Annotated in this window: 119 protein-coding genes, 1 tRNA gene, 1 pseudogene and 1 riboswitch (2 of these 122 cut by a window edge); of the genes and pseudogenes, 45 read left to right on the top strand and 76 right to left on the bottom strand. The window is 65.1% G+C overall.

Features of this window, described 5'->3' with window-relative positions; genetic code table 11:
- The 23 genes from CA833_RS02520 to CA833_RS02410 all read right to left on the bottom strand — a co-directional run.
- Positions 1–326 carry the 5' portion of a phage baseplate assembly protein gene (locus CA833_RS02520; protein WP_207079142.1) on the bottom strand. Its footprint begins 784 nt before the window's first position, so 326 of the gene's 1,110 nt are visible here — the first part of the coding sequence; its start codon is at positions 324–326; its stop codon lies off the left edge, out of view.
- A complete protein-coding gene (locus CA833_RS02515; protein ID WP_207079141.1) occupies positions 323–1,621 on the bottom strand; it encodes a DNA circularization protein in 1,299 nt (432 codons plus the stop codon). Before CA833_RS02515 ends, CA833_RS02520 begins: the two co-directional genes overlap by 4 nt.
- Positions 1,622–1,651: 30 nt before the next feature.
- A complete protein-coding gene (locus CA833_RS02510; RefSeq protein ID WP_207079140.1) occupies positions 1,652–3,301 on the bottom strand; it encodes a lytic transglycosylase domain-containing protein in 1,650 nt (549 codons plus the stop codon).
- A 114-nt stretch (positions 3,302–3,415) separates the two neighbouring features.
- Positions 3,416–3,676: a phage tail assembly protein gene (locus CA833_RS02505; protein WP_207079139.1), complete on the bottom strand. Its 261-nt coding sequence runs from the start codon at positions 3,674–3,676 to the stop codon at positions 3,416–3,418.
- A 1-nt stretch (position 3,677) separates the two neighbouring features.
- A complete protein-coding gene (locus tag CA833_RS02500) occupies positions 3,678–4,049 on the bottom strand; it encodes a phage tail tube protein (RefSeq protein ID WP_207079138.1) in 372 nt (123 codons plus the stop codon).
- 10 nt (positions 4,050–4,059) lie between these two features.
- Positions 4,060–5,541 (bottom strand): phage tail sheath subtilisin-like domain-containing protein, encoded by a 1,482-nt coding sequence (locus tag CA833_RS02495; protein WP_207079137.1) that lies wholly within the window; start codon positions 5,539–5,541, stop codon positions 4,060–4,062.
- Positions 5,542–5,547: 6 nt separating this feature from the next.
- Positions 5,548–5,733 (bottom strand): hypothetical protein, encoded by a 186-nt coding sequence (locus CA833_RS02490; protein WP_207079136.1) that lies wholly within the window; start codon positions 5,731–5,733, stop codon positions 5,548–5,550.
- A 13-nt stretch (positions 5,734–5,746) separates the two neighbouring features.
- Complete coding sequence (locus tag CA833_RS02485) at positions 5,747–6,289, bottom strand: hypothetical protein (protein ID WP_207079135.1); 543 nt, start codon at positions 6,287–6,289, stop codon at positions 5,747–5,749.
- The gene (locus CA833_RS02480) at positions 6,286–6,612 is read right to left on the bottom strand and encodes a hypothetical protein (RefSeq protein ID WP_207079134.1); all 327 of its coding nucleotides are present in this window, start codon (positions 6,610–6,612) and stop codon (positions 6,286–6,288) included. Before CA833_RS02480 ends, CA833_RS02485 begins: the two co-directional genes overlap by 4 nt.
- A 3-nt stretch (positions 6,613–6,615) precedes the next feature.
- Positions 6,616–6,876, bottom strand: coding sequence for a hypothetical protein (locus CA833_RS02475; protein WP_207079133.1), 261 nt, complete (start codon positions 6,874–6,876; stop codon positions 6,616–6,618).
- Positions 6,877–6,917: 41 nt separating this feature from the next.
- Positions 6,918–7,970 (bottom strand): major capsid protein, encoded by a 1,053-nt coding sequence (locus CA833_RS02470; RefSeq protein WP_207079132.1) that lies wholly within the window; start codon positions 7,968–7,970, stop codon positions 6,918–6,920.
- Between the two features lie 68 nt (positions 7,971–8,038).
- Positions 8,039–8,455, bottom strand: a complete 417-nt coding sequence (locus tag CA833_RS02465; RefSeq protein ID WP_207079131.1) for a head decoration protein — start codon at positions 8,453–8,455, stop codon at positions 8,039–8,041.
- A gap of 24 nt (positions 8,456–8,479) precedes the next feature.
- Complete coding sequence (locus tag CA833_RS02460; RefSeq protein WP_207079130.1) at positions 8,480–9,091, bottom strand: hypothetical protein; 612 nt, start codon at positions 9,089–9,091, stop codon at positions 8,480–8,482.
- A gap of 26 nt (positions 9,092–9,117) precedes the next feature.
- Positions 9,118–10,008, bottom strand: coding sequence for a S49 family peptidase (locus CA833_RS02455; RefSeq protein ID WP_207079129.1), 891 nt, complete (start codon positions 10,006–10,008; stop codon positions 9,118–9,120).
- Entirely contained in the window at positions 10,005–11,645 is a 1,641-nt protein-coding gene (locus CA833_RS02450; RefSeq protein ID WP_207079128.1) for a phage portal protein, read from the bottom strand. Before CA833_RS02450 ends, CA833_RS02455 begins: the two co-directional genes overlap by 4 nt.
- 11 nt (positions 11,646–11,656) lie before the next feature.
- The gene (gene gpW, locus CA833_RS02445) at positions 11,657–11,899 is read right to left on the bottom strand and encodes a gpW family head-tail joining protein (protein WP_207079127.1); all 243 of its coding nucleotides are present in this window, start codon (positions 11,897–11,899) and stop codon (positions 11,657–11,659) included.
- 1 nt (position 11,900) lies between these two features.
- The gene (locus CA833_RS02440; protein ID WP_207079126.1) at positions 11,901–14,039 is read right to left on the bottom strand and encodes a phage terminase large subunit family protein; all 2,139 of its coding nucleotides are present in this window, start codon (positions 14,037–14,039) and stop codon (positions 11,901–11,903) included.
- Positions 13,972–14,619 (bottom strand): hypothetical protein, encoded by a 648-nt coding sequence (locus tag CA833_RS02435; RefSeq protein WP_207079125.1) that lies wholly within the window; start codon positions 14,617–14,619, stop codon positions 13,972–13,974. Before CA833_RS02435 ends, CA833_RS02440 begins: the two co-directional genes overlap by 68 nt.
- Before the next feature lie 249 nt (positions 14,620–14,868).
- Positions 14,869–15,531, bottom strand: coding sequence for a hypothetical protein (locus CA833_RS02430; protein ID WP_207079124.1), 663 nt, complete (start codon positions 15,529–15,531; stop codon positions 14,869–14,871).
- A 9-nt stretch (positions 15,532–15,540) separates the two neighbouring features.
- Positions 15,541–16,185, bottom strand: a complete 645-nt coding sequence (locus tag CA833_RS02425) for a DUF3164 family protein (protein WP_242526232.1) — start codon at positions 16,183–16,185, stop codon at positions 15,541–15,543.
- 33 nt (positions 16,186–16,218) lie between these two features.
- On the bottom strand, positions 16,219–16,500 hold the full coding sequence (locus tag CA833_RS02420) for a hypothetical protein (protein WP_207079123.1): 282 nt from the start codon (positions 16,498–16,500) through the stop codon (positions 16,219–16,221).
- A 23-nt stretch (positions 16,501–16,523) separates the two neighbouring features.
- The gene (locus tag CA833_RS02415; RefSeq protein ID WP_207079122.1) at positions 16,524–16,709 is read right to left on the bottom strand and encodes a hypothetical protein; all 186 of its coding nucleotides are present in this window, start codon (positions 16,707–16,709) and stop codon (positions 16,524–16,526) included.
- A gap of 178 nt (positions 16,710–16,887) precedes the next feature.
- The gene (locus CA833_RS02410; protein WP_207079121.1) at positions 16,888–17,187 is read right to left on the bottom strand and encodes a hypothetical protein; all 300 of its coding nucleotides are present in this window, start codon (positions 17,185–17,187) and stop codon (positions 16,888–16,890) included.
- A 162-nt stretch (positions 17,188–17,349) separates the two neighbouring features.
- On the opposite strand from CA833_RS02410, the gene CA833_RS02405 reads away from it, so the two are divergent.
- The gene (locus CA833_RS02405) at positions 17,350–18,003 is read left to right on the top strand and encodes a hypothetical protein (RefSeq protein ID WP_207079120.1); all 654 of its coding nucleotides are present in this window, start codon (positions 17,350–17,352) and stop codon (positions 18,001–18,003) included.
- Here CA833_RS02405 and CA833_RS02400 read toward each other — a convergent pair.
- The 3 genes from CA833_RS02400 to CA833_RS02390 all read right to left on the bottom strand — a co-directional run bounded on the left by CA833_RS02400 (position 18,000) and on the right by CA833_RS02390 (position 19,532).
- Positions 18,000–18,635 (bottom strand): hypothetical protein, encoded by a 636-nt coding sequence (locus tag CA833_RS02400; RefSeq protein ID WP_207079119.1) that lies wholly within the window; start codon positions 18,633–18,635, stop codon positions 18,000–18,002. The two genes, CA833_RS02405 and CA833_RS02400, sit on opposite strands and share 4 nt — an antisense overlap.
- 17 nt (positions 18,636–18,652) lie before the next feature.
- Positions 18,653–19,036 carry a LexA family transcriptional regulator gene (locus CA833_RS02395; RefSeq protein WP_207079118.1) on the bottom strand — a complete coding sequence of 128 codons (384 nt, stop codon included), beginning with the start codon at positions 19,034–19,036 and terminating at the stop codon, positions 18,653–18,655.
- A gap of 76 nt (positions 19,037–19,112) precedes the next feature.
- On the bottom strand, positions 19,113–19,532 hold the full coding sequence (locus CA833_RS02390; RefSeq protein ID WP_207079117.1) for a hypothetical protein: 420 nt from the start codon (positions 19,530–19,532) through the stop codon (positions 19,113–19,115).
- 281 nt (positions 19,533–19,813) lie between these two features.
- On the opposite strand from CA833_RS02390, the gene CA833_RS02385 reads away from it, so the two are divergent.
- Positions 19,814–20,068, top strand: a complete 255-nt coding sequence (locus tag CA833_RS02385) for a hypothetical protein (protein ID WP_207079116.1) — start codon at positions 19,814–19,816, stop codon at positions 20,066–20,068.
- Between the two features lie 17 nt (positions 20,069–20,085).
- Here the strand turns inward: CA833_RS02385 and CA833_RS02380 are convergent, their stop codons facing one another.
- The 9 genes from CA833_RS02380 to CA833_RS27260 all read right to left on the bottom strand — a co-directional run bounded on the left by CA833_RS02380 (position 20,086) and on the right by CA833_RS27260 (position 24,459).
- Positions 20,086–20,817 carry an FRG domain-containing protein gene (locus CA833_RS02380; RefSeq protein WP_207079115.1) on the bottom strand — a complete coding sequence of 244 codons (732 nt, stop codon included), beginning with the start codon at positions 20,815–20,817 and terminating at the stop codon, positions 20,086–20,088.
- A 62-nt stretch (positions 20,818–20,879) separates the two neighbouring features.
- The gene (locus CA833_RS02375; protein WP_207079114.1) at positions 20,880–21,119 is read right to left on the bottom strand and encodes a hypothetical protein; all 240 of its coding nucleotides are present in this window, start codon (positions 21,117–21,119) and stop codon (positions 20,880–20,882) included.
- Between the two features lie 137 nt (positions 21,120–21,256).
- Positions 21,257–21,559, bottom strand: a complete 303-nt coding sequence (locus tag CA833_RS02370; RefSeq protein WP_207079113.1) for a HigA family addiction module antitoxin — start codon at positions 21,557–21,559, stop codon at positions 21,257–21,259.
- Entirely contained in the window at positions 21,559–21,840 is a 282-nt protein-coding gene (locus CA833_RS02365; RefSeq protein ID WP_207079112.1) for a type II toxin-antitoxin system RelE/ParE family toxin, read from the bottom strand. Before CA833_RS02365 ends, CA833_RS02370 begins: the two co-directional genes overlap by 1 nt.
- An 81-nt stretch (positions 21,841–21,921) precedes the next feature.
- Complete coding sequence (locus CA833_RS02360) at positions 21,922–22,446, bottom strand: hypothetical protein (protein ID WP_207079111.1); 525 nt, start codon at positions 22,444–22,446, stop codon at positions 21,922–21,924.
- A 159-nt stretch (positions 22,447–22,605) separates the two neighbouring features.
- Positions 22,606–22,908 carry a hypothetical protein gene (locus CA833_RS02355; RefSeq protein ID WP_207079110.1) on the bottom strand — a complete coding sequence of 101 codons (303 nt, stop codon included), beginning with the start codon at positions 22,906–22,908 and terminating at the stop codon, positions 22,606–22,608.
- Between the two features lie 200 nt (positions 22,909–23,108).
- The gene (locus CA833_RS02350) at positions 23,109–23,678 is read right to left on the bottom strand and encodes a hypothetical protein (protein ID WP_207079109.1); all 570 of its coding nucleotides are present in this window, start codon (positions 23,676–23,678) and stop codon (positions 23,109–23,111) included.
- A complete protein-coding gene (locus CA833_RS02345) occupies positions 23,675–23,980 on the bottom strand; it encodes a hypothetical protein (protein ID WP_207079108.1) in 306 nt (101 codons plus the stop codon). The genes CA833_RS02350 and CA833_RS02345 overlap by 4 nt, the downstream gene beginning before the upstream one ends.
- A gap of 122 nt (positions 23,981–24,102) precedes the next feature.
- Positions 24,103–24,459: a helix-turn-helix domain-containing protein gene (locus CA833_RS27260; RefSeq protein ID WP_207079107.1), complete on the bottom strand. Its 357-nt coding sequence runs from the start codon at positions 24,457–24,459 to the stop codon at positions 24,103–24,105.
- Positions 24,460–24,543: 84 nt separating this feature from the next.
- Between CA833_RS27260 and CA833_RS02335 the strand changes: the two genes are divergently transcribed.
- Complete coding sequence (locus CA833_RS02335) at positions 24,544–24,861, top strand: YdaS family helix-turn-helix protein (protein ID WP_207079106.1); 318 nt, start codon at positions 24,544–24,546, stop codon at positions 24,859–24,861.
- Between the two features lie 263 nt (positions 24,862–25,124).
- On the opposite strand, the gene CA833_RS02330 is transcribed toward CA833_RS02335, so the two are convergent.
- On the bottom strand, positions 25,125–25,424 hold the full coding sequence (locus CA833_RS02330; protein ID WP_207079105.1) for a hypothetical protein: 300 nt from the start codon (positions 25,422–25,424) through the stop codon (positions 25,125–25,127).
- Positions 25,425–25,501: 77 nt separating this feature from the next.
- Between CA833_RS02330 and CA833_RS02325 the strand changes: the two genes are divergently transcribed.
- The 11 genes from CA833_RS02325 (at position 25,502) to CA833_RS02280 (ending at position 32,730) form a co-directional block, all read left to right on the top strand.
- Positions 25,502–25,996 (top strand): hypothetical protein, encoded by a 495-nt coding sequence (locus CA833_RS02325; RefSeq protein WP_207079104.1) that lies wholly within the window; start codon positions 25,502–25,504, stop codon positions 25,994–25,996.
- 98 nt (positions 25,997–26,094) lie between these two features.
- The gene (locus tag CA833_RS02320) at positions 26,095–26,352 is read left to right on the top strand and encodes a hypothetical protein (RefSeq protein ID WP_207079103.1); all 258 of its coding nucleotides are present in this window, start codon (positions 26,095–26,097) and stop codon (positions 26,350–26,352) included.
- Positions 26,353–26,355: 3 nt separating this feature from the next.
- Positions 26,356–26,784 (top strand): hypothetical protein, encoded by a 429-nt coding sequence (locus tag CA833_RS02315; RefSeq protein WP_207079102.1) that lies wholly within the window; start codon positions 26,356–26,358, stop codon positions 26,782–26,784.
- The gene (locus CA833_RS02310) at positions 26,781–27,140 is read left to right on the top strand and encodes a hypothetical protein (protein ID WP_207079101.1); all 360 of its coding nucleotides are present in this window, start codon (positions 26,781–26,783) and stop codon (positions 27,138–27,140) included. Before CA833_RS02315 ends, CA833_RS02310 begins: the two co-directional genes overlap by 4 nt.
- Complete coding sequence (locus CA833_RS02305) at positions 27,137–27,442, top strand: hypothetical protein (protein ID WP_207079100.1); 306 nt, start codon at positions 27,137–27,139, stop codon at positions 27,440–27,442. Before CA833_RS02310 ends, CA833_RS02305 begins: the two co-directional genes overlap by 4 nt.
- Positions 27,435–27,671, top strand: a complete 237-nt coding sequence (locus tag CA833_RS02300; protein ID WP_207079099.1) for a DUF2312 domain-containing protein — start codon at positions 27,435–27,437, stop codon at positions 27,669–27,671. The genes CA833_RS02305 and CA833_RS02300 overlap by 8 nt, the downstream gene beginning before the upstream one ends.
- A 321-nt stretch (positions 27,672–27,992) precedes the next feature.
- Positions 27,993–29,897 (top strand): ParB/RepB/Spo0J family partition protein, encoded by a 1,905-nt coding sequence (locus tag CA833_RS02295; protein WP_207079098.1) that lies wholly within the window; start codon positions 27,993–27,995, stop codon positions 29,895–29,897.
- On the top strand, positions 29,894–30,403 hold the full coding sequence (locus tag CA833_RS02290; RefSeq protein WP_207079097.1) for a hypothetical protein: 510 nt from the start codon (positions 29,894–29,896) through the stop codon (positions 30,401–30,403). The genes CA833_RS02295 and CA833_RS02290 overlap by 4 nt, the downstream gene beginning before the upstream one ends.
- 135 nt (positions 30,404–30,538) lie before the next feature.
- Complete coding sequence (locus CA833_RS02285) at positions 30,539–30,757, top strand: AlpA family transcriptional regulator (RefSeq protein WP_207079096.1); 219 nt, start codon at positions 30,539–30,541, stop codon at positions 30,755–30,757.
- 468 nt (positions 30,758–31,225) lie between these two features.
- Positions 31,226–31,660, top strand: coding sequence for a sulfatase-like hydrolase/transferase (locus CA833_RS26835; protein WP_242526231.1), 435 nt, complete (start codon positions 31,226–31,228; stop codon positions 31,658–31,660).
- Positions 31,642–32,730 carry a sulfatase-like hydrolase/transferase gene (locus CA833_RS02280; protein WP_242526355.1) on the top strand — a complete coding sequence of 363 codons (1,089 nt, stop codon included), beginning with the start codon at positions 31,642–31,644 and terminating at the stop codon, positions 32,728–32,730. Before CA833_RS26835 ends, CA833_RS02280 begins: the two co-directional genes overlap by 19 nt.
- Here the strand turns inward: CA833_RS02280 and CA833_RS02275 are convergent.
- The 4 genes from CA833_RS02275 to alr all read right to left on the bottom strand — a co-directional run bounded on the left by CA833_RS02275 (position 32,727) and on the right by alr (position 37,160).
- Positions 32,727–33,608: an OmpA family protein gene (locus tag CA833_RS02275; RefSeq protein ID WP_142632498.1), complete on the bottom strand. Its 882-nt coding sequence runs from the start codon at positions 33,606–33,608 to the stop codon at positions 32,727–32,729. The two genes, CA833_RS02280 and CA833_RS02275, sit on opposite strands and share 4 nt — an antisense overlap.
- A gap of 798 nt (positions 33,609–34,406) precedes the next feature.
- The gene (locus tag CA833_RS02270) at positions 34,407–34,754 is read right to left on the bottom strand and encodes a RidA family protein (RefSeq protein ID WP_142632499.1); all 348 of its coding nucleotides are present in this window, start codon (positions 34,752–34,754) and stop codon (positions 34,407–34,409) included.
- A 22-nt stretch (positions 34,755–34,776) separates the two neighbouring features.
- Positions 34,777–36,027, bottom strand: a complete 1,251-nt coding sequence (locus tag CA833_RS02265) for a D-amino acid dehydrogenase (protein ID WP_207079094.1) — start codon at positions 36,025–36,027, stop codon at positions 34,777–34,779.
- Positions 36,024–37,160 carry an alanine racemase gene (gene alr / locus CA833_RS02260; RefSeq protein WP_207079093.1) on the bottom strand — a complete coding sequence of 379 codons (1,137 nt, stop codon included), beginning with the start codon at positions 37,158–37,160 and terminating at the stop codon, positions 36,024–36,026. Before alr ends, CA833_RS02265 begins: the two co-directional genes overlap by 4 nt.
- Before the next feature lie 152 nt (positions 37,161–37,312).
- Between alr and CA833_RS02255 the strand changes: the two genes are divergently transcribed.
- Positions 37,313–37,780, top strand: a complete 468-nt coding sequence (locus tag CA833_RS02255; protein WP_142632502.1) for an Lrp/AsnC family transcriptional regulator — start codon at positions 37,313–37,315, stop codon at positions 37,778–37,780.
- A gap of 426 nt (positions 37,781–38,206) precedes the next feature.
- Here the strand turns inward: CA833_RS02255 and CA833_RS02250 are convergent, their stop codons facing one another.
- From CA833_RS02250 to CA833_RS02215, 8 genes are all read right to left on the bottom strand, one after another.
- Positions 38,207–39,148 (bottom strand): sugar transferase, encoded by a 942-nt coding sequence (locus CA833_RS02250; protein ID WP_242526230.1) that lies wholly within the window; start codon positions 39,146–39,148, stop codon positions 38,207–38,209.
- A gap of 659 nt (positions 39,149–39,807) precedes the next feature.
- On the bottom strand, positions 39,808–41,169 hold the full coding sequence (locus CA833_RS02245) for an HlyD family type I secretion periplasmic adaptor subunit (RefSeq protein WP_242526229.1): 1,362 nt from the start codon (positions 41,167–41,169) through the stop codon (positions 39,808–39,810).
- A 4-nt stretch (positions 41,170–41,173) separates the two neighbouring features.
- Complete coding sequence (locus tag CA833_RS02240) at positions 41,174–42,976, bottom strand: type I secretion system permease/ATPase (protein WP_242526228.1); 1,803 nt, start codon at positions 42,974–42,976, stop codon at positions 41,174–41,176.
- 64 nt (positions 42,977–43,040) lie between these two features.
- Positions 43,041–44,606 carry a TolC family outer membrane protein gene (locus CA833_RS02235; RefSeq protein ID WP_207079090.1) on the bottom strand — a complete coding sequence of 522 codons (1,566 nt, stop codon included), beginning with the start codon at positions 44,604–44,606 and terminating at the stop codon, positions 43,041–43,043.
- 416 nt (positions 44,607–45,022) lie between these two features.
- A complete protein-coding gene (locus CA833_RS02230) occupies positions 45,023–46,291 on the bottom strand; it encodes a cell wall hydrolase (protein WP_242526227.1) in 1,269 nt (422 codons plus the stop codon).
- A gap of 23 nt (positions 46,292–46,314) precedes the next feature.
- Entirely contained in the window at positions 46,315–47,535 is a 1,221-nt protein-coding gene (locus CA833_RS02225) for an outer membrane beta-barrel protein (RefSeq protein ID WP_207079089.1), read from the bottom strand.
- A gap of 97 nt (positions 47,536–47,632) precedes the next feature.
- On the bottom strand, positions 47,633–48,217 hold the full coding sequence (locus CA833_RS02220) for a polysaccharide biosynthesis/export family protein (protein ID WP_242526226.1): 585 nt from the start codon (positions 48,215–48,217) through the stop codon (positions 47,633–47,635).
- A 425-nt stretch (positions 48,218–48,642) separates the two neighbouring features.
- Positions 48,643–49,071: a hypothetical protein gene (locus CA833_RS02215; RefSeq protein WP_142632509.1), complete on the bottom strand. Its 429-nt coding sequence runs from the start codon at positions 49,069–49,071 to the stop codon at positions 48,643–48,645.
- Positions 49,072–49,892: 821 nt separating this feature from the next.
- Between CA833_RS02215 and CA833_RS02210 the strand changes: the two genes are divergently transcribed.
- A complete protein-coding gene (locus CA833_RS02210; RefSeq protein WP_207079088.1) occupies positions 49,893–50,957 on the top strand; it encodes a polysaccharide pyruvyl transferase family protein in 1,065 nt (354 codons plus the stop codon).
- 276 nt (positions 50,958–51,233) lie between these two features.
- Positions 51,234–51,392, top strand: a complete 159-nt coding sequence (locus tag CA833_RS02205; RefSeq protein ID WP_185928692.1) for a hypothetical protein — start codon at positions 51,234–51,236, stop codon at positions 51,390–51,392.
- 141 nt (positions 51,393–51,533) lie between these two features.
- Here the strand turns inward: CA833_RS02205 and CA833_RS02200 are convergent, their stop codons facing one another.
- The gene (locus tag CA833_RS02200; protein ID WP_207079087.1) at positions 51,534–51,884 is read right to left on the bottom strand and encodes a hypothetical protein; all 351 of its coding nucleotides are present in this window, start codon (positions 51,882–51,884) and stop codon (positions 51,534–51,536) included.
- A 236-nt stretch (positions 51,885–52,120) separates the two neighbouring features.
- Between CA833_RS02200 and CA833_RS02195 the strand changes: the two genes are divergently transcribed.
- From CA833_RS02195 to CA833_RS02185, 3 genes are all read left to right on the top strand, one after another.
- Positions 52,121–53,230 (top strand): acyltransferase, encoded by a 1,110-nt coding sequence (locus CA833_RS02195; protein WP_207079086.1) that lies wholly within the window; start codon positions 52,121–52,123, stop codon positions 53,228–53,230.
- 116 nt (positions 53,231–53,346) lie between these two features.
- Positions 53,347–55,968, top strand: coding sequence for a family 16 glycosylhydrolase (locus tag CA833_RS02190; protein WP_207079085.1), 2,622 nt, complete (start codon positions 53,347–53,349; stop codon positions 55,966–55,968).
- A 321-nt stretch (positions 55,969–56,289) separates the two neighbouring features.
- Entirely contained in the window at positions 56,290–57,636 is a 1,347-nt protein-coding gene (locus CA833_RS02185) for an O-antigen ligase (RefSeq protein ID WP_207079084.1), read from the top strand.
- A gap of 91 nt (positions 57,637–57,727) precedes the next feature.
- Here CA833_RS02185 and CA833_RS02180 read toward each other — a convergent pair whose 3' ends face one another.
- Positions 57,728–58,693: a family 16 glycosylhydrolase gene (locus tag CA833_RS02180; RefSeq protein WP_207079083.1), complete on the bottom strand. Its 966-nt coding sequence runs from the start codon at positions 58,691–58,693 to the stop codon at positions 57,728–57,730.
- 196 nt (positions 58,694–58,889) lie between these two features.
- On the opposite strand from CA833_RS02180, the gene CA833_RS02175 reads away from it, so the two are divergent.
- A complete protein-coding gene (locus CA833_RS02175) occupies positions 58,890–60,014 on the top strand; it encodes a glycosyltransferase (protein ID WP_207079082.1) in 1,125 nt (374 codons plus the stop codon).
- Positions 60,015–60,023: 9 nt separating this feature from the next.
- Positions 60,024–61,016 (top strand): glycosyltransferase, encoded by a 993-nt coding sequence (locus CA833_RS02170; RefSeq protein WP_207079081.1) that lies wholly within the window; start codon positions 60,024–60,026, stop codon positions 61,014–61,016.
- A 21-nt stretch (positions 61,017–61,037) separates the two neighbouring features.
- On the opposite strand, the gene CA833_RS02165 is transcribed toward CA833_RS02170, so the two are convergent.
- The 3 genes from CA833_RS02165 to CA833_RS02155 form a co-directional block, all read right to left on the bottom strand.
- Complete coding sequence (locus CA833_RS02165) at positions 61,038–63,536, bottom strand: hypothetical protein (RefSeq protein WP_207079080.1); 2,499 nt, start codon at positions 63,534–63,536, stop codon at positions 61,038–61,040.
- 174 nt (positions 63,537–63,710) lie between these two features.
- The gene (locus CA833_RS02160; RefSeq protein ID WP_207079079.1) at positions 63,711–65,213 is read right to left on the bottom strand and encodes a lipopolysaccharide biosynthesis protein; all 1,503 of its coding nucleotides are present in this window, start codon (positions 65,211–65,213) and stop codon (positions 63,711–63,713) included.
- Positions 65,214–65,294: 81 nt separating this feature from the next.
- On the bottom strand, positions 65,295–67,442 hold the full coding sequence (locus CA833_RS02155; protein ID WP_207079078.1) for a polysaccharide biosynthesis tyrosine autokinase: 2,148 nt from the start codon (positions 67,440–67,442) through the stop codon (positions 65,295–65,297).
- 204 nt (positions 67,443–67,646) lie between these two features.
- On the opposite strand from CA833_RS02155, the gene CA833_RS02150 reads away from it, so the two are divergent.
- From CA833_RS02150 to CA833_RS02140, 3 genes are all read left to right on the top strand, one after another.
- Positions 67,647–68,864, top strand: coding sequence for a glycosyltransferase (locus CA833_RS02150; RefSeq protein ID WP_207079077.1), 1,218 nt, complete (start codon positions 67,647–67,649; stop codon positions 68,862–68,864).
- The gene (locus CA833_RS02145; protein ID WP_207079076.1) at positions 68,857–70,818 is read left to right on the top strand and encodes a glycosyltransferase; all 1,962 of its coding nucleotides are present in this window, start codon (positions 68,857–68,859) and stop codon (positions 70,816–70,818) included. Before CA833_RS02150 ends, CA833_RS02145 begins: the two co-directional genes overlap by 8 nt.
- A 77-nt stretch (positions 70,819–70,895) precedes the next feature.
- On the top strand, positions 70,896–71,210 hold the full coding sequence (locus CA833_RS02140) for a hypothetical protein (RefSeq protein WP_207079075.1): 315 nt from the start codon (positions 70,896–70,898) through the stop codon (positions 71,208–71,210).
- A gap of 3 nt (positions 71,211–71,213) precedes the next feature.
- On the opposite strand, the gene CA833_RS02135 is transcribed toward CA833_RS02140, so the two are convergent.
- The 4 genes from CA833_RS02135 to CA833_RS02120 form a co-directional block, all read right to left on the bottom strand.
- The gene (locus tag CA833_RS02135) at positions 71,214–72,053 is read right to left on the bottom strand and encodes a metallophosphoesterase family protein (protein ID WP_207079074.1); all 840 of its coding nucleotides are present in this window, start codon (positions 72,051–72,053) and stop codon (positions 71,214–71,216) included.
- A gap of 404 nt (positions 72,054–72,457) precedes the next feature.
- Positions 72,458–73,300 (bottom strand): TorF family putative porin, encoded by an 843-nt coding sequence (locus CA833_RS02130; protein WP_142632525.1) that lies wholly within the window; start codon positions 73,298–73,300, stop codon positions 72,458–72,460.
- 296 nt (positions 73,301–73,596) lie between these two features.
- Positions 73,597–75,126: a SulP family inorganic anion transporter gene (locus CA833_RS02125; RefSeq protein ID WP_207079073.1), complete on the bottom strand. Its 1,530-nt coding sequence runs from the start codon at positions 75,124–75,126 to the stop codon at positions 73,597–73,599.
- Complete coding sequence (locus CA833_RS02120) at positions 75,123–75,812, bottom strand: carbonic anhydrase (protein WP_142632527.1); 690 nt, start codon at positions 75,810–75,812, stop codon at positions 75,123–75,125. Before CA833_RS02120 ends, CA833_RS02125 begins: the two co-directional genes overlap by 4 nt.
- Positions 75,813–76,084: 272 nt before the next feature.
- On the opposite strand from CA833_RS02120, the gene CA833_RS02115 reads away from it, so the two are divergent.
- Complete coding sequence (locus CA833_RS02115) at positions 76,085–76,564, top strand: hypothetical protein (RefSeq protein WP_207079071.1); 480 nt, start codon at positions 76,085–76,087, stop codon at positions 76,562–76,564.
- A 60-nt stretch (positions 76,565–76,624) separates the two neighbouring features.
- On the opposite strand, the gene CA833_RS02110 is transcribed toward CA833_RS02115, so the two are convergent.
- From CA833_RS02110 to CA833_RS02085, 6 genes are all read right to left on the bottom strand, one after another.
- Positions 76,625–77,056, bottom strand: coding sequence for a hypothetical protein (locus CA833_RS02110; protein ID WP_207079070.1), 432 nt, complete (start codon positions 77,054–77,056; stop codon positions 76,625–76,627).
- Between the two features lie 125 nt (positions 77,057–77,181).
- A complete protein-coding gene (locus CA833_RS02105) occupies positions 77,182–78,507 on the bottom strand; it encodes an ATP-binding protein (protein ID WP_207079069.1) in 1,326 nt (441 codons plus the stop codon).
- A complete protein-coding gene (locus CA833_RS02100; protein WP_207079068.1) occupies positions 78,507–79,244 on the bottom strand; it encodes a response regulator transcription factor in 738 nt (245 codons plus the stop codon). Before CA833_RS02100 ends, CA833_RS02105 begins: the two co-directional genes overlap by 1 nt.
- A 137-nt stretch (positions 79,245–79,381) precedes the next feature.
- Positions 79,382–80,002 carry a hypothetical protein gene (locus CA833_RS02095; RefSeq protein WP_207079067.1) on the bottom strand — a complete coding sequence of 207 codons (621 nt, stop codon included), beginning with the start codon at positions 80,000–80,002 and terminating at the stop codon, positions 79,382–79,384.
- Positions 80,002–80,268: a hypothetical protein gene (locus tag CA833_RS02090; RefSeq protein ID WP_142632532.1), complete on the bottom strand. Its 267-nt coding sequence runs from the start codon at positions 80,266–80,268 to the stop codon at positions 80,002–80,004. Before CA833_RS02090 ends, CA833_RS02095 begins: the two co-directional genes overlap by 1 nt.
- A gap of 208 nt (positions 80,269–80,476) precedes the next feature.
- A tRNA-Ser gene (locus CA833_RS02085) sits at positions 80,477–80,568 on the bottom strand.
- A 312-nt stretch (positions 80,569–80,880) separates the two neighbouring features.
- On the opposite strand from CA833_RS02085, the gene CA833_RS02080 reads away from it, so the two are divergent.
- The 3 genes from CA833_RS02080 to CA833_RS02070 all read left to right on the top strand — a co-directional run bounded on the left by CA833_RS02080 (position 80,881) and on the right by CA833_RS02070 (position 83,713).
- Positions 80,881–81,681 carry a DUF1134 domain-containing protein gene (locus CA833_RS02080; protein WP_207079066.1) on the top strand — a complete coding sequence of 267 codons (801 nt, stop codon included), beginning with the start codon at positions 80,881–80,883 and terminating at the stop codon, positions 81,679–81,681.
- A gap of 318 nt (positions 81,682–81,999) precedes the next feature.
- The gene (locus tag CA833_RS02075; RefSeq protein ID WP_207079065.1) at positions 82,000–83,178 is read left to right on the top strand and encodes an aromatic amino acid transaminase; all 1,179 of its coding nucleotides are present in this window, start codon (positions 82,000–82,002) and stop codon (positions 83,176–83,178) included.
- A gap of 1 nt (position 83,179) precedes the next feature.
- Complete coding sequence (locus CA833_RS02070) at positions 83,180–83,713, top strand: GNAT family N-acetyltransferase (RefSeq protein ID WP_207079064.1); 534 nt, start codon at positions 83,180–83,182, stop codon at positions 83,711–83,713.
- Positions 83,714–83,944: 231 nt separating this feature from the next.
- On the opposite strand, the gene CA833_RS02065 is transcribed toward CA833_RS02070, so the two are convergent.
- The 6 genes from CA833_RS02065 to CA833_RS02040 all read right to left on the bottom strand — a co-directional run bounded on the left by CA833_RS02065 (position 83,945) and on the right by CA833_RS02040 (position 88,055).
- Positions 83,945–84,562, bottom strand: coding sequence for a riboflavin synthase (locus CA833_RS02065; RefSeq protein ID WP_142632536.1), 618 nt, complete (start codon positions 84,560–84,562; stop codon positions 83,945–83,947).
- Entirely contained in the window at positions 84,547–85,518 is a 972-nt protein-coding gene (gene ribD, locus CA833_RS02060) for a bifunctional diaminohydroxyphosphoribosylaminopyrimidine deaminase/5-amino-6-(5-phosphoribosylamino)uracil reductase RibD (RefSeq protein ID WP_207079063.1), read from the bottom strand. The genes CA833_RS02065 and ribD overlap by 16 nt, the downstream gene beginning before the upstream one ends.
- Positions 85,515–86,042, bottom strand: coding sequence for a hypothetical protein (locus CA833_RS02055; protein WP_242526225.1), 528 nt, complete (start codon positions 86,040–86,042; stop codon positions 85,515–85,517). Before CA833_RS02055 ends, ribD begins: the two co-directional genes overlap by 4 nt.
- Positions 86,043–86,165: 123 nt before the next feature.
- Entirely contained in the window at positions 86,166–86,891 is a 726-nt protein-coding gene (locus CA833_RS02050) for a M48 family metallopeptidase (RefSeq protein WP_142632538.1), read from the bottom strand.
- Positions 86,892–86,893: 2 nt separating this feature from the next.
- Positions 86,894–87,409 carry a YcgN family cysteine cluster protein gene (locus CA833_RS02045; RefSeq protein WP_207079062.1) on the bottom strand — a complete coding sequence of 172 codons (516 nt, stop codon included), beginning with the start codon at positions 87,407–87,409 and terminating at the stop codon, positions 86,894–86,896.
- A 19-nt stretch (positions 87,410–87,428) separates the two neighbouring features.
- A complete protein-coding gene (locus CA833_RS02040) occupies positions 87,429–88,055 on the bottom strand; it encodes an SCO family protein (RefSeq protein ID WP_242526224.1) in 627 nt (208 codons plus the stop codon).
- Between the two features lie 131 nt (positions 88,056–88,186).
- Between CA833_RS02040 and CA833_RS02035 the strand changes: the two genes are divergently transcribed.
- From CA833_RS02035 to CA833_RS02000, 8 genes and pseudogenes are all read left to right on the top strand, one after another.
- A complete protein-coding gene (locus CA833_RS02035; protein WP_242526223.1) occupies positions 88,187–88,828 on the top strand; it encodes an ankyrin repeat domain-containing protein in 642 nt (213 codons plus the stop codon).
- 67 nt (positions 88,829–88,895) lie between these two features.
- The gene (locus CA833_RS02030) at positions 88,896–89,561 is read left to right on the top strand and encodes a COQ9 family protein (protein WP_142632541.1); all 666 of its coding nucleotides are present in this window, start codon (positions 88,896–88,898) and stop codon (positions 89,559–89,561) included.
- 140 nt (positions 89,562–89,701) lie between these two features.
- Positions 89,702–89,929: pseudogene (locus tag CA833_RS02025) on the top strand (ferrous iron transport protein A); the annotation flags it as partial.
- Positions 89,930–90,015: 86 nt separating this feature from the next.
- Positions 90,016–91,860: a ferrous iron transporter B gene (locus CA833_RS02020; RefSeq protein ID WP_207079060.1), complete on the top strand. Its 1,845-nt coding sequence runs from the start codon at positions 90,016–90,018 to the stop codon at positions 91,858–91,860.
- A gap of 361 nt (positions 91,861–92,221) precedes the next feature.
- Entirely contained in the window at positions 92,222–92,824 is a 603-nt protein-coding gene (gene ssb, locus CA833_RS02015) for a single-stranded DNA-binding protein (protein WP_305082434.1), read from the top strand.
- Positions 92,825–93,107: 283 nt separating this feature from the next.
- Positions 93,108–93,341 carry a hypothetical protein gene (locus CA833_RS02010; RefSeq protein WP_207079059.1) on the top strand — a complete coding sequence of 78 codons (234 nt, stop codon included), beginning with the start codon at positions 93,108–93,110 and terminating at the stop codon, positions 93,339–93,341.
- A 66-nt stretch (positions 93,342–93,407) separates the two neighbouring features.
- Positions 93,408–94,565, top strand: a complete 1,158-nt coding sequence (locus CA833_RS02005; protein WP_207079058.1) for a methyl-accepting chemotaxis protein — start codon at positions 93,408–93,410, stop codon at positions 94,563–94,565.
- A gap of 183 nt (positions 94,566–94,748) precedes the next feature.
- The gene (locus CA833_RS02000) at positions 94,749–95,237 is read left to right on the top strand and encodes an outer membrane protein (protein ID WP_207079057.1); all 489 of its coding nucleotides are present in this window, start codon (positions 94,749–94,751) and stop codon (positions 95,235–95,237) included.
- A 262-nt stretch (positions 95,238–95,499) separates the two neighbouring features.
- On the opposite strand, the gene CA833_RS01995 is transcribed toward CA833_RS02000, so the two are convergent.
- Entirely contained in the window at positions 95,500–96,174 is a 675-nt protein-coding gene (locus CA833_RS01995; RefSeq protein ID WP_142632547.1) for a response regulator transcription factor, read from the bottom strand.
- Between the two features lie 330 nt (positions 96,175–96,504).
- Between CA833_RS01995 and CA833_RS01990 the strand changes: the two genes are divergently transcribed.
- Together CA833_RS01990 and CA833_RS01985 are read left to right on the top strand one after the other, a co-directional pair.
- A complete protein-coding gene (locus tag CA833_RS01990; RefSeq protein WP_142632548.1) occupies positions 96,505–97,404 on the top strand; it encodes a UDP-2,3-diacylglucosamine diphosphatase in 900 nt (299 codons plus the stop codon).
- Positions 97,401–98,468, top strand: coding sequence for a glycosyltransferase family 1 protein (locus tag CA833_RS01985; RefSeq protein WP_142632549.1), 1,068 nt, complete (start codon positions 97,401–97,403; stop codon positions 98,466–98,468). The genes CA833_RS01990 and CA833_RS01985 overlap by 4 nt, the downstream gene beginning before the upstream one ends.
- Positions 98,469–98,471: 3 nt before the next feature.
- Here the strand turns inward: CA833_RS01985 and CA833_RS01980 are convergent, their stop codons facing one another.
- From CA833_RS01980 to CA833_RS01955, 6 genes are all read right to left on the bottom strand, one after another.
- On the bottom strand, positions 98,472–99,266 hold the full coding sequence (locus tag CA833_RS01980; RefSeq protein ID WP_207079056.1) for an IclR family transcriptional regulator: 795 nt from the start codon (positions 99,264–99,266) through the stop codon (positions 98,472–98,474).
- 6 nt (positions 99,267–99,272) lie between these two features.
- Positions 99,273–100,280, bottom strand: a complete 1,008-nt coding sequence (locus CA833_RS01975) for an LLM class flavin-dependent oxidoreductase (protein ID WP_242526222.1) — start codon at positions 100,278–100,280, stop codon at positions 99,273–99,275.
- 78 nt (positions 100,281–100,358) lie between these two features.
- Positions 100,359–100,766, bottom strand: coding sequence for a Rap1a/Tai family immunity protein (locus tag CA833_RS01970; RefSeq protein WP_142632551.1), 408 nt, complete (start codon positions 100,764–100,766; stop codon positions 100,359–100,361).
- Positions 100,767–100,853: 87 nt separating this feature from the next.
- Positions 100,854–101,444 (bottom strand): TMEM165/GDT1 family protein, encoded by a 591-nt coding sequence (locus tag CA833_RS01965; protein WP_242526221.1) that lies wholly within the window; start codon positions 101,442–101,444, stop codon positions 100,854–100,856.
- A 58-nt stretch (positions 101,445–101,502) separates the two neighbouring features.
- Positions 101,503–101,634, bottom strand: a riboswitch (yybP-ykoY riboswitch).
- Between the two features lie 139 nt (positions 101,635–101,773).
- The gene (locus tag CA833_RS01960) at positions 101,774–104,464 is read right to left on the bottom strand and encodes a TonB-dependent receptor domain-containing protein (RefSeq protein WP_207079055.1); all 2,691 of its coding nucleotides are present in this window, start codon (positions 104,462–104,464) and stop codon (positions 101,774–101,776) included.
- A 114-nt stretch (positions 104,465–104,578) separates the two neighbouring features.
- Positions 104,579–106,180, bottom strand: a complete 1,602-nt coding sequence (locus CA833_RS01955; RefSeq protein WP_207079054.1) for a hypothetical protein — start codon at positions 106,178–106,180, stop codon at positions 104,579–104,581.
- A gap of 326 nt (positions 106,181–106,506) precedes the next feature.
- Between CA833_RS01955 and CA833_RS01950 the strand changes: the two genes are divergently transcribed.
- The 6 genes from CA833_RS01950 to CA833_RS01925 form a co-directional block, all read left to right on the top strand.
- Complete coding sequence (locus CA833_RS01950) at positions 106,507–106,881, top strand: hypothetical protein (protein ID WP_207079053.1); 375 nt, start codon at positions 106,507–106,509, stop codon at positions 106,879–106,881.
- Between the two features lie 274 nt (positions 106,882–107,155).
- Positions 107,156–107,497: a TrbC/VirB2 family protein gene (locus CA833_RS01945; protein ID WP_142632555.1), complete on the top strand. Its 342-nt coding sequence runs from the start codon at positions 107,156–107,158 to the stop codon at positions 107,495–107,497.
- A gap of 3 nt (positions 107,498–107,500) precedes the next feature.
- Positions 107,501–107,782: a type IV secretion system protein VirB3 gene (locus CA833_RS01940; protein ID WP_207079052.1), complete on the top strand. Its 282-nt coding sequence runs from the start codon at positions 107,501–107,503 to the stop codon at positions 107,780–107,782.
- 37 nt (positions 107,783–107,819) lie between these two features.
- Positions 107,820–110,249 (top strand): VirB4 family type IV secretion/conjugal transfer ATPase, encoded by a 2,430-nt coding sequence (locus tag CA833_RS01935; protein WP_207079051.1) that lies wholly within the window; start codon positions 107,820–107,822, stop codon positions 110,247–110,249.
- Positions 110,250–110,254: 5 nt separating this feature from the next.
- The gene (locus tag CA833_RS01930) at positions 110,255–111,571 is read left to right on the top strand and encodes a type IV secretion system protein (protein WP_207079050.1); all 1,317 of its coding nucleotides are present in this window, start codon (positions 110,255–110,257) and stop codon (positions 111,569–111,571) included.
- Positions 111,571–111,685, top strand: the beginning of a protein-coding gene (locus CA833_RS01925) for a TrbG/VirB9 family P-type conjugative transfer protein (RefSeq protein ID WP_207079049.1). 740 nt of this gene lie beyond the right edge of the window; the window shows 115 of its 855 coding nt (coding positions 1–115); the start codon lies at positions 111,571–111,573; its stop codon lies off the right edge, out of view. Before CA833_RS01930 ends, CA833_RS01925 begins: the two co-directional genes overlap by 1 nt.

Here is a 111,685-nt window from a genome sequence, read left to right as displayed (position 1 = left end):
TCGACCAGGTCCTGGGTGCGACCGCGGCCTTGGATCGTAATGGTATGGCTGTCGCTGTCGCCGGTATCGGTAACGCGATCGACATAGCCAGAGATCACGCTGTCGTTACCGAGCAGGACAATGCACTCGTCGCCAGCATTGCAAGGGATCTGGTACGACGGTGGAACACTGGCACGCACTTCGAACGAATTCGGGAACGCCTCCGCGCGCACCGTAACTTCGATCTGCTCCCACCCTCTGAAGGAAAACCCTGCGACGTAGAGCGTGAGTTCGTCGTCGTCGCGTTCGTCCGATTTGCCGTTCACGACAATTTCGTTGGTGCTCATGACGCGAGGGCCTGAAAACTGGCTGGCATAAATAGCGGGTGCGGTGGGTTCGCCTGGGTGACCAACTGATTGGCGCGGGAGGCATCCGAGTAGATGGACTGCGCCAGGACAAGAGAAGGCAGCGCGCCTGCAAACTTGAAGTTCCGCATCTGAGCCAACGTGCCCGGTCGATTGCGAAGGTCGGTGGCAATTGCGCCGCGGCATTGTCGCAGTGCTGATGCGCAGCTGTCCGATCGGGCATCGGCGGCAGTCAGCATCATGGCATCGAGAACAGTGCCGATCTCAGAAATCCTTGCCGCCGCATCATCAGCGCTTTGCGGTTGATAGCTGGCCACTGCAGCTGTGAGTGCGGCAGCGGCAGAGCGCAGGACCACTTGGGCGATCGCATCGGACATGGCGTTTCCCAGTCCGAGGGTTGAGGAGCTCATGATTCCGAGCAGCAGGCGTATGGTGTCTGCCGGGTCGGCGCATGAAGCCACGAGCGCTTCGAGCATCGTGTCGGCTGCATCGATCACATTGCCAGCGTCCGAGAGATCTGCCGTAGCGACAGCTTCGATGAATGCCTCCGAAGCATTGATGACCGCCTGCCTGTTGGTTGATGCGATCGGGATGATGTCGGCAACGGTCGTGCCAGCAGCATAGGGGGACGCATTGCTGCCCGAGATGCCTGCGTTGGCGCCCTCGGCATAACGACCGTAATTGCCGCTCAGCTGGGCGACCACCCGGTGCATTGCGGTGGCGTCGACCGCCGCCGAACTCACATTGCTCGACCAGGCCGAAGCTGCTGTGACCGCTTCGTCTCGAGATCCGCCGCCAAGGAACGTGTTGGAGAGTAACGCTACCGTTTCGATAGCTGAGGCGGCTTTCAGCGCAACGGCAGCGACCTTGTTCAGCGTGGAGGTAACCGAACTCGTCGGGAAGGTCTGGGCACCCGATTCAACGAATTCCAGTTCAACATCGGAATAGCTTTTGGCGCCAAGTCCTTCGCTGATCGATGCGCGCTCAACCACAACGTTCATCGCGCCAAGCGTTGGATGAACCAGAGTGCCGGAACCCTTTTTCTCGACGGCGTTGATGAGTGTGGCGCGCAGCAAGACGACCGGAAGCCCACCCAACAGAATGTCGCCATCGAGGACAAAGCCCCGAAGGCGAAATCGGCGAGGAGCGCGGCCCATGTCTTCGGCCCACGGCTTGTCGCGGCCGGGATACTGGTGAAGCGCGATCCGCCGCCCGCCCAGGGCGTCAGATTCGGTCACCGCGAACGGAACGCCGCGGAAGGATGCCGGAAGCAGCATAGCAAGATCTCGTTGGCCCGATGGCCGGGGTCAGTAGCGGTAGGCGCCGATATTCATGGAGTGGCTGACAGCCGGTGCGTTCCCGTTGCCTTGAGTGGTCTTCACGCCAGTGACCTTGCCGTGCTGGTTGACCTGAATGTCCACCTTCACGGGGATTTCGCCGCGCTCGCCATAGTGGCCCTCCATCACGCGCTGCACATAATTGCGCGTTTCCTTGAATGGGATGCGAGCCGCAAACTGCTGCTCGGAAATCCCACCCTTGCGAGGGTCGCCGATCGATTGCAGCCACTTGTCCACGCGGCCTTCGCCGGCATTGTAAGCTGCCGTGGCAAGGGTTTCGTTTCCACCATACCGACGCAGCAGAAAGCCCAGATGCTGCTGGCCGAGCATCCGGTTGTAGCCTTCGTCCTTCCGGTACCGGCCCTCGTCGAACGGGATGCCAAGCCGCGATGCGGTAGCTCGGGCCGTGCCCGGCATAACCTGCATGACGCCGATCGCGCCCTTGGGGCTGATCTGGTTTTGCCGGGAACGTTCGCCCAGCTTCTCAATCCGCGCTGCTATGCCACTGACCGTGGGGCCGCCGCCGCTGCCCAGCATGTTCCGAGTGCCATCGACCAGGTTATCGACGGCGCGGCCGAAATCTTTGACTGCCGGTCCAAAGTCCCCGTGAATGATTTTATCGATGCCTTGGGCGGCATCAACGACGGCATCTCCGACTTTACCGTCCAGAAAATTGCGTGCGGCCTCCCGAGCGGTATCATTGAGGCCGCGGTCTTTCAATTGGCCAACCAGAGTACCTTTCCGAGCGGCCCTTTTCGCCATTTCTCCATCAGCGTCATTAATGACAACACCAGTGCTATCGGAGTCTTTCATGTCTGCGGCGAGAGCTTTGCCGCCTTGGCTAAAGGCGGGAAGGGCTGACTCAGGGATACCGAGGAGGCGTGCAACGGTACGACGACCGCTGGAATTTTGACGCTGGATGGCGTCAGCGATCGCCGGCAGCATGGCAGCCGTGTCGACGGTACCATCCTTGTTCAGCTTCATGCCGACATTGAGCCGTCGAAGTACTTCGAGCGCCTGCGTGTTCCGGCCGTAGCGTGCATCGTTCAGCGTCTGGGACAGACTGCCGACTGCACCCACCGCAGCGCCCTTGTCCACGCCGGCGCGCTCGGCAGCAGACGAAAACTCCGTAAGAGCCTTCGTTGAAATGCCGATGATCTCAGCCGTACGGGCCAGTTGGGCGGCACCCTGTGCCCAGCCATCCGTGAACTTGAACGCCGCATAGGCTGCGGCGCCGAGGACCGCGATCGTGCCGCCCACAGCCATCGCCACGCCGCCGGCAGCCGTTTCGAGAAGGCCACCGGCGGCAGATGCACTGGCCAGTCCTTCGCCCATGGCGGAGGCGGCCTGGCCGGTCGCGCCGAACCGACCAGCAAGGCCTGCAGTCAGCGATCGGCCGCCGAGGGCCCGGGCTGCGGCCTGCTCGATCCTGGCGAGCGAACTGACCATCGACTTCGTGCTGCGGGCAGTTGCGCGATCGTTGTCGTTGAAGGCCTTGCGGTTGAGGCTGCCGACACGCTTCTGCGACTGTTCGGCCCGTTTCTCCGCCGATTTCCAGCCCGCTTCACTGCGATCGTTGGCAACGATCGCGACGCCGATCTTGGCAACTTCTTCAGTCATCAGCCCATTCCAGCCATGCATTCAGGACCGACCACGGCCGGTTAGCGACCTCGTCGGGAAGTTTGCCGAACATGCGGCCGATCAGGATCAAGCGCCGGCGCCAGTCCGGCGGCCTCACTCCAAAAAACGGGCGATGAACCTCGAAGCGGTGATGAGGTCTCGTGCGCCGATTTTGGCGACGGCCTGGCTTGGGATGCCCGCGACCACGGAGATCGCCGTGATATCCGCGTCGACGCCCTTCTTGCCGTCCCATTCGTTCCACTGCGCGGCCGTGGGTTCCTTCAGCGTCAGCTGGGTGTACGTCATGCCGCCGTGTTCAACGGGCTTCCGGAGCGTCAGAACAAGTTCGTCCAGGGTTTCAGCTTCGGCGCTCATGTCACTTCACCTCCTTCACGTCGGCAGATTCGAACACGACGTTGAATGTTGCATTTTCGCTGTTGACTTCGACGGGATCGCCGGCGCGCCAGGCGTTGCGGGCGATCACGTTCTTGCCGTTGGCGAGCTCCAACTGGACGGTGACGTCGACGGCATCATTCAGGTCGGTGATGCTGAGCGCACCACTGTCGCGGCCCTGCCAGCTGATCATGCCGGCTGTGGGCGTTTCGGAATAACCGTGAACGCCGTCCTGACCGATCAGCGTGTCGCGCTTGTTGGTCGAGATCCGGTAAGTGCCTTCGCCGGCGATCGCGTAAGAGGTGCCGTCGATCGTGATGAAGGCAAAGCCGGCGATAAGATTGTTGGTGGCCATCGTGGGGTCCTCAGGTCAGGCGGAACTGGACCAGCATCGCGAAGACGCGCAGCTGCTCGATCAGGGTGCCCGGCCAGAGCACGTTCACGCGGTTGGGGGTGTTGGCGTCCTTCTCGACGATCAGGTTCGCCGCGAATTCGTCGGACTTCTGGACGTAGCCGCCTTCCTCGAGCTCTCGATATGCGGCGATCTGGTCAGCGCGGATCGAGGAGGGCGTAACGACCTTGCTGCCGGCGATGAGGCGCGTGCCATCCGCCGCCAGCTTCATGCGGCCGAACTTCGTCTCGATGCGCGATCGCATGAAACGCAGGACGTACATCAGGGTGAACATCGTCTCGACCTCGAGGTACGAGTTGTCGCTGTTGCCCTGCGAATTCGTGACGTAGGTCGTGATGATGTTCTCGATCACGATGTTGCCGCTGGCATCGACCTGCCACGTCGAGATTCCGCTGTAGAGCAGCGTGGAGTTGCGAACGCCGATCGAGAAGCGCGATGCGATCGGCGGCGCCAGGACACCCGAGACAGTCAGGTACTGTAGCGGCAAGGCGGGGTCGCCCCGGAGGCTGACCGCGGCCTGACCGACAAGTGCAGCTGCCCAGACCCAGAACGGGGAGGGGCTGTCGTTAAAGCCGATGATCGACAGATGCTGATCGTTCCGACCCACGCCGAGTGTCGCCAGCGTGCCAGCAGTGCCGCGCGCTGCCGTGAAGACGTGCCCGTAAAGCTGCTGCATCGGCGACCAGCGTCCGGTCGTATCAAGCTGCAGGGCCTTCAACGCATCGAGCGAGGTGGCGTCGTTCAGTCCGGAGACGATGAAGTCGAACGTCTTGTCGCCCAGTGCAGCAAGCTGCGTCGTGATTGTCGGGTTCGTCGCGCCGCCCGTCAGGGCAACGATCGCGACCGCGACGCCTGCCGGAAGCGTCTCGCCGCCGGCACTGCCAAGATAGGACAGGCGAACGTCGATCTCATTGCCCACCAGGCCCTTGTTGCGCGCGGTGAGGGTCACGACGCCGGCGGCGGCCGTTGCCGTCACAGGTACCAGGGCCGCATTAATTTGCGCGGCAACGTTCGTGGCGATCGCCGCGATGGTGTCGCCCACCGCGACGGCGACCGAAACCTTCGTCCCGGCGATGTAGAGCGGGATCGTCCCGCTGCCGGTGGCGGTACCGGTGATGGTAAGCGTCCCGGCTGCAGCGGTAGCGGCGCCGGCGTCCGAGATGGGGAGCACCCATACCTCGCCGGTTTTGTCATTGTCCCGCCAGGCCTGGATCATGCCGGCAAGCACCGATCCTGCACCGGCGCCCGCGATGCCGTCAGCGACCGAGGTCAACTGGACGGGCACGCCGGGCGTATAGGTCCCGGCTGCGGTCATCTGGCCGACGAGCAAGCCGCGCTGGGCGATTGGAGTGGTGTTGGCGAACCTCGGATCGAGCTCGGCATAAAAGAGCGGGACGCGCAGGTTCGACGGGATGTTTGAGAAGTTGATGCTCATGGGGGCTTACTCCTTCTCGCCCTCGGCATCGGCGGTGCTGACGGGTTCGTCGGCGCCGATCGCGACGTCACCGTCATCGATGAGGCGGGTCCAGTGCGGATCGTGGGGATTGACGACGATTCCTCGCTCGTCGACGACGCGGCGGGTCACCGGGTCGACGATGCGTCGTCCCGGCACGCTGACTACGCGCATGGCGGTCTCCTGTTTACTCGGTGAGCCCCGCGGTCAGGGTGACGGGCGGGTAATTGGTGGCGGTGAGCGAGATCTCGTCGAGATCCTCGGCAAGCACTGGCGCGAAGTTGTCGGGGCCTTCGTAGAACTCCAGATCCAGATCGAGGACGACCATGGCCAGGTGCATCGCTCCCTCGGCCTTGAACGCGAACTGGGCGCGGATGCTGGCGATCTGCTGGATCTGCAGCGTCAACGGATAGGAGTTGACCACTGCGACTTCGGCCTGCCGCTTCAGCTTCCAGGCGGCGGCTTCAGCAATGCCGGCGCCGGCGTCATCCTCCGACGCCGGTTCTTGGAGCTCAAGAAACGCACGGATCGTTGCAGTCGTGGTGAACTGTGGTGCACCGCTGCGCGAAATCGATGCACGGTTTTCGCTCAGCAACCGCAGTTTGATCTGCGGCGCCGTTGACTGCTGCGACGGCCAGTCGCCTGGTCGGTAGATCCGATCGCCTGCATCGGTGCCAGCAGCCAAAATGGCGGCGTGGACGAGATCGAGGAGGTCCAGGGAGGTCGTCATGCGGTGGCCATCAGCTTGAGGTGTACGTGGCCGTGGCCATCGGGGATGGGCTCGCGCACCACGTAGACCTTGCCGGTCTTCACGATTTTCACCCGGTCGCCCTGTTTCGGCTCGACGGGCAGGGCGCTTGCGCGAATTCCCAGAACGGGACGGCGTTGGGTGGTCGTTTGGCCATCCTGGTCCAGCTGAAGCTCGATCGCTTCCTCGTCGAACACCGCGTCGGGGATCGTCACAGGGGCGCCCCCGCGCGGTGTGTAGATGACCTTTTCCCCGAAGAGGCCCATCGCCGGGCCGAGGACAAGGTCATCCCAGTCGATCGACACGGATCAGGCCTCGTCCTTGCGGACGCCGTCTTCCTGATTCACGGCCGGGCCGGAGGCCGAAACCGCAACGGTGCCGTCATCCTCGGTGAAGAAGCCGCGCGCGCGCAGATATTCGCCTTCGGTCGGATCGAGCGAGACGGTCTGCCCCGGGCCGAAATCCTTACCGTCGATATGCACGGTGCGGCGGGGTGCCACGGTGAATTCGGCCGTATCGGCGGCGGTATCGTCTTCCGAGGTCGCGGAAGTGCTCTTGGCAGTTGCCATAGTGGTGTTCCTTCAGATGCGAGGGAGGTGGTGGGCCGGGCTCAGAGCACGGTTGCGCAGAGGCAGGCGTTGACGCGACTCGGGATGACGATCGGAGCCGACTGCATCATCAGCATCTGCTGTGCGGGATCTTCCTGGATCCAGGTCTTCGGCGCGTAGGCCATGGCACCGTATGCAAAGCGCGGATCGATGATCATGCCGAAGGCGCGGGTGCCCATGAGGGCATCGCCGCCCGACATGATCACGGTACCGTCGGCAAGCATCGGCTGCTCAACGCCGTTCGCGTCGATGTACCAGTCGTTGTAGACCCAGAGGTCATACTGGCCCCAGCGGCCCTTGTAGACGGCGCCGGCCTTGACCTGCGAACCCGGGTTGATCTCGTTACCTTGGCTGGCAAGGGCAGGGTAGTAGATCGCGCCCTGGACGCCTTCCGCCATGAGGAACTTCGACCAGGGCGTGGTCGTGAACACGAGGTCCGTCACCACAGCGCCCGACGATTTCAGGATCGCGGCAGCCCATGCGTCGATCTGGCCGACGATGTTCGTGTCACGCCCGGCGGCGTTCAGCGTCTGGCCCCAGCGCGCGGCGCCGGTGAGCGCGACGGTCAGCGTGGACGCGCGGCCGAAGTCGATGACGGTGGTGGGGAAGCCATCGCCCGAAATCGTGATGGTGCCGGAGGTGAGGGCGCTGGCGGCCATCCACTCGAGGCGGCGGTTCACCATGTCGACCTGATCGCTCATCTCGAAGTTGAGATTCGCCATCATGCGTTCTTCGCCGGAGAGCTCGCCGCCGATGCGTTCGCCGATCTGACGGCGGACCGGCTTGCGAAGATCCGGTGCGCGCTTGTCCTTGATGTAGGCCGGCTTGAACTTGTTGGTCTGGTAGCGACGCTGTTCGACCAGCTTGCCTTCGACCAGGGGAGAGCAAAACGGAGACATGCGGCGCAGACCGACATCGACGTCGATCGCGACTTCCTCGGTGTCGAATTCGACGAGATTGGGGAAGAAGCGGTCGAGCAGGAAGTTCTGCGCAACCTTGAGGTTGGGAACGACCTGGACGATTTCCGCGGTCGTATACGAGAGAGAGTCGGCCATTCAGCCCTCCTGAAATAGAAAAGGGCGCCCGGAGGCGCCCTACAATGGTGTTGGGATGAAAGGCCCGATCAGGTCGGGTCGGCGGCCGAGACCGAAGTCTTCAGGTAGATGTTCTTCAGTTCGAGCGCGGCCGTTGCGGCGGCAAGGGTGATGCCCGTGCCCAGGGTGACCGCATTGCCGTTGAATTCGCCCATCTGATAGAGGCCGGCCAATACGGCAGCGCCGCTGGCGTCGACGTCGTCGGCAAGAATGACTACCGGCGTCTGCGAGCCATCGCTCGAGGCCAGCAGGGCAGTCTTGTAGGTGCCGTCGCCCGAGATCTGGCCGAGCACGGTACCGCGCTTCAGCACGCCGGCGCCGGCCGCGATCGTCCCGGTCTTGGTAACGACCTTCAGATCGCCGGCGATCAGCTGGTCGGGGACGAACACGTCCTGCTGCATGCCGGGCTGGAACGGGTTGTTCCCGTAGTTGGTGGGGGTGACCATGGTGTTACTCCTGAGTGGCCAGCCTTAACGGCCGGCCTTCTTCACGGCCGCGGCAACGCGCTCGCCGAAATTAGGCTTGGAGGACGTCGACGAAGACACGTCGGCTCCAGGGCGTGCCTCGCGGCGGGCGTTCATGCGGGCATCGAGGCCAGAGCCGCGCGGCTGCTTGCCTTCGCCCACGGTACCGAGGATGCGGCCCGCTTCAGCGCTGCTGTTGCGGGTGCCGAAGGCCAAGGTGGCGGCAAGATCCGGACGCGGGCCGGCGCCCTGATGGCGGAAGATGCGGGCGCATCGCGAATTCTCGCGCGCACGGCCGAGGGCAACGCCCTGACGGAAAGCCTTGCGCTCGTCCTCGTCCATGTCTTCCTCGGCGCCGATCTCGTCCTCGTCGCCGTCGTCGGCTTCGGGATCCTGATCTTCGTCATCGTCTTCAGCGCGCTTGGCCTTGCGGGCACGACGGGCCTTCTTGGCCTCGTCGTCGGGCTGCTCGTCGTCTTCCGAGGCTGCGCGTTCCTCTTCGGTCTCTTCGCCCTCGGGGATTTCGGGTTCATCGTCCTCCGCGCGCTTGGCGCCGCGGAAGCCGGAAAGCAGGTGGGCGAACGGGGACGTTCCCGTCGCCAGGGTTTTCTTCGACATCGGGTGTCTCCGGTAAGTACTGGTGGTCAGGCGGCCTCGGCCAGCAGGGCTGCGAAGGCCTGCTCGGGCGCCATCACCGCATCGGCCAGGCCGTGGGTGACGCCGAGTGCGCCCATGAAAGTCCCGGCCTTCAGGGCCTTGACCTTGTCTGTTGTGAGATTGCGGGCACGTGCAATCGAGTCTGCGAATATCTCGCCCATGGCGGATATCTCCGCCTGGAAGTTGGCCAGGGCTTCGGCGCTGAGTGGGATCTCAGCGTGCCCGTCGGCTTTGCGTTCGGCCCACTCCGGCGTGATGAAGGTGACCTTCATACCGGCCTTCGAAAGCGCTTCGGACCAGTCGACGTGCATGCAGATCACACCGATCGAGCCCGTACCGCCGGTGCGGGGCACGATGACCTTGTCCGCGGTCGAGGCAAGCCAGTAGGCAGCCGAATAGGCACTTTCAGACAGGATCGACCAGCAGGGCTTGTTGCCACGCATGTCGAGCATGGTTTCGAAGAGGTCGGCGCAGCCTGCGACTTCGCCGCCACCGGAATCATAGACACAGGCGATCGCCGAAACGTCCGGATCATCGTGCGCTGTAAGGAACGCCTGGCGAATGCCGTCATAGCCGGTCATGCCCGACCATGGGCGGAGCGAGCCCAGTTTGTGGACCAGCGTGCCCGAAACCGGCAGCACGGCAACGCCGTTGAAGACGTCATAGCCCGGGTCTGCACGCGTTTCGCGGCCGCCGGTGAAGAAATCATCATCGTCGTCGAACCACGCTTGCGGCCGCACCGGCGCGCCGTCGAGGTGGGCGATACTGGTGATGCCGAGGCGGTCGGCCAGCCCCGCCATCACAACCTCGGCCTTGCGAGGGTGGATGGCGAGCGGCGTGTTGAACAGACGGGTGGCGAGGTTGGCGAAGCGGGTCATTGCGGGGACGGATCCTCGATCGTCTTGTTGGCCGGGACGTCGTTGAGGCCCATGCCGGCCCAGCTGGGCGGTTCGAGCCCGGCTTCCTTGAACCGGCGGATGGTGTTCTTGCGCGCGAGGATCATGTCGTCGCCGTCAACGCCTTGCTCGGCGCAGATCTCGTCGTAATCCATGACGGCGGCATCCATGCCTAGGATGGCGCCCTTCACCTCGTTCACCGGATCGATCCAGCCTCGGCCGGGCCCGATCCACTTGGCCCGGGAATAGGCCTCGGGATGTTCGAGGAATTCCGGTGCGCCTGCGGGCAGGGGGAGATCGTCAACCTCGTGCGCCTCCTCGACGACTGCGCCGAAGATGGGCTGGCAGAAGCCGGCGGCGAAATCGTCGCGCCGGCGGGTCATCGTTTTCCAGAACTCGAGCATGGCACCGCGCGCCGAGCTGTAGTTCACGTCGCTCCAGTCATTGCTGACCTGCTGCGCGGACATGCCGGCGGCCGACGCTACGTTGCGAAGCACCGCTTTTTCGAAAGTGGCGAAGTTGGTTGAGGGCCGTTTGGCATCAAGTGTTTTGATGCCTTCGCCCGGGAACAGCTTGGGAAGGATCGAGCCGGTGCCAGGAACACGGATATTCGCCTGTTCGTGATAGTCCAGACGTGCGTCTTGGTACGCGCCAATTTTGTCGCCACCTTCCAGCGCTTCCTGAGCGAACTCCTGGTCAAAGGGGCTTTCAAGCCAAGCCCCGAGAATTGCATTGAGGATCGCCGAATCCAGCTCCGCGATATCGTAGCGGTAGAGCATCTTCAGGCGGGTCATGACGGGGCCGAGGATCCCTACGCCGCCACGGTGCTGGTTAGAGCGCTCCGTGTCGAAATCGTGGACTATGACGGGGCGGCCCCACTCGGTCTCACGCTCGATGCGGTCCCAACGCAGACTGTCTGCCGCCGAGAACCAATCCCCCTGATGAGCTCGGCGCACGTGGTAGCCAACGGTAACGCCATCGTCGTCGACTTCGCAGCCGCCGCGCATCAGCTGATCGTCGAACTTGTAGTTCGGGTTGGACAGCCGATCCGGATCGATCATCTGCAGCGCGGTGGCGTAGCGCGCTCGACCGCGGCCGAGACGCTCCGGTCGCCACTGGAGCATCGCCAGCGCGTCGCCGTCGATCAGCTTGTGACGGAAGCCGAGCCTGAAAAGCTGCGATGCCGACTGCCGCCGCTGAACATCGCACCATCGGCCCCGGCTGTTCGCCCAGGTGCGGTAGCTGGCATCGAGCGCTTTCGAGTATTCATAGGCCCACTGTTCGTCGAAGCCCTTGATGCCCGTCAGAATGGCGAGCGCGCGATAGTCTGGCTTTGCGATCGGCCGAAAGTTGGCGCCGACGGCATTGTCCAAGATGCGGGTTACCGCGCCGGATGCCCAGCCATCGTTTCGCACCAGGTCGCGCATGCGGGCAACGATGGTGTCGCGCCACGGATTGAGCTCGCCATCCGGCGACCACAGATAGGGCTGCCACTCCCGGGTATGGGAACCGAGCAGATCTGCCGCGTCGTAGGGTACGCTGCGGCCGCCGCCGGCGAGACCCATGGCCGGCCGGCGGGCAGGCGCCATCGGGTTCCCCTGCGCATCGAGGATCCTCACAGGAGCCTCCATCAGAAGACAAACCTGAAGGCGCGTCGGCGTTGGCGCATGCCGAGGGCCGATTGCAGCTGGGCGATGAGGGCCGTGCATTCGGCCACGGAGGTAACGCGCCTGGTCACTGCCTTCGCGCCGTCGCCCTGCGAGTACGAGACGGAGGCGAAGGCCTTGCCGGTCTGAAGCTCGATCAGCGCCTGCTGCGCGGCGGTGAGGGCGGCTTGCAGCTGCTCGCGCGGCATGCCCGCAAATACGCTCATTCTATGCTCCTCGGGCAAGCATCGCGCCCAGTGATCGCTTCTTCGGCCGCTCTGCTGGGGCAGCGGTGATTGTTGGGCCGGTGGCTTCGGTGTTCGTGGCGGCGGCCGGCGTGTCCGGCGGCGGCAAGATGGTCTGACCCTCGGCGGTTGCGCCGACCCGATCGGCCTCGCGGTTCAGCTTGAAATTGCGGTGCATCAGGCCGTGCAGTGCCGCGTAGGCGTAGACACGACAGTCGAGCGCTTCGTTCGCGCGGCCGCCTGGAAGTTCCCAGATCCGGAACTTCTGGCCGCCGATGACTTTCAGGACGATCTGTTCGGCTGTCAGCTGGGCGAAGTAGATCGCATCGCGATCGACGTTGAAATGCATGTACCCCGGCCCGGGTTGGTCCTTGCCGAGATAGTTGCGGATCGTGTCCTTTGCCGCGTTCACGCCGACGATGATCGGCCGGTAGGTCTTTTTGCTCCGGGACGATGGCCGCTTGGTAGGCCAGACCGGGTTACGCTGTCCTGTTCGCGCGCTCTCGCCTTTTACGCCCCAGATGAAGCGGCCCAGGCGAGCTTTCGCGAATTCGTAGACGGCGTTGGTATGGTGGCCGCCGGTATCGATGCACGCTGCATGGATCGCGAAAGGGCGACCGTCAGCACGGTAGAACTTCTTCTGCAGGTACTCGTCCAGGCGGGCTTGGAGCCGAGGATCGTCGAACTCGCCGTCGAAGATCTCGTAGTCGATCGACCAGCTTTCCTCGTCGCGCCCCCAACCGACGGTTTCAAGCTCTACACGGTAGTCCTGGACGTCGATGCCGCAGGTGATGACGGCAACGCCGTCGGGAACCTGAGCGGCCCAGATCTCGCGCCTTGCAGTGAGCGTATCCGGGTTCATGGCCTTGCCGACGTTCTGCCGGTAGGTCCGCGCAAGCTGCGTGTTGTAAAAGGTCTGCTTTCCGTCCTCGTCGGTCGCTGCCAGCCATTTTGCTGCTTGGCGCGGCGGGGCATCGTTTGCCCAAGGACTGAACAGTTTGCCGGCCTGGAAGCCCGCGTGCTCGTTCGAAACTGCCCAGTCGCCACATTCGCGGCATCGGGCCCGATAAACCGCGTGGCGGGGGCTTTCCCACCAATCCCAGACCAGGCCGAGCGGATCCGGATGCCCTTCGGTTACGGCAGCTGCGTAGGCCTCTTGCGGCACCTGCCACTGGTCGCAGCATTGGAACGGCCGCGTTTGGTGCCAGCGGATCGTTGTCAACGCGCGGAGGCGTTGCCCTTCAGTCCAGCCAACGCCGCACTTCTCGCAGTAGACCCGCGCCGTTTCCGGCCGGTGTGAGTTGTCGTCAGCGCCCTTGTCCCAGTGAACGTGGGTGAAAAAGTCGGGGAACTGACGGTGCCCGCACTCCGGACATTCGACCGAAGCGCGGCGCTGATCCGAAGCCAGATAGCGCACCTCGATCTTGCTCTCGCCGGTAACGGTCGGCGAGCAGACCGCAACGTTGAGTGAGTTCGAATCAAAGGTGGCCTGACGTTCCTCGACGATCGCGAGGGGATCGCCCTCCTTCAGCGGAAGGTATTTGTCGACCTCGTCGCAAAGCACGATACGGACAGGGCGGCGTGCAAGGTTGTCCGGACTGCCGGCGCCGACAATGCCCAGGAAGCCACCGGGAAAGGCCTTGTAGTCGATCGTGTCGCCGGCATCGCGGCTTTTGGTCTGGCCTACCAGCTTGCGGAGAGCCGGTGTGGCTTTGATGAATGGTCCTACACGTTCCTTCGAAAACTGCTCTGCTGCCGCATCCTTTGGCTGCACGATCAGCATGGGGCAGGGATCGAGGTGGACGTGAAAGCCCACGATGTTCTCGATCAGCGTGGTCTTCAGCAGCTGCGTGGCGACCATCGCCGAAATCTTACGAACCCCGGGCTCGGTGGCTGCGAGCATCGGTCCGCGCGCAATTTCCACGCGCCCGGTTCGGTATTTGCCCGATGTGCTGCCGGCTTCGCGCGCCAGGACGCGGAAGCGGTCCGCCCACTCTGGCAGACTGATGCGGGGAGGCGGCGTCCAGCCTCGGCGCGCTGCCCGGCGCAGCCGGTCAGCCTTCTCCGTCTCCGGTGAAGTCGAGCAGCGGCTCGCCGAGCTCGTCGAGCTGCTGATGGACATACGGCTTCAGCGCTTCCGTGAGCTTGGCGCTATCGATGTCGAGGTCTGCGGCCAGCAGCGGAGCGAAGCGGCCGGGCCATGCCATCCAGGCATCGCGCGCCGCGCGCCGGTCTTCGAAGATGACCGACTCTGCGACCTCGATCTCGATAAGCTTGCTGGCCTCCTTTTGGGCCACGAGGAGATGCTTCAGCGCGAGCGCGTTTTCCTTGATCGCGCTGGCCTGAACCTTGGTTCTGAACTGGCCGGCGAGCAGCTGCTCGATGAAGCCGCCGGCGATGTCTTCGTCGATCTCTCCACCGTCAGCGGCGGCGCGCAGGTCGTCGACCACCTCGTCAACCGCAACCGCAACCTCAGACGCAACCGGGTTGCGGTTGCGGGTTGCGCTTGCGGGTGTCGGTTGCGCCGTCTGCGCCCCGTCCTTGAACCGACCTAGGCCAGCCTTACGCATCCTCTCATCGGATGCTGCAATGTCGATGCTCTCTCCGGAAAAGACCAGAACTCCGCGGGATTTCCACTTCGCCGCAGCTTGGCGGCTCGCGCCGTGCAACGCGGCGTAAGCGGTCAGCGATACCGTCGTCATAGCGCCCCGTGAGGATCAGGTTGCCCCCGCAACCAACTTTTTGAACCCGTAGCTGGGCACACAACGCGGTCGCGCAATACCCACGTTGTCAGACTCCCGGGAGGGACCCAAACCGCCTCGGTCGCACCCCGACGCGTCCGAGGCGGGCGGGCGTTCAGACGGCGGCCTTCAGCACCCAGACCAATGCCATCAGATCGAGGAGGTTGATGAGCCAAGGGGGAAGGCGATGGGTCAACGCGGTATCCTTCTTCAACGGCGCCCCCTCGATGTCGCCAGTGCCTGGCGCAGCGCGGCACGAAACTCGTCCGCGGCGTGCCGTGCCACGTATGCTCTGGCACTTTCAAAGAACGGGAGGTGCTTGGGAGCCTCAGTCGTGTCGCTGAAGCGGATGAGCAGCTTCAGTCCGGACTGGGCAGCGCGCCCAGCGTTCCGTTTACCACGGCCGGCGCTGGCGCTGGGACGTTGCCACACGCCGGCGATCTGCTGCCCGCCTTTCGTCGCGACCGTACCTACGAACACGTTAGGCTTGCCCTTGAGGGTCTTGAGCTTGTTGCGCGGCAGGTTCCCGTATTGGTTCGTGCCGGACGCCTTGGGGACAAGCATGGTGCGCTTTGCCCCGAGGGATCGCTCGCCTCCGAAGACATACGGCGCGAGGTACTGTACCGCTATATCTTTGGCGCTGACATAGGCGATGGGTACCGCCTTGGTCGCGGCACGGACGGTGAACGCTTTCTGGGTGAACGGCGTCGGATTGTCGAACGTGTCGACGACAGCCCGGCTTTCCTCTGCCGAAACACCCTTGGCGAGCCGCGTCAGCGCGAGCGCCTCGGCGAAAGGCATCTGCTCGGCGCCGAATGCGCGAGCGGCGCGCTGCAGCACGGACAGATCGAAATCAGCACGGATGACGGTCATCCGGTATTCCTATCCCGCGGCAACGTCGATCGAGATCGCGGACCAGGCTGCTTTCGGGTCGGTACGCTGATACATCCGGACGTAGCGCTTGGAGCCAACCACGCGGATGCTGTCACGGATGGCGCGCATGGCGTCCTGCCAGCGGGCATCTTCGATTTCGAGCCGAAGCAGGCTGAAGAGATCGTTGCGGTTGATCCGGCCTTGGTTGTCGACATCGAATGCGCGGTTGATGATCGCGCGGATCTCATCACGGCTGCCGGCGGACCACTCGCGAAGGCATTGGTCGACCAAGCCCTTGGCGACCTGCAGTTCCGGTCCGAACACGACGTTCTCGCTCACCTGCACGCAGATCTTCAGGAGGCCATCGAAGCTGGTGAAGGTCAGGTTGCCCTTCGACCCACCGCGGCGTGCGCCGTATTCCTGTTCGAGAAGAACAACGAACTCGTCGACCTCGTCCAACGTCTTCTGGCGGAAGTCGGATACCAACGCCGAGAGCGGCAGCGCGCCACCGATGATCCGTCGAACGATCTCGTCTTGCAGTTTGTCGGCCGTCTTGACGGTGCCCTCCGGGATGAGGGAGCCGTCGCCAGCGACAAAGTAAGTGTGGCCGTCGATGGATCGGCGGCCGGGTAATTGCTTGTCCTGGTCGCTCACGTGCGGGTTCCTCGAAATTGTGGGCGGCGGAAATCAGGCAGTCTCAAGCGTGAGAATGCAGATCGTGACGAGAGTGCAGGGCGCAGGCCGAAGGTCACGATCGACATGAACGACTGCCGCTTCGGCAACGAGTACGTCGGCGAGGTCAAACTCATGGGCGGGGAACGCCACGATGAACGCTTCGGCGGCGGTAACTTTTGCGCCCCCGACAAACTCCAGCGCTATTGTGTGCCGATATCCCCTGAAGGTGCCGTGTCCCCATTGGCGCTCACGATGGAACGTGACGTTGCCGGCAGGGCCGGCCAGATCGGTCACGTACGAAAGGACGGCCGACACGACTACTGGGTGAGGGCTGCGGCGAGCGGGACAACATCGAGGTGAGGCACGATCGGCTGCCGGCGCGCTGCGTCAGCGCGGCTTGCAGCGAGCTCGGCAACAACTTCCCGTAGCCAGCTGCGGGATACGGTGACGGCGAATTTGTCATCGCCTTTGGCAAGTAGCGCGGCGCGTTGAAGGTCGATCATGTCGGAGAACTCCGATTGCTTCGAAATGCCGCGGTGATGCCGCGTGCTACTGAACTGGCGCGCTCCTCGAGCGCGTCGTAATGGCCAGCGCTGCGTACGCCCAGTTGAAGCTCCGAAAGGATCTCGTCGAGCTGGCAGCGCTGCTCATCTAGCTGAGCCGCAAGGCTCGGCCGGGCGTCTACGCGGCGGAGCACGACAGGTGACGCTTGACGCGGATCGGCTTGCGATAGGCCGGATCATCGCTGCGGGAAGGCTTGGGAAGGCGATAGCTGCGGCGCCCGAACGGCACTGGCGGCAGTTGGCGCGCAACGGCGCGCTCTGCTTCTTCCATCGCCTGGGTCGGCGTCAGGCCCAGTTTGATCTGCTCCAGGTAGGCGATCTGCAGGGCCTGCGCGACGCGCACGTTCGGGACCGGCGAGAAGCCGACGGAGGCACGCTGCCTCGCACGCTTGTCGAGGATTTGGGCCTTCTTCGTCATGTACTTCCCCTGTTGACGCAAAAAGCCCGCCAACCGGATGGTCGACGGGCTTTCTCGGGCTTCAGACTGCCGCCTACCGAGGTTGGGCGCAGCTATCGCGGGGTCGGATTTGCCTGTTATGGTGACGGTTTGGCAGGGTCTATTTTGCGCAGGGGGTAAGCTATGGCGGCAGAGATCAGCGTGACATGGTGGCAGGTACTGAGCCTGGTGGCAGGATCGTCATTCCTTACCACGACGTTTTCTCTTGCGGTGAAATGGCTGGGCGATCGCCGAAAGCGAAAAACTGATCGGGAATTTTCGACGATCTATCTCGTCGCTTCGCTTGAGGCCTACGCCAACGATCTATCGAACGCGATCAGCGACTCTGAGAACTATCAGGGGTCCAGAGGCGAGGCGGGACAGTGGGTTGGCAATGTTCCGGAATTTCCAGATTTACCGGAGACCATCGATTGGAGAGCGCTCGGTCCCGACGTGACGAGGGAAATGCTCGACTTCCCCGTAGCGGTAAACGGAATACGAGGGATGATTGCAGCGTTTTCAGACTCTCCTCATAACGATGAGGATGATGAAGTTTCCCCATTGGTGAGAGAAAAGGCTGCATTATTAGGACTTCGAGCTTTGCAAATCGCAGCCAGCCTTCAAGGAAATCCGACTGGCGAAGCCATTTCTCTAGACGACGGTGATTGGGATCTAAAAGATTGGCTCACCGATACTCATAACAGGTATCTGACCAAGCGTTTGGTGCATCAGGCGGCTATGGCGCGCACCGCAGACGACATGAACGCTTTGATCGCTCAGGCGACTGACGTTGCCTAAAGGATTCCCGCTTGCGCGGCGAGGAGCGTGGCATCATCGATCGACTTACATGCTTCGATTGAGAACTGTTCCCAAAGGTCGAGGGCATCGATCAGGATTTTCTTTGCCCGCGCATTGCGCATTCCGAAGCGCTTGGCCGCGATAGAGATCCCGACGTCATCAATGAGGATCGCGAACACCAGTGCCTGGTGCTCGATGCGTCGACGCCAATTTGTGTACGCAACTTCGGCCCTTACGGTGCCGAGTTTTTCGAAGAAGGAGGCATCTGCTCGTCCGCTTTGGTCAACACGCGTTTCGAAGCTCACAGTGCTGACGGTGACATCGCCAGTTATCCGCGCGTGCGTCGCGGCGATCGAAACGGCGGCCGACAACTGGAATGCATCGATGTCGCCGGTTTCGAACAGACGGGCGACGGCGCCTTGGCGCGTTGCCGCGGCCTTTGCATGGGTTTCTGGAGTGCCGCTGGTTCGGTGCGCCCAGTTCTTTTTCGTCGAGGCGTTGTAGCGCTGAAGCTGCTCCTCGTCGCGCGCTTGGCGCGGATGGCGTTCAGCCCACCGTCGATAAGCAGGGGATTGCAGGTGCGTCGGTTCTTTGGCCCGCTCTCGAATGCGCCGTGTCTTCGCTTTTCCCATCGCCCCTGTGTCTCCGCCTAAGGATCAGGGTGGTAGTCCAGCATTGGCGGTGCGAGCAGAGACGAATCTGCGCAGGGGGGCAGGGCGAGGCCTACAGAGTCATCGACCTGCCAGCCGAGTTCGCGCAGTTGGCGGATTGCGTCCTCAACTTGCGTCGGAAGGGAAAGGCCACGCGGGCCGGCCTTGCGGAGCAGCTGGCCGGACTTGACCAGCGCCTTCACAAGTTGCCGCGCCCGCGTGGCGCTGATGGCCAGACCGTTCGCGATCTCGCCGTAGGAGGGGCTTTCGCCCCATCGTTCGATGTAGTTCCGGACGAAAGCCAGCACCAGCAGGCGCCGGCTCGTCATCTCAGGCCTCAGCCGAAGCGAGGCGTCAGTTGCCACCTCGCGCATCGGCGCCATGTTTCCCTGTTGTCATCGTGGTTTGCCCCGGCCCCGCAGAGCAGAACATAGCAAGAATTCAGGGGATTTACAGGGGCTAGTCTCGCGAAGCTTCGGCGTCGGCGATCGCAGCGCGCACCAGGTGCGCAGCTTCTTCAAGTTCGCGATCCACATTGATGGCTTCGCGGGCGTGCGCGCGGCCGATCTCAGCGATCGGCGCGAGTGCGAAGATCGCACCGTGCCGCAAGCGATGCAGGTTGTCGGACACATTCAACTCTTCAAGCGGCGCAATCACTGCTCGGCGTACCGTCTGCGACAGATAGCGGCTATCCCAGCGCATGTGTTCGCGGCGCGCATGCTCGATGCGACGGAGGATCAATCGCAGGTCGACGATCGTCGTTGTGATCGTCGCTGGCACGGGCTCGTCATGGGTGTGGATGAACTGCGCGACGACGCGCTGTAGCCAAGATTGGGCATTGGCGGAAACGACGTGAATGGTAGAGGCAGCGATAGCCATGCTCGATCTCCTCGTGATCGGTTGTGGTTAGGGCGGCGGAGAGGTGCAAACTCTCTTGCCGCCCGAACTTTATGCGCGCATAAAGTTGGCATGGCAATAGTTGATACGCGTAAAAAGTCGATGGGGCGGCCGAGGGTCGATAGCCAGGAAGTTAGCGTCCGGATCAAGCGTGATCAGTTAGATGCGATTGATACTTGGCGTAGCCGTGAGGTTGATTCGCCAGGGAGGCCGGAAGCAATCCGCCGTTTGATCGCGATCGGATTAGTGCAGGAGAATGATTGATGTTTCTCTATGTGTTGAAAGTTATGGAAGCCCAAATTGAGAGCGCCGCAAACCAAGGGCAGACCGTGAAAGAGTTCCGGCTTCGAGACACTCATTGGAATGATATTGCGGCGCATCTCGATACGCACCCGTTCATTGCTTCAGAAATTCCAGGCGCGAAGAGATTTAAAGGAGTGCCCGTTGAGATTTGCGAGCTTCGTGGTGACGAGCTTGTAATCGCCGAGCTCTCAAACGGAAAAGTTCTGATTCCCTGAGATCGACGCGGTGCGGATCATACTTGTGGGGGCAACGGAGTTGATCCCGCCCGTTGAAAGGCTTCGCGTATTTGATGTTGGATATGAAGGGCGTCGCGAAATTGGACGGCTGCTACGCCCAAATCAGCGTATACGCGTTCTGGAGTTATGCCAAAGAGCGTAAGAGCGTGCAGGATTTCATTCTTGGCGGTGTGCGGGACTCGGAAAACTGCCTTTCCGTCGAGCGGCGGCTCGTCCGGACCATGTAGAGACATAACACTGTCTTGCGCGGTAGAGCGAATGTTCATGGTCGATGTGTCGATGATCAAGGGGGGCTGTTTCTCGCGATACAGGATTTCTTCAGCAGACAGCCCTTCGACATCGAGTGCAGTCCCAGTGATTTGAATCACCACTCCGTCAACATCGCCAGCATCGCTCTGGCAGGCAAAGAAAAGCGCGATTAACGGGTTAGTCGTCCAATCCAGAAGGTTGGTCGCAATGCCGAAATGTTGGGCTAGCACTAGGTACTCCAGCGGGCCGTGCAATCCACCGGGAAAGAAGCGCCGAGCAGTTTGCTGCCAAGCGCTGAGTTCGGCAATCCGGGTAATACCGACGGTGCCAGGCCTGAATACCGATGCCTGAAGTTTCCAGTCGGTTGATGCGTGCCCGCGAAAATACGACTGGGGGAACAAGGGGATCTCGAGGGACTGTAGATAGCTCGCGACCCATTTGAGCCCACCGACCTTCAAGCTTTCAAAACCAAGCGACATTTGCCCCCCCTCATTCGGAATTTCTTGAATACTAATTACTGCGGATGGGTCTGACCGGACAATCACATTCCAAGATAAAGAGCACTTATAATCTCGGTTTGTTTTATGATCGCTTCTTCTTCGGATATACCATCGATTTCGCAATAGAACGGTATGATGACTTGTCCGCCTTTCCCATAAGGCGGTTCCCTTTTTAACGCATTTTGGGGGATATCGAGTGCATCGGCAATGCGCACAATTTCCTTCCAGGCACGGTTTAGGTCCCAGTATCCTTGGCAGGCGACAGTGGCTGGTTCACGCATGCTTACTCCTTCTGGAACCTTTCGCGGCGGATAGTCCGTCCGCCGTGCTTAAGGCTCAAAGCCGCAGGGTTCTGCGGTTTCGGCGATAGCCGGAAAAGGCCGGTACCCCCGGGGTGTACCCCCACTTTTCGCTAGTATCAGGCGGCCTTGGCGATGCGCTCGACGACGAGCTCGTCCCCGTGCTCTCGCACCTGGGCAAGATCGTAGGCGGTTTGCATGCGCATCAGCGTATCGGCCGAGATCCCGAATGCCTTTTCGAAACGCAGCGCCATCTCGGCGGAGAGGGCGGCCTTGCCGTTGAGCAGGTTGCTCATCGCCACGCGGGTCACGCCCAGCGCGGTCGCCGTCGCCTGAACGGTGAGGTGATACGGCTCGATGAACTGGCGCCGGAGCCAGGGGCCTGGGTGGACGAAGATCGAGTGGTGAACCTTGATCGCCATCAGTGATAGTCCTCGAGATCGAGGTCGGCGATTGTCTGCTCGTCGACCTTGGTGAATGTCAGGCGCCAATTCCGCGTTACGGTCATGGCGAACGTGCCGGCGCGATCGCCGGTCAGGGCATGGAAACCGAAGTTCGGCGGGACGGTCAGTTCGTTGAACGTGGCGGCCGCAACGATGAAGGCGATCATGTCGGTGATCCGCTCCGGCTCGATCATCCCCTTGGCCCTCCCGGTTTCGAGAAACTTGCGCAGGTTCTTGTGCGAGACGGTTTCGATTTCCATGCGGATTGTATAGTATGGCTTTACGGGACATGTAAAGCCATACTTTACATATTTGTGGAAAGCCAGTTCTCGGACAAGCTGTCATTCACCGCCATCTGGGTCGGTGGTGCCGTACTTTTTCCAGTTCGCTTCGTCGGTCGCGTTGCGAATGTCGACGCCATCGGGCGCGACGTAGGGGAAGCGGTTCGGGCCTTTGGGGAGGTCAACGTGTGCTTGGTCAGCGACCTTCGTGCTCTCGCTCGCCTCGGGAAGCGTGGGTGCTTCAAGCGTGTCCGGTGCCACGTCGTTTGCATCGTGGCCGTAGCAACGTTTCAGTGCTGCCGAAAAATCGCCGTGATCTAAATCCACGACACCGCTGTCAGCATAAAAGAACGGTTTGAATCCCGTGTATGCTCCGTAGCTGTTCTTGCCATTCACTTCGCCGGTGATCATCAACTGATCGGCGGGGCAGTGGCTTAAATCCCGAAACTGTGCCGCGTTGGGATCAAGCATGTCGTGTCTCACCACGTCCTTCGCATCGGCAAAAGGATCGACTGCGTCGCACCCTTGGAGGGCAATCGCAACCAGCCCGAGCGCTGATGCCCATTGTGGAATGTTGATTCTCATAGTTGCCCCACCAAGCGTTGCAGTTGTTCCATCCGCTCTCGGTCCACGCGGACCTGACATTTGATTTCTGCGATCTTGAACGAAGGCCGATCGCCGGTCGGATTCGCAGCCTTAATTCGACAGGGTAGGCACTTTGGGTAGTACGCCGCGCAAGATGATTTACAACTCGTCACCTTCCCATTCTGGTTCGATGAAAATCTCACGGGGGGCGCCTTGGATGGAGATGCCGTTGTGCCCGCCTTGGGTCATGAATGCGGCGTGGATCCCGGTGGCGAAGCTATCGTCCCACGGGCCGGCGCGCATCGTGACTGCGTAGCAGGCGCCAGCCTTGGAATCGCACCAGATTTCCTTGATGCGGCTTAGGAGCAGCGGGCTCAAGGCATCCACTATCTGTCTCATCTCGGCGAGTTCAGTTTCACGCTCGTAGCGACTAGAAAGATCCACGCCCTTATAATGGCTCATCCTGATGCTCCGTTCATGTTAGTAGTGATCGCCGCTCATTTTTGGCAGAATGGCAATGTGGGAAGGGCTGCTATCCGGCGGCCAGATGTTTGAGGTGAAGGTGAGCGAGCATATCGAAGTTACATCGGAGATGGTCGCGGCGGCGGCGAGGGTGCTCAACGAGTCTGGGTTGCTCGATGAGCATTTCGCCGCCGACGAAATCACTGTGCGGGCGATGCTCGAAACTGCTTTTGCGCTACGTAGATCTTCTCTCGGTGGGTCTGGAGATCAAACGCCAGGCTGTGAAACCGCCCCTTCATTTCGACCAACTGCTCAACGCTGATGCCTTCCACTAGGAGTTTCGACGGGTTGGGCGGAAACTCTCCGTCCTCCAGAGGGTCCACAAGGCGTGCGCCAACCGCCGATGCGACGCCGCCTTTGGGCTTCCCCATCACGATCACTGCTTGGCTATGTGCAACAGCGTTTCGGCGCCTCGCGAGTTTGCGAGCGCGCGCGTAAAGGCTATTCCATTCATCTAGCAGTTCCGCGGCGGCGATCTCTTCGAGGCAGTGCGTCACAGCCTCGTTCGTCATCGATAGGCGCGCGTTGGCATTAATCGCCGCGCGAAAGACCGCCTTCATCGCCGCGCCATTCCGTGCTTCAAGTGCAGCGCAAAAGGTTTGCTGAGCCTGTACCTCGACATTCATCCAGAAGGATAGAACTTCTCCAGCTTCGCGATGCAGTGCCTCGTATTGCTTCTGGGCGGCCGGGGTATTGAGTGCAACGCTCATGCGCGTAGGCTCCCGTTGCAATTGCGGGGAGGATGCCCTTCCAGCCAATCATTGGCTCCATGAAAGACTTCTGAACCTGCAAGGCCGTCCGCAATGATCTCAGAAATCAGTAGCCTATCGTCGCTGTGCATATGCGATTTCAGTTGGTCATGCAGATCTTGGGCAGATAAGTGCGTAGAAACGAACCAAAGCGAAAGCTGAACCCTGATTGATTCCAGTTTTTCAAGCTCGTCCCAGAGTTCTTGATAGTCCTGTTCGTCTTTCTTGTTCACCAGATCATAGGCGACGATGTAGCTTGCCAAAATATCCCCCTGGAATTCGAGTTTAATATGACTCTGGGCGTTGGGCTTGCGGGTTCGCTGCTCAGAAGTTCGAGCAATTAGAACCCTAAAATGTGTGACCCCGCCTCCATGGCATAATGCCCCTATCCATGGACGCTCGGTGACCTCGCGCTGGTGGCAATTGTCCGCACAAGCGTTAGCGCCGCAGCTCGCTCCTTAGAGGGAATCGCCCTTAGCAGTTCAACCCAATCCCGTTCTTCAGCGGTAAGGTGAACGGGATCGTCGCCGAACTCCGCCTCAGGATCATCGCTTTCGCCTGTTAGGTAGGCGGGTGTGGTGTGCAGTTCTCGGGCTATGCGAACGAGATGAGGAGATGAACGTCTCCCGCGCTTTATGAGGCTATTGATCGTTGATTGTGGGATCGTTGCGCGACGTGCCAACTCGGCCTGCGACATTCCGAGGACGCCCAGCCGTTCCACAATGCGAGTTCCGAGATCCATGCTTCTTTCTAACGACAGGGCGTTAGATAGGATACGCGGCGATGGCGCTTGACGGACCTAACGCCCTTGCGTTAGGTAAGCGCAATGGCGTTAGAGCATGAATCTGATTCTGCCTTAGCAGTGGCGGTCCGCAAGGTCGGCTCGCAGTCGGCGTTCGGTCGATTGCTCGGTAAACGCCAGTCGACAATTCGAGGTTGGTTGCTGAGCGACAAACTGCTCCCGGCGGAGAATGTCCGGACAGTTTCGGATGCGACCGGCATCCCGGATTATGTTTTGCGTCCAGACATCTTCTCCGCGCCGGACCCCATGTCCGAGCCCCACTCGGGCGGATCGCCGTCAGCAGTGCAAACCCCCGCCGCTGCTGACGGCATCCATAATCCGCTTCGAGGGCTTGAACGGTGATTGCGACCATGGGGCATGGAATTATCGCGATCCGTCCGTCGCTTATGCTGCAATTGCGCACAGTCGCTCCAGCCGTCGCTGCGCGGGGCGTTGAAGTTTCCGCCACTTCCCGAGGCTGGTCAGCCGAAGGGGCCGTCGCTCTTCTCGGCGGCCCCGGAGCAGTGGCATGAGCAGGCCGCACCGCCGTCAGCGAGCTTTAGCCCTGTGGCGTGCGCGACGCATGCGCCGCGCAACCTCGCGTAAATCGCTAGGGGTAGGGTGGCTCAATCGCCTCCAGCTTGATCTGCTTCAGGAGATGGAGCGCCTTTCCAATTTGCGCGAGCTGCTTGGTAAAGCTGCGCCATCGCTGGATCGAGCACGTTCTGGTAAGCGCTGCGGATCAGTTCGGCGTACCGGTTCCCCTGTAGCCCTTCCAAGGAAAGGGTAAGGCCGTGGACCATTTCATCCAACTCTTGCGGATCCAGCAGACCATTATTGGCCAGTATTCGCCACGTTTGAAGACTGGCGATAGTTGCGGAAATGTTTGCAGCGATAAGTGCCTGAATCGCATCGTCGTTCATCATGTCTCTCGTGCTGGCGTTGACAACCGCACGATGGCCGAAGGGGCTGCGCCGTCAAGGGGCAGCCCCGGAGGCATGGCATGACGAAAGGCCGCGCCCCGCTGACTATTGATGCTGCCCTGGCGCGCATCGCCGGCGAGATCCCCGGCGGTTGGTCGGCGATGGCCGCGCTGCTTTGCAACCCGAACGGGAAGCCGCGCAGTGAGAGCATGGTCCGTGCCTGGGGCGATCCCCTGCGGCGCGAGAAGATCCCGCTGCACGATGCGATCAAGCTGGATCTGGCCTACCGTTCAGCCGGTGGCGATGGCGCCCCGCTTTTCGAAACCTACGGCTATCTGCTTGATGAAGCCGGCATGTTCCGTTTCTCAAACGAGGTTGCTCTCGGCCGTCTGGCTGTTGATGCGATCCGGGAAGGTGGAGAAGCGCACGCTGCGCTTGTGCTGGCATCGCAACCGGGTGTGGATCCGCGTCAGAAGCGCGCGGCTATCCAAGAGGTTGAGGAAGCTATCCAGGCGCTGCACAGCGCCCTGACCCTACTCGAGATGATGACGCAGGCGACCGGGCCGCCCGGCTGACCGGCGCGATCCCCAAGCAAGCAATCCAATAGCCCTGCGCTCGTACGGCCTTCGCCGTTCGATGCGTCTTTCTGCGTCCTCGGCACAAGGTGACCCACATGAAGCATTACGAGTTTTGCGGGGTGTCTACGCCGACGCTGATCTACGCCGGACCGGGCACGCGAGAGGAATTTGATCAGATCGCGCTGCCTGAGCGTGTCGCCGCCTGGCGAGATGATGAGGCGACGACCCTTTTCAAGAATGACGGCCAACAATGGCAGATCCAGATGCATTCTAAGATGCTCTGCGGAGATACCTCCGATGCCGTGATCGTCATTTTCCAGTGGCCTGAATACCGCGCGATCGAGGCGGCCTGAACGATGCCGATGTCACCCGGAACATACCTGAGAAAGCGCCGTGAGGCGGCCGGTCTCGACATGGTCGAGGTCGCGGCCGCGCTGATCGTCATAGGCGATCGCGTCCGGAGGATCACGTCGGCCGATCTGCTGAAGCTCGAGGAACGGCTGTTCGCAGCGGAGGCCGACGAGCCTTGCCTTTCGGTCGAACAGGCTCGCCTGCTCCGGCAGGTGATGGTGTTCGATCTCGCCGTCTACGAGCTCCTGCTGCTTCACCACCACTTCGACCCGGCGAGCGGTCTGCCCGAGCCGCAGATCTGTCGCAGCTGCGGCTGCACCTGGCACGACGCCTGCCCGGGCTCGTGTGCGTGGGTGCCGGGGGATCCGACGCTCTGCACCGGCTGCCTGGGCGACGACCACGTTCACACGACCCGACAGGGAGAATTTGCGTGACTATGCACCGGAAGGCGCACCCGCTTGCGGGGCAGGCCGTCGTCGTCGCAAGTGGCACCTACGAGGGCCAGGTCTTCGAGATCGAAGACTGGTGGGATCGTGTCGCCGGAGAATCCTGGATCGATTGCGACGAGAACCCGGTCTGCGTCGAATACGCGATGCGCGCCGGCGCGGACTTCGATCCGCTGGATGACGAGGTCGTCCTCGGCCACCTCGGCGATCTCGAAGCGATCATGCATGCCCGCCATCTCCCGACGCCGGCCGCGCAGGACCGCGCGCGGCGCAAACGTCGCGCGGGCGCTGGCTGGCTCAACAAGCACTTGGCCGATCGCAGCCTTCAGGGAGAATTCGCGTGACAAAGTATGGTGAGAACACCCGCGCCCAGCTTCGGCAGTTAATGATCGCGAACGGCGTTGCGCCGGCCCGCGCTGCCCAGGCAGTGGACCTTGCGTGCCACGGGGCCGAATCAGCTGTTATGGCGCTGACTGAGGTCTGCGATCGGGCGTCAGATACTGCCTTGCGACTGATGGCATACGAGGTGGGGCTGCAGTTGGCGGCCAGCCAACTGAACGAAATTTTCGCTTCGGTCCACGCGCTTGCAACGGCGAGCGGCTGCACGACCACTTGCGGCGCTGTGGAGGTGCCGGCCCATGGCTGAAACCACTGACGATCGCCTCCGCCTTCTGATCGAGCGCGTCGAGCGCCTCGAGGAGGAAAAGAAGGGCATCGGCGACGATATCCGCGACGTCTACAACGAGGCCAAGGCCGTCGGGTATGACGTGAAGATCATGCGCCAGATCGTGCGCGTCCGGAAGATGAAGCCGGACGATCGCCGCGAAATGGACATGCTCATGGATACCTACAAAACCGCGCTGGGCATCGACTGATGCGCCGGGGCGGCTCGACAATCCTCCGCGCGATCGTGGCGGCCATGGTCTTGAAGATCATTGGCCGCCGGCGCCGCGCGCGCCGCACCACGCTCGGCCCTATGTCGGCCGAGGATCGCTACTTCTGGGACGAAATGGACCGGCGTCGGAAGGTTCGCCGCCCGTGAAGCGCCGCGAGCGGCTTTGCACTTGCGCCGAATGCGCGGAGCTCGATCTCGAGTTCCCGGGCGAGGGCAGGCAGCTCGCCTTTCCCCTGAAGCCCCAACCCCGCCGCAAGCGCACCAGGCGCGACCAAGCGGCCAATCACCGGAGTGCCGTGCAATGACGTACGCTACCGTACGAGTGAGTCAGCTGGTTGTTTCGCCTGCCAATGTTCGCATCAACCAGGAGGACGCGGAAAGCGTTGACGCACTCAAGGCGTCAATTCGCACTGTCGGATTGATGCTGCCCATGGTCGCCCATCACATGCCCCCAGATAGTGAGGCCGATTACGGAGTGTTGGCGGGCGGCCGCCGGCTGCGCGCACTGCAAGGCCTGATTTCGGATGGCGTTCTGCCAGCAGACCACGAAACCGATATCGTGCTGCGTGACCTTTCGCCGGACCAGATCACGCAGATGTCTCTCCACGAGAACCTGCTGCGGCGGGATCTTCGGCCGTACGAGATCAACGCGGCCATCGCGCGTGCGCACGCTGAAGGCGCTGCAGTTGAGACAATAGCTGCGAACATCGGGCAGGAAGCAGTCTGGGTCGCGCGTCAGCTTCGACTGGGGCAGTTGGAACCGGCGATTTTTGCGGCCTATGCCGATCGCACCATTTCAAGCGAGGTCGCGGAGGCTTACGCGGCAACCGAAGATCGGGATCTTCAGCGCGCGGCCTGGAAGCACTTTTCTGCTCTGCGTGACTACGACCGCACGCCGGCGCGGATCCGCGCGTACCTGAAGGTCGGGGATGCCGAACTGGAGCGGCTTCTGCGGTTCGTCGGGCCCAAGATCTATCAAGGGCAGGGCGGCCGGATCGAGCTCGATCTTTTCGCCGATGGTCCGGAGCGCGGCCGGGTGAGTGACGAGGGCATTCTCCGCGATCTCGCAGAGAGTAAGCTGGCGGACTTCCGCGAGAGCATCAAGGCAATGACTTGCCGGCCAGGGCTGCGTTTCGTGGCGAGCGCGCCGGGCAGCCATGGATTTGCCGATACGGCACTCGAGCTTTTCCCCGCCGCTGGGCAAAATGATTCGGAGCTTGTGCTACCGGACGGCGACATCGTCGCAACTGTCGAGATCGGCAACGATGGCGCCGCCGAAGCGCACTACTGGTGGGCAAGTCGGAAGGCGAAGCGGGAGGCGGAGCAAAAGCCGAGGCAGGTCGCCAGTGCGGCAAAGGTCGCGACGTCGATCAGCACTACGGTCACTGCAGGAGCGGCCTTCAATGCCTCGGCAAGCCCGGGCGATGCAATTGCTGCCCGGGCGGCCGCGAAGGAAGAGCATGGGGTCAAGGCCGAGGGCCTGCACGTCATGCGCTCGATTCGCCGCGAGATCCTCCGCGCGATTCTCGTCGACGATGCCGAGGAAGCAGGGACCATCGGCCGCGATTACATCGTGTGGGCCCAGTTGCGCATCGAGCTCGGCAAGACGGTGGGCGAAACTCATGTCGGCGCCCGGGGGCTGACTTCGACCTGGCGCGGATCCGACGAGGAGGAGCCGGCCGACTTCGTAGCGCCGTTCGTGGAAGATGCGGAGGCTCATGCCATCTGGGAACGTGCCCTCGACCGAATCGCGGCTGAGCCGTTCATGCGGATGGAACAGCCGGAGGAATCGCTCACTGCCTTCCATTCGGCGCCGGAGCATACGAAGCGGCGCGCGGGCGCGGTGCTTGCAGGCCTTGCGCTTCTCCGCTCCGCCAACACGCCGGGCTGGCGTGTAGCCGCACATGACGCGATTGCCGAGCTCGCCCGCGTCGATGATGCCGAGATTCGCCGCTACTGGTCGCCTACGCCAAGGTTCATGGCGCTGTTTCCCAAAATGCGCCGCCTCGAGCTCGCACAGCCGCACGTAGAGGAAGTCTCCTTCCGTGAGTGGCACAAGCTCAACGATCAAGTGCTGACCGGCGCCACGGCCGGCGCGCTTCAACAGAACCCGGGCTGGGTTCATCCACTGCTGTCCTTCGGTGTCGCAACCGCCCCCGAAGACGGGGCAACCGGACAGAGTGCAAGCAGGGAGGTAGCTGAGTGAAAGCCCAGCCCTTCACCATCATCGAGCCCCAGATCGAGCGGCTCGTTGATGGCTACCTCTCTCGCCTTTACCGCCCCATCGGCGGGCGCCTGGCCGACATTCGGCCGGGCGCGCTGCTTTGGGTGCGTGAGCCGTTTCACCTGCCACTGGAGTTCGACCATATTTCGTCGGCGCAAGCGCAGCTGAAGCGCGCGCGTCCGACGTTTGTGACCGACGTCGAGGGTGTGGGGCCGGGCCTCGGCCGCCGCCGATTCGCGCGCGAGCTCCTGCGCGATTGGCATCGCCAGCATCTGCAGGTGATTTGGGTCGGCCACGCGCTCCTGCAGTCGATCACGATCGACGAGATCCGCGCCCAGGGCTTCACCCATACCACCGCGTTTGCGCGCGCCTGGAACCAGAACCTCTCGCTTTCGAAGAAGCCGTGCAGCTGGGACGCAAACCCGGAAGTGCTGGTGATGGACTTCGTTCGTGTCGAAGCGCCCGTGCCGGCGAAGGCGGCGATATGAGGGGCGAGTGCCACACAGAATTCGAGTTTGAGGGAATGAGCCCTCAAGCGGAAGGGGAGGCCGCTTGCGACCGGTCTCCCCGGAAGCGCGGCATTGCCGCCAAAAATTTCCCAAAATCAGAAGGATCGAAGGCCAATGGCTGAAACCACTCAACCCGCTCCCCGGGCTGGGGGCATTGGCCCGCTGTTGCGACGCCCCGAGGTCGAACGTGAAACCGGCCTGAGTCGGTCCGCGATCTATCGATACATGCAGGAAGACACGTTTCCCAAACCCCTGCGCATTGGCCGCCGCAGCGTCGCGTGGCCGCTCTCCGACATCGAAAAATGGAAGTCGACGAGATCAATTCGCTCCTGAACTCGGGGGCATCCACGGGGGCATTCTGGGGGCAATCCGGATGCAAATCACACGCATTTCCAACGGTGAAACATCATGAATTCGAATTCCACCCTCTCCGCCAAGAGCTCATCCAAAATCATCTCTAGATCCTCAAGAAGCCGGCCGGGAAATCGCGGGTTTTGCGGCTTGTCCCACGACTGTCGGTCGTTGGTGTTCTTCGCCTTTCGCTTGCCATCAGGCAGATCGTGGTGGGATGGGCTGGACCGGCGGGCCTGACCCGCACGTGTCCATGGTGACGGCGAGGCGTGCTTGGGCCTTTGCGGCAACTTGGAAAAACCATCGATCTACAGCCATTTGCCATCGATAAGGAGGGAAGCTCCCCGCCGGTTTTCGGTCGTCGCGCAGTGGCCTGGGCGCAATCACCGATAACCGCGCCGTGATCGCCTTTGCATAATCCCGTCCACCCCCGCTGGATGAGGACGAATCATGGCCCTGAAGGAATACAAGGCAGGACAGGCGTTCAACGGTGTCCTTGGACGCACCTACGACGTCTCGGAACCGGCCTGGCCCGCGCCGCTGCGCGCCAGGGAAGGCGCGGCCAACGTGTTGTTCATCGTGCTGGACGATACCGGGTTCGGTCATCTGGGCTGCTACGGCAGCCCGATCCATACGCCCAACATCAATGCCCTCGCCAAGGACGGGCTGCGTTTCACCAACATGACCACGACGGCGCTGTGCTCGCCCTCGCGCTCGTGCTTCATCACCGGGCGCAACCACCACTCCAACGGCATGTCCTGCATCACCGAGGGCTCGATCGGCTTTCCCGGCGGCAACGGGATCATCCCGTTCGAGAACGGCTTCATCTCGGAAATCCTGCAGGAACAGGCTACAACCCTTATGCCATCGGCAAGTGGCACCTGACGCCGGCCGAGCAGACCTCGGCCGCGGGTCCCTACAGTCGCTGGCCGCTGGGCCGCGGGTTCGAGCGGTATTACGGCTTCCTCGGCGGCGACACCCACCAGTATTATCCCGAGCTGGTGCGCGACAACATGCAGGTCGAGCCCGAGGCGACGCCGGAGGAAGGCTATCACCTCACCCCGGACCTGGTGGACAAGGCCAAGGCGATGATCGCCGACGCCAAGCAGGTCGCGCAGAACAAGCCGTTCTTCATGTACTTCTGCCCCGGCGCCCAGCACGCCCCGCATCACGTGCCGAGGGAATGGGCCGACAAGTACAAGGGCCAGTTCGACAAGGGCTGGGACCACTACCGCGAGGAAACCTTCAGGCGGCAGAAGGAACTGGGCGTCATTCCGCAGAACACGGTGATGTCGCGCCACGATCCCGACGTGCAGGACTGGGACAGCCTCTCGGACGACGAGCGCAAGCTCTATGCCCGCATGATGGAAGTCTTCGCCGGCTTCCTGGAGCACACCGATCACTATCGCGGCGGCGTATCCGATCCCTTCATCATCTCCTGGCCCAAGGGCATCAAGGCCAAGGGCGAGGTGCGCACCCAGTTCTGCCACGGCATCGACATGGTGCCGACCGTGCTGGACTGCCTCGGCGTCGAGCCGCCTGCCACGATCCGCGGCGTGACCCAGGCGCCGATCGAGGGCTTCAGTCTCAAGAACACCTTTGACGACAGCGGTGCCACGGGCCTGCACCAGACCCAGTATTACGAGATGTTCGGCCACCGCTCGCTCTACCATGCCGGCTGGCGCGCGGTCTGTCCCTGGCCGGGTACCTCGTTTGTCGAATCCGGCGGCGCCTTCGGCGACGAGATCACCCACGACAAGCTCAACGCGCTCGATGCCTCGGGCTGGGAGCTCTACAACCTTGTCGACGATCCGGCCGAGACGACCGACCTTGCCGACCAGGAAAAGGCCAGGCTGATCGAGATGATCGGCATATCGAGTGAGGGCGAGCCGCGGCCGATCGCGGCGAATGGCCGGGGTGCGCAGCACCCCGGCCATTTCCTGTTCCCGGTTTAGAAGCCGTCCACGGCCTTGCTGACCAGGATGTTCACCGCCACGCGGCGGTTCTGGGCCTTACCTTCCGGCGTGCTGTTGTCCGCCAGCGGGTCGGCCTTGGCCATGCCGGTGGGGGTCAGCATGCGGTAGGGCTTCCAGTGGCAGGCCTGCTGGAGATAGTTCACCACGCGGGTGGCGCGCTTTTCGCTGAGCGTCTGGTTGTAATCGTCGCTGCCCACCGAGTCGGTGTAGCCGACCACCAGCAGCAGGGCATTGTCCATGCCATCGGCCGAATTGGCCGCGGCGCACAGGTTGCTCTTGGCTTCGGGCGAAAGATCGTACTTGCCGGTGTCGAAGTTCACGTTGGTCGTGCCCTTGACGTTGTACTTGTCGATGTCGCCCATGCGGCCGCGCAGGGCCTCGGTGGCGGCCTCGTTGCTGGCAAAGCGCTGGTCGGTGCCGTTGTGGATCATCGACGCGGTCTTCAGATCCTTGTTCTTGAGGTCGATCGAGTCTGCCAGCAGCGCACCGTTGGCCTGCAGGGTGTCGACCGAGACCGGCAGGCCGTTCAGCAGCGAGGTCGCCGCCAGCTTGCTGCGGCTGATGCCCAGGAAGCCGCCGCTGGCCTTGATCTTGGTGGCGTCATCGATGACGATGACGGTCTTGCTGCCGTCGGCGCTGGTCACCTGCATCTTGTCACCCATGCGGGCGGAGATGATGCCCTCGATCTCCGGGCCCTTGGTCGCTTCCGCCCGGTTGACCGGACGTTCGCCGTAGACGGTGGCCGCTACATCGCCCTCTTGCGGATCCTGCTGCTGCGCCGCGACGCTGCCCGAAACCGGGATAGCCAGCATGCCGAGCATGATCAGCATCTGCGACCTTTTGGAAATGCCACTCATAACGTCGTTCCTCCAAACCTGTTCAGCCGGTTTGTGCGTTTCCTCGGCATTTCGTCCGAACCCCCTGTTCGCGTTTCCGGCTTTCAAAACCCCCTTCATCTGGCCAGGGTGTCCATTGCGGCTCTCTTGCCGCCCTTGTGCACCGTGGGCTTTCTGGATGTTGACGGCAGCCTTTCCCGCATATGAACGCGCAGGGGCTGCACCCTCGATCTGCGGGTAATGCGAGAGCGCGGTGCGGTGAACGGTGGCGAATCGCCCCTCTTCGTGCGTGCATTCGTGGCCGCAAGAGGAGGGGGATGCCGCGTGGGCGCTTTGGCGGATGCGGCCACGTTGCAGGGCAGGCGGCCTGGGGGAAGGGCACCGCGGCAACTGCCGCTGCGGAATGCATCGGGCGGACGATCTCATCGCGGGACAACTGTCCGCCCGAAATCAGGCTATCGCCGGCTTGTTGTGTTAACTAATGTACGCAAATTCCGGCGGGGGGTCGTCGGAATTCATGAATTGCACTGGGGGCCATGCAATGTTTGCGACCAAGTTGAAGTGCCTGCTCGGGCGGCACAAGCCTGTCCGGAGAGATGTCGTGTGGACCGATGCCGGGTATGTCGGGGCATGCCGGGGGTGCGGCGGCGGCATACGCCGGACGGCTCCGGGCAAGTGGCATCTGGAGGACCATCCCGAGGCGGGCTGACCGATCCGGGATTTCGCGGCAGGGGCGAAGGGGCCCGTGCCGCGAAATTCGCTTTATGCGAGCTGGCGCCGCCGTCAAAATGCCCTCTCGGGCATTTTTCAAACAGCCTCTCAGGCCCTGGCGGCGATCACGATGATCTCGACCTTGTAGTCCGGGGTGAACAGCCTGGCTTCACCGGTCGCCCGGGCCGGGGCCGGGTGGCCGGCGATCCAGCCATCCCAGACCGCGTTCATTTCCTCGAAGTCGGCCATGTCGGCGAGCCAGATCGTGGCCATCAGCAGGTGATCCTTGCTGCTGCCGGTCTTGGCGAGCAACGCCTCGATCTCCGCCAGCGCCACCTTGGTCTGCTCGGTGATGCTCGCGCCCGGTTCGCCGATCTGGCCGGCGAGGTAGATGGTGTCGCCGTGGATCACGGCCTCGCTCATGCGTGGGCCCTGGTCGATGCGGGTAATGGTCATGTCGGGTCCTTCCGGATGAGGTTCAGTAGCGGCTGATGGCAAGGTCTGCCGTCTCGATGGCCGGCTTGTGGCCGCCGATGATGTCGGCGATGACATGGGCCGAACCGCAGGCCATCGTCCAGCCCAGCGTGCCGTGGCCGGTGTTGAGGAACAGGTTCGGCACCTTGGTGGCGCCGATGACGGGCGTGCTGTCCGGCGTCATCGGCCTGAGGCCGGACCAGAAGCTGCCTTGCGCCATGTCGCCCGCGCCGGGGAACAGGGTGCCGGCCGAATGTTCCAGCGTGGCACGGCGGGCAGGCGGCAGATCGCGGGAGAATCCAGAGATCTCGGCCATGCCGCCGATGCGGATGCGGTCTCCCAAACGGGTGATCGCCACCTTGTAGCTCTCGTCGAGCAAGGTGGAGACCGGCGCGCGCGGCTCGTCGACGATCGGCACGGTCAGCGAGTAGCCCTTGACCGGGTAGACCGGCAGGCGAATGTCCAGCGGCGCAACGAGCTGCGGCGAGAAGCTGCCCATGGCGACAAGGAAGGCATCGGCCGCCAGCTTGCCCTGGTCGGTCTCGACATGGGTGATGCGTCCGCCGTCCTCGATCAGCCGGTGGATCGAGGTGCCGTTGAGGAAGCGCACGCCCTTGGCGGCGGCCATGGCGGCAAGGGCATTGGTGAACTTGAAGCAGTCGCCGGTCTCGTCGTGGGGCAGGCGCAGTCCGCCCGCGATGGACGCCTGGCTGGTGGCCAGACCCGGTTCGGCGCCGATGCAGCCGGCCTTGTCAAGCACTTCGAAAGGCACGCCATCGGCCTTCAGCACTTCGATGTCCTTGCCGATCCCGTCGAGCTGCTTCTGTTCGCGGAACAGTTGCAGGGTGCCCTGCATGCGTTCGTCATAAGCGATGCCGGTGTCCCGGCGCAGCGCGATCAGGCAGTCGCGGCTGAATTCGGCAAGGCGCACCATGCGGCTCTTGTTGATCGCATAGTCGCGCGCGTTGCAGTTGCCGAGCATCGCAAAGAGCCAGCGCAGCATCGCCGGATCGGCGTGGAGGCGCAGGATCAGCGGTGCGTGTTCCATCATCAGCCAGCGCAGGGCCTTGGTGGGAATGCCGGGGGCGGCCCAGGGCGACGCGTAGCCGGGCGAAATCTCGCCGGCATTGGCGAAGCTGGTTTCCAGTGCCGGGCCTTCCTGCCGGTCGATCACCACGACTTCGTGGCCCGCTTCGGCCAGATACCAGGCGGAGGTGACGCCGATGACGCCGCTGCCGAGGATGGCGATCTTCATGGGGCAGTCTTCATGGATGCAGTGCTCCGAATGCGCGCGCTGGTTTCAGAGGGGAGGTAGACCCGTTCGTAGCGGCGGCTGAGTTGCGTCAGGATCTCGTAGGAAATGGTGCCCGCATCGGCGGCGACCTGATCGATGCCCTGATGAGGGCCGAGCAGTTCGACCGGCGCGCCGGGACGGAGGTGCTCGGCGGGCACATCGGTGACGTCGAGGGTAATGCTGTCCATCGAAACGCGCCCGGCAACCGGAACGCGGATGCCGGCGATATAGGCCGAACCCCGGTTGCCGAGGCAGCGCGGCCAACCATCGGCATAACCGACCGGGATGGTGGCGATGCGGGTCTCGCGCGTGGTCTTGAAGGTCAGGCCATAGCCGACCCCGGTGCCGGCGGGGATCGTGCGGAGCTGGGCGATGCGGGCTTCGAGGTGCACCGTCGCGCGCATCGGGTTCGGTGCATTGCTGCGAGGCGCGCCGCCGTAAAGCGCGATGCCGGCGCGCACGAGGTCGAAGTGGCCGCGTGCGTGGAACGCGCCGCCGCTGTTGTCGAGAGCGAGCGGGACACCGGGAAAGCTGGCGGCGATCGTGCGGAAGTGTGTTTCCTGCGCGGCGTTGGCGGCATCGCCGGGTTCGTCGGCGCAGGCCAGATGGCTGATGATGAAATGCAGGTCGATCGGGCGAAGCAGCTCGGGCCTCGCCAGTACCTGTGCGATCTCGTCGCCCGGCAGGCCCATGCGGGACATGCCGGTATCGACCTGAAGCACGGCTGGCAGGCGCGTGTCGCATCGTGCCGCTTCGGCCGACCAGCGCTCGATCTGGTCCAGCGAATTGAGCACCGGCACCGCGCCGAGCGCCGCGCAGGCAGCTTCGCCGCCGGGGAGGAGGCCGTTGAGGATGTAGACCGGAATGCCTGCGGGAAGCTCGGGAATCAGGGCTTCCGCTTCGCGCTGCAAGGCCACGAAAAGATGGCGGCAGCCTTCGTCGATCAGGGTGCGCGCGACTTCTGCAGCGCCGAGACCGTAGCCGTTTGCCTTGACCACGCCGCCGACCGCTGCGGGGGCCACACGGTCGCGAATCAACCGGTAGTTCGCGGCGAGTGCTTCGAGGTCGATTGTCAGGCGTGCTCCGGCAACCACATCATTCCCCTTGGAACCGGTTATCTCCTGATCGATCAGGGCCGGAATGAGGAAAGGCTATCGTACCCTGTTTCAAATAGGCTGCCAATTATTCGCAGGAATCGCTACGATATGCGAAATTTGGCATCGTTCTACGAAGGTTGTGATAGATCATGGCATGGGCCCCCGACGACGTGGACCGTTCGATCCTGCGTGTGCTGCGCCTCGACGGGCGCAAGCCCAATGCCGAAGTGGCGCAGGAAGTGGGGCTTTCTCCTTCCGCATGCCTCAGGCGGATCCGCATCATGGAAGATCGCGGCGTGATTCGTGGGTACACCGTGATCACCGGCGCGGAAAACGACGATGTGCGGGGCGTCGATGTGGTGGTGCAGGTGACGCTGGAGCGCCAGACCGAGGACTACCTCTCACGCTTTGAGAACGCCGTGCGGCAGTGCCCGGAAATTCGCGAATGCTTCCTGATGGGAGGGGATGTCGACTATTGGCTGCGTCTGCGCACCGAGAGTGTTGCCGCATACGAGGCGATCCACGGTGAAGTGCTTTCGCGCTTGCCGGGGGTGACGCGCATCAGTTCCAGCTTCGCAATGCGCGATGCCCTGCGCCCCAAGCGGATCAGCCGGTAGCGGCGGGGACCTTTCGCCGGTCCTGTTCGCCACCGCCTTGTTTGCCGCCGCCTTGCGTCGGCAGCTGGCTGGTGTGCCTTAGGCGATGCGCCAAGTAGATCGCTTGGCGCAGAGCGCGCGTGTGGGTGGTGGTTGCGGGGAGCGGCGAACTGTTCACGGCTTAGGTCGTAAACTCATAAACGGCACCATCGAGGTTTGAGGCAAAATGGCTCAGTGGCAGGAGGGAAGGCGCAGGAATATGTCGATATTTCAAGACTTCCCGACGCAGCGCTGGGCCATTTTGGGCAAATCCCGCAGGGACGCCCAAATGGCTTCCATCTCGAACCGAAGCTGCCTTGGACGGGCAACCAGCCCGCCCGGCGGCAACTTCGGCCCGAGCTGTTCGCCATTTGGGCGCCTCGATGGTGCCGTTTATGAGTTTACGACCTAGTAGCAGCCGCGTGAAGCGAGGACGGCAGGCACGGTGCGCAGACAGATTGCCATGTCGTAGAAGAACGACTTGCGCTGTGCGTAGCGGGCATCGAGTCGGACACGGGCTTCGTAGGAGACCTCGTTCCGGCCGCTGACCTGCCAGAGCCCGGTCAGGCCCGGACGGACCGAGCAGTAGGCCTCGAAACGGTCGCCGTAGCGCGGGATTTCCGCCTCGACGATGGGGCGCGGGCCGACGATGCTCATGTGGCCGAACAGGACGTTGAACAGCTGCGGCAGTTCGTCGAGGCTGCTCTTGCGCAGGAGTGCGCCGATCGGGGTGATGCGCGGATCGCTACGCAGTTTCTGGTCACGCGCCCATTCTGCGCGTGCGCGGGGGCATTCGGCGAGCAGCCGGTCAAGCACGTCCTGTGAATTGATCACCATGCTGCGGAACTTGAGGCAGGGGAACAGGCCGCCAGCATGGCCGACGCGGCGCTGGATGAAGATTACCGGCCCCGGTCCGGAGGCGCGGATGGCGCAGGCGACCAGCACCAGCAGCGGCAGGAAAGCAATGATCGCCAGCATGGCGACGGCGACGTCGAACGCCCGGGACAGCCCGGCTGTATTGCTTGGCCGGGGTGTGGCCATGGCGTCGTGCAGGGGACCGGCCACAGGATCGGCCGGTTCTGGCGAAGCGTGCGGGGCAGGATGGTCCGGTTCGCCCCGCAGCAGGTAGGAAGTCTCGTCCCGTGTGCCGAGCGGGATGGCCCGATCTTCCGGCGCGACGGGCCCCGTCTCGCCGAGCGGCCCGCGCCAGGCCCGATGCTCGAGGTTGGCCGGGCTGCCTTCCGTGGTGATGTCGAGCCCCTGCGAGCCGTTGGTGCGATAGGGGGGGGCAATGACCGGGGCCGAAGGGGCTAAGGTGCTTCCAACGCTTGCCGGAATGACGGGGTTCATGGCGCCTCCTTGCGGTTTTGCACCTGCACCCAAAAGAGAGCGCTTGTGCGTCCCATACGCTTCCGGAGGAAGGTGGTGCGAGGTCATCTCATCTTGCCGTGTCGAGATAGCGTCCATCGTTTCATCCGCTTGAAAAGGGAACACAATTGCGATGGCGACCGAATTGATTCTTTGGTTGATGAGATGGTAATAAAAGTTGATGTCTCGTCAATATGTTGATGCTGCATTGCAGCATGGATAAATGATCAATTGTGGCTTTTTAATGCGGATATTTCGTACGTTTTATTATGTGAAATTACTTAAGTGCCTGTGTTTATGGTGGGTGTGTTTCAGTCCGATTTGGATTTTGTAAATTTTGAACATTCATATTGGACTATTCATTTTTACATTATCTTCCTGTTCGTCCGCTATTGCCCGTTTGAGATCCTGCGTGAACCGGACCGTTCTGGGACTGCGTCGGCACCAGACCGCCTGCACCATGGCGCGTGTATGGCGGGAATGCGGCTAGAGCAGTTGATCCGATTGAATCGGATCAACTGCTCTACGGTTTTGGTTTTGCGCGTTTTTTGAGTCATCAGGTGATTCCACCGGATTGGAAAACGCTCCAGAGGGCCGGCGGGTGTGCCTGGACATCAGCCCCGGAACAGCGCCTGCTGTGTTCAATTCTCGCGGAATGCGCGGGAGAACTGGTCACTCAGTGGCTTGAGGATGTAGTTTAGCATCGTGCGGTGCCCGGTCTGGATGAAGACTTCCGCCGGCATGCCGGGTTTGAGCCGCAGTTCCCCAAGTTTCGCCAATTCGCCGGGATCCAGCGTGATGGTGGCGCGATAGTAGGTCGCCCGCGTCTGGCTGTCATCGGTGCGGTCGGCGGCGACATGGGTGATGTGGCCCTGCAGTTCGGGCGTGGTGCGCTGCGAAAAGGCGCTGAACCGCAAGATGGCAACCAGTCCTTCGCGCACCTGATCGATATCCGCAGGCTTGATCATGGCGTTGACGGTCAGCCGATCGTTGTCGGGGACGATTTCCATGATCGTCTGCCCGGCCGGCACGAAGCCGCCGATGGTGCGAAAGGCGAGCTTGTCGACCACGCCGCTTTGCGGGGCGCGGATGACCGCGCGGTCGTAGCTGTCCTGTGCGGCTACCTGCTGGCGGCGCAGTTCGCTGATCCGTGTTTGCGTGTCGAGCAGTTCGGTGGCGGCGGTGCTGCGGGCCTCGGCGTTGATGGAGCCCATCTGGTAGCGCAGTTCGGTGATGTGCGCGCGCTGCGACTGCGCGCTTTCGCTGGCGCCGGTGCGCTGGGCGGCGAGATCGGAAGCGGTACGCTCCAGCGCGCTCAGCCGGTCGAGCGTGGTGTAGCGCTTTTCGTAGAGCTTGCGGGTGGCGTCGAGTTCGTTGCCGATCATCGCGGCCTGTTCGCCCAGGCTTCGTGAGCGGGCGCTGTAGCTGTCGAGGTCAGCCTGGCTTTGCTGGATGCGCTGGCCCAGTTGCGAAAGCGCCGATTGCCGCGAACTGCGTTTGAGTGCCAGGGTCTTGCGTTCTGCCGCCATCAAGGCCGCGATCTCGGGCTGGCTTGCACGCCGCGTCAGTTCGGCAGGGAAAGCGATGGCGAAAGCGCCATCCCGTTCGGCCTGGAGGCGCGCAGCGCGGGCGAGCAACTGGTCGACATTCTCGCCGGTGTAGTTGGCTGCCGCGCCGGTGACCGTGGTGTCGAAGCGGATCATCGGCTGGCCCTGCGTGACATGGTCGCCATCGGCCACGAGGATCTGCGCGGCGACGCCGCCGGAAGGGTGGCTGACCTGTTTCACGTGCGATGCCACCGAGACATCGCCCGGCGCGATCACCGCGCCCGCCATCGGCAGGAAGGTGGCGAGGCCGCCAAGGCCGAAAACCAGTCCGCCGCAAAGCCACATGCCGAACCGGATTTCGCGCCGGAGGCTTTCCGCCGGTTCGTATCGGGGTGGCGGGAGCAGGGCGGTGGCGGGCGGGGGGAAGGGGCCGGGGCTGGGAATGGTGCTGTTCACGCGGTTATCCTTCCTCTGTTCCTGAAACCGCATGCGATGCAGCTTCCGTGGTGGACGGTGAAGGCGCCGGAGTACCTGGCGCGGCGGGAGAACCCGCCGGATTGCTGCGCACCGCCGGATTGAAATTGAGGCGCTGGAGCATCTCGGTACGCTCGCCCATCTGGCGGATCTGGCCGTCAGCCATGACCATGATGTGGTCGACATGGGCAAAGACGGAAGGGCGGTGTCCGACCACGATGACGATCGCGCCGCGCGCCTTGGCCGTGCGCACGGCTTCGATCAGGGCAGCCTCACCGGCGGCATCGAGGTTGGAATTGGGCTCGTCCAGCACGAGCAGGAACGGATCGCGGTAAAGCGCCCGGGCAAGGGCGAGGCGTTGTTTCTGCCCGGCCGACAGGCCTCCGCCCCCAGGGCCGCCGAGGGCATATTCATAACCGCCGGGCAGCGACAGGATCAAATCATGCACATCGGCGGCGCGGGCCGCGGCGATGATGGCGTCGGCGTCAGCCTCCGGATCGAACCGGCTGATGTTCTGCGCCACGCTGCCTTCGAACATCTCGATCGTCTGGGGCACGTAGCCGATGTCTCGCCCGAGTTCGACTGGGTCCCACTGGTCCAGCGAGGCGCCGTCGACGCGCACCGCGCCGCGCAGGCTTGGCCAGGCGCCGGTGATCGCGCGCATCAGGGTGGATTTTCCCGATCCGCTATGGCCGATCACCGCAAGCGCCTCTCCTGCCGCCAGGCGGAAGCTGGCGTTGCTGAGCGTGACGGCGCGCCGTCCCGGCGGACCGCAGAACACGGCCTGGACTTCGAGGTCGCGGCAGGGGCGGGGCAGGCGCAGTGGCGGCACGCGGGTTGGTACGGTGTCGAACAGGGCGTGAAGGCGGCGCCAGGCCTGGCTGGCCTCGGTCATGCCTTTCCATTGGCCGATCGTCTGTTCCACCGGCATCAGCGCGCGGGCGCTGAGGATCGAGCCGGCGATGATGACGCCGCCGGTCGCCATGTTCTCGATCACCAGATAGGCACCGACGGCCAGCACCAGCGACTGCAGGAACATGCGGAAGGCCTTGCTGATCACCTGCATGCGTCCGGAAACCCCGGCGAGTTCATCGTGTGCTCCGATGAGCGCGAGGCTGATCCCGTCCCAGCTGTCGTTGCGGCGGCCGGACATGCCGAGTACGCGCAGCACTTCGCCGTTGCGGCGGATGTCCTCGGCCATGGCAAATCGCGCGGCGGCCACCGAGGCGACCTGCTGGGCGGGCTTGCGGCTGCGTTGGTCGCCCACCAGCATCAGCACCAGCAGGACGGCGACACCGGCCAGCGTCACCAGTCCGAGCGCCCAGTGGAACACGAAGAGGATGAGCAGGAACATCGCGACATAGGGCAGGTCGAGCAGGGCCAGCGGCCCGGGGCCGGTGATGTAGCCGCGCACCAGGTCGAGATCGCGGACCGGGGCGACACCGGATGGCAGCGGGCCCACTTCGCGTTCGTGGCGGCTCAGGACGTCGTAGATGCGGTCGCAGAAGCGGCGGTCCGCCAAAGCGCCGGTGTGCATGAGCACGCGGGCGCGCAGCACGTCGATCCCGCCCTGCACGAGATAGGCGAGCGCCACCATCAGCAGCAGACCGCTCAGCGTTGGCACGCTGCGGCTGGCCAGAACGTCGTCATAGACCAGCAGCATGAAGAACGAGCCCGCCAGCAGCAGCACGTTGAATACCGCGCTGAACGTCAAGATCGGCCAGAGCACCGGCAGCAGCGTGCGCATCATCGCCTTGAGCGACGCGAAGAGGTTTTCGCCATTGGGCATCACGCCGTCTCCTCATGGGATCGGCCCGGGCGGGGCACAGGGGCGGGGCGGGTGGGCCTGCCGGTCATTGCTGCGCGGCCCTTGCGGGTTCGGGCGGCATGTCGTGGCCCGGTTCCTCGGCGTGTTCGACTGCGACAGCCGTGCGTTTGTGCCCCGCGTCGTAGCCGATCACGTCAAGGACCTCGATTACCGGCCCGGTTGGCAGGCCGGTGTAGAACAGCGTTTCATAGGGTGCCGGGTCAAAGGCAGGGCTGTTTGGCGAGAAGCTCTCCGGGCGCAGCTGTCCCATGCTGCCCAGCAGGAGCGCATGGGCGACGTAGAGCTGGGCTTCGGCCTGGGCCAATGCCTGCCGGGACGTCAGCAGGTCACGCGCGGTATCAAGCACGTCGAGCGAGGTGACTTGTCCGGCCAATTGCTGCTGCCGGGCGCCCTCCAGCGCAGCTTGCGCGGCCGACACGGCGCGGGCGTAGGCGGGAAGGGCGCGCCGGGTGGCGGCCAGCTGGTCCCAGTAGCTGGCGACGTTTTCCCGCAGATCGCGCGAGGTCTGCTCCAGTTGCTGGCTGGTGCTGTCGGCGTTCTGCTTGGCCTCGCGGACTTGCGAGGACAGCAGGCCGGACGAGTAGAGCGGCACGGTGACGGCGACTTGCACCTGTGTGTCGATCTCACGCAGGTCGTCGCTTTCGATCGAGAGCGGGGTGCGGGACACCGCGCCCTTGAGGCCGAGATAAGGCCTGGTCGCCCCGCGCGCGGCGGCGACCTGATGCTGGGCGGCAAGGAGGTCCATGCGGGCGCCCTCCAGCACCGGACTGGACGTGGCGGCGATCGCCTGGGCATCCTCGATCGTTCGGGGCAAGGGCGGCAGTTGCGGCAAGGGGGAAAGGCCTTGCGGATAGCGGCCGACGAGGTTGCGAAAGCCGTTGCGGCTGGCCTGCAGGTTGCCCTGCGCCAGTTCGAGCTGGGCCTGGCCGCTGAAGATGCGGTTGCGGGTCTGCTGCAGATCGGTCTCGGTGGCGTAGCGGGCGCCGTAGCGCGCCTGCGTCTGGTCGAGTTGCTCGGTCAGCAGGGTGAGGTTTTCGCGCGCGATGTCGACCAGTTGCTGGTCGCGCAGCACATTGGCGTAGGTGACGATGACCTGAGCTATCGTCTGCTGTTCTGCGGCGTGGAGATCCGCCATCGAACTGCCGTAGCCGGCTTCGGCCACGCGGCGTTGGGCGCTAAGCCGGCCAAACGTGAACAGGGGTTGTTCCAGCGATGCCGAGAAGTCAGGCGTGAATCCGTGCTGGCGGATCGTCGTCTCCCCGTTCACGCTGACGCGGCGCATGGCAAACGTGTAGGCGGCATCGGCACTGAGCGTCGGGCCGAACCGGGCCTTGCCCTGGGCGATCCGTTCTTCCGCGGCGTGGGTGGCGGCGCGACCGGCGGCGAGCGATGGATTCTGGCGGAAGGCGATGTCGATTGCTTCCGCCAGTGTCTCCCCTCTGGCCGGAGAGGCCAGGATCACCGGCAGAGTCAGGAGCACGGCGGGGATGGTTGCTGCCAGCAGGACATGGTGCATCGCGCCGTGCTTGCGCGGCAGCGATGGCGAGGTGGTCTGCGGCGTATGCCCGGCACCCTGTACAAGCGCCAGCATGGACGCCGGCGCGGATCGTTGCTGGGCACGCGGCTGCCAATCCGAAATCGGTTTCCTCAAGGCCTGTTGTCCCCCCGACGTGGTTGGGCGTGCACGACGTCACCAGCCATCCCGGAACCGATCGGCCTTGCTGGTCGCGCGGCGTATCGGTTCTTTTCCTGAGATGGAGTATTCGGAATTCGGGCTGACGATGAAGCGCTAGTGGAACCGTTTTGGGCGTAGATGGGGCGAAGACGGGGCCCATTGCTCCAACATGGAGCAGGGCTGGCCATGCCCGGTCGCATGGAGGCTGCGCCGCCAAGGCCGTTAACTCATGAGCGGCACCATCGAGGCGCCCAAATGGCGGGCAACTTGGGCCGAGGTTGCCTCCGCAGGGCCATCAGCCCGACGTGCGTCCCAGTGGCCCGAAATGTTCGTTAATTGGGTGCCTCGACGGCGCTGTCTGTGCGTTTACGGGCCAGGCTGCCGGTGAAAGTGATCCAGTAGCGATTGCCTGCGGAAAGGCATTGGCTGTCGAGCGGTCGGTTGTAGCGTGCGCAGTCCCACAGCACCACTTCCACCCCGGTGCGGACATCGCGAACGTAGAGGAACGATACCGTGCGCACCAGCGGCGTGGCAGGGGAGCCGTAGGCTTCCGCGCGCCGGTCCCAGCCAATCACCTTGCAGCGCAGTTGCCCTTGGCACAGGTCCAGCGCCCCTATCGCGAGGTTGCCGCCGTTGCCGCCGGCATCGGTCTGGATGAAGTGGTCGCCAGGGCCTGCCGCGATCATTTCGGCGGCCACGGGGCGTCCGCTCGTTTCGGCAGCTCCTGTCGGAGCGAGGGCACTGTCGTTGCCGGGGGGCGCATTGCGGTGCGCTTGGGATAGTGCGGCGAGTTCGGGTTCGACAGGTTCCGGTCCCACGCGAATCGCGGTGAAGGCCGGCTGGCGCCCCCAGTCGCCGCGCCAGCGGAAGAACAGGTGCGTGCCGACACGCGCCACTTTGTCGAGACTATCGCTCCAATATGGATGAACCCAGTCAGTGTGGTAGTGGGTGGCGAGGCCGACGGCGGGCTCCGCGCGGCCTTCCAGAAAGGACTCGGCCAGCTTGCGGGCGCGTTGCCAGGCGGCGGGCGAGGGCAGGCGCCGCAAGGCGCCGTCGCACGTGAAGGTGAACTGGCAGCCGGTCGCGCGCTCCGATCCCTGGTAGACCACCGCGCATACGGTGCGCGGAAACGCAGGGTGGTGCACCCGGTTGATGACGACTTGTGCCACGGCGGCCTGCCCCGCCGGATCGTCGCCCGCTTCGTAAAGCACGGCGGAGGCAAGGCAATCGAGCGCACGTGCGAAATCGCCGCTCTTTTCCGAGAACCTGACCGAAGTGGGGTGATCCGGTCCCAGCGGCACGAACGCGGCCGCCGCGTTCAACGTGCGGGCGGAATCGCTATCGATTTCGGTGGATGGATCGCCATCGCCACCAGGCGTTCCGGGCAGCACGGTCATGGGCGGCACATTGTCGGTTCCTGCGCGCGGTGGACCGATCGTGTTCTGGTGCGGGACGGCGGCGTGCAGCGGCGCATAAGTGACCGAAGATCCGGCCAGCAGCACGCTGGCGAGCGCGGCGATCACCGTGGCCAGGGCGGAATACATGAAGCGCGCCGCGCGCGGGGGCGGTGTTTCGGCCAGTTCCTGTACGCGGCGAGGCATAATCCGGGGAAGCGGGATTGCGATCATGGCGCGAGCGTGATGGTCAGCAGCGCATAAGTGCGGGAATAGCGAGGGAATGGCGCGATGCCTTGGGTGAAGCGGCGATCATGGCCAAGGGTCGCGTCAGCGCTGAGCCAGCGGTTCAGTCGCCAGCGCGGCCCGGCGGAAATCGAGAGGCTGCGCGCGGAATAGTCCTTCGACCCATAGTCCTCGGCGGTGAATTGCACCTTGCCGACCCACGACAGGGCGCGGCGCATCTCGTACTCACCCTCGATCCGGGCCGTGGTCAACGTGACCGCTCCGACGAGATCGTAGGGGCTGGTGGTGCTGGTCTGCTCGATGCTGCCGCGGATCGAGAGCAGGCGCGTGGGAAAGTAGCGCAATTGCCCCGCGATCGAGAGCCCGGAAAATCGCCCTAGTGCCGGATCGACAAAATCATATTGCCGCTCGCCCAGCGCCAGTTGCGCGATCAGCACCCGGCTGACTTCGTAACTGACCCCGGCAGCCGCGCTCCAGGCGTCGGCATCGCGGTTGGTGAGGGCTGGCGACATGCGGTAATCGAAATGGTCGTAGCTGCCGCCGGCAAACAGCGTGGTGCGACCGCTGAGCTCGTAACTCGCCGTCAATTGGACGGCATAGCGCTCACCGTTGCGAAAGCTCTGGTCGATCGCCAGGCCATTGCCCAGGCGGGCCTCCTCATAGCGCATGCGCACGAACCGGGCAGCGCCGTCGATCGCGAGCCGGTTGAAGCGTTTGTGCCCCTGTATTGCGGCCTGGATCGCTTGCCGGATCAGCGGGTCGCCGAAAGGCAGGTCGTTCTCGGCCGTGCCGCGCTGCACGACCTCCCGGCGATAGGAGGTGCTGGCCGTTATGGAATCGCCCGCTCCGGCGAACCGGGTATAGGAGGCAGAGGCCGCAAATTCGTTCGAATCCTGGCTGGCGAGCGATCCGAAGCGGCTGATGCGGGCATCTGCCTCCAGCGTCGTCCGGCTTGACCGGGTCAGGCGCCTTGCCGTGATTTTTGGTGCGAGCGAGAGGGCGATATCCGATCGGCGGCGCGTGTCGTCGGCAAAGACGTTGCTGTCGCCGCGTGCGGCGAAAGCCAGTTCGGGAAAGACATCAAGGCCCGCGAGTTCATAGCCGATGGAGGCATATCCGGCGATCTTGCGGTTGCCCGCGGCATCGTCCGGCTCGTGTATTGGCGGCGTCAGCGTTTGCGCGCCGACTACTGCGGGCAGCGCCACAAGTCCGCCGGCAAGGGCCAGTGCGAGCGGGCGTCTTCGGTGGCGGACGGGAAGGGCCCCGGCCCCGCCGCCTGAGGGAATGCGCGTGCGCACCGTGCTAGAACTTGCGTTCCAGCACCCGGATCGTGTCGCCCGGGAGCACGGGGGTGGCGCCGTCCAGCCGGTAGAGCGTCTCTCCGGCTTCGTCCTTGTGGCGGATGAAGACCCGGCGTTCGTCCGCGCGGTAGGTGAAGCCTTCCGCCTTGGCCACCGCGCTGAAGATGGTCAGGCTGTCTGCATACGGATATTCGCCCGGTTTGCTGACTTCGCCGAGGATGTAATAGGGGCGGTAGTTCAGCACGTCGATCGACACACTGGGGGCGTCAAGGTAGCCCTGGCGCAAGGCGCCCGCGATCCTTTCTGCCAGCGCTGATGCGGTCAGCCCGCGTGCCTGTACCGCGCCCACCAGCGGGAACGCGACCGAGCCGCCGCTGTCGACCATGTATTCGCCGGTCAGCTTGTCTTCGCCGTAGACGGTGATGCGCAGCTTGTCTCCGCTGCCCAGGGCATAGGCGGTTTCTCCTGGCCCAAGCGTGCGTACCGGCAGTTCCCCCGCGCTGGAGCAGCCGCCCGAGAGGAGAGCCATCGATAGAGGGAGTGCAAGCAGCAGGCTGCGCATCGTTGTCATCTCAAGCTTGGCCACGTGATGAATTCTCCGGAAGAAACCCGGGATGGTGCTTCAGCCCGGTAGGTGCCGCGGAAATTGTGGCGCGGAAAGCGCTCTGGCGGCAAAGCATAATGGGCCTAAATCCGATCCTGTTTGGACCTGTATGGTCCGGTTTGGATTGAAAATGGGGTTTTATACTTTGGATGGCGTAGTATTCGCTGTGTTGTTCAGGCAGAGGTGGCAGCAGCGCTACCCCAAAGCGGAATATACGGTTACCCCCGTGGCCGGGGTGCACCCGCCGGACGGTCGACATGTGTCATTGCCGTGCCTTGCGCTTTGGCCGATCTGGCGGCCTTGTCGCATCGCGGCGCTGTTTGGAGTTGCCTTGCAACAAACGACAGCGCGCGGAAGGTGTTGGTTCCTTCCGCGCGCAGGCTTCGCATTTGCGGGCCTTGGTCTGCTCAGTTGTAGAAGTTGAAGTCGCCGGCGCCGAGCAGTTTGCCATTCATCGAACCGATCGCGATCGTGTAATCGAGGCCGGTCGTGGCGCTGTGGATGATGTAATACTGCGATTGCGTGGTGCCGTCCGTGCCGTATCCCGCGAACGTCAGCGTCGATCCCGCGCCGAAATTGGCAAGATAGATGAAGTCGTTGTTGCCGCCACCTTCCCAGCCGCCAGCGCCGTAGAAGTCATAAATGACGTCCTGGGTCTGCGCGCCGAGGCGCGCATTGTTCGACAGGCTGGGGTCCATGTCATAGAGATTGATGACAAAACAGTCATTCCCGGCGCCGCCGTACAAGTAGTCGACGCCCTTGCCTCCGAAAATCGCATCGCCTTCGTCAGTACCGCTGATGCGGTCGCTGCCCGCAGTTCCTACAAATTTGCCCATAGATGCCTCCTGGAATAGCTTAACGGATCTGGTCCGCTGCCTGTCCTTCCGGTTATGACTCCGGAAATGGACAGGGATGCGTGCCAGCAATTCACGCCTGCCGATGGAGGCGCGTTAGCGATCGAGATTGGCGTGGACGACCCCCCCTTCGCGTGACGAAGCTGCCGTTTCTCCTTGTCCTCGCCGCAGCCCGATCCGCGCAGAAGGGGCCGGATTTCCGGCCCCGTGCATCGCAAAAAGGAAAGCGTTGACGACTCGATAAGCATACATCTTGGTATTCATTGTTTACAATGTTGGGCGAGGTCCGATTTCGGTTGATGTCATGACTATAAGATCCGATTTGGATATTTACGGTTATGGTGATGGCGTTCTGTGTTTGATATTATTCAATCCGTGCAAGATTTTGCTTGTCCATTCTTCGATCGGGAACACAAGCTGCGCTTTTGCGGTCGCGGGCGCTGCATCCGGCTCCATAGGGGCGTTGTGCACCGCAGCGTCCGGTTTGGTGCATGCGGCTCACCGCATGGCTGCTGGGGGCGGTCGGGCGCTCGGTATGGAGGTGGGTAATCCGGGATCGGGTGGGCCGGTGTGCAAGGGGGTGGGAATTTCACGGGCATTGTGCGGGCAATCAAGCATTGCGATGCATCGTTTCGGCCCGGGCTCCTGCATGTGTGCGCTTGGTTCGTATCGCTCGACCAGATGGAGACTTGTGGCCTTATGTTCAGTCCGCTTTCCGCAATTCTCGTGATGCCTGATGCCGTCATGGCGTCAGGGACGAAGAGGGGGGCGAGCAGTGTGCTACGCGCCGGCCGGATCGCCGGATGGGCGTTGCCGGTGCGCCCGAAGGCTGGAGGGCAGGCATGAGGTTGCTACACTACGAGCCCGCCGTTCCGAATTTCGGGGACGATCTCAATCCCTTGCTCTGGCCTGAGCTTGCGCCTGGGCTGTTCGGGCAGGATGTCTCCTTGCCGGGCACAGGGACGGGCAATGGTACCGCTTTTGTGGGGATCGGTACCATCATCGGCATCGATCCGGCCGGATGTTCCCGGTTGCATGTCTTCTCCAGTGGAGCGGGGTATTCCGATCCGGCGCGCTGGCAAGGGCTCGATGTGCGCTACCACTGCGTGCGCGGCCCGGTAAGTGCGCGGGCGCTCGGACTTCCGGCGGATCGGGCATTGACGGACGGTGCGGTGCTTGTTCCCCGTTCGCCCTCATTTGCGGACCTGGCGTCCAGGCCGCCGACCACAAGAACGGTGGTCGTGCCGCATTATGAAACGCTGGCATTCCCGGGCTGGTCCCGGGCCACGCAACTGGCGGGTTTCGATATCGTTGATCCCCGGGGCTCTCCGCGTGACGTGGTCGCGGCGCTGGCCGGTGCGCGGCTGGTGCTGACGGAATCGCTGCACGGGGCCATCCTGGCGGATGCTTTCGGCGTGCCATGGCGAGGTTTTGCCGTTTCGCGCAATTTCTCCACGGCGAAATGGGCGGACTGGGCGGCCTCGCTGGACATGGACGTCGCTGTCGCGCTCGTGCCGCCGCCGGATCCCATGCCGCTGTTGCGTTTCGGCAAGCGGCCCGAGCCGTTCGGCACGATGATCGCGCTCGATCCCGAGGCAGCGCTTGCCGAATTTCGGGCGCGTATTTCCGCGCCGCCAAAGGTGGCGTTGGTCCGGCGCCAGGCCAAGCGCGTGCTTGAAGCGGTGCCGGTCACGCGGCGGTTGCTCGGCTTCAGCCCCGAACGCACGGCGCAGGCTCTGGTGGAGCTGGCCACGCGCGATCCGTTTGTCAGCAATCCCTCCCGGCGGGCTGGCCTGGCCGATGAAATGCTTGAACGATTGTACCGCCTGGCGAAGGAAGCGGGGGCGAGTGCAGCCGTGCTCGCCTGAACGCTTGCACGGTTTGATCCAGCCTTCGGCTCGGGAAGGGGCAAGCATCGACGTCCGTGCCGCACGCATAAGGCGGTTCACGCTTGCTCTGTTGCGCCGCAGCGCGTTATGCATGGGGGCGTCCGTGCTCAGGCTCGCTCCATGTGGTATTGCCTCATGCCATCCGCTGACAATTCTCCCCAGATCACACCGCAACCGCCTGTGGCATCCGGGCGCAGGCATAATCATGCCGCCACCGATCGGGGGCAGTCCAACCTGCAATCACAAGGCGAAGGCATGGCTGAGTTTCCCGCCGGTCCCGATGAAGTCACGCCGCGAGGGCAGGGGGCGGCGGGTTTCGGGGCAGGACCGATCCTGTGGCGGGGATGGCTGGTCGGCTTGGTGATCAGCCTTGCCTGCTGGGCACTGCTTGCCTGGGTGCTTGGTTTCGTCTGAGATCAAAGGGTAAGCAGCCCATGCGGACGTGCGAGCGCTCGTCTTCCCCGCTTCCAGTGCTCACGCCCCGCCATTGAGGTGCCATTGAGGCTGTCCGGGGGTTCGTCCCGGACAGGTGGTCGTTGCCGCGGGTATTGCGGTTCAGCGGGCGGCTTTCGCAAAGGCCTCCAGTGCCGCAAGCGCTATGCTCTGCGGGGTGTCCGGGGAGCGGCGGGGCAGCAAGGCCGGCCGCGATTGTGCGATGGTCGTCAGTGCTTCCCGCAAGGTCCGGATTTCGTGTTCCAGTGCCTCGATCCGCCGCGCGGTTTCGTCGAGCACCTGTGACGGGACCCAGCTGCGGACACCGTTGACGGGACGGGCGAAGCAGTCCTCGCCGCCGCATCGTCTGGCTGCGCGTGCCAGAGCCACCAACAGTTCGCCGAGCTGGGTGAAGGCCGCGGCATCGATCGACACCGGCGCTGAACTGGCGGCGCCCGCGGAAGCAGCCATCATGCTCTGGCCGGCCTCAAGGCCGGCAGAGGCCAGGTCGTGCAACGAGGCTGCCGGCGGCGGCGGTAGCAGTGGCGGGGAGGGGGGAGCGGGGGGCTGGTCGGTCATTGTTTGGTGGGTTTTGGAGGTTCTTGCAGTTTGAGCGGTCACGCGATGCCCTCATAAATCCGGCACAGTGAACGGCACGCCAACGGTTCCCTAAGGAAGCGTTCGCTGATTTCGTTTTTCCGGGGGGCGGCATGAGCCGAAATCTATCTCTTTTTCTCGATCTCTTGCGGCTCTTTGCTGCATTGCTGGTCTTTGTCGGCCATGCCGGACAGGTCTACCGCATCGACCTGCCGGTCATCGTCGGGCACAGCGCCAAGGAAGGCGTGGCGATATTCTTCGTGCTTTCCGGTTTTGTCATCAGCCATGTCGTCACGTTCAAGGAGCGTGACTGGCGCAGTTATGTGCGTGCGCGCGCGCTGCGGATGTACTCGGTGATTCCGCTGGCAGTCCTGGTGCTGATCGTCTGTTATGCGCTCGGAACCTATCTGGTGCCGCAAGTCTACGTGGCGGCCGCGCCGGACGGAGCCAAAGCGGCGGGGCTGGGGGGCGTGCCGCCGGGCTGGTTCGAAGTGCTGCGTTATCTCACTTTCACCAACGAACTGTGGTTCGACCATGCGACGATCGTCACCGGCGCACCGTTCTGGTCACTGGCTTACGAGGTCGCCTACTATACGCTCTTCGCCTTCCTGGTGTTTGCCAGGGGGTCTGTGCGCATCGTGCTTGCCATGGCGTGGTGTGCAGTGGTGGGGCCGAGAATCGTGGTTGCCTTGCCGCTCTGGCTACTGGGCGTGTTCATTCATCGGCTGGTCTTGCGGGGGCGGCGATTGCGCCCGGCCATGGGTTGGACGCTCTTTGCGGGACTGCTTCTGGCGAGTGTCGTATGGAGGAAATACCTTGGAATTTCAGCCATTCCCTTGTTCGAATGGCCCGCCGTTGACAGGCTGATTCCCAGCATGGCGTACTACTTTGGTCTGGGGCTGCTGCTGGGAGGAGCGATCGTCGTTTTTGCCTCGGTGGAAACTACCTACAGTTTCTTTCCGGCCTGGTTCGAAAAGCTCGTGCGCTACTTCGCGGGGGCGAGTTTTACCCTGTATATCATGCATCTACCGGTCATGGTTCTGATCGGTGCATTGTGGCCGCAGTGGGTCGCCACCCCCGTTGGAGCGCTGTCGGCCAGCCTTTTGACCATTGCCGCGATGCTTTTTCTTGCTGAATTGGGGGAACGTCGCAAGGCAGACTTCATGAAAATAATTTCAACTATTTTCATGACTTTATCGCGAAAAAGCGTTCGTTCGGCGTGAATGCAATCGTTGACATCGATTAACTGCCATCTTTAGATCGCCGTTCCACGGCGCGCGCATAAAAGCCAATTCCAGAGACGAGGGAACATTTCCCTGTAATTCTGGGGTTTTGAATTATGGCTTTTCCTTATACGAACGCTCTTGGAACTGTACTTAACTACTCCGGAGCCTCGAAGAAGGTCTTTTACGGGACGTCGGCGGCGGACAATCTGCTGGGTACGACCGCAAATGACATCATGCGTGGTTATGGCGGCGGGGACACCTATACCGGCGGTCTGGGCGACGACATCTACTGTATCTCGTCGCTCAAGGACCGTGTGGTCGAACTGGCGGGCGAAGGCGTCGATACGATCCGCAGCAGCGTCTATCACATTCTTGAGGCGAACGTCGAAAACCTCGTTCTCGAGGGCAAGAACGCCTGGTACGGCGGTGGCAACGATCTCGACAACGTCATCGTCGGCAACGAGTACGACCAGCAACTCGACGGCGGCAAGGGTAACGACGTCCTCGTCGGCGGCGATGGTGCAGACACCTTCATCATCAGCGCCGGTAACGGCAGCGACGTTATCCAGGACTTCACCAGCGGTCTCGACCAGATCCGCCTTGGCGGTTACGGCATCACCGCGTTCAGCCAGATCAAGTCGATCGCCAGCCAGGTCGGCGCCGACACCGTGCTCAATTTCGCCAATGGCGAAAAGCTGGTGCTGCGCGGCGTCACCGCCAGCAACCTGACTTCCGGTGACTTCACCTATCAACTCGACACCTCGAAGCTGAAACTGTCGTTCTCCGACGATTTCAATTCGCTCAGCCTCTATAGTCAGGGTGGAACCTGGCGCACCGAATATGGCCATGGCGGTGCGGGCACGATTGCCAGCCACACGCTGACGGGTGAATCGGAGATCTACATGGATCCCGATTGGGCCGGCACCGGCTCCAAGGCGCTGGGCGTCAATCCGTTCTCGATCGACAGCGGGGTGCTGACCATCACTGCTGCGCCGACCAGCGCCGAAGTCCTGCCTTATGTCGACGGGCATACCTACACCTCGGGCCTGCTGACCTCGAAGTTCACGTTCTCGCAGCAGTACGGCTATTTCGAGATCCGTGCCAAGTTGCCTGATGGCGCCGGCATGTGGCCCGCGTTCTGGCTGCTGCCGACCGACAGTTCGTGGCCGCCGGAGCTCGACGTGTTCGAGATGCTCGGCAACGATCCCAATGTCGTCTACCTCACCACCCACGGCACCGACGGTACCAGCAAAACCTCGGTCCAGGACCGCGTGGTCGTCGATACCTCGCAGTTCCACACCTACGGTGTCGACTGGAGTTCCGACCGCGTCATCTATTACATCGATGGCGTCGCGGTTGCCGAACAGCCGACCCCTGCGGCGATGAACAAGGAAATGTACCTGCTGATGAACCTCGCGGTCGGTGGCAGCGGCAGCTGGGGCGGAGGCCCCGATGCGCAGACCGGCACGGGCGAGATGCAGATCGACTACGTGAAGGCCTATCGCACCGTCGATACCGTTTCGACGACGATCAACGGCCAGCACACGACGTATGACGGCAGCGACTTCGTGAAGGCCGCGTCGGCGACCGCGTCGGCCACGCCGCCGGCACAGACTGCCGCTCCCCAGGTCTTCACCGGCACGAGCGGCAACGACGTCTATCAGGTCGGCAATGCGCAGGACAAGATCAACGAAAGTGCCGGCGGCGGCAGCGATTCCGTGGTCGCTTCGGTCAGCTACGTCCTGCCCGCCAATGTCGAGACCCTCACCCTGGCAGGCGATGCCTCGCTCAACGGCACCGGCAACGAACTGGCCAACCGCCTGTTCGGGAATTCGGGCGCGAACGTGCTGACCGGGCTTGCCGGCAATGACTATATTGACGGGCAGGGCGGCAATGACACCCTGATCGGCGGCACCGGAGACGATACTTATGTCGTCAACGACGTGATGACCCGGGTGATCGAAAATCCCGGCGAGGGCACCGACACGATCCAGACGTCGATCTCCTATGTCCTGCCCAATGCGGTCGAGAACCTGCGCCTCACCGGTACGGCGGACATTACCGCGACCGGCAATGCCGATGCCAACCGGATGATCGGCAACAGCGGCTCCAATGTGCTCAGCGGCCTTGGCGGCAACGACTACCTCGACGGGCAGGGCGGTAGCGACACCCTGATCGGCGGCAAGGGCGACGATGTCATGGTGGTCGACAACACGACGACCACCGTTGTCGAGCAGGCGGGCGAGGGGACCGACACCGTCCAGGCCTCGATCACCTACAAGCTGCCGGCCAATGTCGAGATCCTGCGACTGACCGGGACGGCCGACATCAACGGTGCGGGCAATGAGCTTGCCAACAAGCTCTTCGGCAACAGCGGGGCCAACCATCTGGCGGGCGGCGCCGGCAACGACATCATCGACGGCGGCGCCGGTGACGACATGATCGCCGGGGGGGCGGGCAACGATACGCTGACGGGTGGTGTCGGGGCCGACCAGTTTGTTTTCACGGGCGGTTTCGGCATCGACACCGTCACCGACTTCACGGCGGGGCAGGACAAGCTGGTCCTTGTCAGCACGCCGACCAGTTCGGTCACCATCACTACCCAGGGCGCCAACACCATCGTCACCGTCGGCACCGACAAGATCACGCTCACTGGCTGCGCGCACATCGACATGAGTGACATCACGTTCGTGAACGACAGCGGATACCTAGCATCGATGGGCCTGGTGGCCTGATCTGCCGGGGCAGGCAGCCCTTGCCCTGATCGCATCCAAAGCGGAGCAATCCCCCGTCCCCTGCGGTCGACGCTGCATAGCGGGAAAGTTATCGAAGCCGTGGCGCCATCGGGTGCCGCGGCTTCGAAAGCATGTATCGATGCATTCCACCGGTAATGTTTGCGCCTTGCAGGCGGTATTGGACAAGGCGGCCCCTGATGGTCCGCTGCCGATCCTGGCGCCGGCCATGCGTGTTACCGCAAGGGAAGGTAGCGCGTACCGCCACGGCCAAGCGCCGCTGGCACGGCATCTGCACGCCATCGCGATCAAGAGGGGCAAGCCATGACGGGTGGGGTAATGGATGTCCGGCGCCGAACAATCGCCACGGCCCGGCGATCCGAAGGAAGGTACCGCCCGCAAGGCGCTCGCCGCAGCGCGCTGGCCGTCTGGTTGGCGCGGCGCGATGTTCAGGACGGGGGGCTGGCCGGGCTGATCGTCATGGCGCGTATCCCTGCCAACTTCGGCATGCCCGGGGCGCTGGCCTTTCTGCTGCTTGCCGCGTTTTACGCTGTCCTGCGGCCCGAGCAGGTGCGCGCGGTCTTTACGCGGTGCTGGATGTTCCTGGTCATTCCGCTTTTCGCGCTGGCGTCGGTCGGCTGGTCGGTCTTCCCGATGGTGACGCTGCGCGCTGCGGTACAGATGGCTCTGACGATCATGGCGGGATTGCTGTTGTCACAGTCCAGCAGGCCGCGCGCCGTGGTGGCCGGGTTGTTCGTGGCTTATGCCGTCTACACCCTGCTGACCCTGGCGCTGGTGCCGTTGCGCCCGATCGAAAATGGCCAGAGCCTTGCGCTCTACGGCCTCGGGGGAGAGGTGAAGAACTATTTTTCCGACACGGCGAGCACCGCCAGCCTGCTCGCCTTGACGATGGCGGCGCTGTTTGCCGAACAGCGCGCGCCGCTGCGCATGATGCTGGCCCTCGGGGTGACCGGATTGTGCGTCTGGACGACCGTGCGCGCCAATTCGGCCGGGGGCCTGGCGGCGCTGGCGGCGTCCGGTGCGCTGCTGGTTGTCCTGCTGCTGCTGCGGGAGCGTTCGCGCGGGGTGAAACTGGCGTTCGTCTGCATGATCGTGCTGTGGCTTGTCGGGATCTTGTGCTTTTTCGACACCATCCTCGCGCTCGTTCAGCAGATGTCCGAAAAGGATAGCGGGCTCACCGGGCGGGGGTACCTGTGGTTCCGGGCCCACTTCATCATCGCCGAGCGGCCCTGGCTGGGATATGGCTATGCGGCCTTCTGGCATGCCGACAATCCCGATGCCGTGGGCCTGTGGCACCATTTCGAGTTGCGGCAGGAATCGACGGGTTTCTCGTTTCACAACACGTTCCTGCAGACCATGGTCGAGACCGGGCTGGTGGGATTGGCGGCGCTGCTGGCTGCCTGGCTGGCAGGGTGCTTGACGCTGTTGCGCCGCTTTGTGTTGACGGCTTCGCTGCCGACCTGTTTCTGGCTCGCCTACATGGCGCTGCAACTGACCAAGACCCCGGTGGAATTGATCCGTCCCACCGGATTGGTGGCGCCGACGATCCTGATGGGCATCGCGCTTGGTTTTGGATGTTTCCCGGTCGGGCGTGATCAGGCGATCGCGTTGCGCTTCCGGCGCGGACCGCAGTCGTCAGCGTCCGGCTAGAGCGTTCTCCAATCAGGTGGAATCACCTGATGGCTCGGAAAACGCGCAATACCGAAATCTTGGAGTAGTTGATCCGATGCGATCGGATCAACTACTCCAGCGGCCAGACGGTGATGCGCCGGATCGCATAGCGGCCGGGAAAGGGCGTTGAGGCATCGGGCTGCCCGGGCCAGCTGCCACCCACCGCGAGATTGGCGATCAGATAGGCGCTTTCCTGAGTGAGCGGGGCGGGGGTGGCCGTGCTGGCAACGGCTTCCCGGTCGACGAACCAGGTGATCGTGCGCGGTGTCCACAAGACGCCGTAGCGGTGGAAGTCCCGGCTCGCATCAAAGGCCAGCGCGATGCGCCGTGTCGTGCGCTGCTTGCCGGCGATCGCGGTGCAGTGGATCTCGTGCGGATTGCCGAGTCCTTCGAACACGTCGATCTCACCCGCATCGGGCCATGTGCCCTTGACCGGCAGAAGCCAGAACGCGGGCCACATGCCTTTGCCTGCGGGCAGCCGTGCCTCGATCTCGAAATAGCCGAACTGCTGCGCAAAGCTGAACCGGGTGGTGATCGCACCGCCATAATAGGGTTTGCCCCAGACGCGCGGGCGCAGCCTCTCCGGCGTCGGCTGGCCGAGAATGGTCAGTTCGCCGCGCCGGAAGACAAAGGGATCGAGGCCAAGCGGCACGGCACCTGCCACCCCGCCGTTCACGCCGGTAAACGCGGCGTCGGAGGCGAAGCTGCTGGCCGACATCTCGCGGTTGCTGATCGCAAGGCCGCCGCCATGGCCGTAGACGGTCCGCCAGCGATGGGGCCGGGCCGGTCGTGCCTGGTCGGTGCCGTGGTCGAACTGCTCGAACCGTTCGTCGAACGCCGGGGCGGCCAGGGGAGGCAGGTGCGGCAGCGGAGCGGTTGCCGGAGGGGGAGCCGCTGTTGGCGCGGCGCTCGTCAGCAGCAAGGCGCCGCCAAGTCCGGCGGCGCGCCGAAGCCAGCGGTTTCCCGGCGGTATTGCAGGCGCGCGCGTCCATTCGTTGCAATGCGGCATCGCGGACGGGTCTTTGACGTTGGGCATGATGGTAAGACTGGCTGAAAGCGCCGTGGATGTCCGCAGTGCGGCCGATTAACCGTATCCACAATGGAGCCTTCATCCATTCGCCGGGCCTGCTGCCTGCGTTAGCCTTGCGATGTCGTTGCCGGGGTTGGCTGGTCCTTCTCCCGATCCCGACCGGCGCTGCGCGGCCGGTTATCCTCTCGGAGCATGATGGCCCTTGTCCGGATCCACGAACCCGCCGGAAGTTTCTATCCTGATCGTTGCACGCAACACGGCACCGTTCATCGGTTCCGCGCTGGCTTCGGCGCGGGCGCAGAGCGTGGCAGATATCGAAGTGCTCGTCGTGGACGATGGCTCGACCGATGGCACCACGGACATCGTGCGATGGCACGCCGCCCAGGACGATCGCGTGCGGCTGATCGGCGGCCCGTGCAACGGGCTCAGCGCCGTGCGCAATCTCAGTCTGGACGCCTGCCGGGGCCGGTTCGCGGCCATTCTCGATAGCGACGACATCCTCCATCCACGTCATGTCGAACGACTGCTCGCCGCGCAGCGGGCCCATGGCGATGAAATCTGCGCCGCCAACATGGTGGAGTTCCAGAGCGATGACAAAGGCCTGCGCGCGGGCCTTTTTGCGGATGGCAAGGCGTGGCGTGCGGAGCGGCGCATCGGACTGGACGAATTCCTGGCGGGCAGCATGTTCGGCAGCCGTGCCGTGTCACCGGGCTATCTCAAGCCTTTGTTCGACATGGCCTTCATGCGCCGCCACGGGCTCCGTTATGACGAACGGCTGCGGATCGGGGAGGATTTCGATCTGGTGCTGCGGGCGATGCTGGCCGGTGCCCGCTACCGCTTCCTCCCGGCGCCGGGCTATTATTACCGGCGCCATGCGGCGTCGACCTCGCACCGGCTGTCGCCGCAGGATCTGGAAGGCCTGCTGGTGGCGCTCGATGCTGTCGATGCCGGGACGGCCGGGGAGGCAGCCCCCTTGCTGGGCGCGCGGCGGGACAATCTGGCCGGTGCACTCGCGCATCTCGAGGTCATCGCTGCGCTCAAGGGGCGGCAATGGCGGCGGGCCTTGCATATCACCGCCGGCAATCCGGTTTCGCGCCGGCTGACGCTGACCAGTCTGCGCGAAGCGGCCGCGAAGCGCATCGGATTGGATTTCTCCCGCCGTGCGTCCAGTCCCTGGCTGCGCGGGGAGGAAGGGCAGGGGGCGCTCCGCCAGATCATGGCGGCGCTCCACGCGCCGATGCACCCGTCGACAGATCTGTCCATTCCGGCGGCATCGCCGTCTCCGCCCCATTCCACCACCCCGCCGCCACGATCCCGGCCAGCCTAGGAGCCCCGCTTGCGACCGCTCGTATTCCTTTTTCCCGATGCGCGCAGCGACGTCGGCGGCAATCTTGCGCAGATGCGTTTCCTGCGGGCCTGCACGGCCGTCACGCGCGTGCACCAGGCCTACTATCGCGCCCGGATCGCCGGGCAGGACAATCTCGGTGACTGGGAGGCGGGGCGCATTCCCACCGACGAGGAACCGATCTTTGTCGTGCACTGGGGCCCCGACGTTGCCGAGCTGGTCGACCGGTTGCAGGACCGGGACGTCGTCTATGTCGCGCATAGCAGCGGCTGGGGGATGAAGCTGCCGCCGCGCGTGCCGATCCTTTGCGTCAGTCGCCACACGCTTGGCTACTGGGGGCGCCATGCACCCAATTCCTACCTTGGCTTGCTGCCCAACATCGTTGCCCATCCCGGCCCGGAACCCCGGGGGGACCGCGATATCGACGTGCTGGTGCAGGCGCGCAAATCATCCCGCTACCTGATGGACGACCTGGTGCCCGCCTTGCAGGGCCGTTGCCGGTTGACCGTGCTGGATGGCTGGGTCGACGATCTTGGTGCCTACTTGCGGCGCAGCAAGGTCTACCTCTACGATTCGGTGGAACACTGGATTGCCGTGGGCGCGACCGAGGGGTTCGGCCTGCCGCCGCTGGAAGCGATGGCGCAGGGCTGCGTGGTGTTTTCCAGCGTCAACGATGCGTTGGCCGACTATCTCGATCCCGGGTTCAATTGCCGTAAGATTCGTGTCCATTCGCCGGATTATGATGTGGCGGCGATCCTGCGCGCGGTTGCCGGGGATGCCCCGCCGGTACCGGGAGCAGAGGCCTTTGCACCCTATTCGCGGGCTGCGGTGGAACGCCGGTTGCAGGTGCTGCTGGCCGATGTCGCGGATTTCTTCGCCGCGACGGCGGGGCAGGGATCGCCGATCGGCGATCTTTGGGCGCATCGCCCGGCATCCGCGTTGCAGCGGATCAGGCGGGCGGCCAAAGTGCTGGCGCTGGGATAACCGCTGGCGGACGTCTCGGGATCAGGTGATCCAGCTGCTGATGTCGCGAAGTTTCCAGCCCTCGCCCTCCCTCCAGAACAGGACGGTGCCGCCAACCCAGCCTGCGCTCCATTCCGCGTATCCCCGTGTCTGTTCGCGGTTCATGACGAGGTTCGGCATTTCCAGTAGGCGGAAGTCGGGGGTCTGGCGCTGAAGCTGGTCCTCCCCTTGCGGACCGTAGATGAGGATCGGCATGGTGGTGGGGCGGGCGCAGGCAAAGTCGGCTGCGCTGCCCTTGAGGAACAGCGGCCAGGCGGCGCCGGTAGCCATCCTCGACCAGCCGCCGATCATCGGGACTGAGCCGCCCCGGACCACGGGTTCGATCAGCGCTCTGGCTTCGACCCCGTTGATCCGCGCAAGGATGGCAAGGCGCAGTTCGGTGATCGAGGGGGTGACACCGCCGCAATGCGCCCAGTCGCTGCCGACGAGGAACGGCGCCATCGGCGCCGGACGGTCCAGCAGGAGGTGGCGCGCCGCAAGATCGGTGACGCCGTCACTGTCGCTGTCGGCGGTGAGACGAGCGATGGGGATGTCGAGGAAGAGGTCCCGTTCGGTGGGCCAGGTCTGCAAGCCGACGGGCGGATAGGTGATCGACCGGGTGTCGATCTCGGCGTGGACCACTTCGATCTTCAGGTCCTGTTCGCCGAGCATCGGCAGCTTTGAGCGGCGCATCACCTCGTAGGGGAAGTGGAACGAGAGCCCGGTATAGCGCGGCACCTGCCAGGTCTTGCCGCCATCGTCGCTGAGGTGGATCCAGTAGCCGCCGGGGCTGATCTCACCGGCGCGGTCGAACATCCCGGACAGGCTGATGGCGACGGCGCGCTTGTCGTTCCGTTCGAAACGGACCGGCGTGAAGCCGCGCGGCAGCTCGCCCCAGTCTTTTGGCCACTGGGCGCTCTTGTCGTTGTCGGCGGGGTCGTTGCCCGTGGTCGCCGGAGCGCTGCGCAGTTGCGGGGGCAGCGGATGGACGGCAAAGTCGGGCGGGCTGGCGCGCAGCGCTGGGCGATCTCGCCACGCCGGATCCGTGCGATCCTCGGTAAATTCCAGACGCGCCTTGGCCAGACCGGCATCGATGCGGGTACGCAGGGCGGGCCAGCCGTCGAGGGCGATTCCATCGATCCTGGCTATCGCAGCGGCGCGTCGGGCTTCGGTCTGCTTGTCGTCAGGCTCGATGGTCCAGGTGACGGAGCGGCGTGCATGCGCGCAGATCTGCTGGAACGGCGGAGCGGCAAAGACCGAACATCGCAGGCGGGCCGTGGCGCCATCGGCGCTCGGGCGCTGCGAACCGGAAAAAGCGGCTTCGGCGTAGATGTAAGGGTCCCGCTCGGGAGTGTCGATCGCGTGGAGCAGCAGTATGCCGTCGATGGCCACCTCATCATGCGGGGCGGTTTTGACGTCGTCCTCGCCCAGTCCTTCGCGTTTCAGGCAAGCCTGCGCAAAGGTCCGGTCTTCGGGGCGGGTGTTGCTCTGGTAGCCACAGGCAACGATGGCACGCCAGATGACGGTTTGCGGGGAGGCGATGACGATAGCGCGGGCTTCCGTCTTCCGCCCGGCGTCGAACAGGGCCGCGGCGATGGAACTTGCCAGATCGCCCTCTGCTAGCGCGGGAAAGGCAACCGGGAGACCGTCTATCTCGGCTTCGAACGCCGGCTGCACTGCGGGCAGGATGGCCTGTCGTTCGCCTGCGGAGAGGCCGTCGAACAGTGCAAGGCCCTCTGAAACGAGCCCGGTATCGAAGGACAGGGCGATGGCTGTTCGGGTCATGCGCAGGCGCAGAGCATCGCGCGACGACGGTGCCGCGCGGGCCAGTGCGGACGGAGATGCCAGCCACTCCGCGATCGGCAGCGCGTGGACTTTGCGCATTTCGTCCGACAGCAGGAGTTCGCTCAGGGTGGCGGCCGCATGGGCGGGATCGGCTGCGGCGAGGCGGGCCTGGTGCACGGGGCACTGGGTGACGCTGGCAATGGCGCGCAAGGCTTCGAGCGGATCGGCGCCGATGTGTTCGAGCTGTTCGAAGTGCGCTGTGCAATGGTCGATCTGCCACATGGCATCGGCGGCGATCTCGATCGACAGCTGTGTGCCCTGTGCGGCTTTGGTGTGGTCCAGCAGCCGGCGGGTCATCGCGGCGGCGGCTTCTTCGTCCGAGCCAAACCCCGATCGCCAGGCATAGTCCTGCATTCTCAGCCAATCGCGCGCGAGATCGAGCATGGCGGGGGCGGCCATGCCGTGTTCTTTCGCAAGACTGGCAGAGACAACGGGAAGAGGATGCGTCTTGAGGCCTGCCAGCAGGGCCGTGGCCCAGTGGTCGAACTCGGGCGGGCGCGAGCGGTAGCCGGGTAGGCTATAGTCAGCCGATTTCTTGCGCAGCGCCTCGTCCGAGAAGTCATGCGGATGGGCGTCGCTGCTGACCATGACTTCTTCGCTCATCTCCTCGACCGAGCTTTGCGGACCGGCGCTGGCCGGTGCGGGCATCGTCAGCAAGATTCCCAGCGCCAGCGCCGGTATGGAAGGTAGCCCCGATCCCATTCGCACTCTGTGTGCTCCCACCCGTTGCCTGTTGCTTATCTTTTCAGATCAGCACTTTGGTGAGTGTGGTGGCGGCTCTCTCGGGGGACGGCAAGCGGAATTTTGCTGGGTGGTGCCGGGCCACCGCTCTTACGCCGCCGAGCGCGCTTTTCGCGCCTTTGCCAACCTGCGCAACTGGACAAAGACCGTGCGATCCTGCGCCGCGAAGGCGCCGAGGTAGATCATTGCGGCAATCGGCAGCCAGAGCGCGAGGATCGCCGGTTCGCTCATCCGGCTTTCGCAGTATTGCACGCCGGGCAGGACGATCGCAGCCATCAGGCACGAACTCGACAAGGCAGGCCGCAGGCTGGAGATGACCTCGTGCAGGGTGATGCCGGTGTGCTTGCGCAGCAGATGGAAGCCGTAAGGCAGGATCAGGTAGCCTCTTGCCACGCCGGTCATCAGCATGGCCTGCCAGCCCCAGCGGGCGGCGAGGGCCGCAGCGGCGATGCCGGCGACGATCTGCAAGGTCGTCCACGAGAGGACCTGGCGGGATTCGCCGGTAGCGGCCAAGGCGCTAATGATAAGGTTGTTCATCTGCGAAGCAACGACCGCGCAGGCGAAAATGCGGATGGCGTCGGCCACCGGCTCCCACCCGGGGCCAAAGACCAGCGCGACGATTTCATCGGCGATGGTAACGCAGCCGAGGAAAGCGGGGAACATCAGGAACGAGGAGAGGCGGCTGAGCTGAAGGTAGCTTTCGCGCAGTGCTGCCCCTCCGTGCCCAACCCTGCCATGCTCAACCCCGCCGTGCTCGGCCTCTCCGTGGACCGCACGGGCGAGCACCGGCATCGAGACCTGCTGGAACGGCGTGTAGGTGACTTGGTTCAGCACTTCCATCACGCGCGAACCGGCACGAATGAAGGCAACCGCCACCGGGCCTATCAGCGCGCCGCTGATCAGTTCCGCGCAGCGGATGTTGAGCTGGTTCAGTGTGCGGGACAGGCCGAGATAGCCGCCGAAGCGGATCATCTCGGCGCAAGTCTGCCGCCGGAACCGCATGCGAGGCCACCATGGGTAGCAGGCCCATACCGCCAGGACCAGCGCGCCCGCAAAGGCGATGCGCTGGGCGACGAGGGCCCAGACCCCGAAGCCGAGCAGCGCCATGGGCAGCCCGACCGCCGCTCCCGCCAGTGCCGCCACGAGGTTGCGGATGGCCACGGAGCGGAACCGGAGGTCCCGCGTCAGCCGCGCGGTGTGGATCGCACCCAGCGGCGTGATCGTGAAGATCGATGCGAGCGCCATGATCACCGGGGTCAGGCCGGGCTGGCCAAAAAGCAGCGAAACGAGCGGGGCCATGGCGATCGTCAGCAGGGTGAACAGCATGCCGCAGGCAAGATTGGCCCAGAATGCGGTGTCAGCGTCGCTCTCGTCGAGCGCGCGCCGCTGGACCACGGCTTCGTTGATGCCGGCGCCGCTGATCACCAGCAACAGGTCGATCACCAGCGCGGCCATGGCGACGAGCCCGAAGGTTGCCGCACCGAGCAGCCGGGCGAGGATCGCGAACGTGACAAAGGCCAGGGCCTGGGTGCCGATGCTCGACACCGTGGACCAGACAAGTGGCGAGAGGATGCCCGGGCGTTGGTGGGTCATGCCGCCGAGGCATCCGATGCGTTGCGGAGCCGGCCTTGTACCGGCCAACCCACAGCCGGCCGGTCGGCGTTCGCCCGAAGCTCAATCGACATAATAGCCTTTGAACTTCTTGTGATAGCCAAAGGCGTCGCCGAGGCCGGCGCTGGCATATTGGCGGGCATCGAGGAAGCTGAGGGCAATGCCGGCAATCGTGCTGCCGCTCTGGCGCAGCAGCTCCAGCGTCGTTTCCACCGCGCGCAGCGGCGTGCGGCGCCACCGGGCGACCACCAGCGTGGTATCGGAAAGCCGGGTGACGATGCGGGTCTCGGCCAGCCCGAGCATCGGCGCGGAATCGAAGATCACGATATCGAACCGCGCCTTCAGCGCCTCGATCAGCCGCATCATGCTCTCGCGGGAGATGCCTTCGCCGCCCCCCATCTCGCCCCGCGTGGTCAGCACCATAAGGCCGCTTGCCGTATCGCGGGTCAGCGCCTCGTCGATTGGCAGGGTGCCGTCCAGCACGCGCAGAAGGGCCTCGCCTTCACGCCCGGGGACCAGCGCGTCCGAGGTGGAGTGATGGCGCAGGTCGGCATCGACCAGAACGACGGTGCGATGCGACAGCGCCAGCGTGCGCGCCAGGCACATGGCAGTGGTCGACTTGCCTTCGCGGGGCAGCGGGGACGTGATCGTCACCACACGCTTGCCGTCCGCTCCCAGCAGATCGAGGCCCGAGGCAAGGTGGCGCAGGCTTTCGGTGAACATCGAGAAGGGGCGGGCCACGACATAGTCCTGCGGCGCGATGCTGCCGCGTTTGACCCGCGCGGCCGAGTGCAGGGTAGGGATGGCACCGATGTAGCTGGCACCCAGCGCCTGCTCGATGTCCCTGCGGGTGGACACCCGGCTCTCGGCGTACTCGGCAATGCCGGTGGCGGCGAGGCCCGCCGCCAGGGCGACAAACAGGCCGGCAAGGGCGCCAAGCTTGCGGTTTGGCGAGATCGGGCCGCCGGGCACCTGGGCGGCCGAAGCTATGCTGGCTTCGGCATCGGCAAGCGAGCCGGCCTGGGCGGCTTCCTTGGCGCGGGTGAGGAAGGCGTTATAGATGGCGCGGCTGGCCTCGGCACGGCGTTCGAGTTCGAGGCGGCCGACCTGGGCCGCGCTGTTCTGGGCCAGCGAACCGCGGGCGCCGCCACGGCTGGCCAGGAGCGAGTCGAGTCGGGACTGGGCGATCTGCACATCCGCGCGCAGGCCCGAGACGATGCGCGAGAGTTCCGCCTGCAACTGGGCATGGATGTCGTCAAGCTCGTTGCGCGCCTCGATCACGTCGGGGTGGCGGTTGCCGTAACGGGCGTCAAGCTGGGCAAGGCGGGCGCTGGCCTGCGCTTCCTGCTGGCGAAGCTGGCGCACGGTGTCCGATGCCAGCGCGGCGCCGATGTCGGCTCCGCCGCCGCCGCGCGCGAGTTGTGACTGGGCGGCGGCGAGCCGCCCGCGCTGTTCGGCCAGCGCGGCCTGGGCTTCGGCGATCTGGCGGTTGAGTTCGGACACTTCCTGTTCCGCCATCGTGGCGCCTTCCGCGCTCATCAGGTTGTGGCGAACCATGTAGTCCTGCAGGGTGCCATCGTCGGCCACGGCCTGGCGGCGCAGGGTCTCCGCGCCGGCTTGCGCGTCCTCGGCCGATTGGCGGCTGCGCGACTGCCTGTGCTGCGCGCTCAGCGCGATGTAGGTCTGGGCGATGCCGTTGGCGAGTTCGGCGGAAAGTTCCGGATTGCCCGTGCGCGCCGTGACATCGACCAGGTAGGTCACGCCGATCCGGCGAACCTTGGTGAGGGCCAGCACCCGCAGCATGGCGCGCTCTTCGGCAAGGGTCGCCGCGCCTTGGGTGCCGCCACCGACCGGTCCGTCTGCCGCGCCCGGCTTTTCGGGAAGACCGAAGCCCTTGCGCCGGTCAAGGTGAAGGCGGCGCACGACGGCAATCGTCAGCGCCGGGGAGCGCATCATCATGACGGCGGTGTCGATCAGGTTGTCGTCCGCCGGGGCGAGGGCACCGTGATCGTTGACCTTTACTGGTTGCCCTTCGCGCGGTTCGAACTGGAGGGTCGCAGTGGCCGAATAGACTTTCGGGGTGATCCACAGCACGCCGCCGGCCAGCAGCACGACTGCCAGGAACGTGCCGAGAAACAGCCAGCGATGACGCAAGATGATCTCGCGAATAAAAGCGGGGTCGGGAAGTATCTTCCTGGGTCTGTTTTCCATCAATTCATCGTATGGAAGATTGTGAATAATACTGTTCAAGATGTTCCTCCAAAACAGATGAAGTTCGAATTGATGCCTTTGAGGGATGGGAATTAAATAATTCCGAAGTTCAATTCGATCTGATGACATCCGTACAATGCCTGTCTGAGATTTGACGGGGAACAGGATTTTCATCGGATTGAGAGTAGATTTCGGGATATTCGCATGAGATTGGAGCAATATTCGCCGGCTACGGTCGCCTATCTCGGACACGACGTGAACGATGCCGCCGTCCGGCGACGCGTGGCGATGTTCCGGGAGGAAGGCCTCGCGGTCAGGCTCGGTGGCTTCCGGCGGGGGGACGCGGCGCCGCCCGGCGGCAGTCCGGACGAGATCGTCGACTTTGGAAAAACCGCCGACGCCCGGCTCATGCAGCGGGCGCTCCGGGTTCTCGGCAACCTGCTCGCGCCCCGGCTCGTTCAGCGAACCTGCGACGGCGCGCGGGTTCTTGTGGCGCGCAACCTGGAAATGCTGGTGCTGGCATGGCGGGTGCGCCGTCGCGGGCAGCGGCTGGTTTACGAGTGTCTGGACATTCACCGATTAATGCTCGGTTCCGGATGCAAATCCCGGCTGATGCGGTGGATCGAGCGCAAGCTGCTGCGCCGTGCCGACCTGGTCCTGGTGAGTTCCCCGGCTTTTGCGCACGAGTATTTCTCGGCTCGGCAGGGGCATGACAAGGCGGTCCTGCTGGTCGAAAACAAGGTGCCGATCACCCAGCGCGCGGCACGGCGAGGCGGAGAGACCCGCGCCGAGGCCGAGCCCCGAGGCAGTGCCGAGACACATGCCGGGGCGCACGCGCAGGCTTCCCCCCGTGTTGTCATCGGTTGGTTCGGCATGCTGCGCTGCCGCCGGACTCTGGCCGAACTGGCACGCATCGCCAGGGCCGATGTCCCGGGGCCGGCGGCGGTCAGTGGCGCCCGGGTGGAGGTGCTGATTGCCGGGATCCCCAGCCCGGCCGAATTCCCCGACTTTGCCGAGCAGGTGAGGGCCTGTCCCGGCTTGCGCTACCTCGGGCCCTACACGCCCGCGCAGCTTCCCGATCTCTATGCCGAGGTCGATTACATCTGGGCGATCGACTATTTCGAAGAGGGGCTCAATTCCGAATGGTTGCTGCCCAACCGGCTCTACGAGGGGCTGGCGCACGGGGCCGTGCCGATCGCCTTGCGCCGGGTCGAGACGGGGCGCTGGCTGGAGCGTCACGGCGTCGGCCTGCTGGTCGATGCGCCGGAGGCGGAATTGCCGCAGCGTCTGCTGGAGGCTGCGGGGGCGCGGTTTGAGGCATGGCGCCGTGCGGTGGCGGCGCTGCCGATGGAGGCACTGTTCCAGACGGAGCGGGAGCGCAAGGCCATCGTCGCGCAAGTGATGGGGGCGGCCCATGACTGAGCCGCGTTCCTTTCCGTTCGATGATGCGCATGCCGATGTGCTGGTCGTGGTTCCATGCCTGAACGAGCAGGAGCATCTGCCCGGCCTGCTCGACGCCTTGCTGCGCGATGCGCGCGGGGCGCTGGTCGTGGTGGCCGATGGCGGCAGCGCCGATGCCAGCCGGGCCATCGTGGCGGAACGCGCACGCCGCCACGCCAATCTGCATCTGCTCGACAATCCGCAGCGGATACAGAGCGCCGGAGTCAATCTGGCGGCGCGGCGCTTTGGCGCCGGGCGGCGCTGGCTGGTGCGGGTCGATGCGCATTGCGACTATCCGGCGGGCTATGTCGACCGTCTCAAGACGGCGGCGGCGGCGAAAGGGGCGGATGCGGTCAGCGTACCGATGGTGTCGCGCGGGAACGGATGTTTCCAGGTCGCAGCGGCGGCGGCGCAGAACTCGGTGCTGGGTACCGGGGGATCGCCCCATCGCCACCTTGGCGAAGGGCGCTGGGTCGACCACGGTCACCATGCCCTGTTCGATCTCATGCGCTTCCTCGCCGCGGGCGGTTACGACGAGGCCTTTTCGCACAACGAGGATGCCGAACTCGACCGCCGCCTGCGCGATCGGGGCGCGCGCATCTGGCTGGAGCCCTCGGCGGCGATCACGTATTATCCGCGCGCTTCGCTGCGGCCCTTGCTGCGCCAGTATCGCAATTACGGGCGGGGGCGGGCGCGCAATCTGGCACGGCATCCGGACCGGATGAAGCTGCGCCAGATCCTGCCGCTGGGGGTCGTGCCGGCGATCCTGCTGGCACCGTTCGGGCTTTTGCTGGCGGCGCTGCATCCTTGGGCACTGGCGCTGGCATTGCCGGCGATGGTCTGGATCGGGGCGACGCTTGCCGCAGGCGCGGGACTGGGGCTGCGGTCGCGGGTGCCTTGCGCGATGGGGGCCGGCGGCGCGGCACTGGCGATGCACGCGGGCTGGGGGTTCGGCTTTGTGGCGGAATGGCTGCGGCTGCGGTCAAGGCCGGATCGCTTGCCTGCCCCGCCGGTGCCGCTGGTCGTCGATCCCGATGGGCAAGCAACGGCCTGCGGGCTGGAAGCGGTAACGATCTGCGTCTGCACGTTCCGCCGGGACTCGCTGTTCGAGACGCTGACGTCCTTCCTGGGACTGTCCGCTCTGGACGGGCGCGCGGTGAATGTCGTGGTGGTCGACAACGACGATGGGGACGATCTGCGCGCTGCTGTCGGGCGGTTCGCCGCAGGGTACGGCTTGCCGCTCGCCTATGTCCATGCCCCGGCGCGCAACATCTCGATCGCCCGCAATGCCGCCCTCGATGCCGTGACGACGCGCTGGGCGGCCTTCATCGACGATGACGAGGTGGCCGATCCCGCCTGGCTGGCGATGTTGCTGGCCGGGCATGAGGGGCATCACGCGGTGATCGGACAGAGCCGGGCGGTCTATCCCGCCGAACTGCCGGGCTGGGCGGCGCGCTGCGATTTCCATTCCAACCGTATCACCGGCCGACCGGACAATGCCTATACATCCAACGCCTTGATCGACGTGGATTTCGTGCGCGGGACGAACTTGCGGTTTCGTGAGGGACTGGGCCGCACCGGGGGCGAGGATACCCTGTTTTTCCGGCAGATGGCCGAGGCCGGGGGTTCCATCGTCTACCGACCGGCCTCCGTCGTCTACGAGACGGTCCCGGCCCAGCGGGCGACGATGGCCTGGGTGCGGCGGCGCAAATATCGCTCGGGCCAGGTCCATGGGCTGCTGTGCCGGGAGTTCGAGCCCGTCCGCTATCGCAAGCTGGTCGCCACTGCCGGGGCCAAGCTGGTCCTCTCGGCGGCGATGGCACTGCTGACGATACCCGGCACCGACGCCTCCCGGCGCTGGACGGCGCGGGCCTTCCTCCATGCCGGCGCGCTTCATTTCCGGGTGAAACCGGCGATCCTGGAGGAATATGCCTGATCGCGCCTTGGCCTGTTTCGTGCAGGCGGGTGGATCTGCGGCGTCGGCGGCGGTAGGGCGGTGGGAAGGAGATCTCGATGGACTTCACCTATATCCTGGCCGCCTTCCTGTCGCTCTGCGTGGGATTTGGCAGCGCGCTGGTTTTTGTCGCGGTGCGGGGCACATTGCCGCGCAAACTGGTCGCCATCGCCGTGGTCCTCGCGGTCATTGCCGATCTTGTGCTCCTGATCGACTGGCGGGGCATCGGCGAATTGGGCGCCGCGAACCTGCTTGCCGACTTTGGCTTTTTCATACTCTACGGCTGCATCGGCTGTGCCTTCGGGGCCTATCCGGTGCTGGCGCTGCGCAGTGTCCTGCGGCGGGCGCGGCGGGCAGGGAGGGGAGATCGCTGACCGTCACGCAATGCCGGTCTGGAGGCTCCAGTGGCGGTCGTCCTCGAGCACCAGCGCGGTGAGCACGCCGGTCCGGAAGGCGCCGGTGTCGATGCCGACCCGTCCCGGTGCCAGGTCGATTGCCGGCGTGATCGTGTGCCCGTGCACGACCAGCTTCTCGAAGCGCTGCTGCGAGCCGATGAAGGGTTCGCGAATCCAGCGCATGGTGGCGGCGTCCTGATCGCCAAGCGCCAACGCCGGGTCGATGCCGGCATGGGTGAAAAACATGTCGCCGAACTCGGCACAGGCGCATAGCCCGCGCAGCAGTGCGCGGTGTTCTGCGGGAATGGCGCCGACCCCCTCGATGATGGCGTGGGTTTCGTCCCCGGAGCCGGGAAGCGCCACACCGTAGCTGGCCAATGTCTCGCGCCCGCCGATGCGGGCAAAGAACCGCGCAACCTCCTCGGTCGGGTGGTCGAGCAGTTCGAGCAGGACTTCCTCGTGGTTGCCCATGATCGCGTGGACTTCCAGCGCGCTGTCCTGCAGGAGCTTCACGAGATCGAGCACGCGGGCGCTGTCGGGGCCGCGGTCGACTAAGTCTCCCAGCAGCACGATTGCGGTCTCGCGGCAGGAAAGGCCGCGCGCATCGCGGGCGATCATGTCGATCAGGCGCTCGAACGGGTCGGCACAGCCGTGGATGTCGCCAATCGCGTAGATGCGTTTTCCGGGAGGAATGCGCCGGTCGCGGAAGGGATCGGCCGATGGCGATGGTGGAGGCAGGGATGCGGGCGGCGCGGCGCTCTGCCCCGGCGCGTCCGGGTGGTGGTCCTCGGCGGGACGCGAAGGCCGGAAGAAACGGCGCATGCCGATTATATTAGGTCGTAAACTCATAAACGCCGCCATCGAGGCGCCCAAATGGCGAACAGCTCGGGCCGAAGTTGCCGCCGGGCGGGCTGGTTGCCCGTCCAAGGCAGCTTCGGTTCGAGATGGAAGCCATTTGGGCGCCCCTTCGGGGTTTGACCAAAATGGCCCAGCGCTGCGTCGGGAAGTCTTGAAATATCGACATATTCCAGCGCCTTCCCTCCTGACGCTGAGCCATTTTGCCTCAAACCTCGATGGTGCCGTTTATGAGTTTACGACCTAGGCGCTCACCGGGCAAATGCCATCGGTTGCTGAAGGAAGCGCCGGCAGGGGGCAGGAGGGCGCGGGGGCCTTCCGCTTGCCTGTGAACGACACCGCCCGTCGGGGCGGTGTCGCTGCGGGATCGATCAGAAACCGGCGGTGAGCGAGAACAGCACGGTCGAACCGGCGATCGTCTTGCCGTTCTTGGTCGAGGAGAAGTTCGGCTGCAGGTAGGCCGATTCCGACTTCGAGATGTCGGTGTCGACATAAGCGACGCCCAGCGTCACCGGGCCGAGCGCCAGGTCGGCGCCGAGCAGCCAGTCGACATATTCGCCGGTCGGCGCGACGCTGGTGCCGTTGGGCCCAAGGCCCGAGTTGCCGTTCGAGTAGCCGATGTGGCCCTTCACGGTGACGGGAGTGTTGGGGATGCCGGCGCTGGCGTCGCTCCACATGTAGAAGTTGTCGGTCTTGGCGCCGGGGTTGCCGATACCGTCGAGATAGTCCGCGCCGCTGGCGTAGACTTTGCCGAGCGCCTGCTGCTTGGGCGCATAGGCCACGCCGACCAGCACGCTGGCCGGGCCGAGGTCGCCCGAAAGCTTGACGTAGGGTTCGGCGAAGTCGGTGTCGCTGGCGCCGCCCGGATACATGTACCAGGTCAGGCCGACGTCGAGCTTGAGGCCGCTGCTGATCTCGGTCGAGTAGCCGCCGACAAGGTCGAGTTCCATGTTCGAGCCGCCGAAGGTGCCCCAGCCGGAAAGGTTGGAGGCCCAGGTGGCGACGTAGAAGCCGCTTTCATGGGTGACGGTCACGCCGCCTTGCACGGCCATTTCCTTGTCGGTCTGCGAGACGCCGCGGAAACGGTAGTCGGTGGTCAGCCCCACGCTGCCCGAGACGGTGATCGGTCCCGGTGCTTCTTCCTGCGCCATCGCAGGCGTTGCAAGCATGGCGGTAGCAAGGCCCAGGAGGCCGGTGGCAAGACGGAAATTCATAATCGGAACGCCCTCATGTTTCGATTTGTTGCGCGTTCCTTCCTGCGTCCGGCAGTCGTGCCCTGCGTGCGTGGCGGGCCCATTTCTGCCGGAACCTCCTGCTTACGGATCGGGCTTGTCCGCTTGCTTGCCAGCCTGTGACAAAATGTTTCCAGCGTCCGCAGGGGCGATCAGGCGCCGCATGCGGGTGCGTTCCATAAAGAAAAGCCGGGCGGCCCGAATGGGAAGGGCCGCCCGGCAGGGGAAAGGCGAACGTGAGGGTGTTCGCCGCTCTGTCTGGTCAGATGGTCAGGCCATCAGGCTGCGATCGGCAACGGGCGCAGGATGGCTTCCGGGCCGGTCACGGTATCGGTCTGCCCGCTCTGGCGGCGGCGACCGAGCCATTCGCGGATGGTTTCCGCGGTGGTGTGATCCATCACCTTCACCTTGTGCAGGTCGAGGTGGACCGGCTTGTGGTGGGGCTGCTTCTCCAGCACCGCGTTGAGGCGGGTGAGGCCCAGGAACGTGGCGCCGCCGCCCAGTTCGAGGCGGGTGTGCTCGTCGTTGTCGTGCTCCTGCACCTTGAGGCGCAGGTTCCTGGCATGGGGCAGCAGTTCCACCAGCGTCAGGGCGAGGCCCGCCAGCACGCCGGTGAGCAGGTCGGTCGTTACCACCAGCACGAAAGTCGCCGCCCAGATCACGGCGGGGAACGCGCCGTAGGCGTGGAACAGGTGACGCACGTGGCTGAGGTTCACGAGCTTCCAGCCGGTCACGACCAGCACGCCGCCCAGCGCCGCCATCGGCACTTCGCGCAGCAGCCAGGGCAGCAGGGCGATGAAGCCGAGGATCCAGACGCCGTGCAGGATCGTCGAGAGACGGGTCTTGGCACCGGCCTGGACGTTGGCCGAGCTGCGCACGATCACGCCGGTCATCGGCAGGGCGCCGAAAATGCCGCAGAGCAGGTTGCCGATGCCCTGTGCGCGCAGTTCCTTGTCGTAGTGCGTGCGCACGCCGTCATGCATGCGGTCGACCGCGGCGGCCGAGAGCAGCGTCTCGGCGCTGGCGATGAAGGCGATGGCAAGCGCGGCGACAAGCAGCGCGGGCTGCGCGAGCGGGGCGAACCAGGCGGTGGAGGTCGGCAGCGCGAAGGCGGCGCCGATCGATTCGGGCACGGCGATGCGCGCCACGTCGAGGCCCAGGCCCCAGGCGACGAGCGTTGCCGCCATCACGCCGAGCAGCGCACCGGGCACGAGGCCGAGGTTCTTCGGGCGCAGCTTTTCCCAGCCGATCATCACGCCGATGGTCAGCAGGCCGAGCATCAGCGCCAGTTCGGTGGAGGCGATGTTGGTGGGATCGAGGCCGAGGATGCGTGCGGGCATCATCGCCATGTTTTCGAGCCCGCTCGACATCGGCTTCTGGTCGAAGAGGATGTGGAACTGGCCGATCACGATCAGTGCGCCGATACCGGCGAGCATGCCGTGGACCACCGCCGGGCTGATCGCGCGGAACAGGCCGCCGAGGCGCAGCACGCCGGCAACGATCTGCAGCACGCCCGCCAGCAGCAGCACGGGGCCGAGCGCTTCAAGGCCATGCTCGCGCACGAACTCGAAGACAATGACGGCAAGGCCAGCGGCGGGGCCGCTGACCTGAAGCGGGGAGCCGGCCAGAAGGCCGACGACCAGACCGCCGATGATGCCGGTGACGAGGCCCTTTTCAGGCGGCACGCCGGAGGCGATGGCGATGCCCATGCAGAGCGGCATCGCGACCAGGAACACCACGATCGACGCGGTGAAGTCCCGGCCGAAGTGGGCAAAAAGCCCACTTCTTTCGGTGGATACCGAGTTCACTCTGCGGCCTCGGCATATTCGGTGGCGAAGCGGGTGCGGGCGGCGAGGGCCACCGGCAGGGCGCTGTCTTCGCGCAGCGGCACGAACTGGCCGGTGTCGCCGTCGAGGCCGAGCACCTGGCCTGCGTGGATGTCCACGAACCAGCCGTGCAGGGTCATTTCACCGCGGGCGATGGCGGCGGCGACCGAGGGGTGGGTGCGCAAGTGGGCGATCTGGGCGATGATGTTCTCGAGGCTGATGGCGCGCACGCGCTCCTTGCCGTCGAGGTCGCTGTGGCAGGTGCTGACGATGTGCTCGGCAGCGGCGCCGTGCTTGAGCCATGCGGCGACGTTCGGCATGGCTTCGAGGCCGACCGGGTTGCTGAGCGCCTTCATCGCGCCGCAGTCCGAGTGGCCGCAGACGATGATGTCGCGCACGCCGAGAGCGGCGACGGCATATTCCACGGTCGAGGTCACGCCGCCGTTCTGGGTCGAATAGGGGGGCACGATGTTGCCGGCGTTGCGGCAGACGAAGAGGTCGCCGGGCTGGGCCTGCATGATCTGCTCGGGCACGATGCGCGAATCGGCGCAGGAGATCATCAGCGCCTTGGGCTCCTGGCCTTCGGACGTCAGCTTGCCGAACAGTTCGCTGCTGGCGGGGAAGATGGTCTTCTCGAAGTGGAAGACGCGTCCAATCAGTTCGTTCACTCTCGTCACCTTTCCAAACAGGGTGCCCCGCGCTCGCCCGAAGGGGGATGGGAGAGCGGCGCGGGGCTTGAAGGAAAGGTATGGACGCTCGTTTTCGGCCATCGTGCGCGTTTGTCAGGAAATGTTGCTGCGCCGCAGCAGGCGTGTTTCTGCCGCATGGGGAGAGCAGGTAGTCCGCGTTGGCCGGACAGGAGCGGATTGCCGAAACGACGGGCGCTGGTCATGGTAAGCGGATGAGAAGACTGTCCTTCCCGTTGGCCTTTTGGGCTTGCATGGTTTCGCTGCCGTCGTTTGCGGCGGCAGCGGCGCGACCGGTATGTGATCTGCCATCGATAACGTACATCGGCGATCTTTGGCATGTGCTCGGACAAAGAGCGGTTGAGGCCATGAATCTCGCGGGCGGCAGGCAAAGCGCTGCAACGAACGCGAGGTTGCAGCGCCTACTGGGGGAGCAGGCGGCGTTTTCCCTGGGAGGGGGCGATGTGAGGGTTCCGCTTGGCGAGGGCGTTCCGGCGATCCGGCGGATGGCGCTGGAAATGCGTGCCGATACGTTTCGCTTCCTGAACTGGGACTATATTCCGACGCCCGTGCAGGACCCTTGCGCGAGACAGGAACTGACCGTCGAATTTTTCGATAGCCGGCAGGCCCATGTCTTTCCGGTCAAGTTCACTTTCGAGAACGGGCGTATTGTCGCAGGCGACGGCTGGCGGCGATCCTTTACATCAGGCTCCATCGCGCCCGTGCAAGATTGAGCCCGTCTTGCCTGAGATTTGGTTTGTCCCGGTAACCGGCGCAGCCCTTGGCCGTGCAGCCTATTTCTTCGTGGCGGGTTGCGTTGGTGGTCTGGTCGCTTGCCACGCGTTGGCCGAATACTCGACGCAGATCCGCTCCCGGCCGCACTTCATTTTCCGGCTGATCGCGCTGCGCAGCGCCATCACTTGGTCGCATGGCAGTGAGGGTGCGATTATGAGAACCAACGGATGGCGGGAAGCCTGTGACAACCGCTTTGCCAATTCCTTGTCGCTGATCGGGGTGTCGTTCCACAGCAGGCGATCCGGCGCAGCCTCAAGGGCATTGTACCACTGGAGTTCGCCGGATTCGCTGCCCTGCGGGCTCCAGTTCGAGGCTGGAGGCCGACATATGTCGGCGCCGGTGGTTGGAGCGGACGGATTTGCATTGACCTGATCGAGTGACAGGAGGAGCAGTAAAGCCGTCATCGCCGATACAACAAAACGAACCTGCATCAGGCCTCCCCCGAACTGCGCTGATGCAATCGTTGCCGCATGTTATCGCGTTGACCAGCATGAGGATTGTACCATGATCCTCTTGGCGGTCGACAGCGCTAGCCAATAGTATCGCGTCGGTAGTTTCAGGCCGGCTCCAGCGGAAGCCTGATCGTAGCGCGCAGCCCGCCCTCGGCGCGGTTGCGCAAGTCGAGGGTGCCACCTTCCAGCCGTACTGCCTTGCGAACGATTGGCAGGCCGAGGCCCATGCCGGCAGTATCCCGCGCGCGCGAACTGTCGAGGCGGACGAAAGGCTGGAGGGCGTCGGTGATGCGGTCTTCGGGAATGCCGGGGCCGTCGTCGTCGATCGTGATTTCCGCGGCGCCGCCGTCGCGCCGCAGCGAGACGCGCACATTGCCGCCATAGTGCAGGGCATTCTCGATCAGGTTCGACAGCGCCCGTCGGATCGAGACCGGGCGGGCCATGATCTCGAGGCTCGACAGTCCCGAATAGGTCGCATTCGCGCCGCGATCCGCCGCCGTGTCGACCAGCGTTTCGGCCATCACCGCAAGGTCGATGCGTTCGGCCGGGATATTGGCGCCGCCGGTATCGACATAGGCCTGGATCGAATCGAGCAGCATCCGCATTTCCTCGATGTCGTGGTCGAGCCCCTCGCGCACTTCGGGATCGACCTCGCCGTCGTCGAGGCGCAGCCGCATGCGGGCGAGCGGGGTCTTGAGGTCGTGGCCGATCGCCAGCATCGTGTGGGTGCGGTCCTGAAGCGACTGGTGGATGCGCTCCTGCATCTCGTTCATCGCGCGGATCAGCTCGCGCATTTCCTCAGGCCCGTGTTCGGGCAGCGGCTTGGGTGGCCCGGCGCCGAGATTGCGGGTGGCGCGCACCAGCGAGCGCAGCGGGTCGAGCGCGGCGCGCAGCAGCAGCCAGGCCAGCGAGACCAGCAGCAGCGCCGGCACCAGCAGGCTGGCGAGGCGCCCGGCGGTCAGGCTCCAGGCGGCACGGGCGTGGGTGCGGAAGGACAGCAGCGAATTGTCCGGCAGGCGCAACGAGCCGCCGATATTGCCGCGCCCGGGAATGGTTTCGAGATGGAGTTCGAGGTCGGCATGGGCGAGTTCCGGCTGGATCTCGACCACTTGCGCGCGCAAGTTGGCCAGTCCGATCGAGCCGCGATGGCGCTGCGAGGGGGGCGACCATTCGAGCACGAAGCGTTTGGTGGAAAGGGCCCCGGTCACGCCGGGGCGGTCGGCCAGCGACGCACGCTCGATCGCGCGGCTGGCCAGCACCAGGTTCTCGGCAATGCGCTCGGCATCGTCGCGGCGCAGTTCGAACGAGCTGGCCCGCTCGAACAGCACCGTATTGGCAATGAAATCGATGAGGATGACCAGCAGCAGGACGGCGATCAGCCGCTCGATGAGGCCAAAACGCCGGAACAGGCGGAACCGGCGTGTCTGCATCAGGCGCGCGTGACCTCGGCCTTGAACATGTAGCCGACGCCGCGCACGGTGACGATCGGCGGCTCGGCACCTTCGCCCTGAAGCTTGCGGCGCAGGCGGCTGACCAGCACGTCGACGCTGCGGTCGGAACTGTCACCCAGGCGTGCGCGCGAAAGCTCGATCAGCCGCTCGCGGCCCAGCACGCGCTGGGGGTAGGCGAGGAAAGTGGCCAGCAGGTCGAACTCGGCACCGGTGAGGTCCACCATCGCGCCGGTCGGCGAGCGCAGCTCGCGGCGCGCCATCGACAGCGTCCAGCCGTCGAACAGGATCGCGTCGGGCATGCGGCCATCGGCCACGCCGTCGGCCGCGGCGGTGTCCGGCCCGGCGCTGTTGCCGCCCCGGCGCAGCACGGCGCTGACACGCGCGGCCAGTTCGCGGGTGCTGAAGGGCTTGGCGAGATAGTCGTCCGCGCCCAGTTCAAGGCCGAGTACGCGGTCTTCCTCGCTGCCGCGGGCGCTGATGAAGATCACCGGCACATCGCTTTCGCGGCGCAGGCGGCGGAACAGGTCGAAGCCGCTGGTGCCCGGCAGCATCACGTCGAGCACGACCAGGCTGACCGGCCCCTCGCGCAGCGTCACCCACATTTCCGCGCCGGTGGCGGCGGTGAGCACGTTGAACCCGCTCTGGCGCAAGGCGCGCGCGGTCAGGGTGCGGAGGGGGCCGTCGTCCTCGACGAGCAGGATTGTGGGCGTGGACATGGGTGCTTCGTCGAGGTGGCGATAAACGGGGGCGACACTCTGGATCATGATCTCGTCGTCAGCTGATGTAGGGGGGAGGGCGGCGATTGGCAAATCCAGGGTAGTGGGAAACGGAGCGATTTGCGTTTCCCATCCCTTTAGTCGGTTCCTTGCGGCGGCTGCAGTGCGGCAACCGCGTCGGAAATTCCGGCGGCTTCGTCCGGATGCATCGAGGCTTGGAACGTGCGGCCGATCGTGTCGTGCAAGGCAAGCCTGGTCGGCGAGGGGCTGGCGGCCATGCGCGCGACGGTGCCGGCCGGCACGTCGAAGGCATAATGGACACGGGTAGTGCAGGCGGTGACCAGCGCGTCCTGCGTGGGGCAGCGCTCCGCCTGGCGCTCGACCTGGGCGAGCGGCAGTGCCGCGCTCGTTCGGGCGGCGTCGCCGTCGATGCCGAGGGCAAGGCCGGTCATGTCGCGGGCCAGCCCGGCATGGGTCACTTCCTGCCAGAGCTGCCAGCGCACCGCGCCGCTTTCGCGGTCGACATGGGCGCGCAGATGGGCGGGGCCGATCTCGACGCTGCCCGCCGCCGCCCGGCCATGGCCGCGCTTGCCTGCCTTGTGGGTGGTGGCAAGGACATGCGGCAGGGCCGGGTCGTCGATGACCGCGGCCGGGCTTGCGGCGGGCGCGAGCTCGCGCGCCGCCGCTTCACCCGCGAGCAGGAGCGCGGGAAGGCCGAGAATGCCGATCACGCCGGCCATGCCCGCGCGTAGCGGCATCAGCGCGCGCCCTCGTTGGCGGCGAGCTGGGTGCCATCGCTCTGCGCGGCTGCCTTGGCGTCGGCCTGCAGCGCGCGGTGGCGGCAGTCGCGGCCCTTCGACGGTTCGGGGTGGCAGGCCACGCGCGCGGCGGCGGTACGCTTGGCCTTGGGGGCGGAAACGGCGGGATGGCCCTTGAGGTGGGCGATGGTCTCGTTGGCGATCGCGGCGCCGGGCAGGGCGAGCGAAAGCGAGGCGATAGCGGCGAGAACGGGGAACTTGGTCACTTTCAGGTCTCCATAGACTGGCAATGGACCTGAATGTGAGGACGCTCCGTGTCCTGCTTCGTACGGCTCTGTAACGAAGTATTGCCAGCACGAAACTATTGGAAACGGTTCAGCAACACACGTGCGCAGACATGGCTTTTGCGTTCCCCGCGAGGGGTTTGCTCTTGCTTGTCTGTATGAAGGGAAAAGGCTGAAACCGAAAGCCGCATGGCGGAGACGGAGGGATTCGAACCCTCGGTACCCCCTTAAGAGTACGACGGTTTAGCAAACCGCTGGTTTCAGCCACTCACCCACGTCTCCGTGCTGCGGCTAGGAGGCGCCCTATAACGAGGGCTTCGGGGTCGGGCAAGGGGCATGTCGCTGGATTTGCGCATTTGCCGATCCGCTCCGGAAAATGCCTGTGGACTGTTTTGGTCTACGGATTGTTTCGGCGGCGCTCAGGCCCGATTCGATCCGTCGCGAAACGGACTCGCCCTGCCGACCGTTCATTGCAGGGTCAGGCGGGGTGCACTCTGCTAGCGTCCTGCCGCAATGCGCCGCCCCCCGGCGCGTGCGGAGCCCGAATTCGGGCGCGGGATCGCATCAATCGGATTACTCAGGGGAGCGAGGGAAATGACAGTCGAAACGCCAGCTAAAGGACGCCGCCTGCGTATCGGCATGGGGATCGCCATGATGGTGGCAGGGCTTGCCGCGCCGCTGGGCTCCGCCATGGCGCAAGTGACGACGGTCGATCCCGACGCGGCGATCGATTCCGACATCGGCACGCCGCCGACCACGTATTCCCATACGCCGCAGGTGCCCGAGCAGGCCCCGGTGGACAGCCAGGGCAACGGTATGCCGGTCGATCAGGGGCCGGCGCCGGTTCAACCGATCCCGACGACGCCCGCGCCTGTCGGCCCCAATGGCGCCCCGGTGGCGGCGGACAGTTCCAGCACCTATCACGAGGATGACCTGATCGGGGCTGCCGAAGGCGTGTTCGGCAAGGGCGCCAAGGGCCTTGCGGACCTGATCAAGGATCTGCTGGCCAAGCAGGGCGAGCCCAACGGCTACATCGTCGGCCGCGAGGCCGGCGGCGCGCTGGCAGTGGGGCTGCGTTACGGTTCTGGCACGCTCTATCACAAGATCGAGGGCGAGCAGCCGGTCTACTGGACCGGCCCCTCGATCGGTTTCGACGCGGGCGCCAATGCGGGCAATGCCTTCGTGCTGGTCTACAACCTCTACGACAGCGAGGATCTCTACCACCGATTCGGCGCGGGCGAGGGGCAGGCCTATCTGATCGGCGGCTTCACCGTCAGCTATCTGCGCCGCGGCAACGTGGTGCTGATCCCGGTCCGTGCGGGCGCGGGCCTGCGTCTCGGCGCGAACATCGGCTACATGAAGTTCTCGCACAAGCAGAATTGGCTGCCGTTTTAATCCGGGCTAGAGCAGTTTCCGATCCGATTGCATCGGATCAACTGCTCTATGGTTTTGGTTTTACGCGTTTTCCGAGTCATCAGGTGAATCCACCTGATTGGAAAACGACGTGGCGCCGACCCGACCTCCCATCCAGGATACACCGTCATGGGAGGTCGGGAGGGGAGCGTGGGCCGGTGCCGCAGGCGTATTTCGGCCAAGAAAGTTGCTTCGCGCCATCGGTTTTGTGGCCGTTGCACCACTGCGCGGGCTGCTTGCGGTAATTCCCTGTCAATCCCGGTTGCGCGGGCGGACGGTGCGGAGTAAGGCCCGCCCGCCATGCTTACGAACCTTCAGCAACAGCCCGCCGACGCGCTTCTTGCGCTGATCAAGCTCCACAACGACGATCCGCGCGCGGACAAGATCGACCTTGGTGTCGGCGTCTACCGCACCGGTGAGGGCGACACTCCGGTGTTCCGCTCGATCAAGGCCGCCGAGGCCAAACTCGTCGCCGAGCAGGATTCGAAAGCCTACCTCGGTCCCGAGGGCGACATGGGCTTTGTCGAAGCGCTGATGCCTTATGTGTTCGGTAAGGCCGACCCGTCGATGGGCGGCCGCATCGAGGGCATGCAGACCCCCGGCGGCACCGGCTCGCTGCGCCTCGCGCTCGCCATGGTGAAGCGCGCCGGCTACAACCGCATCATCGTCGGCGTTCCCAGCTGGCCCAACCACGCCCAGATCTGCGCCGACCTCGGCCTTGAAGTCGTTGAATTCAATCACGCGCTCGCTTCGGGCACCACCGACATGGACGCGCTGCGCGCCGCCATCGCCGATGCCCGCGAAGGCGATGCCATCCTGCTGCACGGCTGCTGCCACAACCCCACGGGCATCGATTACAGCAACGCGCAGTGGGACGAGATCGCCGGCCTGATCGCCGCTGCGAAGATCCTGCCGATCCTCGACCTCGCCTATCAGGGCCTGGGCAAGGGCATGGAAGAAGACGCCTATGGCCTGCGCCGCGTGCTCGCCGCCGTGCCGGAAGCGCTGATCTGCTATTCGTGCGACAAGAACTTCGGCCTCTACCGTGACCGCGTCGGCGCGCTCTACGCGATGGTTGGCGATCCGGCCGACCTCGCCCGCGTGATGTCGAACGGCCACAACCTCGCCCGCGCCAACTGGTCGCAGCCGCCAGACCACGGCGGCGCCGCTGTCCGCCTCGTCCTCGAAGACGAGACGCTGACCGCCGACTGGCTCGCCGAGCTCGACGAGATGCGCGAGCGCATGCGTGAAGTGCGCGCCAAGCTGGCCGCCGCCGGCACCGCCGGTTCGGCCGACCTGACGCCGATGGGCGGCCAGAACGGCCTGTTCTCGATCGTGCCGCTGAACAAGGACCAGGTCCTTGCCATGCGCACCAAGCACGGCGTCTACATGGCAGGGTCTGGCCGCATCAACGTGGCGGGCCTGACGATGGGCAACATCGACAAGTTCATCGCCGCTGTCGCCGACGTGACGGCCTGAGATGGATCGTCAGCCGGTCCTCGAAGGGGACCGGCTGGTCCTGCGTCCCCTTCGTTCAGACGATTGGGACGCACTCTACGCGGTAGCCTCCGACCGCGAGATCTGGGCGGTTCACCCCGCCCACGACCGCTGGCAGGAACCGGTGTTCCGCCAGTTCTTTGCCGACGCTCTGGAGGGCGGCGGCGCTTTTGCCATTATCGACCAGCAGAGCGGGGCGGTGATCGGCTCCAGCCGCTATGGCCCGCCCGAGGGCGACGAGATCGAGATCGGCTGGACTTTCCTTGCTCGTGCCTACTGGGGCGGCGGTTTCAACGCGGAGATGAAGCGCCTGATGCTGGCCCACGCGCTGGCGCATTTTGAGCGGGTGATCTTCAAGGTCGGCGCGCAGAACGTGATCTCGCGCAAGGCGATGGGGCATATCGGCGGGCATTTGACCGATCGCACCTTCGAGCGCGAGATGTGCGGCGTGATCGTGCCGCATGTGCTGTTCGAGATTACGCGCGAGAGCTTTGCGGCGGGGCCTCTGGCGGCTTAGTCACGCGGAAACGAAGAAGTCGAGTATTCCGCCTCACCAGTATTCACAACGCGACCCGCAACCCAAAACTCCGTCATCCCCGCGAAGGCGGGGATCCCGCTTGTCCTTGCGGGCGTGGCAGAAGCGGGGCCCCCGCCTTCGCGGGGGCGACGAGGATGATGGTGCAAGATTAGTGGCGGTTTGGGCGCATCGGTGCGGTCGAGCGCGGCTCTTCCACCCTCCGCGCGAATCTCACCCCCGCAGCGACTGCATCCGCTGCAGATACCGCGCCAGCACGTCGATTTCGAGGTTCACCCCGTCGCCCGCCTTGAGCGCGCCGATGGTGGTGACTTCGGCGGTGTGCGGGATGATGTTGAGCATGAAGTGGCAGCTGCCGTCGCTCTGGTCGGCGACGTCGTTCACGGTCAGCGAGACGCCGTCCACCGTGATCGAGCCCTTGGGGGCGAGGTAGGGCGCCAGTTCCGCAGGCGCCGCGATCACGAAGCGCAGCGAATCGCCTTCGGGCGTGATGCTGGCCACGGTGCCGACGCCGTCGACATGGCCGGTGACGATGTGTCCGCCCAGTTCGTCGCCCAGCTTGAGCGCCTGTTCGAGGTTCAGCGAGGTGCCTTCGGTCCAGCGTCCGGGGACGGTGCGCGCGACCGATTCGGCGGAAATCTGCACCGCGAACCAGGCATCGCCTTCGCGGCCGCCTTTGTCGATGACGGTGAGGCACACGCCCGAGCAGGCGATCGAGGCGCCCATGGCGATCCCGGCAGGGTCCCAGGGGCAGGTGATGACGGCGCGCAGGTCGCCCGACTGGCGGGCTTCGCGGATCTGGCCGACGGCGGTGACTATTCCGGTGAACATAGGCTGCTTTCGTAGACTTCGAGGGTGTCGCTGCCAAGCCGCCGCCGCGTGGTCAGCGACCAGCGGCCGTGGGCATCGGCAAGGCGGGCGAGGCCGTAGTCACCGAGCGCCGGGCGGCCGCCGACCAGGATCGGCGCGCGGTAGAGCAGCAGGCGATCGACCAGTCCGGCGGCGAGGAAGGCCGTGGCGGTGACCGCGCCGCCCTCGACAAAGAGGTATTGAACGCCTTCCATCGAGGTAATCGCCTCGGGCGAGGGCAGGGCGCGCCAGCCGTCGGGCGCTGCGCCGCGGGTCAGTACCCAGCGTTCGGGGCTGCGCGCGGCAAGGCCGGGCAGGCGCACGTCGAGGCGTGGGTTGTCCGCCCGCAGGGTGCCGCCGCCGACCAGGATGGCATCGGCTTTGGCGCGCATGGCGTGGGTGTGGGCGCGGGCCTGGGGCCCGGTGATCCACTGGCTCTCGCCGTTCGCCATGGCCATGCAGCCGTCGAGCGAGAGCGCCAGCTTCAGCGTCACTTCGGGGCGGCCGAGGCGCTTGGAAACGAGGTAGCCGGACAGGCTGCGCGTGCAGGCGGGCGAGGGCAGGTATTCCGCCTCGATCCCGGCCGCGCGGATGCGGGCGAGGCCTTCGCCGGAGGTGCGCGGATCGGGGTCCATGCAGCCGATCACCACGCGCGCCACGCCCGACGCGCAGACAAGGTCGGCGCAGGCGGGGCCGCGGGCGGACTGGTGCGCGCAAGGTTCGAGAGTGACGTAGAGCGTGGCGCCGCGCGCCGCCTCGCCCGCTGCGGCGAGGGCCACGGCTTCGGCATGGGGGCGACCGCCCGGCTGGGTCCAGCCGCGTGCGATGACTTTGCCATGCTTGACCAGAATCGCGCCGACGCCGGGATTGGGGCGGCTCAGCGGTCGCGCCCGCGCGGCCAGCGCCGCCGCCGCCGCAAGCCAGCGGGCATCGCTCACTGCTGTTGCTGGGTCTGGGATTGTGCGGATGTGCCGGACGCGGCCGGTTGTTCGTCGTACTTGGGCATCGTCACGCCTTCGGGCAGCTTCGGTGCGCCGATGCGCTTGGCCTCGGCGGCCTTGCGGGCGGCTTCGTCGGCCTCGGCCTCGCGCGCGATCTTGTCCACGTCCATCCCCGAATAGCGGCCGATCACCTTGTACATCTCGCGCACGTCCTTGTCGCGGCGGGCGAGTTCGGCGGCCCAGGCTTCCTTGCGCTTCTGGTTGTCGAGGTTGGAGGCCATGATCTCGGCATCGCTGCGGTGTTCGGGCAGCACGGTGATCCAGGTCACCTTGGGCGGCAGGTGCGGGCCCTTGGCCTCCTGGTTCACCATCAGGTAGAACACGCCGAAAGTGCAGGCGGCCGAAACCGCGGCGATGCGCCAGCGGTTATGCCCGGCCTGCTTCCAGACCGCGCGGAAATCCGCGATCATGCCGACGGGATTGACGTCTTTCCAGTATCCGGTGCGCTTCAGTAGACCCATGGGCCGCTATGTAGGCGTTTAAGTGCTGTTTGAAAATCCGCCGTGGGCGGATTTTAGCGGCACCGGCCCACTGCCCCAAGCTCGTCACGGATGTGACGAGCCCATCAAACAAAAGACAGAACGCTACCCGAAGGGTACATAGAGACTGCGGCCCTTTTCTTTCAGCCAGCGATTGGCCGAAGGCACGCTGCCTTCGAAGATTTTTGCCAGGAAGGCATGGAACGCGGGCGAGTGATCGAAGTGGACCAGATGCGCCACTTCATGGGCAACGACCGAGCGGCGCACCGAATCGGGGGCCATGATGAGCCGCCAGTTGATGCGGATCGAGCCGTCCGCCGCGCAGGAGCCCCAGCGGCGATTGGCGCTCGACAGCGCGAGCGCGGGCACGGCTTGCCCGGCCACGGCACAGTAATGCTCCAGATCGTCCGCCAGCAGCGTGCGCGCCTCGGTTTCCAGCCAGCGCTTGAGCCGGGCGGGCAGCGAGGATTCCGGGCCGCCTACCAGCAACTCGCCATCATCGGGCACCGGGCGGCGAGGGTAGGCGGCGTCGTGGCGCAGGACCAGCACCTCGCCCCGGAAGGAAAGGGGGGTGCCGTCGGCCAGCGGCCGTGCCTCGGGCAGCGCCTCGATCTGGATCGCCAGCCAGGACCGCTTGGACTGGGCGAAGGCGACGGCATCCTCGGTGCGGGTCCAGCGCGGGACCGAGATGCGGATCTCGCTGCCGTCGGGGGCGAGCCGCATGGTCATGCGCCGGGCATTGGCAAGGCGGCGGATCAGGATGGGCACTTGCCGTCCGGCGATCTCGACCACCGGGTCCTCGTCGGGAGCGCGGCGCAGCCAGTCGAGCACGCCTATCGGCTCTCCTGTTCGCCGGCCCAGGGGGCGGGGCCCTCGGCCTCGATCTCCCAGTCCTCCATCTCGTCCTCGCCATAGGGCCAGACGATGTGGTTCTCGAGCGGGCCCGCCACCGTCTCGCTGACCGCCTTGCCGGCGACGGACATGCCCGCCGCGTGCACGGAATTGCGGTCGCCGCTGACGAGATAGTGCCATTCGGGCAGCGGATCTCCGTCCGCGCGCAGACGGTAGGCGCAGCTTGGCGGCAGCCACGAGAGCCTGCCCGCCGATTCCGGGGTGAGCTTGAGGCAATCGGGCACGACCTTGCGGCGCCCCGGATAGTCGCTGCACTGCGCGGTCTTGAGGTTCAGCAGCTTGCAGGCGACATTGGTGTGGTAGATCTCGCCGGTGTCGGCATCTTCCACCTTGTGCAGGCAGCACTGTCCGCAGCCGTCGCACAGGGCTTCCCACTCGCCGCGGTCGAGGGTGTGGAGCGGCCGCTCCCAGAAGGGTCGTTCCCCGTTCGTCGTCATGATGGCGCGAATTCTACGCTCAGTTCACCCATTTGGCGAGTTCGCCGGCCACTGCCTCGGGGCCCTTGTCCACCGGAAGCATGGCGATCGGCTTGCCGTCCGGGTCCATCAGGTAGGCGATGCGGCTGTGGTCCATCAGGTATCCGCCGGGCGTGTTCTCGCCCTTCTTGTAGTAGACCGCGAAGGCATCGGCGGCCTGCTTGACCTGCGCGGCGCTGCCGGTGAGGCCGAGCAGGCGCGGGCCGAAGGCGCCGGTCCACTGGCCGACGATCTCGGGCGTGTCGCGCGCGGGATCGATGGTGACGAAGATCGGCTGCACCTTGGCGGCGGCGGCCGCATGGTCCCTGGTGAAGAGCGCAAAGCCCTTCATCATCGCCTGGACGTCCATCGGGCAGGCATCCGGGCAGAACGTGTAGCCGAAGTAGACGATGCGCCACTGGCCCTTGAACGAATCCCAAGTATGCGGTTTGCCGGCCTTGTCGAAGAGCGTGAACGGCCCGCCGATTTCCGCGCCCTCGAGCGGCGGATGCTCCTCGCGGCCCTGTCCGCAGGACGCCAGCGGCACGGCGCAGGCCAGGGCCAGGCCCAGCATGGGCGCGGATGTGGAAACGGCAAGCAGCCGGCGAAACGGGGAAAGGTAGGTCATGGCGCCGCGCTTCATGCTCTGCTAGAGCCGCGCGTGCAAGGGTGCGATTTGACGGCGCATCGGGGCTGGCGTCGGAGACGGACGGGCCGCCCGGACGGCGCCGTGGACCCAGTCTGGAAGGATAATCAAACGTGTCGAAGACGATCTCCGGGAACGCCACAGGGTTTTCGCGCCGGATCCTCGCTGCGGGGCTGGCTGCACTCGCGGCGGGCATGACGCTCGCCTCGCCTGCCCATGCCGATTACTCGGAAGGCTACAAGTTCCTCGAATCGGTCAAGAAGAAGGAAGGCGAAAAGGTCGAGAAGGCGCTGATGGAGAACAGCCAGATCGTCAACGCCAAGGACGTGACGACCGGCGAGACCGGCCTGCACATCGTCACCCAGCGCCGCGACCTCACCTGGCTGGCCTACCTCATCGGCAAGGGCGCCAACGTGAATGCGTCGGACGACCATGGCCGCACCCCGCTGCAGCTGGCCGTCAGCCTCGGCTGGCGCGAAGGCGTGGCACAGCTGCTCGATGCCAAGGCCCAGCCCGATCCGACCAACGACGCGGGCGAGACGCCGTTGATCTTCGCGGTGCACCGCAAGGACGTCGACATGGTCAAGACCCTGCTCCAGGCCGGTGCCAGCGCCGATCGCGCCGACAACTCGGGTCGCAGCGCGCGCGAGTATGCCAATGTCGAGGCGGGCAAGACCAGCCAGCTGGCGCAAGTGATCGAGCAGTTCGGCGCCAAGGGCAGCAAGCCCAAGGCGGTTTACGGACCCGTGATGTAACCGTGGGGCACCACGCCGTGGCGGAATACTGGCCGGCCGGATGGTGCCGGCGCGAAGGAACAGAGTGATGGAAGAACCTCAGACGCTGGAGGCGCTGCGGCGCCAGCTTGCCCCGGCCATCGCCGATGCCGCGGCATTCGACGGCTGGAGCGTGAAGGCGGTGGACGAGGCCGCGCGCCTCGCCGGGGTCGATCCCGAACTGGCCCGTTATGCCTTCGCGGAAGGCCAGATGGCGATGATCTCGGCGTGGATTGCCCATGTCGATGCCGAGATGGCGCGCAGCGTCCCGGCGGCCTCGCTGGCCGGACTGCCGATTCGCGAGCGGATCCGCCGTCTCGTCATGGCCCGGCTCGATGCCGTGGCCGGACGCGAGGAAGCGCTCAGCCGGGCGCTGGCGGTCATGGCGATGCCGCGCAACGTGCTCGCCGCCACGCGCCTGGGTTGGCACAGCGCGGACGCCATGTGGCGTCTCGCCGGCGATACCGCCACCGATTACAACCACTATACCAAGCGGGCGATCCTCGGCGCGATCTATGCCGCCACGCTCAAGGTCTTTGCCAGCGACACCAGCGAGGATGCGGTCGGCCCCAAGGCCGAGACCCGCGCGTTCCTCGACCGCCGGATCGAGGGCATCATGCGTTTCGAGAAGGCCAAGGCGCAATGGCTGCGCCCGAGCGAGGAGCGGATCAGCCTGGTGCGGCTGATGGGGCGCCTGCGCTATCCGGCGCGCTGAGCCGCTGGCGGTGGCCTTGTGCTGCCGGGTTTCGCTGTTTCCTGCCTTTTCGATTGCAGGAATAGCGACAGACATGTCCGGTTAAGCGGGCTATTGCGAACAAGTTGCAATTGAATCGGTAATCTGGCAGCGCAGCCCGCATGACTCTCGACCAGCTTCCTATCGGCCAGTACGCCCGCATCGTTTCGGTGGACTGGAATGCCCTCGTTGAAGAGGAGGCGCGCCGCCTGCGCGCGCTCGGGCTAGAGGAGGGCGCGCGGGTCTCGATCGCGCATCGCGGGATCTTTGTCGGCCGTGACCCGGTCGCCATTGCCATCGGCCGCATGATCGTGGCCGTGCGCCGCGCCCACGCCCGCGCGATGACCGTGCTGCCGCTCGACAAGGTCCAGGCCGAACCCGAAACCGATGAGGCCGCCGTCGCTGCCGGTACGCCCACCAGTTCAGGAGTGGCCGCATGAGCCGCCAGCGCAAGGTCGCCCTCGTCGGCAATCCCAATGCGGGCAAGAGCGCGCTGTTCAACGCCCTGACCGGCGCGCGCCAGAAGATCGCGAATTATCCCGGCGTCACCGTGGAGCGCAAGTCCGGCCGCCTCGTGCTGCCGACCGGCGAACCGGTGGAGATGACCGACCTGCCGGGCGCCTACAGCCTCGATGCCACCAGCCCCGACGAGGAAGTGACCGCCAAGGTCATCGCCGGCCAGTTCACCGGCGAGGCCGCGCCCGACGTGCTGGTGGTGGTGCTCGACGCCTCCAACCTCGAACAGCACCTCGTCTTTGCGCAGGAAGTGCTGGCGCTGGGCAAGCCGACCGTCGTCGCGCTCAACATGGTCGATCTTGCCGAGCGGGACGGGCTGGTGATCGACCCTGCCGTGCTGCAGGAAGAACTGGGCGTGCGGGTCGTCTCGACCGTCGCCGTGCGCCGCCGCGGTCTTGTCGAACTGGCCGAGGCGATCGCGTCCGCCGAAACCCGCCATCCCGGCCCCGGCCTCACCGCGCTCGGCGCCACCGAGCGCCGCGTGGCCGCCCATGCCATGGCCGATGCGGCGATCCTCTCCGAATCGAAGCGCCACCGCCTCCATGCCCGGCTCGACAAGGTGCTGCTGCACCCCTGGCTCGGCTTCCTGATCATGATGGGCGTGTTCTTCGTGATGTTCCAGGCGGTGTTCGCCTGGGCGACGCCTTTCGCCGATGCCCTCGATGCCAGCGCGAGCTGGCTTCACGACAGCGTCAAGGCGGCGCTTCCCGCCGGCCTGCTGCGCGATCTGCTGACCGACGGGGTGATCGCGGGCGTGGGTGCGGTCGTGGTGTTCCTGCCGCAGATCGTCATCCTCTTCGCCTTCATCCTGGCGCTGGAGGCCTCGGGCTACATGGCCCGCGCCGCCTTCCTGATGGACCGGATTATGTCGTTTGTCGGCCTGTCCGGCCGCAGCTTCATTCCGCTGCTGTCGAGCTTCGCCTGCGCCATTCCCGGCATCATGGCGACCCGCTCGATCACCGATCCCAAGGACCGCCTGACGACGATCCTGGTCGCCCCGATGATGACCTGTTCGGCGCGCCTGCCGGTCTATGCGGTGATCATCGGCGCCTTCATCCCCAACACGGCCGTGGGCGGCGGCGTGCATCTCCAGGGGCTGGTGCTGTTCGCGCTCTACGTCGCGGGCATCGTCGGGGCCATGGTGGTGGCGCTGGTGCTGCGCAGCACGGTCACCAAGGGCGCGGCTTCGGGCTTCATCATGGAACTGCCCAAGTACCAGCTGCCCCGCCTCAAGGACATGGCGATCGGCCTGTGGCAGCGCGCCTGGATCTTCCTGCGCCGCGCCGGCACGATCATCTTCACCGTCACCGTGGTGCTCTGGGTGCTGCTGAACTTCCCGCAGGCGAAGCCCGGCGAGAGCCAGGTCGATGCCTCGATCGCGGGCAAGATCGCCAATGGCCTTGCCGTGGTGGTGGAGCCGATCGGCTTCAACCGCGACATGGCGCTGGCGCTGATCCCGGCCATGGCCGCGCGCGAGGTGGCGGTCTCGTCGCTGGCGACGACGTATGCCGTCGATGCGGGCGATAACGAGGACCAGCAGGCCGTCGAACTGGGTGACCGGCTGAAGGGCCGCTGGACCCTGCCGATGGCGCTGGCGTTCCTGGCGTGGTTCGTCTTCGCGCCGCAGTGCATGTCGACGATCGCCGTCACCCGGCGCGAGACCAACGGCTGGAAGTGGCCGGCCTTCATGCTCGCCTACCTGTTCGGCCTGGCCTACATCGCGGCGGGGGCGACCTACTGGATCGCGGTGAGCGCGGGGCTCTAGGCGGCGTGGACAAATTCCTCGAGGTCACGATAGCCCCCATGTGCCCCCGGCGAGGCGCGCGGACGCGGGAAGAGTGGTTCTCTTTCAAGGCCGTGCAACGCTGCCGGGGGGCACATGGGGGCTACCCCGAAGGGGCCGGACCAAAACCCGCCACTTCGGCGTCGGTTCGGCTTGAACTATCGACATAGTCCTGCGCCTCATCTCCTTGAATTGACGGGTTTTGCCTCCGGTCGTGACCTCGAGGAATTTGTCCACGCCGCCTAGCAAACCGGGCCTGTAGAAAACCGGGGGCTTCAGACTCGCATCGCCGGCCCCCATTCGCTACCCCGTTCGCCAAGATTCAGAAGAAAGCGATTCCATCATGGCAGGCAGCGTCAACAAGGTCATTCTGATCGGCAACCTGGGTGCCGATCCCGAGGTGAAGTCGTTCCAGAACGGCGGCCGCATCGCCAATCTGCGCATCGCGACCTCGGAAAGCTGGAAGGACCGCGCCACCGGCGAGCGCAAGGAACGCACCGAGTGGCACTCGGTGGTGATCCAGAGCGAAGGTCTGGTCGGCGTGGTCGAGCGGTTCCTGCGCAAGGGTTCGAAGATCTACATCGAAGGCCAGCTGCGCACGCGCAAGTGGCAGGACCAGAACGGTAACGACCGCTACACCACCGAAGTCTCGGTTGGCGGCGTCGGCGGCGTGCTGACGATGCTGGACGGCGCGCAGGGCGGCGGCGGCGGTGCCCGTGGCGGTTCCGGCGGCGGCTGGAACGAAGGCGGTTCCTCGGGTGGTTCCTCGGGCGGCGGCTATGGCGGCGGTGGCCGTTCGGGCGGCGGTTCGTCAGGCGGCAACGAATGGGGCCGTTCGGGCGGTTCGTCGGGTGGCTCTTCGGGCGGCGGCGACGAATGGGGCCGCACGCCTTCGTCCTCGGGCGGCGGTTTCGGCGACGACCTCGACGACGACATCCCGTTCTGATCGGCTTTTGCCGGACCGTATCGAAGCAAGAAGGCAGCGGAAACGCTGCCTTTTTTTGTGCCCGGCGCGGTTGGTGCGCCTGGCGGACAGGCCGGGGAGGCGATGCCGGTTAGGCGTTTGCGCGCTCCAAGGCGCTTTCCACTACATGATTGCCCCTAGCATGGGGTCTGCCAATCCTTTGCAAATACCGGATAAATCGCTCTCTTGCAGATCGCCTTTGGCACGCTGCGCGCCAGATCCGGCGCAAGTCAGGATCCAGGGACTGGCTTCGGGAAGGGCAGGCATGTTCGATTGGTTCGAGAAAGAGGCTCCGATCCGCGCCAAGTTCCGGGCGCTGCTCTATCTTCACGGGCTCTGGGGGCTGGTGGGCCTGCTTGGGGCTGCCCTTGCCGCATTCGGCTGGATGATCCCCGGAATCGGCTGCGCGGTTCTGGCGCTGGCGGGCGGGCTGGTGACGGTCCGGATCAGCGGCAGGCTGATCTGCGACCCTTATGTCGAGACCGTGGTGCGCATGTAGGCGCTGGCGGGCGGCGATCTTTCCAGTCCCATCCGCTTCACCGACCACAACGACTGCGTGGGCCGCATGACCAAGGCGATGGCGGTGTTTCGCGACAATGCCGCGCAAGTCCAGCGCAGCGCGGGCGAACAGCAGGCCGTGGTCGAGGGGCTCGAACGCGGCCTTTCGGCGATCGAGCAGGGCGACATGACCACCCAGCTCGGCCAGCCTTTCGCCGCGGCCTATGAAGGTCTGCGCGCGAGTTTCAACCGCACCGTAGGCGGTCTCGAGGGGAGCATGGGGCAAGTGGTCGCCTCGGCCGAATGCGTGCGCTCGGGCTCGGCGGAGATCCGCGCCGCCTCGGACGACCTGGCCGAACGTACCGAACTGCAGGCCGCAACGCTGGAGCAGACCACGGCCTCGATGAAGCATGTGACCGGCATGGTCGGCGAGACTGCCCGCAGCGCGGCCGACGTGCGCAACGCGGTGACCGCCGCGCACGGCGATGCCGACGAGGGTGCCTCGGTTGTACGCAGTGCCATCACGGCGATGGCGGCGATCGAGAAGAGTTCGCTGGAGATCAACCAGATCATCGACCTGATCGACGGTATCGCCTTCCAGACCAATCTCCTGGCGCTCAATGCCGGGGTCGAGGCAGCGCGCGCGGGCGATGCCGGCAAGGGGTTTGCCGTTGTCGCCAACGAAGTGCGGGCACTGGCCCAGCGTTCCTCCGACGCCGCGCGCGACATCCGCGCGCTCATCACCAATTCCTCCACCCAGGTGAGCCAGGGGGTCGATCTGGTCGGGCAGACCGGGCGCATGCTGGAGCGCATCGGCACGAAGATCGCCGAGGTGAACGCACTGGTCGATGCCATCGCCAAGGGCGCGGAACTGCAGGCCGATACCCTGGGCGACATCGGCAAGGCCGTGATCAACATGGACCAGATGGTCCAGCAGAACGCCGCCATGGTCGAGCAGACCGCGGCGGCCGCCCGCAGCTTGGCCTCCGAGGCCGAGCAACTCTCCGGACTGACCGGGCGCTTCCGGCTGAAAGGAGGCGCCAAGGCCTCGTCTCGCCGCGCGGCGTCGTCGCCATCGGTGTCGTCGCTACCGGTTTCGGTGCCGGGGGGCAGTGCCTCCGACCGCTCGGCCAGCCCGGCGCCGCGCCTTGCGGCGCTGCCGCCGGTCAGCGGCAATCTTGCCCTGAGCCCGGCCGCTTCGGGGGATGACTGGGCCGAATTCTAGGGCGGAGTTTTAGGACCGAATTTCAGGGCCCCGATCCGATCGGCCGCGTCCCGCTTCCGAAAACTGCAAGTGCCGGGCAGGGATCAGCAATGTTATCTCACAATCGCAAGGTCTAAGGCGGCGCCAGCGCTGCCCGGCCCTATACCTCCTCCGGGCGGCGCACCGGCTATCCGAGGTTTGATCATGCGCCACCTGCCCCTGCTGCTTTGCGCGGCATTCGTTTCGCCCGCCGCTACCCTCGCCGTTACTTTCGCCACCCCCGCGCTTGCCGATGAGGCTTATGTCGAAGGCACCGGCGGCGTGATCTGGAACCGCGAGGATACCCATGCCGTCGCCGGCGCGGCGGTGGGCTATGACGTAGATCTGGGCGAGCGTTTCTTCGTCGGGGCCGAAGGCCTTGCGGAAAAGACGCTTGCCGATGATACCCGCGTGGTCTGGGGCGTGGGCGGCCGTGTCGGCGCCCGCGTGCTGCCGGGCGCCAAGCTCTACGCGGCGGCGAACTGGCAGACCAAGGACTGCCGCGAATGCGGCAGCGCGGTCGGCCTCAGCACCGGCTGGGAGCAGGACCTCACCAAAAGCGTCTACGCCAAGCTCGAATACAAGCACGTGCTGATCGGCGACGGCGAACCCGATGCCGACATGGTCGCCGTGGGGCTGGGCTACAAGTTCTAGGCCGTAAACTCATAAACGGCATCATCGAGGTTTGAGGCAAAATGGCTCAGCGGCAGGAGGGAAGGCGCTGGAATATGTCGATATTTCAAGACTTCCCGACGCAGCGCTGGGCCATTTTGGGCAAATCCCGCAGGGACGCCCAAATGGCTTCCATCTCGAACCGAAGCTGCCTTGGACGGGCAACCAGCCCGTCCGGCGGCAACTTCGGCCCGAGCTGTTCGCCATTTGGGCGCCTCGATGGTGCCGTTTATGCGTTTACGACCTAGGCCGTATCGAAGACATACCCCAGCGAGCGCACGGTGCGCAGCGGGTTGCCCGCGCCCACGCCCTTGAGGGCGCGGCGCAGGCGGCCGATCCACACGTCCACGGTGCGTTCGTCCACCGCCGGTTCCTGCTTGCCGAGCGCGGCGATCAGCTGGGTGCGGGTGAACACGCGGCCGGGGTGCTCGATGAAATAACGCAGCAGGCGTAGCTCGTTGGGCATCAGCGCGATCGGCTTGCCCTGCCAGCGCGCCTGGAAGGCGGCGACGTCGACCGAGAGTTCACCCTGGGCCAGCACCCGCAGCCCGATGCTTTCCTGTTCGCCGATATTGGCGCCCAGCACCCGGTCGAGCAGGGCGCCGCGGGTCAGCGGGCCGACGATATAGTCGTCCGCGCCCATGCGCAGCGCGCGCTTGCGGTCTTCCTGGTTGTCCTCTTCCAGCACCATCGTCACATGGGCATTCTGCGTCAGCCCGTCGGCGCGCAGGCGGCGGCACAGTTCGAGGCCGGACATTTCCGGCAGCACCCAGTCGATGAACACCCAGAGCGCGCCTTCGATCAGCGGCAGCTCTCCGCTGTCGTGCCAGCGATGCAGCACGACGTCGAAATCGTCATGACGAAAGGCCGCGAGTCCGCCGGAAAGCTCGCATGCCAGGAAGATATCGATCCGCTTCATGACCCCCCTGGAGCGTTTTTTCGCATCAGGTGGAGCACCCGATGACTTGGAAAATGCGAAAACGGGAAACGGGAGTGTTCGAACCGATCTGATCGGTCCGCAAACTGCTCCAGCCCGGTGTCGCGAGTTGTTGCGAGCGGGTAATTGCCGCGTCAGTGTGACGAGCAAGTGACATATCGATGACATGCCCAAGAAATTGGCAGTACTTTGAAGGGCGATCCGCCTGCCGCCGTCGCTGTCATCGAAGTGACCCGCAACCGTCACGCCCGCGCAACGCGTCCATGCGAAATATGACAGAGCTGGAACGGGGCAGAAACGGGGTCCGGATCGATGCGCAACGACATGCAGGCTCTTCTCGAACGCGGTGCCTACGGCCTTGGCGGCGGTGATGGCGGCGGCAATATTCCGGCCTGGCTGGACTTGCCCGATCCCAAGGGCTTCCGCCCCAAGCGCAAGTACGAAACCGTTTGGATTTCCGACATCCACCTCGGCACGCGCGGCTGCAATGCCGAGATGCTGGTGGACTTCCTGCGCTCGGTCGAGTGCAGGACGCTTTATCTGGTGGGCGACATCGTCGACGGCTGGCGGCTTTCCAAGGGCTGGTACTGGCCCGACGCACACAACGAGGTGATCCGCCGCATCCTCAAGATGGCGCACCGCGGCACGCGCGTGGTCTTTGTGGCCGGCAACCATGACGAGATGCTGCGCGACTATGCGGGCCTCACCTTCGGCGGTGTCGAACTGGTGCTGGAAGCGGTGCACGAAACCAAGGACGGCCGCCGCCTGCTGGTGACGCATGGCGATGCCTTCGACGGCGTGGTGCTCTACCACAAGTGGCTCGCGTTCCTGGGCGACAAGGCCTACGGCGCGCTGCTGCGGGCGAACATCGTGTTCAACGCGGTGCGCCGCAAGCTGAAGATGCCCTACTGGTCGCTCTCGGCCTACATGAAAAAGAAGGTCAAGAACGCCGTCCAGTACGTCTGCAGCTTCGAGGAAGCGGTGGCCACGGAAGCCATCAACCGCGGCTTCGACGGCGTGGTTTGCGGCCATATCCACTGTGCGGAAATCCGCGAATTCGGCGGCATCACCTATTACAACGACGGCGACTGGGTGGAAAGCTGCACGGCGCTGGTGGAAGACGCGGCGGGACACCTTTCGATCCTCGACTGGATCGCGGAAACCGGAGGGCACACCGCCCCGGCGGACGCCCATCTGGAGGCCGCCGAGTGAAGCTGACGCTGGCGACCGACGCCTGGCTCCCCCAGGTCAACGGCGTCGTCCGCTCGCTCACCACCACTCTGGATGAGCTTACCCGGCGCGGTCACGAAGTCGATACGCTGACGCCGGACCTGTTCCTGACCGTGCCGATGCCGGGTTACGCCTCGATCCGCCTCGCCATGGCACCGCGTTTCGGGGTGCGGCGCATGCTCGACCGGACCCGGCCCGACATCGTCCATATTGCCACCGAAGGCCCGATCGGCTGGGCCGCGCGCGGCTGGTGCCTCTCGCGCGGGGTGCCGTTCACTTCCGCGTTCCACACGCGCTTTCCCGAATATGCCTCGGTGCGCACCGGGATCAGCGCCGAGCGGTTCTGGCCGATCATGCAGCGCTTCCATGCCCCGAGCCAGGCGGTTCTGGTCTCCACCCAGAGCCTCGCCGCCGAACTCGCCGGGCGCGGTATCGGCCATACCCGGCGCTGGAGCCGGGGCATCGACCACACCCTGTTCCGCGCCGAGGGCCCGCGTCACCCGCTGATGGCCGCGCTGCCGGGGCCGGTCATGCTCAATGTCGGCCGCGTGGCGCCGGAAAAGAACCTCGAAGCCTTCCTCGACGCCGATGTGCCGGGCAGCAAGGTGGTGGTGGGCGACGGTCCGGCGCTGGACAGCCTGAAGCGCCGCTATCCGCATGTCCACTTCCTCGGCGCGCTGGCGGGCAAGGAACTGGCAAGCGCCTACCGCACCGCCGATTGCTTCGTGTTTCCCAGCCTGACCGACACCTTCGGCCTCGTGGTGATCGAGGCGCTGGCCTGCGGCACACCGGTCGCCAGTTTCCCGGTGACCGGGCCGGTCGACATCCTTGGCCTTGACGGCTGCGGGGTGGACGAACCGCTGGCCCGTCCGGCAGGCGGCGTGGACAAAGACCTTGCCGTGGCCATTCGCGCTGCCCTGAAGGTCGAACGCATGGATGCGGCCGCGCTCGGCGCGCAGTTTTCGTGGGAGCGGGCCACCGATCAGTTCCTCGCGGCGCTGACGGCGGCGCTGGAGGGCGATCGCGGACTGCTCAGCGCGGCGTAAGTTCTACCGGAACCCCAGGCTGCGGGAGATCAGCGCCGCTTCCGCCACGACCAATCGCGCCAATTCCGCCAGCCGGTCCCCCGCGCGCGCGGTCGGCGCGGCGATCACCAGCGCGCCGAGGACCTGCCCCGCCGCATCGCGGATCACCGCCGCCGTGCCGGTAACGCCTTCCGCCGCCTGATCGACCGTCTGCGCATAACCCTGCTCCCGCGCCGCCTCTATCGCTGTGCGCAGCCCGGCGCGGTCCACCAAGGTTGTCGGCGCGAGGCGCTGGGCGTTGAGCCGCTTGAGGTAGCTCTCCACCGCCTCGGCCGAGCAGGTCGCCAGCAGCGCGCGGCCGCCCGCGGTTGCATAGAACGGGCGCCGGTCACCGATGGCAACGAGATACCGCACCACATGCGCGCTTTCGACGAGATCGACATAAGTCATGCTCTCGCCCTGCATATCGCCGACCGCGAGCAGCACCGTCTCGCCGCTGGCGGTGCTCAGGCGGCGCATGCCGTCGCGGATCAGGTCCGAACTCTGGAGCCGCCGCCGGGCCTCGGTCAGCGCGCTGCCCAGCCCGAAAGCGCCGGGGCCGAGCCGCCACATGGCGTCGCTGCCGATCACGAAACCCTCGTCGGCAAGGCCGCGCAGCAGGGCGGCAAGGCTGCTCTTGGGCGTGGCGAGGCGGCGGCTGAGATCGGCCAGCGACACCGGCTCGCTGCTGGCGCAGAGCGCTTCCAGCAGGCGGATCACCCGCGTTACCGACTGCGGCGAGGCCGCCCGCCGTTCCGTCACTTGCACACCTTCTGCCATCCTGCCTCACCGAAACGCGGGAATGACTTCGTCCGCGAAGACTTTGGCATAGGCAAGGAAACGCTCCGCCGGAAGCCCGGGCGGCATCATCATCGTCACATGCTCCACCGGCGCCGTCCCGCGCAGGCGGCGGAAGTGGTCGATCGCCTCGGCGGGGGTGAGGATGCGCAGCGCGCCGCTGGCCTTGAAGCTGGCGAGGTCCATCGCCTTCATCGCCGGATCGTCGATGCCCACGGCGCTGTCCTCCGCCATCCAGGCGGCATAGGAATTGGTGACGTGCAGGAAGTGCGGTGCCAGCTCCTCCATCGCCGCCGCCTTGTCGTGCGCGACGACCAGCGTGAGTTCCTGCACCCAGACATGCGCCTCGGCCGGGTCCTTGCCCTGTTCCTCCAGCTTCTGCCGATAGAGCGGCCAGACTTCGGCATTGCCGAAGTAGCCGTCGCCGTATCTGGCGACGCGCTCCATCGCCTTGGGCGCAAAGCCGCCGATGTAGAGCGGCACCTGCCCCCGGCTGGAGAGGGCGGCGATGCGTGCGCCTTCCAGCCGGAAATGCTCGCCGGCAAAGTCCACCGTCTCGCCGGCCCAGAGCCTGCGGACCACGTGCAGGAACTCGTCGAAACGTGCGCCGCGCTTGCGGAAGTCGAACCCATGCGCGGCATATTCCCGCGCCCGGTAGCCGATGGCGAGGCCCATCCTGAGCCGCCCGCCCGAGAGCGCATCGAGCACCGCGCAATCCTCGGCAAATCGCAGCGGTTCGTAGAGCGGGGCAAGCGCGATGCCGGAGCCCAGCGCCATCCGTTTTGTGCGCGCGGCGATGGCGGCCAGCAGGACCATGGGCGAGGTCATGTAGCCGTCCTCGGCGAGATGATGCTCGGGCACCCAGGCGCCATCGAAACCGAGCGCTTCGGTCTCGGCGATCACGTCCAGCACTTCGGCATGCAGCGCCTCGGGCGCGCGGTGCCAGGGCGCCGGATTGCGCATGTCGTAGAGATATCCGAAGCCCAATTCCCGCACTGCCTGCTCTCCCTTTATGGAGGCGAGCCTAGCGCGGGGCGACCGCGCGGGCCATCGAGGGGCAGGGCGCCGGGGCGATTATCGCTTTTTTCGTTTCGCAGGTACCGGCTTTTTCGCGGGCGTTGCGGCGGGACAGGGCCAGGCCTTGCGGGTGGCGGTGAAGACCAGCGAGGAGGCGGGGGCGCTCAGGCTCCGGGGATTGTCCTCGAGATAGGCGAGCGTAACCTCGCGCAGGCGGCTGATCGTCACGTCCGCGGGAATGCAGCTCTTGAGCTTGTTGGCCTCGCGCGTGGTGTTGAACGCGTCGACGGCGCCGGTGATGTAGGCGATGCACTCGTAGGAGTGCTCGACGTACGCCTTGTCCTTCTTGGGGACGGAGCAGGTCTTGTAGAGGTCATCGCCGCTGTAGAAGCCCGCGCTGGCGGTGACCGGGGCCAGACCGAGCGCGGCACAGGCGGCGATGCAGGCCAGTCTTGCGCACGTCATCGGCGGTTGTTCCTTATTCACGATCCGGGGCCACGATCCGGTAAATTGGCGGGAACCTCTTATGTTCCCGCCAATTCCGGCAAAGTTCTAGCCCAGCAGGCCGGCGGTCTGCGCGAGCAGCCAGAGGCCGATCACCAGGAACAGCAGCGCGGCCACGGTGCGCACCACGTTGAGCGGCACCCGCTTGATGAGGGCGTTGCCGAGGAACACGGCGGGCACGTTGGCCAGCATCATGCCGATGGTGGTGCCGGCCATGACCGGGATCACGCTCTGGAAACGGGCGCCGAGCGCGATCGTCGCGATCTGGGTCTTGTCGCCCATCTCGACCAGGAAAAAGGCGATGGCGGTGGCGATGAAGGGGCCGAAGCGGCTGGGCTTGGGCTCGTCGTCCTCGTCGAACTTGTCGGGGATCAGGGTCCAGGCGGCCATGGCGATGAAGCTGAACGCGATCAGGTAGCGGAACCACTGGCCGTCGAGGAAGGCAGAGGCCTGTTCGCCGACGAGGGCGGCGAGGAAGTGGTTGGCGATGGTCGCCACGAAGATGCCCGCGACGATCGGCCAGGGCTTCTTGAAGCGGGTGGCCAGGACGATGGCCAGAAGCTGGGTCTTGTCGCCGATTTCGGCAAGGGCGACCACCGCGGTCGAGGTCAGCAGCGCTGACGAGAACAGGACGGGCAAATGCAATCTCCGGGCCGGGCGACAGACAAGACAATAGCGCGGCAGAACCCGCCCGGCCGGACGGAGCTGCAACGCCATTGGTCTCGCCCGGACGGTGATCCGTCCTCCCGTGCGCCATGGTCTCTCGACCAAGTATGTTGACGACGGGTCCTGCGGGGACGCAGGCGGCTACTCCCCAGATGACGGGCCGGCGCATAGCGTGCTTCGGTGCCGCGCGCAAAGAAAAAACCGGCGAAAAAAAGGCCCCTCGAGAAAAGACCCGGCCGCGTGAAGCGACCGGGTCCTGAGGTGCGGCCGGGAGGGCAAGGACCTCCCGGTGAGAACGGAAATCAGAACTTGGCCGAGGCGGACAGCGTGAAGACGCGGCCCTGGTCGTAGGTGTTGTAGTTGACCTTGCCGTCTTCCATTTGCTGGTATTCCTGATGGCTGCGGCCGGTGAGGTTGCGGCCTTCGAACTTCAGCTCGATCTGCTTGTTTTCCGACAGCTTGATGCCCTGGCGGATCACCAGGTCGATGGTCAGGCCGGGGTATTCGAAGATGTCGGGCTGGCCCGAGTTGGCAAGGCCGCGGCTGACCGCGCGCTTGCTGGCGTAGTTGAACAGGATCGTCTGCTGCGACAGGCTTTCGGTGTCCTCGAAGCCGATCTGGGCATTGGCGATGTGCTTGGACTGGCCGGTCAGCGGCGCGCCGTTGGTGAAGTAGTCGGTGGCGAGCGAGGTGCCGGTACCGGCGCCGTAGATGCGCACGGTATCGCCGTCCTTCACCTTCAGTTCCGACTTGGTGAAGGTGTAGTTGCCCAGCAGCAGCAGGCGGCGGGTCTCGAACAGGCCGCCCCAGCTGTCCAGCGGCACGTACTTCTGGAACTCGACCTCGGCGCCGTAGAGGTTGGCCTTGGGCGCGTTGGCGTAGGAGGTGATGAAGGATTCCGAACCGGTCAGGAACGATTCGATCGGATTGTCGATCCGCTTGAAGAAACCGCCCACCGCGATCCGCTGATCCGGCGCGAAGTACCATTCCCAGCGCGCTTCGGCGTTGTAGAGCTGGCTGTCCTCGAGGAACGGGTTGCCCTGGTAGGTGCGGTTGCTGTCGGGGTCGAAGTAGGGTTGGTAGAGCAGTTCGCGGAACTGCGGACGGGCGAGCGTCTTGGACGCGCTGGCGCGCACCTGCATGCCGGGCTGGACTTCGTACGTCAGCGTCAGCGCGGGCAGGATATACTCGTTCTTGAGATCGGTCGCCTTGCTGGGGGCGGCTCCGATCGGGCGCAGGATCGTCGATTCCTTGGCATATTCCCAGCGCAGGCCGAAATCGAACGACAGTGCGTCGGTCAGCTGGCCGTCGAGCTTGCCGTAGAAGGCGTGGTTGAGCAGGCGCGAATCGAACTGGGCGGTCGAGGCGTCGGGTTCACGCAGTTCCAGGCCGTAGTTGACGCCGTTGTCCGCCAGGTACCAGGTGCCCGGCTGGAGCAGCACGTCGAGGCGCAGCAGGCCGAAATTCGAGATCTGCGTCTGGTCGCCATTGGCGTAGATCGCGAAGGACCGGCGCGTGTTGGTGCGCGAGTTGATCTGGTAGGCATAACCCACCGTGCCCGTCCAGCCCGGTGCGAACTGGTGCGAGAGGTCGGCCCCGGCCGACCACACGTTCTCGTTCAGGCGCGAGAAGGTGATCGTGGTCGGGTCCTGGTTGCCGTTGCCGAGACGGTTGACGAAGTATTCGCCGTAAGGATCCGCTGCGGTGTTGGTCCGCAGGTACTCGGCGTTGATCTCGAAGGGCGCGAGACGCTTGGAGTTGGCATAACCGGCGCGCAGGTCGATGGTGGTGTCGTCGGCGGGCTTGAACTCGCCGACCAGCTGGGTGTCGATCAGCTGGCGCTCGTACCACGCGGTGGTCTGCTCCATGTAGTCGGCATTCGGGTTGTTCTCCCGTTTGCCGAGGCGCAGGCCGGTGTGCTTGTCGGTGTCGTGGATATAGACGTTGGTCCAGCGGATCGAGTTCTCGCCCCACTCCAGGCCCATGCCGACGAGGGCATTGGCGACGACGCGGTTGTCGGTGTTGACCGCGGTGAAGTTCTCGAACAGCTGGTCGGGATCGGCGGTCACGCCCTGGGCGCGCTGCTGGGTGATCTGCTTGGTCTGGGTCTTGTTCGAATAACCCGCCGCCGCGATCACGCCGAGCGTGGCGCCGCCGAGATCGAACCGGGTGCCGGCCGAGATGTCGGCGGACCAGTTCGGCTGGACGTGGTCATCCTTCTGGACCACCGCGTTGCGGCTGGTCACCAGCTGGCCGCCAAGTTCCTTGGCAAGGTCGCTGGTCGGAGTGATGACCTCGTTACTGTTGAAATAGGCCTGCAGCGCCGAGGGGACCGAACGGTTGCCGTTGTCCCAGCCCGTCCAGTCGGTCTTCGAACCGTAGTAGGTGTAGCCCAGCTTGTTGGTGGTCTCGGTGTCCCAGCCCAGGCCGCCGCCGAACTCGAGGAAGCTTTCCTCGGGGATCGCCTTGGTGGTGAGGTTGATGACGCCGCCGCCGAATTCGCCGGGGAAGTTCGCCGAATAGCTCTTCTGGACAAGCGAGGAGGCGACGATGCTGGTGGGGAAGAGGTCGAGCGGGACCACGCGCTTGAGCGGCTCGGGGCTGGGCAGCGGCGAGCCGTTGAGCAGGGCCAGCGAATAGCGGTCGCCGAGGCCGCGCACGTAGACGTAGCCGTTGCCGACCACCGAAAGGCCGGTCACGCGGCCCAGCGCGCCGGCGATGTCGCCTTCGCCGGTACGGGCGATTTCCTCGGAGGAAAGCACCGAGATGACCTGCGGGGCGGTGCGCATGACGTTGCGGCTGCGCTGGCCGGTGACGATGATCGCGCCGCCGGGGACCGAGATGTCGGGCGCCTGCCCCTCATCAGCCCCGTCCTGCGGGCTCGCGGCATCGGTGGCGGTGGTGGAAGTGGTGCTGTCCTGCGCCCACGCCAGGCTCGGCGTGAGGATCGTCGTGGAAAGCAGCAGCAGCGATGCGAGCCGCGGCGTGGTCATGTCTGGTCCCCCTGGAACACTTGGAATTTCGTTGGCAGAGCGTGGGTCTTGGCCCGATGCGATAAAGGGGAGCGGCCGCGCTGGACCGCTCCCCCGAAATCGCGGGCGGTCCGATCAGGTGGTCGGCAGCACCGTGCAGCTGTAGGTGGAACCGAACGCGCCGGTGGCGTTGTTGCAGGTCCAGCCCTTGTACCAGGTGTCCGAGGCATCCTTGACGGCGCCGATGTAGGTGGCCGCGGTGAAGAAGCTCGAGAGCGTGGTGAGGCCGGTGTAGGCGGCGACGCCGCTTTCGTTCGTGCCGTTGACGAACGTGCTCGTCAGCGTCGAGGTGAAGGCGTCGTTGTTGTTGTTGCTGCCCGAGCCGAACTGGCTCTGGGTGTTGGCGGCGGTATAGCTGCCCGAGCCGAGATACTTGGTCGAGTTGCAGCTCATCACCACCGAGTAGGCCTTGAGCGTCGCCGGCGTGGTGCCGGTGCCGTTGAGGCGAAGGCACTCGTTGTTCGGGGTGTTGATCACGCCGTTGACGAGCGTCACGTCGGCATTGCCGCGGATCAGCAGCGAGGCGAGGTCGTTCGCTTCGTTGTTCGAGCTGACGGCGGGCTGGACCATCGTGAAGTTGGCGATCACGGTCTTCTGGCGCGGGGTGTCGGTTTCCAGGCCGTTCGAGTCGGCCTCGACCATGGCGTCGCCGCCGCCGCTGCGCTGGAGCAGCAGCACGTACTGGAAGTTGCCCTGCAGGCCGGTGTCGACGTCAAGGCTGTCGTCGTCGGCGTTGACCGCGATGTAGTGCTTGAAGTTCACGGCGCCGCCGAAGAACTCGGCACCGTCGTCCGAGCTGTTGACCGACTGGAAGTATTCCAGCGTGGTGCCGGTGCCGATGCCCTCGGCGGTCAGCGACTGCAGTTCCTTGCCGTTCGACAGCACGAAGCCCGAATAGCGGATCTGCACGTACTTCATCGTGCCGGCATTGTAGGTGTTGTCGGCGCCGCCGAAGACGGCCTTGTTGACCGCGCCCTCGGTGTCGCGTTCGCAGGTGGCGGCGGCGGTCGAGCCGTAGTTGCAGTCGGTCACCACGCCGCGGCCGAGCAGCACGACGCCGCCCCACTGGCCCTGCGCGCTGTCGTCGAAGCCGCTCGGGCGGGTGACGTTCTGGACGCTGGTGAAGATGATCGGGGCCGAGGCGGTGCCGGTCGCGCTGATCTTGTTGCCGCGGTTGACCGCGAGCCAGGCCGGTTCCGAACCGTTTTCGCCGTAGACGATCACGCCCGGATCGATCGTCAGGGTGACGTTGGTGTCGGCAGTCAGGGTGCGTCCGCCGCAGCTGGCGGTGGTGGTGGCGAAGGGCTTGGCCGCCGTCGGGGCCGAGAAACCGCCGTCGCAGCCGACGTCGACGCGGCCGTTCAGGCGATAGAGCACGCCGGCGACCTTGGGCAGGGCCGAGCTGACGTCGACGAGTGCGGGCAGGGTGCAGACGCGCCAGGTGCCTTCGGGGCTGGTGATGACGCCGTCGTTGGTCAGCGTAACGCCGCCGGTCGAGGGGCACGAAGCCGCCGCGGTCACGGTGCCCGAAGTGGGCGTCGGGGTCGGCGTGGGGGTCGGCGTCGGATTGTTGATCACGATGCTGCCTGCGCCCGGCGAGGCAACGTCGTCGGCGCCGCAACCGGCAAGTGCAAGGGCGCTGCAGCCGAGCAGCAGCATGCCATGGATAGTCTTCACGTGAGTTCCCCCGTTGGACAGGTCGCTACGAGACGGCGAGTCCGCCTTCGCTGTGAGGGGCGTCTAGGCCGAGGGGGTGACAGTTTGTTGGCGTTACCGTGACAGAAATATTCGGTTGGATGACCGCAATATGACGGCAACATCGATTTGGCGCCGGTTGGCCTACGCAGGTCTGCTTATGTCCGCCGAAACGGACATCGACTCGCTCGTTTCGAGACGATTCACGCTTTGATTGCAGTTTTATGACACTTGCGTCATTTTCTTGCGGGCGCGCGTTTTCCGGCGGATGTTGCATGCAATCAACAGATCGAACCGGGAGAACTGCCGTGTCCCTTGCCGCCCTTGCCCTCGCCGTCCTGCTTGCCCAGTCGCCCGCCTCGCTGGCCGTGGCAGAGCCGACGCATGACCGTGTCGACGTCGCCTATGACGAACTTTCCGCCGGCAGGGCGCAGGATGCGCTGCGCAAGCTGGAGGCCGCCGGGGCGCCGAAGTCGGACGATCCGGCCACCCTCATCAACCTCGGCGCGGCCTATGTCGCCAATGGCCAGACCGAGAAGGCGCTCGCCAGCTACCGTGCCGCCGTCAACAGTCCGGAGCGCTACGATCTCCAGCTGGCGGACGGGACCTGGGCCGATTCGCGCTTTGCCGCACGCCGTGCGCTGGGCCAGCTGCTGCGCGCCAATGCCCAGGCCTCGCGCTGATCCCAGCCGCCGCTCCGGTGATGCCCTGAGGGGGCGCGGAGGGCGGTGAACCGCTCTCCGTCTCCTTCCCGCACCCGTCCCTGATCCTTTTCCCCTTCGGGTCGCGCCATGCGGGGAAGGGGCGCGGCCTGCGCGATCTGTCGGCGGTTTGCCGTGAGTCGCGATGGCGGTTTCGTGATTCTTGCGTCAGGATTGCAACACGACGGTCGATTTTGCCGTCTCACCGTCACACACCTGTCATCCCGATAACGCACTTGGCCTCCATACGGAGGGCATGGTGATTCGACACGTTCAGCTTGGCACCCGCAAGTTTCGCGGCGTTTTCAACATTTTTGCAGCGCTTGCTGCCATGGCGCCGGCTGCCGCGAATGCGCAGGCGGCAGGTGGCGGCGATCCGGCCGGGTCCGGCCCGATCGTGGCGGCGCTGGGCTGGCTTCAGGGCACGCTGCTCGGCCATGTCGCCACGGCCGTCGCGGTCATGGCGGTGGCGGCGGTCGGTTTCATGATGCTGACCGGGCGCATGAACTGGCGCTTCGGGGCGACCGTCATCATCGGCTGCTTCGTGCTGTTCGGTGCCGGCGCGATCGTCTCCGGCATCCAGTCGGCGGCGGGCTGAGGCATGAGCCTCGCGCGCTTCCCGGTGCACCGCGCGCTCACCCGCCCGCAGATGTTCGCGGGGGTGACCTTCACCTTCTTCATCATCAACGGCCTGGTGACGACGGAAGCCTTCCTCATCACCAAGAGCTTCTGGGCGCTGCCGGTGGCGCTGCTGGTGCATGGCATCGGCTACCTCGCCTGCCTGCGCGAGCCGCGGATCTTCGACCTCTGGCTCGCCAAGGTCAGCAAGTGCCCGCGCGTGCCGAACTGGCAGCGTTGGGGCTGCAACAGCTATTCGCCCTGAGCGGGCGCGCCAAGCAAACGGCGGGGGAAGCGACAAGATGTCCGGGAACAGAAAGTCCGTGCTGAAGGGCTGGGGTGCCAAGGAAGCCATGGTGGGCGACCGGCTGCCCTACCAGTCCTTCGTCGACGAGAACGTCGTGCTGCTGCGCGACGGGTCGGTCATGCTCTCGCTGGTGGTGCCGGGCCTTGCCTTCGAGACCGCCGACAGCGAGGAACTGAACGCCCACGTCGCCACCCGCGAAGTGCTGCTGCGCTCCTCGCTCGACGCGCGCTTCGTGCTGTACCACCACGTGATCCGCCGCCGGGTGGAGATCGCGATGGACGGCCAGTTCGACGATCCGCTGGCCGCCCATATCGATGCCCGCTGGAAGGCGCGCACGGGGTCCGGCGCGCTGTTCGTCAACGACCAGTTCATCACCCTGGTCCGCCGCCCCGCGCGCGGCAAGGCGGGCTGGGCCGACAAGCTGTCCCGGTTCATGAAGAATAGCGGCAAGGCACCCGCCGAAGCCGATGTCTCCGACGTGCGCACCTTGCGCGCGGCGGCGACGGCGATGGTCGCCTCGCTCGGTTCCTACGGCGCGCGTATCCTCGGCGACTACGAGGGCGGGGCGGGCAACTGCTCGGAAGTGCTGGAACTGGTCTCGGCGCTCTACAACGGCGAGATGCGCCCGGTGCGCCGCCCGGTGGAGGGCACCGACCTTGGCCACATGCTGCCCTATCGCCGGATCAGCTTCGGCATGGACGCGCTGGAACTGCGCGGCGCCGAAGGTTCGGGCTTTGCCTCGCTGGTGAGCCTCAAGGACTATCCCGATTCGACCTCGCCGGGCCTCACCGACGCCTTGCTGCGCCTGCCCGCCGAACTGGTCCTGACCGAGACTTATGCCCCCTGCGACCGCCAGATCGCGCGTGAACGCATCGACCTGGCGATCCGCCGCCTGCGCTCGGCGGATGAAGAGGCGATGGCCGAGCGCCGTGAAATGAGCGCCGCGCGCGATGCGCTGGGCACCGGCGCGGTCGGTTTCGGCGACCATCACCTGTCGGTGCTGGTGCGCTCGCCCACGCTCGAGGGGCTGGACGAGGTGACCGCCTCCTGCGCCGCCGCGCTCGCCGATGCCGGGGCCGTCGCGGTGCGCGAGGACGTCAACATGGAGCCCGGCTTCTGGGGCCAGTTCCCCGGCAACGAGGCCTACATCGTGCGCCGGGCGCTGATTTCCAGCGCCAACATGGCCTGTTTCGGCTCGCTCCACGGCTTTGCGATGGGGCAGGCGAGCGGCAACCACTGGGGCGATGCGGTGACGCTGCTGGCCACCACCAGCGCGACGCCGTTCTTCTTCAACTTCCATCAGGGCGATCTCGGTAACTTCACCGTCATCGGTCCGTCGGGTTCGGGCAAGACGGTGGTCATGAACTTCCTCGCCGCGCAGGCGCAGAAGTTCTCACCCCGCACCGTCCTGTTCGACAAGGATCGCGGCGCCGAAGTGTTCCTGCGCGGCATCGGCGGTACCTACAGCCGCGTCGCCGCCGGGCATCCGACCGGCTTCAACCCGCTCTCGCTGCCCGACACCGCCGCCAACCGCGCCTTCCTGCGCGACTGGCTGGGCGTGCTGCTGGAAGCCAAGGGGCCCGAGGAACTGGCGACGATCGCCGGCGCGGTCGACGCGGCCTATCACAACGATCCCTCGCTGCGCCGCCTCTCGCACTTCCGCGAATTGCTGGCGGGCGCGCGCCGTCCGGAACCCGGCGACCTCGCCAGCCGCCTCGACGCGTGGCTTCAGGGCGGCGAACATGGCTGGCTGTTCGACAACCAGCATGACCGGCTCGACCTCTCGGCCCGCGTGCTGGGCTTTGACATGACCGCGCTGCTGGAAAGCCCGCGCCTGCGCACGCCGGTCATGATGTACCTGTTCCACCGCATCGACGAGCGCCTCGACGGCGAGCCGACGATGATCCTCATCGACGAGGGCTGGAAGGCGCTCGACGACGAAGTCTTCGCCGCGCGCATCCGCGACTGGCTGAAGACGCTGCGCAAGCGCAACGCGCTGGTCGGTTTCGCCACCCAGTCGGCGCGCGACGCGCTCGACAGCAAGATCGCCACCGCGCTGGTCGAACAGACCGCGACGATGGTGTTCATGCCCAATGCCCGCGCCCGCCATGAGGACTATTGCGAGGGCTTTGGCCTCTCGCAGCACGAACTCGACGTCATCAAGACGCTGCCCGCGCACTCGCGCTGCTTCCTGATCCGCCAGTCGGACGCCTCGGTGGTGGTGCGCCTCGATCTTTCGGGCATGCCCGAAGTGCTCACCGTGCTGTCGGGCCGCGAGAGCACCGTGCGCAAGCTCGACCAGCTTCGCGAACGCTACGGCGACGAGCCTTCGGCGTGGTATCCGCTGCTCACCGGCCTCCAGTGGCCCAACGACCAATGGGGCGAGCAGGACGAGGATGCCGCCTGGGGCCAGGCGGCGGAGTAAGGCGGATGAGCGCCGCCTGCGAACAACTGACCGAACTGGCCTCCCAGGGCGTTGCCCCGGCGCTGCGCGCGGTGGACTGCGTCTCGAACGAGATGGCGGCGGCCGCCTTCGGGCGCCTGTTCGGCGCCGGCGGGGCGATGGGGCCGGTCCTCATCCTCGTGCTGACGCTGTACATCGCGTTTCTGGGCTTCTCGCTGCTGTCCGGGCGCTCCAGCCTCAGCGTCTCGGCGCTGACGCCGCGCATGCTGACGATCGGCTTCGTGCTGACTTTCGCGACCAGCTGGATGGCTTACCAGAGCGTGGTGTGGAACCTCGCCATCGGCGGCCCGGACTGGATCGCGGGCGCGGTGATGGGCGCCAGGGGATCGGCCACGCAGATCTTCGGTGACCGCATCGACATCGTTTTCAACGCCATTGCCGAAGCCTCTCAGGCTGCCGGGCAGGGCGGCGGTGAAGCGGCCCAGGGGGCGGCTGAAGGCGCTGCCGCCGGAGCCGGGGCGGGAGCCGGGGCGGTCAAGGCCGCAGCGGCGGCCGGCGGCGCGGGGCTGTTCTCGCCCGACAGCGTGATGTGGATGGGCGCGCTGATGCTGCTGCTCGGCACCGTGGGCGTGCTGCTCACCGCGCGCATCGCGCTGGGCGTGCTGGTCGCGCTCGGGCCGATCTTTGTGGTCATGGGCCTGTTCGGCGGCACCCGCGGGCTGACCGCGGGGTGGCTGCGCGGTGTCGTGCTGACCGCGCTGACGCCGCTGTTCGTGGTGCTGGGCGGCGGGATCACGCTGGAACTGCTGGTGCCGATCGTCTCCTCGCTGGTCCAGGGCGCGCAGCTGGGCGAGATCGACGGGCGCGCGGCCATGGCGCTGTTTGTCGTCGCCGCCGTGCATCTGGCGCTGATGGGCATGATGCTCAAGGTTTCCGCCACGCTGGTGTCCGGCTGGCGGGTGTTCGGCCTTGCCGACGGCGAGCGTTCGCGCGGACGCGGCGACAGCGCCTCGCAGGCCGCGCCGCCGCCGCCTTCGGTGCAGGTGCAGCCATTTGCGACTTCCGCTGCGCAAGGCCGCGCGCCTGCCGTCTCTGCCGCCAGCGCGGCGGCCATGGCGGCCTCGGGCGGCGGCGCGGGTGCGGCAACGCATTCAAGCGAACGGCGAACCGTGGTAACCCAGGTCTCGGGCGGCGGAATCGAGCCGCTGGGACACAGCCATGCCTCGCGGGCGCGCGGCATCGGCAGCCGGTTCCGCAGTGCATCGAACGACAGCGGGCGCCCGGCGTCCCACCCTAACGCGACCCAGAACACCGCATCGAAGCCGGTGAAGGAGAATTCGTGATGTTCCGCAGCAAGGCCCAAATTCGTGGAGTCTCCCTCGCTGTGACCGCCATTCCCGCGCTGCTGATGCTCGCCTCGTCCGCACAGGCGGACGAGCGCCTGGTCGAGCGTCCCT

The organism is Novosphingobium sp. KA1, assembly GCF_017309955.1.
Classification (GTDB): Bacteria; Pseudomonadota; Alphaproteobacteria; order Sphingomonadales; family Sphingomonadaceae; genus Novosphingobium.
This window is presented reverse-complemented; position numbering and strand designations above follow the sequence as displayed.

Coding starts and splice junctions, on each gene's coding strand:
- CA833_RS02515 (WP_207079141.1), bottom strand. CDS start 1,621: ATGCTGCTTCCGGCATCCTTCCGCGGCGTTCCGTTCGCGGTGACCGAA.
- CA833_RS02510 (WP_207079140.1), bottom strand. CDS start 3,301: ATGACTGAAGAAGTTGCCAAGATCGGCGTCGCGATCGTTGCCAACGAT.
- CA833_RS02505 (WP_207079139.1), bottom strand. CDS start 3,676: ATGAGCGCCGAAGCTGAAACCCTGGACGAACTTGTTCTGACGCTCCGG.
- CA833_RS02500 (WP_207079138.1), bottom strand. CDS start 4,049: ATGGCCACCAACAATCTTATCGCCGGCTTTGCCTTCATCACGATCGAC.
- CA833_RS02495 (WP_207079137.1), bottom strand. CDS start 5,541: ATGAGCATCAACTTCTCAAACATCCCGTCGAACCTGCGCGTCCCGCTC.
- CA833_RS02490 (WP_207079136.1), bottom strand. CDS start 5,733: ATGCGCGTAGTCAGCGTGCCGGGACGACGCATCGTCGACCCGGTGACC.
- CA833_RS02485 (WP_207079135.1), bottom strand. CDS start 6,289: ATGACGACCTCCCTGGACCTCCTCGATCTCGTCCACGCCGCCATTTTG.
- CA833_RS02475 (WP_207079133.1), bottom strand. CDS start 6,876: ATGGCAACTGCCAAGAGCACTTCCGCGACCTCGGAAGACGATACCGCC.
- CA833_RS02470 (WP_207079132.1), bottom strand. CDS start 7,970: ATGGCCGACTCTCTCTCGTATACGACCGCGGAAATCGTCCAGGTCGTT.
- CA833_RS02465 (WP_207079131.1), bottom strand. CDS start 8,455: ATGGTCACCCCCACCAACTACGGGAACAACCCGTTCCAGCCCGGCATG.
- CA833_RS02460 (WP_207079130.1), bottom strand. CDS start 9,091: ATGTCGAAGAAAACCCTGGCGACGGGAACGTCCCCGTTCGCCCACCTG.
- CA833_RS02455 (WP_207079129.1), bottom strand. CDS start 10,008: ATGACCCGCTTCGCCAACCTCGCCACCCGTCTGTTCAACACGCCGCTC.
- gpW (WP_207079127.1), bottom strand. CDS start 11,899: ATGAGCGTATTTGCGGGCATGCCGCGCGAGCAGCTGCAAGCCGCCCTC.
- CA833_RS02440 (WP_207079126.1), bottom strand. CDS start 14,039: ATGTCCATCAGCAGCTCGACGAGCTCGGCGAGCCGCTGCTCGACTTCA.
- CA833_RS02435 (WP_207079125.1), bottom strand. CDS start 14,619: ATGACGACGGTATCGCTGACCGCTTACGCCGCGTTGCACGGCGCGAGC.
- CA833_RS02430 (WP_207079124.1), bottom strand. CDS start 15,531: ATGACCGTCATCCGTGCTGATTTCGATCTGTCCGTGCTGCAGCGCGCC.
- CA833_RS02415 (WP_207079122.1), bottom strand. CDS start 16,709: ATGATCGACCTTCAACGCGCCGCGCTACTTGCCAAAGGCGATGACAAA.
- CA833_RS02410 (WP_207079121.1), bottom strand. CDS start 17,187: ATGACGAAGAAGGCCCAAATCCTCGACAAGCGTGCGAGGCAGCGTGCC.
- CA833_RS02405 (WP_207079120.1), top strand. CDS start 17,350: ATGGCGGCAGAGATCAGCGTGACATGGTGGCAGGTACTGAGCCTGGTG.
- CA833_RS02400 (WP_207079119.1), bottom strand. CDS start 18,635: ATGGGAAAAGCGAAGACACGGCGCATTCGAGAGCGGGCCAAAGAACCG.
- CA833_RS02395 (WP_207079118.1), bottom strand. CDS start 19,036: ATGGCGCCGATGCGCGAGGTGGCAACTGACGCCTCGCTTCGGCTGAGG.
- CA833_RS02390 (WP_207079117.1), bottom strand. CDS start 19,532: ATGGCTATCGCTGCCTCTACCATTCACGTCGTTTCCGCCAATGCCCAA.
- CA833_RS02385 (WP_207079116.1), top strand. CDS start 19,814: ATGTTTCTCTATGTGTTGAAAGTTATGGAAGCCCAAATTGAGAGCGCC.
- CA833_RS02380 (WP_207079115.1), bottom strand. CDS start 20,817: ATGTCGCTTGGTTTTGAAAGCTTGAAGGTCGGTGGGCTCAAATGGGTC.
- CA833_RS02375 (WP_207079114.1), bottom strand. CDS start 21,119: ATGCGTGAACCAGCCACTGTCGCCTGCCAAGGATACTGGGACCTAAAC.
- CA833_RS02370 (WP_207079113.1), bottom strand. CDS start 21,559: ATGGCGATCAAGGTTCACCACTCGATCTTCGTCCACCCAGGCCCCTGG.
- CA833_RS02365 (WP_207079112.1), bottom strand. CDS start 21,840: ATGGAAATCGAAACCGTCTCGCACAAGAACCTGCGCAAGTTTCTCGAA.
- CA833_RS02360 (WP_207079111.1), bottom strand. CDS start 22,446: ATGAGAATCAACATTCCACAATGGGCATCAGCGCTCGGGCTGGTTGCG.
- CA833_RS02355 (WP_207079110.1), bottom strand. CDS start 22,908: ATGAGCCATTATAAGGGCGTGGATCTTTCTAGTCGCTACGAGCGTGAA.
- CA833_RS02350 (WP_207079109.1), bottom strand. CDS start 23,678: ATGAGCGTTGCACTCAATACCCCGGCCGCCCAGAAGCAATACGAGGCA.
- CA833_RS27260 (WP_207079107.1), bottom strand. CDS start 24,459: ATGGATCTCGGAACTCGCATTGTGGAACGGCTGGGCGTCCTCGGAATG.
- CA833_RS02335 (WP_207079106.1), top strand. CDS start 24,544: ATGGCGTTAGAGCATGAATCTGATTCTGCCTTAGCAGTGGCGGTCCGC.
- CA833_RS02330 (WP_207079105.1), bottom strand. CDS start 25,424: ATGATGAACGACGATGCGATTCAGGCACTTATCGCTGCAAACATTTCC.
- CA833_RS02325 (WP_207079104.1), top strand. CDS start 25,502: ATGACGAAAGGCCGCGCCCCGCTGACTATTGATGCTGCCCTGGCGCGC.
- CA833_RS02320 (WP_207079103.1), top strand. CDS start 26,095: ATGAAGCATTACGAGTTTTGCGGGGTGTCTACGCCGACGCTGATCTAC.
- CA833_RS02315 (WP_207079102.1), top strand. CDS start 26,356: ATGCCGATGTCACCCGGAACATACCTGAGAAAGCGCCGTGAGGCGGCC.
- CA833_RS02300 (WP_207079099.1), top strand. CDS start 27,435: ATGGCTGAAACCACTGACGATCGCCTCCGCCTTCTGATCGAGCGCGTC.
- CA833_RS02295 (WP_207079098.1), top strand. CDS start 27,993: ATGACGTACGCTACCGTACGAGTGAGTCAGCTGGTTGTTTCGCCTGCC.
- CA833_RS02285 (WP_207079096.1), top strand. CDS start 30,539: ATGGCTGAAACCACTCAACCCGCTCCCCGGGCTGGGGGCATTGGCCCG.
- CA833_RS26835 (WP_242526231.1), top strand. CDS start 31,226: ATGGCCCTGAAGGAATACAAGGCAGGACAGGCGTTCAACGGTGTCCTT.
- CA833_RS02275 (WP_142632498.1), bottom strand. CDS start 33,608: ATGAGTGGCATTTCCAAAAGGTCGCAGATGCTGATCATGCTCGGCATG.
- CA833_RS02270 (WP_142632499.1), bottom strand. CDS start 34,754: ATGACCATTACCCGCATCGACCAGGGCCCACGCATGAGCGAGGCCGTG.
- CA833_RS02265 (WP_207079094.1), bottom strand. CDS start 36,027: ATGAAGATCGCCATCCTCGGCAGCGGCGTCATCGGCGTCACCTCCGCC.
- CA833_RS02255 (WP_142632502.1), top strand. CDS start 37,313: ATGGCATGGGCCCCCGACGACGTGGACCGTTCGATCCTGCGTGTGCTG.
- CA833_RS02250 (WP_242526230.1), bottom strand. CDS start 39,148: ATGAACCCCGTCATTCCGGCAAGCGTTGGAAGCACCTTAGCCCCTTCG.
- CA833_RS02240 (WP_242526228.1), bottom strand. CDS start 42,976: ATGCCCAATGGCGAAAACCTCTTCGCGTCGCTCAAGGCGATGATGCGC.
- CA833_RS02235 (WP_207079090.1), bottom strand. CDS start 44,606: ATGCTGGCGCTTGTACAGGGTGCCGGGCATACGCCGCAGACCACCTCG.
- CA833_RS02230 (WP_242526227.1), bottom strand. CDS start 46,291: ATGCCTCGCCGCGTACAGGAACTGGCCGAAACACCGCCCCCGCGCGCG.
- CA833_RS02215 (WP_142632509.1), bottom strand. CDS start 49,071: ATGGGCAAATTTGTAGGAACTGCGGGCAGCGACCGCATCAGCGGTACT.
- CA833_RS02210 (WP_207079088.1), top strand. CDS start 49,893: ATGGGCGTTGCCGGTGCGCCCGAAGGCTGGAGGGCAGGCATGAGGTTG.
- CA833_RS02205 (WP_185928692.1), top strand. CDS start 51,234: ATGGCTGAGTTTCCCGCCGGTCCCGATGAAGTCACGCCGCGAGGGCAG.
- CA833_RS02200 (WP_207079087.1), bottom strand. CDS start 51,884: ATGATGGCTGCTTCCGCGGGCGCCGCCAGTTCAGCGCCGGTGTCGATC.
- CA833_RS02195 (WP_207079086.1), top strand. CDS start 52,121: ATGAGCCGAAATCTATCTCTTTTTCTCGATCTCTTGCGGCTCTTTGCT.
- CA833_RS02190 (WP_207079085.1), top strand. CDS start 53,347: ATGGCTTTTCCTTATACGAACGCTCTTGGAACTGTACTTAACTACTCC.
- CA833_RS02185 (WP_207079084.1), top strand. CDS start 56,290: ATGACGGGTGGGGTAATGGATGTCCGGCGCCGAACAATCGCCACGGCC.
- CA833_RS02180 (WP_207079083.1), bottom strand. CDS start 58,693: ATGCCCAACGTCAAAGACCCGTCCGCGATGCCGCATTGCAACGAATGG.
- CA833_RS02160 (WP_207079079.1), bottom strand. CDS start 65,213: ATGACCCACCAACGCCCGGGCATCCTCTCGCCACTTGTCTGGTCCACG.
- CA833_RS02155 (WP_207079078.1), bottom strand. CDS start 67,442: ATGGAAAACAGACCCAGGAAGATACTTCCCGACCCCGCTTTTATTCGC.
- CA833_RS02150 (WP_207079077.1), top strand. CDS start 67,647: ATGAGATTGGAGCAATATTCGCCGGCTACGGTCGCCTATCTCGGACAC.
- CA833_RS02145 (WP_207079076.1), top strand. CDS start 68,857: ATGACTGAGCCGCGTTCCTTTCCGTTCGATGATGCGCATGCCGATGTG.
- CA833_RS02140 (WP_207079075.1), top strand. CDS start 70,896: ATGGACTTCACCTATATCCTGGCCGCCTTCCTGTCGCTCTGCGTGGGA.
- CA833_RS02135 (WP_207079074.1), bottom strand. CDS start 72,053: ATGCGCCGTTTCTTCCGGCCTTCGCGTCCCGCCGAGGACCACCACCCG.
- CA833_RS02130 (WP_142632525.1), bottom strand. CDS start 73,300: ATGAATTTCCGTCTTGCCACCGGCCTCCTGGGCCTTGCTACCGCCATG.
- CA833_RS02115 (WP_207079071.1), top strand. CDS start 76,085: ATGGTTTCGCTGCCGTCGTTTGCGGCGGCAGCGGCGCGACCGGTATGT.
- CA833_RS02110 (WP_207079070.1), bottom strand. CDS start 77,056: ATGCAGGTTCGTTTTGTTGTATCGGCGATGACGGCTTTACTGCTCCTC.
- CA833_RS02105 (WP_207079069.1), bottom strand. CDS start 78,507: ATGCAGACACGCCGGTTCCGCCTGTTCCGGCGTTTTGGCCTCATCGAG.
- CA833_RS02100 (WP_207079068.1), bottom strand. CDS start 79,244: ATGTCCACGCCCACAATCCTGCTCGTCGAGGACGACGGCCCCCTCCGC.
- CA833_RS02095 (WP_207079067.1), bottom strand. CDS start 80,002: ATGCCGCTACGCGCGGGCATGGCCGGCGTGATCGGCATTCTCGGCCTT.
- CA833_RS02080 (WP_207079066.1), top strand. CDS start 80,881: ATGACAGTCGAAACGCCAGCTAAAGGACGCCGCCTGCGTATCGGCATG.
- CA833_RS02075 (WP_207079065.1), top strand. CDS start 82,000: ATGCTTACGAACCTTCAGCAACAGCCCGCCGACGCGCTTCTTGCGCTG.
- CA833_RS02070 (WP_207079064.1), top strand. CDS start 83,180: ATGGATCGTCAGCCGGTCCTCGAAGGGGACCGGCTGGTCCTGCGTCCC.
- CA833_RS02065 (WP_142632536.1), bottom strand. CDS start 84,562: ATGTTCACCGGAATAGTCACCGCCGTCGGCCAGATCCGCGAAGCCCGC.
- CA833_RS02055 (WP_242526225.1), bottom strand. CDS start 86,042: ATGGGTCTACTGAAGCGCACCGGATACTGGAAAGACGTCAATCCCGTC.
- CA833_RS02045 (WP_207079062.1), bottom strand. CDS start 87,409: ATGACGACGAACGGGGAACGACCCTTCTGGGAGCGGCCGCTCCACACC.
- CA833_RS02040 (WP_242526224.1), bottom strand. CDS start 88,055: ATGACCTACCTTTCCCCGTTTCGCCGGCTGCTTGCCGTTTCCACATCC.
- CA833_RS02030 (WP_142632541.1), top strand. CDS start 88,896: ATGGAAGAACCTCAGACGCTGGAGGCGCTGCGGCGCCAGCTTGCCCCG.
- CA833_RS02020 (WP_207079060.1), top strand. CDS start 90,016: ATGAGCCGCCAGCGCAAGGTCGCCCTCGTCGGCAATCCCAATGCGGGC.
- ssb (WP_305082434.1), top strand. CDS start 92,222: ATGGCAGGCAGCGTCAACAAGGTCATTCTGATCGGCAACCTGGGTGCC.
- CA833_RS02010 (WP_207079059.1), top strand. CDS start 93,108: ATGTTCGATTGGTTCGAGAAAGAGGCTCCGATCCGCGCCAAGTTCCGG.
- CA833_RS02005 (WP_207079058.1), top strand. CDS start 93,408: ATGACCAAGGCGATGGCGGTGTTTCGCGACAATGCCGCGCAAGTCCAG.
- CA833_RS02000 (WP_207079057.1), top strand. CDS start 94,749: ATGCGCCACCTGCCCCTGCTGCTTTGCGCGGCATTCGTTTCGCCCGCC.
- CA833_RS01995 (WP_142632547.1), bottom strand. CDS start 96,174: ATGAAGCGGATCGATATCTTCCTGGCATGCGAGCTTTCCGGCGGACTC.
- CA833_RS01990 (WP_142632548.1), top strand. CDS start 96,505: ATGCGCAACGACATGCAGGCTCTTCTCGAACGCGGTGCCTACGGCCTT.
- CA833_RS01980 (WP_207079056.1), bottom strand. CDS start 99,266: ATGGCAGAAGGTGTGCAAGTGACGGAACGGCGGGCGGCCTCGCCGCAG.
- CA833_RS01970 (WP_142632551.1), bottom strand. CDS start 100,766: ATGACGTGCGCAAGACTGGCCTGCATCGCCGCCTGTGCCGCGCTCGGT.
- CA833_RS01960 (WP_207079055.1), bottom strand. CDS start 104,464: ATGACCACGCCGCGGCTCGCATCGCTGCTGCTGCTTTCCACGACGATC.
- CA833_RS01945 (WP_142632555.1), top strand. CDS start 107,156: ATGGTGATTCGACACGTTCAGCTTGGCACCCGCAAGTTTCGCGGCGTT.
- CA833_RS01940 (WP_207079052.1), top strand. CDS start 107,501: ATGAGCCTCGCGCGCTTCCCGGTGCACCGCGCGCTCACCCGCCCGCAG.
- CA833_RS01935 (WP_207079051.1), top strand. CDS start 107,820: ATGTCCGGGAACAGAAAGTCCGTGCTGAAGGGCTGGGGTGCCAAGGAA.
- CA833_RS01930 (WP_207079050.1), top strand. CDS start 110,255: ATGAGCGCCGCCTGCGAACAACTGACCGAACTGGCCTCCCAGGGCGTT.